Below are 115343 nucleotides of genomic sequence, written 5' to 3' on the forward strand. Positions count from 1 at the left end.
CACCGCCAACACGGCCTGATACCTCTGCTCGGCCACGCTCAACTCCCTCATCTAGGGAGTGTCAAGGATCAACCGAAGTAACTGTCAACCATCAGCCGAAACACTGTCAGCCATCACCCGAAGACGAAATGTCAAGCATCAGCCGAGCTAATACAAACTGACCTGTGCCCCCGGCAGGATTCGAACCTGCGACACCGGCTTTAGGAGAGCCGTGCTCTATCCCCTGAGCTACGAGGGCGGACGGGCCTGAGCTTACCGTGACGGCAGGCCCAGGCCCGACGGCCGCGTCAGCGCAGTTCCGCGATCACTTTCGAGAAGTTGGCGATGTTGTTGTCCTGCACGGTGAAGGACGACACACCGTACTTTTCCCGGTATGCGAGCAACGTGTCGGCGATCTCACGAGGAGATCCGCTGAGCACCGAGGGCTGCGACAGGATCTGCTCATCGGTGAGCTCTGGCGCGTAGCTGCGGGTCAGCTTCAGGTCGGGCTCGGTCTCGCCATCGCGTGGCATCGCCGTGATCGCCAGATTCAGCTCGAGTGTGTCGAACCGATCGCCGGCGGCGCTACGGACGAAGTCGACACGTTCGGCGAACGGGTCCTCGACGTCGCGGACCTTGGAGCCGGTCAACCCGATGATGGCGGCGTTGTGGGCCGCGATGGTCAGCACGCGGTCGCCATTGCCGGCGATGATCAGCGGCGTCGACGGGTGGTGCTCCTTCAGATACTTCGTCATGTGTTCGAGGTAGTCGACCCGGGCGCCGGCGCTGGGATAGGGGATCTCCGCGGCCTCGAACTCTTCCCGGACGTAGCCCGTGCCGAGCCCGATTTCGAGGCGGCCGTCGCTGAGCAGATCCAGCGCTTGCATGTCCCGGCTGAGCAGGGCCGGCTTGTAGAACGCGGAGTTGAGCACATACATGCTCAGCCGCAGCGTCGTGGTGACCATCGCGACCGCGGTAAGGGTCGGAAAAGGCGCCGCGGCACCCAAATGGTCGGGCACACAAAGAATGTCGAAGCCGGCGTCTTCAGCGCGCTTGGCCTTATCGAGCAGTGCCTCGCGTGATTTGAAGAACCGCATGCTCATGCCAAATCGAAAATCCTTGGCCACCAACAACCTCCGTTAAATGAGTTAGGAATAGTTACCAGGAGCGAGCCGCGGTCGCCAAACCCCGAACCAGGGCAGCGGTGACCGACGACAAGCCATCCGAACCCGGCAGCGGGCTGCGCGGGCTCAAACCCCTGACACGAACCGACAATTCGAGCTGTGTGCCGCCGTCGCGTGCCCGGTTGACCGGGTTGTCAGGATGTAACCCCCGCAGTTCGAGCGGGATGTCGTCAAGGTCGGTGACGACCTGATAGCCGCTCAACTGAATGTGCTGGGCGAGATGGGCCGCCAGCGTGCGATTGCGGCCCCCCGCCAGTAGTTGTGTACTGCGCCCGATGCGTCCATATCCGTGCAGCGAGACCGCGACGTCGACATGGTCGAGGAACTCGGCGAGTCGTCCCGACTCGGCGGGGTCGAATCGTGCCGACGGCAGGTGATGCGGGTAGTGGTCGGGATGGCGCAACAGGTATACCGACGCGCCGGCGGCCTCGGCCGCGCGTTCGGCGATGACGTCTGTCATCCCTTCCAGTCCGCCGCCATGGATGGCCAAAAAGCCGAACCGGGACCGCAGCTGACTGGCTTCGACCACCCCAGGCTGGCGCAGCAACTCCGAAAGTGACTGTGGCCCAGGCCCGTACGCAGTTCTCGCGAATGCCGGGCGAGGCCAGTGCGTGGGGTCCCAGCGCCGTAAGAAGTCGATCCAGCGTTGCGGGAGCCCGTGCTGGACGGCGCCGTCGATGATCGTTGGCAGATAGCCCGGCCGCGGCGGACCCGGGGTCACCCGGCGGTCGATGTAGACCCAGGCCGGCGCCGGGCCGTCGTCGGTGTGCACGGTCAACTCGTCCCGCCGGTAGCGCACCGGAACGCCCTCGGCGCTGTCCAGCGCGGCCAGGTCGTGGTCGGAGAGTTGCCAAACGACCCCGTGTACCTGATTGCCGGTGAACGGTTCGACCGTCGCCACGCCGCGCTGGTTGATCAGCCAATCGTGATCGGCCAGTATCGCCGGCCGTGGATCAACGGCGTCGGGACAGCGCCGCGCCATCTGCCTAACGCACAGGTTCGACCCATATGCGAAGTAGGGGTGCCGGCGCGCCTGCATTCAGTGGCTCACCGTCAGACAAATTGGCACTAGGTGAGCCTAGATGCTTCGTATAGCTATGTAAAACCTGGTCCGCCCGAAATGCCGAAGATCGGCCGAACCTCGCACCCGGAGGCTACGGGCAGTAGGTCGCAACGGCGAGGTTCACCATGGCGGTGGTGTCGCCGAAATTGATGCCGCGCGGGCCCAGGGTGTTGTGGACGTCGTCCGCAATCTGTTGTGACGACCAGCCATTCCACCGATCGGCACAAATGTGGTGTGCCATCAGGATGATGTCGCCGTCGTCCCCGGCTGGCCAGGTGAATCCTTGGGCGCGCATCTTGACCAGGAATCCGTCATCAACGGCGTCGGCGGCAGCAACCGACGCGGTCGCCAGCAGCGCGGCGCCGACCATCAGGGGGGCGGTAAGTCTGGCCAGCCAGAGGGGTGAAGGCATTTGACGCGTTTCCCTTCCGTCTTGGGGTGAAGGCCGCGTCAGTCTGCGAGTCGAAAACGGCGCAGAGATGAAGAACAGAGAAAGCCTGAAGAAACATATCGACCGACTAAATAGTGTGGGCGTCAGGACCCTTTTACGGTCAGATAAATCAGCACCACGTTCAGCACGCTCACCAGTGCCGCGACCGCCCAGCCAATTACCGTCGTGATCGGGTGGTTGGTGTCGCTGCCCATCAACTTGCGATTGCTGGTGAGTCGGACCAGCGGCAGCACCGCGAACGGAATTCCAAAGGACAACACCACTTGTGAGAGCACCAGGGAGCGGGTCGGGTCGAGGCCGAACGCCAGGATCGCGACGGCCGGGCACAGGGTGGCCAGACGGCGCACCATCATCGGTACCGATCGATGCAGCAGACCCTGCATGATCATCGCGCCGGCGTAGGCGCCCACCGACGATGACGCCAAGCCGGATGCGAGCAGTCCGATGGCGAAGAGCAAGGCGATCACCGGGCCCAACGTGGTGTGGATCGCGCTGTAGGCGTCGTCGATCGACGCGACGTCGTCGTGGCCCTGCAGGTTGATCGCGGCGACGAGCAGCATCGCTGCATTCACCGTTCCGGCGACGGCCATCGCCAGCACCACGTCCACCCGAGTCACCCGCAGCAGCCAGCGTCGTTGGGGGCCGGGCTCGGGGTGTCCGTGCCGATCCAGCACCAGACCCGAGTGCATGTACACCGCGTGCGGCATCACGGTGGCGCCGAGGATGGCGGCGGCTAGCAACACGGTTTCCGCACCCTGGAATCGCGGCACCAATCCGCCGAGCACGGCGCCCGGCGGTGGCGTGGCGACGAAGAAACTGGCCGCGAAGCCGATCGCGATGATCAGCAGCAAGCCCGTGATGACGCGCTCGAAAAGGATCTGCCCCCGGCGGTCTTTGATCGTCAGCAGCAGCAACGACACCACCCCGGTGATGACCCCACCGAGTGGCAGGGGCAGACCGAACAGGATCCGCAGCGCAATCGCCCCACCAATGACTTCGGCGACATCGGTTGCTATCGCGACGATTTCAGCTTGCACCCAGAAGGTCAGCCGCAGCGGACGGCTCATCTCCCTGCCGATCGCCGAGGGCAACGAGCGTCCGGTTACCAGGCCGAGTTTTGCCGAAAGGTACTGCACCAAGCCGGCCATCACATTGGCCGCGACGATCACCCACAGCAGCAGGTAACCGAATTGCGCGCCGGAGCTGACGTTGGCCGCGACGTTTCCCGGATCGACATAGGCGATCGCGGCGACGAATGCCGGCCCGAGCAGATACCAGCTTGTCTTGAACGAAGCCCTGGTCTCCTGCGCCAACTGACCGACCTTCGCTGTGTGCGTATTCCCGAATAAAAAAGTTAGGTTAGCCGATATCCGCCTGCCGGCGAAGGGTGGGCCTGCCCTAGGTGGCGCCGATGCTCCCGCCGCCGTCCACCCGAATGATCTGGCCGGTGATGTAGCCGGCGTCCTCGTGCAACAACATGCAGATCACGTGGGCGATTTCGGCAGTGGTACCGACGCGGTTCATCGGGATGTCCTTGAGAACCAGCGCCTCGCGCGCCGACCCAACCGGGCTGCGTTCCCGGTACATCTCGGTTTCTATCGGCCCCGGGGCTACCGCATTGACGGTGATGCCCGATGACGCGAGCTCACCGGCCCAGATGCGGGTTGCGGTTTCCAATGCGCCCTTCGCGGCGGCATACGGCGTCCGTTCGTCGACGCCGGTCGTCGTCAAGCTGGAGACGTTGACGATGCGGTCCCACCCCGCCTCGACCATGCCGGGCAGCACGGCCTGGACCACCTGCACCGCGGTGCGCACATTCATGTCGTAGGTGAGGAAGAGATCATCGAGATCGACCGACCCGATGTGGCCGAACCGGGCCAAGCCAACGTTGTTTACCACCGCGTCGACCCCGCCGTCGGCGACGATCGTGTCCAGCGCTGCCGCGGTGGCCTCGCGATCAGCCAGGTCGACCTCAACGAATTGGCCGGCAAAGTCCGGCGGTGCGCTGCGCGCGAGCCCAATCGGCTGGTAGCCGTCGGCGGCCAGGCGATCTACGACCGCACGGCCAATTCCCTTTGACGCCCCGGTGACCAGCACTCGCCGCTTCGACATCGCCTTCCCCTTTCGCGTTCGCAGATGCGATCGATTAGGGGAACGCCAAAACGCCCGCGTTTCATGCCATGCGCTCGATCACTCGGGCAGGTAGAGCCCCTTCCCGGTGACCAGTGGCAGGTCGAGAGTCGTCACGATGCCCGGTGCGGCGGCCACCACCGCCGGGATCGCGTTGACCACCCGCATCGCGGTGGCTACCAGTCCGGCGTGGTTGTGATCGCCCTTGCGGCTGCCCAGGCAGACGTCGACGGCGTAGGACGGTTCGCCGGTGATCTCGATGCGATAGGACCCGCCCTCCTGTGCCGGCTGCGGCCATTCGGGGCACAGGTCCTCGCGGAGCCGGGTGACGTGTTCGAGGACGACGACGGGCTCGCCGTTGACCATGCCGAACACCTCGAACCGGAGCGCCGCCGCGGTGCCCTTGGCGATATGCCCCGAGGCGATGTCGAAGTCCTCGGGCGCCGGCACGCGGATGTACTCCTGAGTGACCGAATCGAGCGAAAGGCCCAGGCCTGCCGCGATTTGCCGGATCACCGATCCCCACGCCAAGCTCAGCACACCGGGCTGCAGCAGCATCGGGAGGTCGTCCATCGGCTTACCGAATCCCATCACGTCGAACATGACGGCGGCGCTGTCGTAGGTCGCGTAGTCGACGATCTCCATGCACCGAATCTGCTGGATGCTCTGACAGGTGCCGGCCAGGGCCAGCGGCAGCAGATCGTTGGCGAAGCCAGGATCGATGCCGTTGACGAACAGGCTCGAATTTCCTTCGCGCGCGGCATCTTCCAGCGGCTTGATGAGCTCCTCCGGGATCACCTCCCACGGATACTGCAAAAAGACTGGGCCGCTTCCGACGATGTTGATGCCGGCCGCCAGGACGCGTCGGTAGTCCTCCAGCGCCTCGGGCAGCCGGTTGTCGGCCAGCGCGTTGTACACCGCACACTGTGGCCCGGTGGCCAGCACGGCATCCAGGTCCGTGCTGGCCAGCACTCCGGTCGAACCTGGAAGTCCGGCAAGTGATGCCGCGTCCTTGCCGGCTTTGGAATCCGATGACACCCAGACGCCGGTGAGCTCGAATTCGGGGTTGGTGATAAGGGCTCTCAGTGCATGGACGCCGACATTGCCGGTGCCCAATTGGACGACGGGGATGGGCATTTCAGGCTCCTTGGTGGTGGTTGGTCACAGGTCCGGGACGGGGATGTCGAGATTCGGGTAGGTGAGACCACCATCGACCTCCAGCGTCTTGCCGGTCAGGAAGTTGCCGGCCGGCGACGCCAAATAGACTGCAGCGGCAGCAATGTCGACCGGATCGCCGAGGCGACGCATGGGTGTCACCTGCTCCATCGGCTTGCGCAGATCGTCGTTGGAGGCCACCACGTCCAGCGCGGAGGTAAGGATCGAGCCGGGTGCGATGGCGTTGACTCGGATGCGTGGGCACAGGTCCAGCGCCGCCGACCGGGTGTAGTGAGACAGCGCGGCTTTGGCGGTGGCATAGGCGGCGAAGCCGCGCCCGGCCAGCCGGCCCATGGTCGAGGTGATGTTGATGATGCTGCCGCCGCCGGAGTGCTCGAGCATTAACGGCACCGCGGCCACGGTCAGCGCGTGGGCGGTGGCGACGTTGAAGGTGAACGCCTCCTTGAGGTCTTTCGTCGAGGTGGTGAGCAGCGTGTTGGGCATGGTGCCCCCGACGTTGTTCACGACGATGTCCAGTTTCCCGAAGGCCTCGACAGCCTGCTCGGCCAGCTTCGCAGTGGCCTCAGGATGTGCCAGGTCTGCGGCGACGATGTGGGCCTTGCGGCCCGTCGCGCGGACCTGTTCAGCGACGGCCTCTAGTTGGGATTCCGTGCGCGAGGCGATGAGAACATCGGCGCCGGCTTCGGCGAATGCCACCGCGATGGCCGCCCCAAGACCGCGGCCGCCACCAGTGATGATGGCGACTTTATCGTCGAGACGGAACCTGTCAAGGATCATTACGGCCTCTCTTCGTTGAGCTGTCGCCCGAAACGGAAGTAAGACTGGCCGTCTCGGATCTCGGCATTTCTGAAACAGGTTCTAGTTTGGCATACGGCCACGGCGAACGGGCGCCCAGATACCGCGATTGGGTAACCGCTGAAAGAATTGCGGGCGAAGTCTGCGAACCCGTCGATGGCCTGCGACGACAGCTGGCAAATTCGCCGACGTTCACCCAGTTGCGGTTGGCTTTGCGGCTGGGGGGAAGATGGCAGCTTGGGGCACCGCGAATAAGCGGCGATTATCTTCTCGTTTTGTACGAAGGATTGAATTGAGAATCAACCGATTTGGCGCCGTCCTGTCCGTTCTGGCTACCGGTGCACTGATGTTGTCGGCGTGCGGCGAGGGCCGCAACGCGAGTGAAGGAAAAACGACAACCGCGACTTCCTCGGTGAAATCAACCTGCCCCGGCGCAACGAAATTGAAGGCAAGCGGGTCAACGGCGCAGGCGAACGCCATGACGCGTTTCGTCAAGGCGTTCGAGCAGGCGTGCCCGGGCCACGCGGTCAACTACACGCCCAACGGGTCGGGCGCGGGAATCAGCGAATTCACGGGCAATCGAACCGATTTCGCCGGGTCGGACTCGACCCTGGCGCCCAGCGAATCCGCCGCCGCGCAGCATCGATGCGGCTCACCGGCGTGGCAACTTCCGGTGGTGTTCGGCCCGATCGCGATCACCTACAACGTCAACGGCCTGACTTCGCTGACTCTCGACGGTCAGACCGCGGCCAAGATTTTCAACGGTGGCATCACCAAGTGGAACGATCTTGCGATCCAGGCGCTTAACCCGGGTGCCAGCTTGCCCGCCGAGCCGATCCAGGTCGTGTTCCGCAGCGACGAGTCGGGGACAACGGACAACTTCCAGAAATATCTCGACGCCGCCTCCAAAGGCGCATGGGGTAGGGGCGCCGGCAAGAAGTTCAACGGCGGTGTCGGGGAGAGCGCTAAGGGCAACGATGGCAGCGCTGCGGCCGTCAAATCCAATGACGGGTCCATCACCTACACCCAGTGGTCGTTCGCCAAGGCGCAACACCTGGACATCGCCAAGATCGTCACGTCGGCGGGTCCGGACCCGGTGGCGATCAGCGCCGACGCGGTGGGCAAGGCAATTGCCGGGGCCTCGATCATCGGGCAGGGCAACGATCTGGCCCTCGACACGACTCCGTTCTATCGGCCGAATCAGCCCGGCGCGTACCCGATCGTGTTGGCGACCTATGAGATTGTGTGCTCCACGTATCCCGATCCCCAGGTCGGTGCTGCTGTAAAGGCGTTTTTGCAGACCACGATCGGTGCTGGCCAGAATGGCTTGGCGGACAACGGATATATCCCGGTTCCGGATGCATTCATGTCGCGGTTGTCGGCTGCCGTCAATGCAATCGCGTGAGCTGACACCGTTTGAATTCCGTGATTGTCACCAGGGGCGGCTTCGTCGGGAGGGCATCCACAACAATTTTGCCGAACGTTAACCTGTTCTTACTGTGGCTTCACGTGCGCGAGGAAGACGGTTGGTTTTGTAAGTTGCGGCAAGAACCGCGGCATTCAATCGTAAAGGTGAGGAACTGAATTGAAACTCAACCGGTTTGGTGGCTTGGTCACAGCGTTGGCTGCTGGAACATTCGTCATCTCGGGATGTGGCAGTGACAACAACGCGACTGGGGGGAGCACGACGACCGGCGCGCCATCGGGGAAGGTGACCTGCGGTGGTACCAAGGCGCTGAAGGCAAGCGGGTCGACCGCCCAGGCCAACGCGATGACGCGCTTTGTCAAGGCATTCGAGCAGGCTTGCCCGGGACAGACGTTGAACTACACGCCCAACGGATCGGGTGCCGGCATCCACGAATTTAACGGCAAGCAAACAGATTTCGGTGGCTCGGACTCGCCGCTTAGCCACGACGAGTATGCGGCTGCGCAACAGCGCTGCGGCTCCCCGGCGTGGAACCTGCCCACCGTGTTCGGCCCGATCGCGGTCACCTTCAACATCAACGCGGTGACGTCGCTGAACCTCGACGGTCCCACCCTGGCCAAGATCTTCAACGGCGGTATCACCACGTGGAACGATCCTGCGATCCAGGCGCTCAATTCCGGTGCGACTTTGCCGGGCGAGCCGATTCACGTGGTATTCCGCAGCGACGAGTCCGGGACGACGGACAACTTCCAGAAATATCTCGACGCCGCTTCCAACGGCGGCTGGGGCAAGGGCGTCGGCAAGAAGTTCAACGGCGGTGTCGGCGAGGGCGCCAAGGGCAACGACGGCACCAGCGCCGCCGTCAAAGCCACCGAGGGCTCCATCACCTACAACGAATGGTCGTTCGCTCAGGCGCAACACCTGAACATGGCCAAGGTCGTCACGTCGGCGGGTCCGGACCCGGTGGCGATCAGCGCCGACTCGGTAGGCAAGACGATTGCCGGAGCCTCGATCATCGGCCAGGGCAACGACCTGGTCCTCGATACGATTTCGTTCTACCGGCCCAGCCAGGCCGGCGCGTACCCAATCGTATTGGCGACGTATGAGATTGTGTGCTCGAAGTATCCCGACTCCCAGGTCGGCCCTGCCGTGAAGGCATTTATGCAGAGCACTATCACTGGCGGTCAGAATGGCTTGGCGGACAACGGATACATTCCGATTCCGGACGCCTTCGGCTCGAGGTTGTCGGCTGCTGTCAACGCCATCTCGTGACCTGAGGTCGTGGTGTCCGAAGGGCTGTGAGTGAGTCCGTCGGGGGCAAAGGCTGCCCTGACAGCCATTGACCCACGCGCAGTGCGGCGCGGCGATCGAATATTTGCCTCGATCGCCGCCGCCGCCGGCTCGACGATCGTGATCGCCATCGTGCTGATCGCGATATTCTTGTTGATTCGCGCCATCCCGGCGTTGCGGGTGAACCACGCGAATTTCTTTACCAGCAACGAATTCGATACCAGCGACGTCGCGAAGTTGGCTTTCGGTATCCACGACTTGCTGATGGTCACTGCGCTGAGTTCGATGACCGCGCTGGTGTTGGCTGTGCCGGTCGCAGTCGGGATCGCGGTGTTCCTAACCCAATACGCGCCGGCGCGACTGGCGCGCCCATTCGCCGCGATGGTTGACCTGCTGGCCGCAGTACCGTCGATCATCTTCGGGCTGTGGGGCATCTTCGTGCTGGCGCCCAAACTCGAGCCGGTAGCCGAGTTCTTGAATCGCAACCTGGACTGGCTCTTTCTGTTCAAGCACGGCAACGTGTCCCTGGCCGGTGGCGGCACCATCTTCACGGCCGGGATCGTGCTTTCGGTGATGATCCTGCCGATCATCACCTCGGTAGCACGAGAAGCATTCCGCCAGACCCCGCGCATCCAGATGGAGGCCGCCCAGGCACTCGGCGCCACGCGATGGGAGGTAGTGCGAATGACCGTGCTGCCCTACGGGCGTAGCGGTGTCGTCGCGGCCTCAATTCTGGGCTTGGGCCGCGCACTCGGCGAAACCGTTGCGGTGTTGATCATCTTGCGCGCGGCCGCCCGCCCGGGCAATTGGTCATTGTTCGACGGCGGCTACACGTTTGCCTCGAAGATCGCCTCCGCGGCGTCCGAATTCAGTGAGCCGTTGCCGACCGGTGCTTACATCTCGGCGGGATTCGCGCTGTTCGTAGTGACGTTCGTGGTCAACGCGGCCGCCCGCGCGATCGCTGGAGGAAAGGTCAACGCATGACCGCCGAAATACTGCGCCTGCCGGTCAAAGCCACGACGTTGCAACCGCTCAGCCTGCGACGGAAGATCAAAAACCACGCTGCGACAATGCTTTTCTTCGCCTCGTTCGGTGTCGCGCTGGTGCCGCTGGTCTGGTTGCTATGGGTGGTGATCGAACGGGGTGGGTATGCCGTCGTCCGGCCGGGTTGGTGGACGCATTCGTTGCGCGGGGTGCTCCCCGAGGAGTTCGCCGGCGGTGTCTACCACGCCCTGTACGGGACGATGGTGCAGGCGGGATTGGCCACTGTGCTGGCGGTGCCGCTGGGTTTGATGACTGCGGTGTATCTGGTGGAATACGGTTCGGGACGGTTGGCGCGGGTGACCACCTTCATGGTCGACGTGCTGGCCGGCGTTCCCTCGATCGTGGCGGCGCTGTTCATCTTCAGTCTGTGGATCGCCACATTGCAGTTCCAGCAGAGTGCGTTGGCCGTGGCGCTGGCGCTGGTGTTGCTGATGCTGCCGGTCGTGGTGCGCTCCGCCGAGGAGATGCTGAGGTTGGTGCCCGACGAACTGCGGGAAGCCAGTTACGCGTTGGGTGTTCCGAAGTGGAAAACCATTGTGCGGATTGTATTCCCGATTGCGATGCCGGGCATCATCTCCGGTGTCCTGCTGGCTGTCGCGCGCGTGATCGGCGAGACGGCGCCGGTGCTGATCCTGGTCGGGTACAGCCGCTCGATCAATCTCGACATCTTGCACGGCAACATGGCCTCACTGCCGTTGCTGATCTACACCGAACTCAGCAATCCAGAGCATGCGGGATTTCTGCGGATCTGGGGCGCGGCGTTCACGCTGATCATCATGGTTGCCGCGATCAACCTCTTAGCCGGGGCATTTCGATTCCTGGCGACCCAGCGACGGGACTAGCGGCGCACGATCAGGATCGTGCTTTGGCGGGCGACTTCTTGGCGGCGGTCTTTTTGGCGGGGGCTTTTTTGGCGGCCGTCTTCTTGGTCGGTGCCGTTGCGGCACCGGAGCGGGCTTTCACACTGGCCTCAAGCTTGGCGAGCAGATCGGAGACGTCTTCGGTCTCGTCCAGCTCCTTGGGCTTCTCCTCAGCGGTAAATGCCTCTCCGCCTTCAAGTTTGGCGTCGACAAGCTCCTGCAGCTGCTCCTGGTAGGTGTCCCGGTAGCGGTCTGGGTTGAAGTCCTCGGCCATCGACTCCACCACCTGCCCAGCCATCTTCAGCTCCGCGGGCTTGATCTCAACCTTCTTGTCCAGCAACGGAAAGTCGGGATCGCGGATCTCGTCGGGCCACAGCAAGGTGTGCACCACCATGACGTCGCGCTTGCCGAAGTCCTTCACGCGCAACGCCGCAAGCCGGGTCTTGTTGCGCAGCGTGAAATGGACGATCGCCATGCGATCGGTCTCGGCCAGTGTCTTGGCGAGCAATACATACGATTTGGACGACTTCGAATCAGGCTCCAGGAAATAGCTGCGGTCGAACATCATCGGATCGACCTCGCTGGCCGGGACAAATTCCAGCACTTCGATTTCGCGGCTGCGTTCCTCGGGCAAAGTGGAGATGTCGTCGTCGGTGATCACCACCATCCGGCCGTCGTCGGATTCGTAGGCCCGGGCGATGTCCCGGTATTCGACAACCTCGCCGTCCACCTCGCAGGTCCGCTGGTAGCGGATGCGGCCGTTGTCCTTGGCGTGCACCTGATGAAACTTGATGTCGTGGTCCTCGGTGGCGCTGTACACCTTGACCGGCACATTGACCAGTCCGAACGCGATCGAACCCTTCCAGATGGAGCGCATGAATTCAGTATGCCCATACCACCGCCGGCAAAACAGCTTGACAGGCCCGTGAGCTGGGATTGAGCGGCTATTGCGCAGCCGGCGGTGGGCGGGACGGCTAGCGATTCTTGTCGCGAACCATCAGCGAAACTCGTTGACGGTCAATCTGATCACGCAACGACAGCCAGCAACTCCGGCGGTCACGCGAGCGGGGGTGCCTCCCCGGAATAGTGGCGAACCTGATTGCCTCCGGCGCGTTTGGCCTGATACATGGCGGCGTCCGAAGTCCTGATCAGATCGTCGATGAGTTCCAGACCCGGGGTGATTGGACCGGCGCCGAGCGCGGCGCTGGAAGTGCCGATGCTCGCGGTGATCTGAAAGGGTATTGCGGCGATGGCATCGCAAATTCGTTCGGCCATCCTCCCCGGGTCGGGTGTGGCCTTGATGTCGGCGACGACAAATTCCTCTCCACCCGACCGGCCGATCACGGCCGTGGCGCGACAGCTCGCCTGAAGCGCCACGGCAACGGCGACCAGCGCCTGATCGCCTGTGGCGTGGCCGTGCGTGTCGTTCAGTCGCTTGAAGTCGTCGAGATCGATGACCGCGACCACCAGATATGAGCCGGGCATGCTGCGATGAACCCTGATCAGTTCGTACGCCGAGTTGTTGAAGGAGCGCCGATTGTGCAGGCCGGTGAGCGGATCGCGGCCGGAACTTTGCAGATCCGTTCGTAGTGTGTGCACCAGCGACTGCATGCCTAGTGGCACACCGATGTTGAGTCCTATCACGACGATCAGGGAACCGGCGGTCAGCGCAATATCGCCGGTGGCCGCGATAATTCGACACGACAGAACCACCACGCATGTCATGGCCACGGCGAAGTTGGCAAGCACGTAGCTAAAGGCATGGAAATAGGCGATGTAGCCACTCAGGATTGCGAAAGTCGTGCATCCCATCAATCCCACGTAGGGGTTGGACAGCGTCAAGAGCGCCGCTGCGATGCCCGCCATTGCAATGAACAACCAAAGACTCGACTGACGTCGGTTCGGCCAGCGTTTCAACCGCAGAGTCGCGCCGGCGACGCCGAGTGTCGATGCCACGATTGTCACCGAGCGAGTCACCGAATTTGCAGGTCCGGCAGGGCTGCAGAGCATGATGAGCGGTTCGACCGCGAATGCGGCGATGAAGACGGCCGATATCTTGCGCCACGGGTTCAGAAGGCCGTGACCGTCCAGGTAGGCACTGATCCAGTCGAACTGGTCTGGCTGCTTTGCCACGGACTCGTCCATACCTCCTGGTGTTCGCCGCATCCGATGCCGGCGACCGCTGTCCATCCAGGGTCAATGTAGCGCTGCCGTCCAACGAGCCGACTTTTGCGCTCGAATTCGTCCGCGCAGCCGCCCGGGTACTACCCGAAACCGATTGGGCTAGAAGATGATTGAGCGCGCAGGGCAGCTCGGTCGGGCAGATCGGCGCCGGCGCGTCCGACGGTCAGTGCCGACACCAGGCCGGCTGCCTCCAATGCCGCGGTCAGTTCTTCGAGCCGGACCCGGGCCAGGGCGGGCCGCCGGTCGCCTCCGAGTAGGTCCATTTCCCAGAGCGCGTCGAGCAGGCCGACCATGAACGCGTCGCCGGCGCCGATGGTGTCGGCCACCCGGACCTGCTTGGCGGCCACGTGCGCCTCGCCCGCCACGCAGAACGCCAGACAACCCCGTTCGCCCATCGTCACCGCGACGATCGCCGGGCCCAACGCCAGCCACGCTCGCGCTGTTTGCTCCGGCTCGTAATCGGGGTCGATCCAGCGCAGATCTTCGTCGCTGACCTTGACGATGTCGCTGCGCTCCACGAGCTGCTCGAGACGCGTGCGAGCCAAATCGCGGTCGGCGATCAGCGACGGCCGCACGTTGGGATCCACCGTGACCGTGGCCGACACCCGGTAGGCGTCGAGCAGCGCCGCGACCGCCAAGCACCCGGGCTCGCGTACGGCCGCGATGGACCCGGTGTGCACGAACAACGGCGGTGGCACTTCAGGAGTGCCGGACAACTGCCAGTCCAGATCGAAGGTATAGGTGGCCGACCCGTCGTCGGCGATCGTCGCCGCTGCGGTCGGGGTGCGGGCGGCGGTCACACTTCCCGGAACAAGCTGTGCGCTAGACGCTTTGACATAGTCGGCGACACGCCGACCGTGCGCATCGTCGCCGATGTGGGTCAGGAAGTCGACGTCGCGGCCTAGCCGGCCGAGTCCGACGGCGACGTTCAGCGGACTACCACCGACGTGTTCGTCGCCCTCGACGATATCGATCAGCGACTCGCCGATCACCAGCCCGCGGGTCATTGCACTAAAGCCTCCAGTGTCGCCCGAGCTCCCTTGCGGTGCAACGAATCCAGCGCCCAGCGGTAAGCCTCGACGAACCGGTGCTGGTGGGACAGGTCCGCGAACACCGCAGTGATCTCGATGAACGCGCATGCGTTCTCGTGCTGCGACCGGGCGATCGGGATGAGCGAATCCGCCAGCTGGTCCAACACCTCGTAGGGCTCGCCCCACTCGTCGACACCCTCGGCGTAGCGGGCCCAGCTGGCCACCGCTGCCGACGCCATTTGAACCGGCCCGTCACTGGCCAGGTTGTCGCAGATAACGGGGAACAGCCATTTCGGGATGCGATCCGACGAGTAGGCGCACAGCCGCGAGACGGTGTCGCGCACCGCGGGGTTGGCGAACCGCTCGACCAGCGTGCGGCCGTACTCGTGCAGGTCGATCCCGGGCACCGGCGGGAGCGTCGGGATGGCCTCGTTGTCGAAGTAGGAGAGTAAGAACTTGGCGAACAACGGATCCTGCGCCGCTTCGTGGACGAACTCGAAGCCGCAAAGATGGGCGAAGTAGCACAGGCATTGATGACCCGCGTTGAGCAGCCGCAGCTTCATCAGTTCGTACGGGCGGACATCGTCGACCACCAGCACGCCCGCTTGCTCCAGCGGCGGCCGGCCGTCGGCGAAGTCGTCCTCGAGCACCCAGGCACTGAACGGCTCGGCCACCACCGGCCACCGATCGTTGACGCCGAAGTCGCGTCGGACTTCCTCGGCCATCTCCAAAGTCGTTGCCGGAGTAATGCGATCGACCATCGAACTCGGGAACCGGGCGTGCTGCGCGACCCACTCGGCCAACCCGGGATCCATGCGTTCGGCACTTGCGAGCACCGTACGCCTAGCGACCTCACCGTTGTTCTCGATGTTGTCGCAGGAGACGATCGTGGGCGCGGGGATTCCGCGGTCGCGGCGCCTGGCGAGCGCCTGGGTGATCAACGCGAACGCGGGCCCATCGGGATCGCGATACCCGCCCTCGGTGATGGTCAGCGAAATGATTCGCGTGGAACCCGCGGCGAGCAGCTCCAACGCTGCCTCCGGATCGTCGGGGGCGTAGCGGTAGTCGATGATCGAACCGATCACCTGTGCATCCCGGCTGCCGTCGGGGTTTTCCAGGATCAGCGTGTAGAGCCCGTCCTGACCATTGAGGACGTCGCGCATGGTCCAGTCGGCGGGCATCACACCTACCCCGCAGATGCCCCACTCATGCGCCAGGCCCTGCTGCAGCAGCAGGTTGATGTATGCGGCCTGATGCGCCCGGTGGAAGTGACCGGCGCCGATGTGCGCAATGCCGACGTTGACGCTGCCGCGATCGTATTTCGGTGCGTCGATCGGCAGTTTGGCGAGCGACGCGTTGTTCAGGTCTATCGCGCTAGCCGCCATTGGGCACCTCCTTCGCGGGGCCGCCGCCCGGATCGCACCCGGGCTCGCAGCCACCTCTCGACGGTACGACGACCGTGGGCTTCACGCCCAGCCGTTTGGACCGGTCGCCCTATGTGCGTGGGGAATCTCCAGCCGGCACGGCAGACAACAGCAGGAGATCGGCGAGAGCGCGCCACGAATCGGTGATCGCGATGGCACCGGCCTCAATCAATTCTGCACGGCGGCAATCCCGTTCGTCGGATAGGACGAACATCAGGTTACCGACGGTGGCGTAGCCCGCCGCGACCGCGGAAGTCACGCCGGCGACCGAGTCTTCGATGGCCAGCCCTTGGTGCGCTGCGACGCCCAGCACCTGGCCGGCATGCAGATACACCGCGGGGTCGGGTTTGCTTGTCGGCGCCGCCAGAGAATCCTCCGCGCTGAAGGTCACAGCTTCCGGTAACAGCGAGTCGAGGCCGGTGGCAATGAAGCAGGCACGCAGACGCTTGGTTGCGCTGGAACTGACCGCCGCGAGAGCGTAATGCTCCGCGAGGTCGGCCAACGGTTCCAGCACCTGCGGATCCGGTGTCAGGGTGGCCCCCAAATGAGCGGTGACCCGTTCGCGCTCTTCGCGGACCCATTGCTCGAGTTCGTCGGCGGCCAACGCGTTGCCGCTCGCCAGGTCGCCGGCAGCGGCGACTACTGCCCCGGGACGATCCTGAGCCAAGGTCTGATCGAGCGGCAGTTCACACTGCACCGCCAGATCGAGAGCGGTGGTGCGGAAGTTCTTCCCGACAGCCCGCTTACGCAGCTCCTCAGAGCTCAGTGGCGCGCTCACGCCGAACCTGGCCAGGAAACGATTCGTCACGTCGGTCGATGCGTCGAACGCCGGCCGCTCCGATCCAAACAGGTTGTCATCGGCGTCGCAGAGCAAGGTAGTGATCGACGCCGGGTCGAATTCGCGCACAAAGCTGAAGCCGGAGTTCATCGCGCCACCAACTCCCGCTCGTCGTTGCGCATCGCGTCGCGCAGCGTGGGCACCACACCGCGATCGTCGATATCCGCGATCATGTCGCCCAGCCGCTCCGCAAAACCGGGAACCGCGCGCACCTCGGCGAACATCTCATGCCCCAGCAGCGGATCGGGGTTGCTGCTTGCCATGTTGGCCAACCTAACCACCGGTATCGCCTGCGAGTCTTCCAGGCGCAGCTTTCGTCCCTCGAGGTCGTGGCCGCGCATGTAGCGGGCCCAGCCGGCAACAGCCAACATCAGCAGCGTGTGCGGCCTGCGCTGCGCGATCGCCTCGTGCAGGGAGGGCAGGACAAACGACGCGATTTTGCTCGTTCCCCGCCGCGCCAGCCGCGACAATTGGTCGCTCATCCGGGGATTGCTGAGCCGATCGAGCAGGGTGCCCCGGTACTCCGGGGTGTTCATCCCGGGGATAGCGGGCAGCAGTGGCTGAATTTCGTCGCTCAGCAGCTTCTCGACGTAATCGAACAGGACGCGATCTCCCATCGCTTCGTCGGTGCGCTGGTAACCGGCCAGTGTGGCCAGACACGCCAGCGCGATATGGGTTCCGTTGAGCAGACGGGTCTTGATCAGCTTGTGGTCGCTGACATCGGCAACGAATTCGGCACCGACCAAGTCAAGTGGCGGCCGCCCATTGCTGAAGGAATCCTCGATCACCCATTGGCGATACGGCTCGGTCACGACCGGCCATTTGTCGGCGACACCGAATGTCTGCTCGACAAACTTGCGCTCCGACTTGGAGGTCTGCGGGGTGATGCGATCGACCATGGTCGACGGGAACGCGACATGCGTGTCGATCCAGCGGGCCAGCCCGGGGTCCTTCAACGCGGCGAACGACACCAGCGCGGTTCGCGCCGGCTGGGTGTCGCCGGGAATGTTGTCGCAGCAGAGCACGGTGAACGGCGCGACACCCGCGCGGCGGCGGTAGTCGAGAGCTTCGGCCAGATATCCCCACGCGGTGGCATAGCCATCGGACGCGACGAGGTCGGCGCGCACGTCTGGGTCCTCGGTGTCGAATTCGTCGGTGACCGGATTCAGGAAGTATCCGTTGCCGGTGATCGTCAGGCTGACAATGCGGGTCTGCGGATCGGCCAGGGCGGCGCGCACCGCTGAGCCATCATTCGGCGCGTAATGCACGGAGCCGATCGAACCGACCACGCGGGCGGTTTGGCGGTCATGACCGCGCTGTACCACGGTGTACAGCCCATCTTGTGCCGACAGCAAGTCTTTGACGTCGGGGGAGTGCAGGCTGACGCCGGTGACGCCCCAACGATCAGAAATGCCCGCGCGGGCAAGGTCGTCGAAGTAGACGGCCTGATGTGCGCGGTGGAAGTTGCCGGCGCCGATGTGAACGACACCCCGCTGTAGGGCTGACCTGTCGTAAGTAGGCACGTCAACACGGTGCGAATGCAGTTGTAGTGTCGCGTCGCTCAGAGGAACGCCGCTTTTTGGACGCCAGGGGGGAGGAATGACATCAAACATTGTCTGTCTGTGCCCAGAGTTGGCGGCCGGTATAACGCCTTCGTGGCTCTTGTCACAAATAAATCCACCCCGACGACGATTGTCGGTGGTCAGAGCAGTTGACACCGCAGAAACGCGTAGGTTGACTCTCATGGCACCGCGGGTCAAACTGACCAACCCCGAAAAGGTGCTCTACCCTGTGACCGGCACCACGAAGGCCGACATCTTCGACTATTACCTCGATATCGCCGAGGTCATGGTCCCGCACATCGCCGGGCGTCCGGCCACCCGTAAGCGCTGGCCGAATGGCGTTGAGCAGTCTTCGTTTTTCGAAAAGCAGCTGGCGTCCTCAGCCCCCGACTGGCTGCCTCGCGCCAGCGTGACGCACCGCTCCGGAACCACCACGTACCCGATCATCGACAGCGTCGATGCACTGGCCTGGATCGCGCAGCAGGCGGCGCTGGAGGTACACGTACCGCAGTGGCGGTTCGTCGCGCAGTGGACCCGCGGCAAGGCCGAAGAACGCAAGCCCGGCCCGGCAACACGATTGGTGTTCGACCTGGACCCGGGTGAGGGCGTCACGATGGCTCGACTGGCTGAGGTGGCTCGCGCGGTGCGCGACCTGATCGCCGATATCGGGCTGACCACCTTCCCGCTCACCAGCGGCAGCAAGGGCCTGCATCTCTATGCGCCACTGGACGAGCCGGTAAGCAGCACCGGTGCCACGGTGTTGGCGAAACGTGTTGCCCAGCAACTAGAAAAAGCAATGCCCAAGTTGGTTACCGCGACAATGACCAAGAGTGTGCGCGCGGGCAAGGTATTCCTGGACTGGAGCCAGAACAGCGGATCGAAGACCACGATCGCGCCCTACTCGCTGCGCGGCCGGGAACACCCCACCGTCGCGGCGCCGCGCAGCTGGGAGGAACTCGACGACCCGGCACTGGCGCAGCTGCGCTACGACGAGGTGCTGGCCCGGGTCGCCCGGGACGGCGACCTGCTGGCACCGCTGGACACCGATGCACCCGTCGCGGATCGGTTGACCAAATACCGCAGCATGCGCGACGCGGCGAAGACGCCCGAACCGGTACCCCATGCTAAACTCGCTGCAGGTCAGGGGAATACGTTCGTCATCCAGGAGCACCATGCCCGCCGGCTGCACTACGACTTCCGGCTGGAAAAAGACGGCGTGCTGGTGTCATGGGCAGTGCCGAAAAACCTGCCCGAGACGACGTCGGTGAACCACCTCGCGGTGCACACCGAAGATCATCCGCTCGAATACGGCACGTTCGAGGGCAGCATTCCCAAAGGGGAATACGGGGCCGGCAAGGTGGTCATCTGGGATTCCGGAACCTACGACGCCGAGAAATTTCGCGATGACGAGGTCATCGTGAATCTGCATGGCAGCCGAATTTCCGGTCGCTACGCGCTGATTCAAACCAACGGTGACCAATGGCTGGCCCGCCGAATGAAAGACCAGAAGGTGTTCGAGTTCGACGAGATCGCTCCGATGCTTGCCACGCATGGTTCGGTGGCAAACCTAAAAGCCGGCCAGTGGGCGTTCGAGGGGAAGTGGGACGGCTACCGGCTGCTGATCGAGGCGGACCGGGGCAGCGCGCGGGTGCGGTCCAGAAGCGGCCGGGACGTCACCAAAGAGTATCCGCAATTGCGTTCGCTGGCAGAAGATCTCGCTGACCACCATGTGCTGCTCGACGGCGAGATCGTAGCGTTGGACAAATCCGGGGTGCCCAGTTTCAACGAAATGCAGAACCGCAATCGCGCCACGCGCATCGAGTTCTGGGCGTTCGACCTGGTCTACCTGGACGGCCGCTCGCTGCTGCGGGCAAAATATCCCGATCGCCGTCGATTGCTGGAAACCCTTGGCAGCGCAAGCAGTCTCACCGTTCCCGAGTTGCTACCGGGGGACGGCGCCGACGCACTCGAGCATTCGCGTCAGCACGGCTGGGAGGGTGTGGTTGCCAAGAAGCGCGACTCCACCTATCAGCCCGGCAGGCGCTCGGGGTCCTGGGTCAAAGACAAGCATTGGAACACCCAGGAAGTCGTGATCGGTGGCTGGAAAGCCGGCGAAGGCGGCCGCAGCAGCGGCATCGGCTCGTTGATGGTCGGCATTCCCGGCGAGGGCGGCCTACACTTCGTCGGCAGGGTCGGAACCGGCTTCACCGAACGCGACCTGGCCAACCTGAAAAAGACGCTGGCTGGGCTGCACACCGACGAATCTCCGTTCGAGGCCAGGCTGCCGCCGCGCGACGCTAAGGGCGTCACATTCGTCAAGCCGGTTCTGGTCGGCGAGGTGCGCTACAGCGAGCAGACTCCGGATGATCGTTTGCGCCAACCGAGTTGGCGTGGGTTGCGGCCTGACAAGTCGCCAAGTGAGGTGGTGCGCGAATGAAATGGGTGACATTTCGAGGTGCTGACGGCGAGCGGACCGGGGTGCTCTCTGGCGACGTGATCTACCCGATGCCACCGGGTGTGACGCTGCTCGATCTGCTCGGGCGCGGCGCCGACGGGCTGCGCGAAGCCGGCGAGCAGGCAAGCCGTTGCGAGCCGGTGCGTCTGGGCGACGTGACGCTGCTGGCGCCCATCCCGCGACCGCCGTCGATCCGGGATTCCCTGTGCTTTTTGGACCACATGCGCAATTGCCAAGCCGCGGTGGGCGCCGGGCGGGTACTCAGCGATACCTGGTATCGCATCCCGGCCTTCTATTTCGCTTGTCCGGCAACCGTTCTGGGGCCTTACGACGATGCGCCGATGGCGCCTGGAAGTGCTTGGCAGGACTTCGAATTGGAGATCGCCGCTGTCATCGGGACATGCGGTAAAAACCTGACGGTTGAGCAGGCCGAACAGGCCATCATCGGCTACACGATCTTCAACGATTGGTCGGCACGAGACCTGCAGCAGCTGGAAACCCAGTTGGCGATCGGGCAGGGCAAGGGAAAGGACAGCGGAGTCACGCTCGGTCCCTACCTGGTCACACCCGATGAACTCGAGCCGTACCGCCGCGACGGCAAACTTGACCTACAGGTGAGCGCACTGGTCAACGACAAGGAGATCGGGTCGGGCTCCACCGCCCAGATGGATTGGAGCTTCGGCGAAGTCGTCTCCTATATCTCGCGTGGTGTGCAGCTCGCACCCGGCGACGTCGTCGGGTCGGGCACGGTGCCCACCTGCACGCTGGTAGAGCACCTCAGCCTCGCGGGGCCGGAGTCGTTTCCCGGATGGCTGCGCGACGGCGACGTCGTCACGTTGCGGGTGCAGGGCCTGGGGGAGACCCGGCAAACCGTTCGTGCGAGCAACCCGCCGCACCGGCTGGCACCCAGGCTCAATCCTCAGGCCGCACCCGCGTCGGACCGCGTCAACCGCGCGCCCGCACGAGTGCCTTACACCCGTGGGCTGCACGAGGTCGGCGACCGGGTCTGGGCGTGGACGCTGCCGGACGGTGGCTATGGCTGGAGTAACGCCGGACTGGTCAGTGGCGACGGCGCCTCATTGTTGGTGGACACGCTGTTCGACCTCGCGCTGACCCGCGAAATGCTCACCGCGATGCGGCCGTTCACCGAGCGGGCGGCGATCACCGACGCGTTGATCACCCACTCGAACGGCGACCACACCCACGGCAATCAACTGCTCGACGCGTCGGTGCGCATCATCGCCGCGCAGGGCACCGCTGACGAGATCGAACACGGAATGGCGCCCGAGATGCTGGCCATGGTGCAGACCGCCAATCTCGGCCCGATCGCGACGCCCTACACGCGAGACCGGTTCGGGCACTTTGACTTCAGCGGCATCCAGGTGCGCAACGCCGACCTAACGTTCGACCACGAGCTGTCCATCGAGGTCGGCGGCCGGCGGATCGAGCTGCTGAACCTGGGCCCCGCGCACACCGCGGCGGACTCCGTGGTGCACGTACCCGATGCCGGGGTGCTGTTCGGCGGTGATCTGCTGTTCATCGGCTGCACCCCGATTGTGTGGGCGGGCCCGATCGCCAACTGGGTTGCTGCCTGCGATGCGATGATCGCGCTGGATGCCCCGACGGTGGTGCCCGGGCACGGCCCGGTTACCGATCCGGACGGGATCCGCGCTGTGCGTGGCTATCTCGCGCATGTTGCCGAGCAAACCAAGGCTTCCTATGACAAGGGGCTGTCGTGGACCGAGGCCGCGGACACCATCGATCTGGGTGAGTACGCCACCTGGCTGGACGCCGAGCGGGTCGTTGTAAACGTCTATCAACGCTATCGCGAACTCGACCCGGACACACCGCAATTGGAGACGATGGCGTTGCTGGTGATGCAGGCCGAGTGGTTGGCCAAACACGGCTGAGTGTGCGCGCCCGACGACGAGTGTGCTGCCAGGGCGGGAATTTGGCGATTAATCCGCCCTGAGCGCACACTCGGCGCCGTGGACGCACTTGCGGCTACTTCAGGACGGCAGTCACGAAGCTGATGGCCTCAACCGGGCCCCGCTGAGCCGCGTCCCGCAGTGCGGGCAGCCCCGCGGCGGTGAAGAGTTCGGCGAGGTTGAACCTGAGCACGTCCCATCCGCGTTCCTGCAGGTGTGCGGCGATGTCCGTGTGTTCGCCGAAGAAGATCAACTCGGCGTAGTCCAAATTCAATCCCTGCCGTGCCAAGGCGTCCGTTATCTTTTGGGCCTCTACCGGCGAATCCTCCACGGATCCGGTGACCGATCCGTAGTCGGCGGCGAAGCGGCTAGCTTTGGCGCTCAACGAAATAACGTTGTCCAACAGCCGAACCTCGGCCTCCGGCGGCAGGAAGCCGATCAGCACACCCTCGGCGAGCCACGCCGTGGGTTGGGCGGCATCGAAGCCGGCGTCCCGCAGCGCGGCCGGCCAATCCTCGCGAAGGTCGATGCTGACAGGCCGGTGCTCGGCGGTGGGCTTTGCGCCGATCTTCGACAGCGTCGAGGTTTTGAACTCGATCACCTCCGGCTGGTCGATTTCGTACACGGTCGTTCCGGCCGGCCAGGAAAGCCGGTAGCCACGACTATCGAGCCCGGCCGCGACGATCACCACCTGCCGAATGCCCGCATGCGTGGCTTGAGCGAAGAAGTCGTCGAAAAACCGTGCGCGGGCACCGAACGTGTCAGTCATCCGCGGGATGCCAAGCTTGTCGTCGCCGTCGTTGTCGAGTTCACCGGCCGCCACCCGGTTGAACAGATCGATGCCGACCGCGCGCACCAGCGGCTCGGCGAACGGGTCGTCGATCACCGGCTGCGGGCGTCTGGTCGCTGCGGCCCGCGCGGCGGCGACCAGGGTGGCGGTGGCGCCCACGCTGCTTGCCGGGTCCCAGGTGTCATCGTCGGAACGTGCCATGGTTTCTCCTTCGGGCTCGAGTCAAAATCACGGTATGCCTCGTCGGTTAATAACCACTTCGCATACGGTTTCGATATGCCTGCAGTGACACTGGAAACACTTGAGGAGAACATCGCCTGTATCACCCTGAACCGGCCGGAGCGCCTGAACGCGATCGACGGGTCGCTGATCGACGGCGTGGACGCTGCCCTGGACGTACTCAGCGACGGCCAGCACCGCGTCGCGATCATCACCGGCGCCGGCCAGGCCTGGACACAGCCGGCCGGTCCGGACACCCCGTCGTTCAAAATCAACTACGACGCTCAGGTCCGGCTGGCCAACCTCTACACCCGGATCTACGAACTGGACATCCCGGTGATCGCGGCGGTCAACGGCGTCGCCGTCGGAGGCGGACTGGCGTTCACATTGGTCAGCGATATCCGGGTGGCTTCCGATCAGGCCCGCTTCGGCTCGGTCTTCATCAAGGCCGGCTTCTCGTCGATGGACATGGGCACCAGCTACCTGCTGCCGAAGATCGTCGGCGCCGGCGTGGCCCGCGAGCTCATGTTGACCGGTCGCATCATCGAGGCGGACGAGGCCTACCGCATCAAGCTGGTGCACGAGGTGGTCGCATCCGATGACCTGATGCCGGCGACACTCAAGCTGGCCCGCTCGATCGCCGAGAACAACGCATACGGTGTGTGGCAGACCAAGATTGGTCTCAATGCGGCGCTGGACGCCCCCAGTTTGCGGCATGCCATTGAGATCGAGAACCGTACTCAGATCCTCAGCGGTTTCACCAACAACCCGGTGGAGGCAGCCAAGGCGCACATGGAGAAGCGGGCCCCCAACTGGGATCCGCTGTGACGGCTAGGCCTTAGCGACCACGTTCTCGGCAAACATCTCGAGGTTGCGGATCTTGACATCCAGCGCCTCGGTGTCGTTGCCCATGACGTAGGGAATGCGGAAACCGACGATCACGTCGGTGACGCCCTTGTCCTCGAGTCGCTTGACGCCGTCAAGGGTGAAGCCGTCGACCGAGATCACGTGAATCTGGAACGGGCCGGTCTTGCCCGCTTCCTCGCGGTACCGCTTGAGCTTGGCGATCAATCCGTCGAGTTCTTCTGGGTCGCCGCCGCCGTGCATCCAGCCGTCCAGCCGGGCCGCGCGGCGCAGTGCCGCGTCGGCGTGCCCGCCGATCAATATCGGGATCGGCTCGGTCGGAGCCGGCGTCATCTTCGTCTTGGGGATGTCGTAGAACTCGCCGTGGAATTCGAAGTAGTCGCCGCTGGTGAGGCCTTGGATGATCTCGATGCATTCGTCCATGCGCTTGCCGCGCTTGGCGAATGGGACACCCAGCAGCTCGTAGTCCTCCGGCCACGGGCTGGTGCCGACCCCGAAGCCCACCCGATTGTTGGTCAACGCGGCCAACGATCCGATCTGCTTGGCCACCAGCGCCGGTGGGCGGATCGGCAGCTTGAGGACGAAGAAGTTGAAGTGCAACTTCGTCGTCACCGCGCCCAAAGCCCCTGTCAGCACGAAGGTTTCGATGAACTCCTTGCCGTCCAGGAACTCGCGATTGCCGTCCGGTGTGTACGGGTATTTGGAGTCGGATTCGAAGGGGTAGGCGATGCTATCGGCGATCGTCATCGCGTGGTACCCGGCCGCCTCGGCAGCCTGTGCCAGCGGGATGTAGTACCTGTGGTCGGTCATCGCCTCTGCGTAGGTGAACCGCACGTCCATCCGCCTTCCTGTGGGGGCCGTCACATGACACTAGAACGTGTTCTAGTTTGACTTGCGGGCGGGTCCTCGCCCAACTCCCGCGGCGGGGTGAGGTGGCCGATTACAGCTGGTTTTCGGGGCCGATAACGGCCCAGATCGTCTTGCCCGACGCGGTCGGGGTGCTGTCCCACGCACGAGATAGCGCATCGACGATCGCCAAACCGGACACATCGATGCCCTTATCCGGCGACGGCAGCCGCACGGCGGGCGAGGTGCTCTCGTCGGAAACCGCAATCGTCGCCGTTTCGCCGTCGGTCTCGATCCGCATCTTCGGGACGCTTCCGGTGTGTTCGAGCACGTTTTCCACGAACACATTGACGACGACGAGCGCGACCGGGATTAGCCCGGGTTGCTTCCACTCAGTTAGCCACTCGCGGACCAGCCGGCGTGATTCGCGCAGGCTGGTCAGGTTCGCGGGTAGCTCGGCATCGGCGCGATGGAGGGTCTGACGAGTGAGCTTGCCGAGTGCTTTCATGGCCCCTTTTTCGGTCGAGTAGACGGGCATGAATCGCGTGACTTCACTGCGGGTGATCGCGTCGCGGGTAGTGCGATGCGTGCTGACCAGCACAATCGGAACCTTGGTCTGAGTGCCGAGCTGCAAATGGGCGCTGATGAAAGCCGACCATGCCGACTCGGCGGGCACCTTGAGTTCGCTGACATTGACGATGACTGCCGTCGGCTTCTGCAGGGTTGCGTTGGAGATGCTCTCGCGCAGCGCCCCGGAGTTGCTGGCGTCAAGTACACCGCCGACGGTCAGAACCGCGACCGAATCGTCGGTCCGTGTCGCAACGGCCAGCGAGCCCGGCGATTCAGCTACCGCATTCACGCTAGGCACTCCTTTCCGTGTAGGACATTATCCCTGCTTACCGCGCCCGACGAGGTAGCGGTTTGTGGGCGCGTGTCCTAATTGCGGTTAGGGCACACGAATCCTAGCGCGGTCGGAACGGATTCGAGCGTCTCGTCGTGGCATTCCACGTCCTGCTCCTCCAATTCCCACTCGGCAAGCCAAATAAGAGGAACCGCCCCCCGGCGGCAGAGACTTCTCACGTTAGTTGAATGGCATCGATGCCACCAGATCACAGAAATCAGGATTGCGTCATCGCGTAGGGCGGCGCGCCCACGCCGGCGACCGCATGCGAACCCCACGGCGTCTGCTCGACGATGCGGGCCGAGACGCTGTGTTCGCCGACGGTCAGCGTCGCCGTTCGAATCCGCTTGATCACCCCGTCCGGCAGCGGCTGGGCTGGGGAGCTAGAAAGTGTTCCCTGCCAGTGGTAACGGCCGTCGATCGGGTCGAGGCGCCCGGCTAGTCGCACCCGCACCGGATGCGACGTGCCGGCGATGGTCAGAGTTGCCATGCCGTCGTAGATCTCATCGCCGGCGGGCGCGTTCGATGACAGGTCGAACGCCGATGTCACCCGAAATGGTTGAGCAGGTTGGAAATGGGCGCGTTCGTTGAACACCTGCTGGCTGCTCCGCAGTACCTCGATGCGGGTGCTGTCGCTGCGTGTCATCAGGCCGAGGCATTCGACGACATAGTGAATTTGGGCGTCGGCGTCCGGCCCGGTGGTCAAGAAGTAGTTGGGGAACCCGTGAATCGCGACGCCCAGGAACGGCTCCGTCCCATCGACCCAGGCTTGTTTGATGGATAATCCGCCCACGCCGATCAACTCGGGAGCCTGATCGTGGATGGCGAACCCGGTGCCGTAGATGATCGCGTCGGCTCGGTGGTCGACCCCATCGCTGGTGCGGATGCCCGACGGCGTGATCGCGCTGATCGCTGATGTCACGACCGCCGGCCGAGATTGCTGGCGGCCCAGCGCCGCTCGGGCATGGCGGCCTAGCCAGCGTTTGACCCGGGTTGCCGGAAACGGCATCTCGGCGACGATGCGGCGCGGTGTGTGCGCGAACACGGTGACCGAGGCTGCAACCGAAATCAGCTGCCCGAGGTAATAACCGGCGGCGGAATCGGCGCCGATAACCGCGATGTGTTTGCCGGCCGGATCGAAATCGGCGTGCCACTGTGCCGCGTGAAACGCGGTCCCGCGAAAGTCGTTGTGCCCGGCCAGCTCCGGCGTCCATGCGGCGAGCATTTGGTGAGCCGCGATGACCGACCGGCATCCGAACGTCTCGCCGGCGGCGGTGCGCACTTCCCAGCTGTTGGTGTCGTCGTCGAACCGCGAGCTGAGCACGGGTGATCTATCGAGAACGACGACGTCGGTGATGCCCGCCGCCAGTAGTTCGGTTGCGGCGCTGCGGGCAGCCGCGCCGATGACGATGACCTGGGGCGGGCTCACAGAAAGTTGGTGCGCTTCCAGCCGCGACGTGCGATCGGGCCCAGCAGGCCGATCTCGGTCAAAAACGCTGCGAGCGGGGCAAAGCCGGCCGTCTGCGTATCGCGGCGGTGCGGGCTGCTGCGTGCTGTCGCCCGGGCCCGTTTCGGATCCAGCCCGGTCCGCGCGTAGGGGATCGGATTGCTGAACAGGAAACGGAAGAAGTACCCGCCGAGTCCGTTGAAGTTGGCCATGAACAATTTGTTGAGACGCGGCATTGTCTGGGCCCGCTTGCGGGCGCCGTCGCGCGCGAACTGGATATGGCGAGCCTCTTCGGTGACGTGAATCCGCATGAGTCGCTGGATGATTGGCTGCAATTCCGGGTCGTCCATCATCTGACGTTGCAGCGAATCGAAAATCTCTTCGCCGATCAGGGCGGCAATCCACAGCATCGAGCCGCGCTGGAAGATCAGCGGAAGTGCGTTGATGACGTAGCGGTGCACCCGCCGCGGCTGTATCGGCTTGGCGCCGATGCGCTCGATGGCTTTGCCGAACATCACCATGTGCCGGGTTTCGTCGCCCAGCTCGGTCAGCTTGTAATGCGTCGAGCGGCTGGTGGGGTCTTCGTGCAGGATCGTGCGCAACAACGACTGGTTGAGCATGTTCTCGAACCAGATTCCGGCGGACAACGTGTTGACCAGTTCCTGGCGGGACAGCTCGATTTGTTGTTCACGGGTCATCTCGTCCCATATCGGCGTGCCGTACAGCGACACCAGCCGGGGCGGCAGATAGAACTTGTCCGGGTCCAGCGGGGCATCCCAGTCGATGTCGACGATCGGTTCGTAGGACTTTTTGACCGAGCCCTTGAGCAATCGCTCCGAAAACTCTTCACGACTCGGCTGGGGGTGTCCCCACTGCATCGTCTCGGCGCGGGTCATCGCTGGCGTCCCTTCATTGGGTGCTTCAGACGGTACCCATGGTACTGGGTACTTGCGGTCCCGACTAGGTGTTCGAGGTTGCGATTCGGCAATCTGACGGGGAACGAACATCAGGAGGCAGCGGGTGAGTCGGCATATCCACGTGATCGGCATCGGCGCCGGGGACCCCGATTACGTGACCATTGCGGCGATCGAAGCCCTCAACGACACCCAGGTGTTCTTCGCGATGGACAAGGGCGAGGACAAGAGCGATCTGGTGGCGCTGCGACGGGAGATCTGTGCCCGGTTCATCCGCGAGCCGGACTACCGATTCGTGCAATTGACCGATCCGAAGCGGGCGAACCCAGGCGACCAGCAAGGCGATTACCGCGAAGCGGTGTCCGACTGGCACGCGGCGCGGACCCGGATCTGGGCGCGGGCCATCGCCACCGAACTGGGACCCGACGGTATCGGTGCATTCCTGGCCTGGGGCGACCCGTCGCTGTACGACAGCACGCTGCGGATTCTCGACGCGGTCGCGACCGAGGTCGACTTCACGTATGACGTCATTCCGGGCATCACCGCCATCCAGGCGCTGACGGCTCGGCACCGCATACCGCTCAACGACGTCGGTGAGCCCGTGCTGATTACCACCGGCCGGCAGCTGCGCACGCACGGATTGTCGGGCTCGGCGGTGGTGATGCTCGACGCCGACTGCAGTTTTGCGAACTGTTCGGCCGACACCCGGATCTGGTGGGGTGCTTACCTGGGTACCGACGACGAATTGCTGGTGGCAGGCACTGTCGGCGACGTCGGGCCGCGCATCGTGGCGCTGCGGTCGCAGGCTCGCGCCCGGCACGGCTGGATCATGGATACCTATTTATTACGGGCGCCGTGAGCCTCGATGGACACTTGACAGTCGCGATCGGCAAACTGAATATGTGCCCGAACTGCCCGAGATCGAAGCGCTGGTCGACCACTTGCGGCGCCATGCCGTGGGTTCGACCATCGGACGCGTCGATGTCGGCGCGCTGTCCGTCCTGAAAACCTTCGATCCGCCGATCAGCGCGCTGGGCGGTCTGACCGTCACCGGCGCTACCCGCTGGGGTAAGTACCTGGGGCTGCAGGCCGGAAATCTGTTGCTGATCGCCCACCTGTCGCGCGCCGGCTGGTTGCGCTGGTCGGACAAGCTTGCCCCGGCGCCGCTGCGGCCGGGCAAGGGGCCGATCGCGCTGCGGGTGCACCTGGGTGTTCCCGGTAGTGCACCGGGCTTCGACCTCACCGAGGCCGGAACGCAGAAGCGGCTGGCGGTCTGGCTGGTCGACGATCCGGAGCAGGTGCCGAGTATCGCCGCGCTGGGCCCGGACGCCCTGGATCTGAGCGCCGACGACCTGGCCGGCCTGCTGGCCGGCAACACCGGGCGAATCAAGACCGTCATCACCGACCAGAAGGTGATTGCCGGGATCGGCAATGCCTACAGTGACGAAATCCTGCACGTCGCCAAGATCTCGCCGTTCGCGACGGCCGGGAAGCTGACGGCAGAACAGCTCGCCACCCTGCACGACGCCATGATTTCGGTGTTGACCGACGCGGTGAACCGCTCCGTCGGCCAGGGCGCCGCGATGCTCAAAGGGGAGAAGCGCTCCGGACTGCGAGTGCACGCGCGCACCGGGCTGCCGTGCCCGGTGTGCGGGGACACCGTGCGGGAAGTGTCGTTCGCGGACAAGTCTTTTCAGTACTGCCCGACGTGCCAGACCGGCGGCAAGGCGCTGGCCGATCGGCGGATGTCGCGGCTGCTCAAGTAGTCGATCGGCCGGGACTTGACACCTGTCGATATGCTGCCCGGGTGACTCGCCAGAAGATTCTTATCACCGGCGCCAGTTCCGGCCTCGGCGCCGGCATGGCGCGTTCCTTTGCCGCGAAAGGTCGCGACCTGGCGCTGTGTGCCCGCCGTACCGACCGGCTCGATGAGCTGAAAGCGGAGCTTGCGCAGCAGCATCCCGCGATCAAGATCGCGGTCGCGGCCCTCGACGTCAATGACCACGAGCAGGTGCCGAAGGTCTTCGCCCAACTCCGCGACGAAATCGGCGGCATCGACCGCGTGATCGTCAATGCTGGCATCGGCAAGGGCGCCAAGCTGGGTTCCGGCAAGTTGTGGGCGAACAAGGCGACGATCGAGACGAACCTGGTGGCCGCGCTGGTGCAGATCGAATCGGCGCTGGAGATATTCACCAAGACCGGCTCGGGGCACCTGGTGCTGATCTCGTCGGTGCTCGGCAACACCGGAGTCCCCGGCGTCAAAGCCGCCTACTGCGCAAGCAAGGCGGGGCTGAAGTCGCTCGGCGAGTCGTTGCGCGCCGAGTACGCCAAGGGCCCGATCAGGGTCTCGGTGATTGAGCCCGGGTATATCGAGTCGGAGATGACTGCCAAATCGGCCAGCACAATGCTGTTGGTGGACAACGAAACCGGGGTCAAGGCGCTGGTCGACGCCATCGAGCGCGAACCCGGCCGCGCCGTGGTGCCGCGGTGGCCGTGGGCACCGCTGGTGCAGCTGATGCGGGTGCTGCCGCCGCCCCTAACCAAGCCCTTCGCCTAGCGGTCAGTGTTCTGTGGGCGTGTAATGCTCTGCGTCACTGGTAAATTCGGGCTTGCCGTACGTTGCTAGCCGGAGCTTGAGCAGCCCGATCACGTAGGCGTCGGTGATATCCCGCAGCACGGGGATGCGGCTGGCGTGGCTAACGGCGGTGAAACGTCCGATGATGAATGGCGCGGTCAGCGCGATGCGCACGAGATCGGTCGGCGCCAGTGAGACACCCATCGCCTCGGCGATTTCGCGATCGCCATTGCAGAAGGTGCGCACGAACGTGAACTTGCTGAAGCTCTTCTCGACCGCGTCGGCGCAGCGGTCGAACAAGGTGGTGTCGGGGCGCAGATAGGCCGCCATCGTGCCGCGGACGAGTTCTTGGCAGATGGTGTCGAATCCGTGGCGCAGCAATGCCGAGCGCGCGTGCATGACATGGATGATGTCGGCGGGTTCCGACGGCAGCAGTTCTTCTGGCAGGCCGAGCAGAAAGCAGCGATACCTGGCGAATTCGACGACGGAGCGTTCTTCGGCGGTGAATTTGGTGCGGCCCTGCTGACTTGCCTTGCGGGCCAACAAGTATTGGCCGATCATCCCGGCGGGCATCTGGTCGACCTGCGGCACCGGCATGCCGTAGATGGCGACATCCCATTTGTCGGATTTCTTCAGCGCGTTGTAGCGGACCATCGAGTGCATCAGCCGGACCATGGCCGCGGCTTCAAAGCCCGGGCCGTGGCGATCCAGCGCGCCGGGCAAGGTGGTGACGGCGAAGAAACTGGCCGTTTCGTTGACGCGCCGGGCGGCCCGCTTGCCGGAGAGCGCGCCGGTCAGGGCCATCGGCAGCGCGGCGTAGGTATTGGTGAATGTCGCGACGAAGGCTCCGCGCGTGATGAACGGGGCCAGTAACGCGGCGGGGATGCGTTCCTGGCGAGCACCTTCGCGCACCAGGTCGAAGTCGATCCACTCCGGGGTGGCCTCCATGGCGGCGATGAACGACACCAGCTCGGGGGGTGCGTCGGGCACCGCCTCGAATCCATGCCGACAGGCCGTCGTGAGCATGTCGATCAGGCGCGTGACGCTGTGCGTGGTCATCAGCGCCGCATAGGGATCGGCGACGACATCGCCGAGCAGGGTGGCTGTGCTCATCAATTCGACGATGCGGTCGTCTTCGAGGATCGGTGCCCGGTCCGCGATCCACGGGGGCAGGGCGGTGTCGACGTCGGGCTCTGTGGCCAGTCGATCCGGCCGCTGGTCGAAGTCGAAGTTGCCGTAGAGGTCGGGCTGCAAATCGCGTTGACTGTGGACTCGCTGCGCGAGTTCGGGGTAGTACGTGACCCTGGACATGGCAGGCAACCTCCACTAACTAACAGTTAGTGAGTAATACTCACAAGCTGTTAGTTATGCTGTCAAGCGTGACTGAGGTGAACCCGAGGCGCCGCATGAGCGCCGAGGGGCGGCGCGAGCAGATCCTCGACGTTACGCACGCGATCGTCGACGCCGAGGGTTTCCACGCGGCCACACTGAACCGCATCGCAGGGCAGGCCGGCATCGATCGCTCGTTGATCTATCAGAAGTTCGGCGACCTGGCGGGGCTGTTCGTCGAGCTGATCGACCGTGAGGCGGCGCGAGCCGGTGCCCAATTCACCGAGGCGATCTCTGGGTTGGAGGCGGCCGCCGAAGATCAGTCGTTTGTGCTGGCGTTCGACGGTGTGCTGGCCGCCGTCGACGCGCATCCGGCAACCTGGCGGCTGTTCATGTTCCCGCCGCAGGGCGCTCCGCCGGAGTTGTATGCGCGGCTGGCTCAATCCGAGGCCGCCGTACTCGACTTCTTCGTCCGTGAACTGCTGCGCACCAATCCCGGAGTGCATGACCCTGAATACACCGCCCGGATCCTGCATGCCTCCGGTCGCGAACTGCTGCGCCTACACCTGTCCGATCCGCAGTCGGCGACCGTGGAACGCCTGCGCACCTTTGTGCGGCGAATCGGCTCCGACGTGGTGAGCGTCTAGCCGACCCGCCCTCGTTCGGTCCGGTAACGACGGACCAGGGCGTCGGTCGAACTGTCCGACTGCGGCGCGGGGGAGGTATCACTGGTGAGCACCGGAAGCAGCGCCTTGGCCTGCGTCTTGCCCAGCTCGACACCCCACTGGTCGAACGAGTCGATACCCCACACCACGCCCTCGGTGAAGACCTGGTGTTCATAGAGCGCAATCAGCTGCCCCACCGCCGAGGGAGTAAGCCGGTCACCCAGAATCGACGTCGACGGCCGGTTGCCGGGCATCACCTTGTGCGGAACCACCTCAGCGGGGGTGCCCTCTGCGGCGATTTCCTCGGCGGTCTTGCCGAACGCCAGCACCTGGGTCTGCGCGAAGAAGTTGCTCATCAACAGGTCGTGCATGCTGCCGGTGCCTTCGACGGTGGGCAGGTCGTCGGTGGGCTGGCTGAAGCCGATGAAGTCGGCCGGTATCAACCGAGTGCCCTGATGCAGCAATTGGTAGAAGGCGTGCTGGCCGTTGGTTCCCGGCTCGCCCCAATAGATTTCACCGGTGTCGGTGGTAACCGGTGTTCCGTCGGCGCGCGTCGACTTGCCGTTGGACTCCATGGTGAGCTGCTGCAGATACGCGGCAAAACGCGCCAGGTCGTTGGAGTAGGGCAGCACGGCGCGCGACTGCGCGCCCATGAAGTTGGAGTACCAGAGACCGATAAGGCCAAGCAGGACAGGCGCGTTGGACTCCAGCGGCGCGGTTTTGAAGTGCTCGTCGACGATGTGGAATCCGGACAGGAAATCAGCGAAGGCCTGGCGGCCGATCGTCGCCATCAGCGACAGCCCGATCGCCGAATCGACCGAATAACGTCCGCCGACCCAATCCCAGAAGCCGAACATGTTGTCGGTATTGATGCCGAATTCGTCGACCAGGCGTTTGTTGGTTGAGACGGCAACGAAATGCTTCGACACCGCGGCGTCGCCGAGCGCCTCGGTCAGCCAGCGGCGCGCGGCCGTCGCATTGGTCAGCGTTTCCAGCGTGGAGAATGTTTTCGACGCGACGATGAAAAGCGTTGTAGCGGGGTCCAAATCGGCGAGTTTTGCGACCAGGTCAGCGGGGTCGACATTGGAGACAAAGCGTGCCGAAATTCCCGCATCCACATAGTGACGCAGCGCCTGATATGCCATCACCGGGCCCAGGTCGGAACCGCCGATGCCGATGTTGACGACGGTGCGGATTCGCTCCCCGGTGGCCCCGGTCCATTCCCCGCTGCGCAGCCGGTCGGTGAAGTCTCCCATCGCGTCGAGCACGCTGTGTACATCCTCGACGACGTTTTGGCCGTCAACAACCAGCTCGGCATCCCGGGGCAACCGAAGCGCGGTGTGCAGGACCGCGCGATCCTCTGAGGTGTTGATGTGCACTCCGGAGAACATCTGGTCGCGGCGCTCTTCGAGATTGGCTGCGCGGGCCAGGTCGGTTAGCAGCCGCAGCGTCTCGCGGGTGACGCGGTGCTTGCTGTAGTCGATGTAAAGATCGCCGACCGCGAGGGTGAGGTCGCGGCCGCGTTCGGGGTCGTCGTCGAAGAATTGGCGGAGGTGGGTTTTGCCGATTTGTTCGTGATGCCTACGTAGGGCGTCCCACGCCGGAGTGCCGGTGATATCGGGGATGGTGAGCACGGAGGTCATAGTTCGACCCTAGTGGTGACTTACGGGCCACAGCCACCGCTAATGGGCAGCACAATCTGACCCAGCAATACAAAAAATTAGCGGTATCCCACCCTCGGTATCGAGGATGCTCAGTGGCCGAGCCGGCCCCTGCCCAAGCGCAGCAGCAGCATCGCCAGGTCTTTACCTTCTGGGCCGAGCTCGCCGTAACGCTGGATGACCTTCATCTCGCGGCTGTGCACCAGTCGGGTGCCGCCGGAGGCCATCCGGGCCCGGCCGATCTCGCGAGAAACTTCAGCGCGCCTTCGGACCGCGGCGAGTATCTCGGCGTCCAGCCGGTCAATCTCTAGGCGCAACTCTTCAATGTTCGCCAACTGTTCAATGTCGATCATCTCGACGCTCATCCCTACACCCCCGTGTTGTTTTGCTGTTGTTCTTTTCGTCTTGTTCGCTATTGGGCTTCGAAACGTTAGCCGTCTGGAAAAAGTTCGAGCCCTGAATCCGAAGGCGGACCACAGGGCTCTAGCAATCACAGCTAGACCATGGGCACCGCTGGCCGGTACCCATAGAAAAATCGGCGACGCCACTCAAGGAGCGAGAGACGGCGATGGAGCTGCGCATTGTCCATGTTACGAGTGTGCCACATGCGCGGACACGCGGGAGCAAAACGAAAACATGATTGCACTCAACCTTGCTATGTCATCCTAGCCTGGGCCCTTGCCGTCAGACGTCGGCGGTAAATTTAGGCGGACATGACTGCGCACGCAACCGATGCCAAGCTCGCCGCCGAGATCGATCAGCTGCTCGACGGTCTCAATCCACAACAGCGCCAAGCGGTGGTCCATGAGGGCTCGCCACTGCTGATCGTGGCGGGTGCGGGCTCCGGGAAGACCGCGGTGTTGACGCGTCGCGTCGGCTATCTGATCGCCGCGCGCGATGTCGGTGTCGGGCAGATCCTGGCCATCACCTTCACCAACAAAGCGGCAGCTGAGATGCGTGAACGGGTGGTGCGACTGGTCGGCAACCGTGCTCGCGCGATGTGGGTGTCCACGTTTCACTCGACCTGCGTACGCATCCTGCGCAACCAGGCTTCCTTGATCAAAGGTCTCAATTCCAACTTCTCGATCTACGACGCCGACGATTCGCGGCGGCTGCTGCAGATGATCGGGCGCGACATGGGCCTGGACATCAAGCGGTACTCGCCGCGACTGCTCTCAGTCGCCATCTCCAACCTCAAGAACGAGCTGATCGACTCGGATCAGGCTGTGTCCAACCTCACGGAAGATTCTGACGATTTGGCCCGCACCGTGGCCTCTGTCTACGGCGAATACCAGCGGCGGCTGCGGGCGGCCAACGCGCTGGACTTCGACGACCTGATCGGCGAGACCGTCGCGGTACTGCAGGCATTCCCGCAGATCGCGCAGTATTACCGACGCCGCTTCCGGCACGTCCTGGTCGACGAGTACCAGGACACCAACCATGCCCAGTACGTGTTGGTGCGGGAATTGGTCGGACGCGACGACGAAAATGCGTCCGACGATGCCGTGCCGCCCGCAGAGTTATGTGTGGTCGGCGATGCCGATCAGTCGATCTACGCGTTTCGCGGCGCCACCATTCGCAATATCGAAGAGTTTGAACGCGACTATCCCGACGCGACCACTATTCTGCTCGAGCAGAATTACCGGTCGACGCAGAACATTCTTTCGGCAGCGAATTCGGTAATCGCGCGTAACTCCGGGCGCCGCGAGAAGCGGCTCTGGACCGACGCCGGCGAGGGAGAGTTGATCGTCGGTTATGTCGCGGACAATGAGCATGACGAGGCCAGGTTCGTCGCCCAAGAAATTGATGCGCTCGCGCAGCGCGGCGACATTACCTATAACGATGTAGCCGTCTTCTATCGCACCAACAACTCGTCGCGCTCGTTGGAAGAGGTGTTCATCCGCGCCGGGATTCCGTACAAGGTCGTCGGGGGAGTGCGGTTCTACGAGCGCAAGGAGATCCGCGACATCGTCGCCTACTTGCGGGTGCTGGACAACCCCGGTGACGCGGTCAGCATGCGGCGCATCCTCAATACCCCGCGACGCGGTATCGGCGATCGTGCCGAGGCGTGCGTGGCGGTCTACGCCGAGAACACCGGCGGTGGTTTCGCCGACGCGTTGGCGGCCGCGGCGCAAGGCAAAGTCCCGATGCTCAATTCCCGTGCAGAGAAAGCGATTTCGGGCTTCGTTGAGCTGCTCGACGAGCTAAGGGGCCGCCTCGATGACGATCTCGGCGATCTGGTGGAGTTGGTGCTGGAACGCACCGGATACCGTCGGGAACTGGAGTCCTCAACCGATCCGCAGGAATTGGCCCGATTGGACAACCTCAACGAACTCGTAAGCGTCGCACACGAATTCAGTATCGATCAGGCAAACGCCGCCGCGCTCGACGAATCCCTGCAGCCCGAAGACGAAGACGTGCCCGAAACCGGCGTGCTGGCGTCATTTTTGGAACGAGTGTCGCTCGTTGCCGACTCCGACGAGATACCGGAGAATGCCGCCGGCCTGGTGACGCTGATGACGTTGCACACCGCGAAGGGTCTGGAGTTCCCGGTGGTGTTTGTCACCGGCTGGGAGGACGGCATGTTCCCGCACATGCGGGCGCTTGACGATCCGTCGGAACTATCCGAGGAACGACGGCTGGCCTACGTGGGTATCACCCGCGCCCGACAGCGGCTGTATGTAAGCCGGGCCATCATCCGGTCCTCCTGGGGGCAGCCGATGCTGAACCCGGAATCGCGCTTCCTGCAAGAGATTCCGCAAGAATTGATGGAGTGGCGGCGCACCGCACCCGCCCCGTCGTACAGCGCGCCCGTCAGCGGTGCCGGGCGGTTCGGGACGCCGCGCGCCGCGCCCACCCGCTCCGGGGCACCTAAGCGTCCGCCGCTGGTGCTGGCACCCGGCGATCGGGTGACACACGACAAGTACGGGCTGGGCCGCGTCGAGGAGGTCTCCGGCGTCGGTGAGTCGGCGATGTCGCTGATCGATTTCGGCAGCGCTGGGCGGGTCAAGCTGATGCACAACCACGCCCCGGTGAGCAAGCTCTAGGCGGTGGCTACTCCTGCAGCCATTCTTTGGTCTGCGGGCGCATAGCCAGCACCACAGTGGCGATCGGGAGCAGCGGGAAGGCGTGCACGATCCACGCGACGCGTGCGCCCGCGATGAACACGCCGCCGTAGGTCAACACCGCGACCACCGCACCCGTCAGGATCAGGTAGCGGCCCAGCGGGCGACGCTGCAGCAGCATGATCACGCCGGCGACCGTGGTCGTCGCGAAGACCAGCGCGAGGAATGCGATCGCGATGCAGAACAGGCGATCGGTCCGCCACCAGCCGGCGATCAAATCGGTGGCCACCACCGACGTGGCCCATCCGCTGACAATGCTGACCGCGGCGACGGCGGTCACCGTCCGCGGAGTGGGTTCATCGACCGGGCGGCCCGGCAAGCTGCTATGCGCCGCCGCGCGAGTCGATCCTTGATCGGGTGCGGCCTGACGCGGCAGGTGCGTGGTCGGGGATTCGGGGATCGAGGGGAGCGGTCCGGTGGGAGCACGCCGAATGATCCGTGTCCGTGATTCGGCGGGCGTCTCGGGTGCAGGGTCGTTCGGCGCGGTCACCTCAACCAGCGTAATTGCCGACGAAAAGTCCTCGCTTGGCCAGCCACGGCACCGGATCGATTCGTTCGGTGCCGCCTTGCAGCACCTCGAAGTGCAGGTGCGGGCCGGTGGAATTGCCTCGGTTGCCCATCGTGGCGATCTGGTCGCCGGCCATCACGCGCTCACCGACGCTGACCAGTGCGGTGTTGATGTGGCCGTACAGGGTGACCGTGCCATCGGCGTGGCGCAGCTTGACCCACATTCCGTAGCCGGCGGTCGGCCCGGCGTCGATGACTACGCCGTCGGACACCGCGACGATCGGCGTGCCGATCGCGTTGGCGAGGTCGATGCCGGCATGCAGCACGCCCCATCGATACCCGAAGTTCGACGTGAATATCCCGTGGGTGGGCATGACGAACAGCGGCTGCTGCAGCCGTGCCTCGCGCTGGGCACGGTCGTTGGCGAAGGCCACGCCCTTGGCGAGCTCCTCGTTGTGCAGTGCGCTTGCCACGGGCTGGACCGCGATCACCTGGGGGCCGCGGGTGGTGTTGCCGCTGGATCCGCCGGTCAGCGCCGACGCGTTGGCGATCAGCACGGTCTCGGTGTGGGTGGTCTCGGCTTGGCTGGTCGCTGTGTGTGCCGCAGCGGCCGCCGCGCCGGCGGCCATCGCCGAGATCAGCACGCGGCCGCGCGCCGCACTGGTCGGCTGCTTGCGGTGCTGTCCGCGGCGTGCGACACCGACGACGTCGGTGACGTCCGAGCCGGCGTCCAGCTCGAGGGCAAGCTCGGACAGGGCCTCGTTGGTGGCAGCGGGGGTGGGGGCCGCCAGCCGCAGAGAAATCAGATTGTCGACGTCAGCCAGGTCGTCGAGCTCGGGAGCGAGCAGCACCTGAGTTTCGTAATCGAACGTCGAGTCGTCGCTGAGGTCCAGGTCGTCGAGTTCGATGACGTCCGCGAACTCCAGGTCATCGAGGTCAAAGCCGTCCAACGGCAGAATCTCGGTGACTTCGTTGCGATGAGGCGGTGCCCAGTTTTCGCGGTGGAGGCGGCCAGCTCCTGACGACGCAGGAGAGCGCGCAAGACGGTGTTGGGACAACCTGAAATGTCCTCGTATCGTGACCATAATGTTATCTGGACTTTAGGACGTTAACTGTTTACCGATCCCACTGGCAACCTCGGCGGCAGATTGTGAACTGGATCACTTTTGGCTCCTCTTGGCGTGTCGTGAGCTGTGCCACATCGGTGGATGCGGCGGTAGCGGCTGTTTGGAGTGTGGATACAGTTCCACCGTGCGAGTTGCCGGTTCCGGCACCGCTGAGCTTTAGGCCTTGCAAATAACTCGAGCGAAGACAGTGAGTTCATGGACCTTTTCGAGTATCAAGCGAAAGAACTGTTCGTCAAGCACAACGTACCTACCACGCCGGGTCGGGTAACCGACACTGCCGAGGGTGCGAAGGAGATCGCGACCGAGGTCGGCGCTCCGGTGATGGTCAAGGCGCAGGTGAAGGTCGGTGGCCGCGGCAAGGCCGGCGGCGTTAAATTCGCCGCCACGCCCGACGACGCCTTCGAGCACGCCAAGAACATCCTCGGCCTGGACATCAAGGGCCACGTCGTGAAGAAGTTGTTGGTCGCCGAGGCCAGCGACATCGCCGAGGAGTACTACATCTCGTTCCTGCTCGATCGCGCCAACCGCACCTACCTGGCGATGTGCTCGGTCGAGGGCGGCATGGAGATCGAGGAAGTGGCCGCCACCAAACCCGAGCGGCTCGCCAAGGTGCCGGTGGATGCCGTCGCCGGTGTCGACCTAGCCACGGCCCGCTCCATCGCCGAGAAGGGTCACCTGCCGGCCGAGGTGCTCGACGCGGCGGCCAACACCATCTCCAAGCTGTGGGAGCTGTTCGTCGCCGAAGACGCCACGCTGGTTGAGGTCAACCCGTTGGTGCGCACGCCTGACGACCAGATCCTCGCGCTGGACGGCAAGGTCACCCTGGACGCCAACGCCGACTTCCGTCAGCCCGGCCACGTCGAGTTCGAGGACCGCGACGCCACTGACCCGCTGGAGCTCAAGGCCAAGGAGCACGACCTCAACTACGTCAAGCTCGACGGCGCCGTCGGCATCATCGGCAACGGCGCGGGTCTGGTGATGTCGACGCTCGACGTCGTCGCCTACGCCGGCGAGAAGCACGGTGGGGTCAAGCCGGCCAACTTCCTCGACATCGGCGGTGGCGCGTCGGCCGAGGTGATGGCCGCGGGACTTGACGTCATCCTGCACGACAAGCAGGTCAAGAGCGTGTTCGTCAACGTGTTCGGCGGCATCACCTCCTGCGACGCCGTCGCCAACGGAATCGTGACCGCGCTGAACATGCTCGGCGACGAGGCCAACAAGCCGCTCGTCGTCCGTCTCGACGGCAACAACGTCGACGAAGGCCGCCGCATCCTGGCTCAGGCCAACCACCCGCTGGTGATCCAGGCCGAGACCATGGACGCCGGCGCCGACAAAGCCGCCGAGCTGGCGAACAAGTAAGGGAAACAAGCCATGTCCATATTCCTGAACAAAGACTCGAAAGTAATCGTCCAGGGCATCACCGGCGGTGAGGGCACCAAGCACACCGCGCTGATGCTGAAGGCCGGCACCCAGGTGGTCGGTGGTGTCAACGCCCGCAAGGCCGGCACCACCGTGTCGCACGTGGACGCGAAAGGCAAGGACGTCGAGCTCCCGGTGTTCGGCAGCGTCGCCGAGGCGATGAAAGAGACCGGCGCTAACGTGTCGGTTGTTTTCGTGCCGCCGAAGTTCGCCAAGGACGCGATCATCGAGGCCATCGACGCCGAGATCCCGCTGCTGGTGGTCATCACTGAGGGAATTCCGGTGCAGGACAGCGCATATGCGTGGGCCTACAACGTCGACAAGGGTCGCAAGACGCGCATCATCGGGCCGAACTGTCCCGGCATCATCACCCCGGGTGAGGCGCTGGCCGGTATCACCCCCGCCAACATCAGCGGACCCGGGCCTGTCGGGCTGGTGTCCAAGTCCGGCACCCTGACCTACCAAATGATGTACGAGCTGCGCGATTTCGGCTTCTCCACCTCGATCGGCATCGGTGGTGACCCGGTAATCGGCACCACCCACATCGACGCGATCGAGGCCTTCGAGAAGGACCCCGAAACCAAGGTCATCGTGATGATCGGCGAGATCGGTGGTGACGCCGAGGAGCGGGCTGCCGACTACATCAAGGCCAACGTCTCCAAGCCGGTCGTCGGCTACGTCGCGGGATTCACTGCGCCGGAAGGCAAGACGATGGGCCATGCGGGCGCCATTGTGTCCGGCTCGTCGGGCACCGCGGCCGCCAAGAAGGAGGCCCTGGAGGCCGCCGGAGTCAAGGTGGGCAAGACGCCATCGGAGACCGCGGCACTCGCCCGGGAGATCCTCAAGAACCTTTAGTTCTTCACCGGGACTGTCCCCTACCTCCGGTGGGGGCCCCAGTCAGATCGCGATTTCATCGGAATCCGCGATCTGGCCGCAGTTTCGTTTTGGTCCCAGCCATCGGTTAGCCTGACGAACTAACCGTTGCCAGGAGGTTCGTCATGCCGGTCGATCCGCGTACTCCGGTGCTCGTCGGCGTCGGCCAGTTCACCGAGCGCATCGACGACCCCGACTATCGGGGCATGTCGGCGGTCGACCTCGCGACGGCGGCCGCGCGGGCAGCACTTGGCGACACCGGCGCCAAAAGCGTTGCGAAAGCCGTCGACACGGTCTTCGGGCTACGGCAGTTCGAGATTTCTGGACCGATGCCGGCCAGGCTCGGCAAGTCGAACAACTACCCGCGTTCGGTGATGAACCGTCTCGGCGGCGACCCGGCCCGCGTGGTGCTCGAACCAGTCGGTGGGCAGAGTCCGCAGAAGCTTGTCACCGAGGCGGGCAACGCAATCGCGGCGGGCGACGCCGACGTCGTACTGATCATGGGCTCGGAGCCGGGGTCGACGGCTCGCTACTTCGCCAACCGCGATGACAAGCCCGACTTCACCGAACACGTCGACGGTCAACTCGAGGATCGCGGCCACCAGATCTCCAGCTACATCGACGAATACACGATCCAGCACGGCCTGACCGGAGCGCCCGTGCAGTACGGCCTGCTGGAGAATGCGCGGCGCGCCCGCCTCGGGCGCAGCGTGGCCGACTATCGGCGCGAGATGGCCGAACTGTTCGCCCCGATGTCCAAAGTGGCTGCCAAGAACCCGCTTTCGTCGTCGCCCATCGAGCGGTCGGTCGACGAGATCATCACGGTCACCGACGACAACCGGATGATCTGTGACCCGTACCCCCGTCTACTGGTCGCTCGCGATCAGGTCAACCAGGGCGCAGCGGCCGTGCTGATGTCAGTGCAGGCAGCGACCCGCCTCGGGGTTTCCGAGGACAAATGGGTTTACCTGCACGGCCACTCGGACATGATCGAGCAGGCGATGCTGGATCGCCTCGACCTCGGCGCCAGCCCGGCTGCTGTCCATGCGGCCCGAGAAGCGTTGCGGGTAGCCGGAATCGGCATCGACGACATCGCCACCTTCGATTTGTACAGTTGCTTCCCCTTCCCGGTGTTCGTCATCTGCGAAGCCCTGGGCATCGACGGCGACGACCCGCGTGGCCTGACCCTGACCGGCGGACTACCGTACTTCGGCGGTCCCGGGAACAGCTACTCGCTGCACGGTATCGCCGAGACGGTCGCGCAGATGCGGGACAGGCCAGGGCAATTCGGCCTTGTCGGCGCCAACGGCGGCATTATGAGCAAGTACTCGGTCGGTATCTACTCGACCACGCCGGTGGGCTGGCGCACCGACAACTGCGCGGCGCTGAAGAGCGAGGTCGACGCCCTGCCGAAGGTCGACGTCACGAAAACGCCTGACGGGGCCGCGAGGATCGAGACGTATTCCGTGCGCTACGACTGGCCGATCCGCACCGGCATCATCGTCGGCAGGCTCGCCGCGGACAACAGGCGATTCATGGCCACGAGCGACGACGAGGATCTCGTCGCATTGATGTGCGACGGCGATCCACTCGGTGCGCAGATCTCGGTGTGGTCGACCGACAACGGCAACCGGGCCTCGCTGGGGTGAGCCCCGTCGTGCTTGCTCAGACCATCGACGAGAGCTTGCCCGCCAATCGCTCCACGTAGGTGGCGACCTCGTCTTCGGACTTGTCCGGCAGACCGAACAGCACCTCGGTGACCCCGAGCTCGGACCAGTGCGCCAGCTTCTCGGGCACCGGCTTGAAGTCCAGCGCCACGATCTGCGGAGCGCCGTCGCGGCCCGCCGCTGCCCAGGTGTCCTGCAACAGCTTCACCGGGGCGTCGATGTCGAAATCGCGGGGCGTGGTGATCCAGCCGTCGGCGCTGCGGGCGATCCACTTGAAGTTCTTCTCGTTGCCCGCGGCGCCCACCAGCACCGGGATGTGCGACTGCACCGGCTTGGGCCACGCCCAGCTGGGGCCGAACTTGACGAACTCACCGTCGTAGCAGGCTTCCTCTTGCGTCCACAGCGCGCGCATCGCCTCGAGGTACTCGCGCAGGCAGGTGCGGCGGCGCCCGGCCGGCACACCGTGGTCGGCCAGTTCATCGGTGTTCCAACCGAACCCGACGCCCAGGCTGACCCGGCCACCGGACAGGTGATCGAGGGTGGCGATGCTTTTCGCCAGTGTGATCGGGTCATGCTCGACGGGCAGCGCCACGGCGGTGGACAGCCGCACCCGCGACGTGACCGCGCATGCGGCGCCCAGGCTTACCCACGGGTCCAGCGTGCGCATGTACCGGTCGTCCGGCAGCGATTCGTCACCGGTCGTCGGATGCGCCGCCTCACGCTTGACCGGGATGTGGGTGTGTTCTGGCACATAGAACGTCGCAAAGCCGTGGTCGTCGGCGAGTTTGGCGGCGGCCGCCGGAGCGATGCCGCGGTCACTGGTGAAAAGCACGAGCCCGTAGTCCATGCACAGAATTAGAACGTGTTCTACCTGTGCCGAGCAACCCGCCCCCCACGGACGGCTTCCCCAACGAGGCGCGGCGGCGATCGGCCCAGGTCGCGCGCGGCTGCCGGTCGCTCCGGCGCGGGTGCCCGAACGTGCGCTAGCGTGGTTGATCGATCGCGCTTTACGCAAGCGCGGGCACGTCTTGGCATTTGGGAACGGCGGGCCCTGGAAGTGCAGCGCCGCACCGCAACAAGTGGCGTGGCGCCACACGAGGCCTTGAAGGCACTGCAAGCAACAGGAGGAGTCATGACCTACTCGCCCGGGAGTCCCGGATATCCACAGTCGCAGCCCGGCGGCTCCTACCCAGGCGCCACTCCGTCGTTCGCGAAGGCCGACGACGGCGAGAGCAAGCTTCCGCTGTACGTCAACATCGCGGTGGTGGTCCTCGGCGTGGCGGTATACCTGCTGAACTTCGGGCCGACCTTCGTCCTCAGCGCCGATCTCGGTCCGGCCGCCGGCGGACGCGCCGGTGACGCGGGCACCGCGGTCCTGGTCGCCGTGCTGGCCGCGCTGCTTGCCGGGCTGAGCCTGCTGCCCAAAGCGAAGAACTACGCGGGCGTGACGGCGGCCGTCGCCGTCCTGGGCGCCCTGCTGGCGATCGCGGAGGTGATCAACACCCCGACCGGATTCGCCGTCGGCTGGGCGATGTGGCCGCTGGTGGCATGCAGCGTGCTGCAGGCTGCTGCCGCCGCCGTGGTGCTGCTGCTGGATGCGGGCGTTATCACCGCGCCGCCGCCCCGGCCCAAGTACGACCCGTACGCGCAGTACGCGCAGTACGGTCAATACGGCCAATACGGCGGTCAGCAGCACGGCGGCTACTACGGTCAGCAGAGCCCGCAGCAGCACAATCCGCAGTCGGGGGGATACGGATCGCAATACGGCGGCTACCCCTCGAGCCAGGCCCCGACGCAGAGCGCGATCCCGACCAGCGGCGGCTTCGGCGCCCAGTCGGCACAGCCCGGAGCGCAGCAGGGACCATCCACGCCCCCCACCGGATTCCCGAGCTTCAGCCCGCCGCCGTCGGTCGGCGGTACGGGCGCGCCGTCCGAGCAACCCGGCGACCAGCCTTCATCGCCTTCTGGACCGGCTCCGGCTTAACCGCGAGCTCTCGCGCCTCGTAGGGCACGTGCGCCAAGAGTGACACGGGTGGAGGAGAACCGGGCAGCGGGCGCTCGCCAGGCGCGTGATCTCGTCCGGGTCGCGTTCGGCCCGGCGGTACTCGCGCTGATCATCATCGCCGCGGTCACGCTGCTTCAGCTGCTGATCGCCAACAGCGACATGACCGGTGCCCTCGGGGCGATCGCCAGCATCTGGCTCGGCGTGCACGGGGTGCCGATTTCGATCGGCGGCCGCGAGTTGGGCGTAATGCCGCTGCTGCCAATCCTGTTGATGGTGTGGGCGACCGCGCGCACCACGGCGCGGGCTACCACCAGGTACTCGTCCTGGCTCGTGGTCCGGTGGGTGGTCGCGTCGGCGCTGGGCGGCCCGATGCTGATCGCCGCGATCGCGCTGGCCGTCATCCATGACGCGTCCACGGTGCTCACCGAGCTGCAGACACCGAGCGCTTTGCGCGCATTCGCCGGCGTCCTGGTGGTGCATGGCGTCGGCGCCGCGATTGGGGTGGGGGCCCGGGTGGGCCGCCGGGTGCTGGCGGTGGCGTCGCTGCCCTACTGGCTGGGTGATTCGCTGCGTGCCGCGGCGGTCGGCGTGCTCGCGCTGTTCGGGCTCTCCGGGCTGGTGACGGCGGGGTCGCTGGTTGTGCACTGGGCCACGATGCAGGACCTCTACGCGATCACCGATTCCATATTCGGCCAGTTCAGCCTTACCGTGCTTTCGTTGCTGTACGCGCCCAACGTCATCGTCGGCACTTCGGCGGTCGCGGTCGGGTCCAGTGCGCATATTGGTTTTGCGACATTCAGTTCGTTCACCGTTTTCGGCGGTGACATTCCGGCGCTGCCCGTCCTGGCAGCGGCTCCCACGCCACCGCTGGGGCCGGCGTGGGTCGCGCTGCTGATTGTGGGGGCGTCGTCGGGTGTGGCCGTCGGTCAGCAGTGCGCGCGGCGCCCGCTCCCGCTGATTCCCGCCCTGGCCAAGCTGCTCGTCGCCGCGGTAGGCGGCGCCCTGCTGATGTCGCTGCTGGCATTCGGCGGCAGCGGCCGGCTGGGCAACTTCGGCGACGTCGGGGTGGACCAGGGCGGCCTATGGGTCGGCACCTTCTTCTGGTTCGCGGTCGTCGGCTGGGTCACGGTGGTGATGACCGGCGGGATAAGCCGCCGGCCCCGGCGGCCCAAATCCAAACGCGCGCCCGCGCCGCCGGCCGGGGGGGCACCTCCCGCTCGCGGGGGAGAGCCGAAGGACTTCGCGGACGTCTTCTCCGAGCCCGAGCCCGCTGCCGAACACGACCTGCTGCCCGACGACGAGGAAGCATTCACCGAGCCGACGCTCGCCGAACCCATGCCCGGCGAGCCCGCGTTCGACGAACCCACTCCGCACCCGCCCGCACCCGATGAACGGGCGCCCGACGAACGCGACTCCGGGGACTAGCCTCGCTTCGGCCGGTCGTATCGTGCGCCGCGCGTCGTCGTTAGTAGGCTCGCGATGTGGTCGAACCGCTCCGCGTGCCCCCGAGTGCGCCGGCGCGACTGCTGGTGCTGGCGTCCGGCACCGGATCACTACTGAGTTCGCTGCTGGCCGCGGCTGTCGATGACTACCCCGCACGAGTAGTCGCCGTCGGCGTGGATCGCGACTGCCGGGCCACCGAGATCGCCGCAGCCGCCAAGGTGGCGACCTTCACCGTCCGGCTTGGCGATCACCCGAACCGCGATGCCTGGGACGCTGCCATCACCGAGGCCACCGCCGCGCACTCGCCCGATCTGATCGTCTCCGCTGGATTCATGAAAATCCTTGGACCACAATTTCTTTCACGATTCTGTGGACGAACCCTCAACACGCACCCGGCGCTACTGCCGGCATTCGCGGGAGCACATGCCGTGCCTGACGCGTTGGCTTACGGTGTGAAGGTCACGGGTTGTACGGTGCACCTGGTAGATGCCGGCATGGACACCGGGCCGATCCTGGCGCAGGAGCCCATTCCGGTGCTCGACGGCGACAACGAAGAGACATTGCACGAACGCATCAAAGTTGTCGAACGGCGACTGCTGGTGGATGTGGTGGCCGCGATCGCTAATCGCGGCGTGACCTGGATCGGACGAAAGGCGACCATAGGATGAGCACCGACGAGTCAAGGAGAGCGATTCGCCGCGCGTTGATCAGCGTCTACGACAAGACCGGGCTGGTAGAACTCGCCCAGGGTCTCAGCGCTGCGGGTGTCGAGATCGTTTCGACCGGATCTACCGCGAAGGCGATTGCAGGCCAAGGGATTCCGGTGACACCCGTAGAGCGGCTGACCGGTTTCCCCGAGGTGCTCGACGGCCGGGTCAAGACACTGCACCCACGCGTGCATGCCGGACTGCTGGCCGATCTGCGCAAGCCCGAGCACGCCGCGGCGCTCGAGGAGCTGGGAATCGAGGCGTTCGAGCTGGTCGTGGTCAACCTGTATCCGTTCAGTCAGACCGTCGACTCCGGCGCGGGCATGGACGAATGCGTCGAGCAGATCGACATCGGCGGGCCGTCGATGGTTCGGGCTGCCGCGAAGAACCATCCCAGCGTGGCTGTGGTCGTCGACCCGCTCGGCTACTCTCGCGTGCTTGCCGCGACCCGCAACGGTGGATTCACCCTGGCCGAGCGTAAGAAGCTGGCGTCGCTGGCCTTCCAGCACACCGCGGAGTACGACATCGCGGTGGCGAGCTGGATGGAGTCGACCCTGGCGCCCGAACATCCGGAGACGACGTTTCCGCAGTGGTTCGGCCACAGCTGGCGCCGCTCGGCGATGCTGCGCTACGGCGAGAACCCGCACCAGCAGGCGGCGCTCTACGTCGATCCGGGCGCTTGGCCGGGGCTTGCTCAGGCAGAGCAGCTGCACGGAAAAGAGATGTCCTACAACAACTTCACCGACGCGGATGCGGCATGGCGGGCAGCTTTCGACCACGAACAGACTTGCGTGGCAATCATCAAGCACGCCAACCCGTGTGGGATCGCCGTCTCCTCGATTTCGGTCGCCGACGCACATCGCAAGGCCCACGAGTGCGATCCGCTCAGCGCATTCGGGGGCGTCATCGCGACGAATACCGAAGTCAGCCTTGAGATGGCCGAATACGTCAGCACCATCTTCACCGAAGTGATCGTCGCCCCGGCCTACGCGCCGGACGCCCTCGACGCGCTGACCCGCAAGAAGAACATCCGGGTGCTGGTGGCCTCCGAGCCGCTGGCCGGTGGTTCCGAGCTGCGGCCGGTAAGCGGGGGGCTGCTGATGCAGCAACGCGATCAGCTCGACGCGCACGGCGACAACCCGGCCAACTGGACCTTGGCGACGGGTTCGCCGGCCGACCCGCCGACGCTGAACGACCTGGTCTTCGCCTGGCGTACCTGTCGCGCGGTCAAGTCGAATGCGATCGTGATCGCGTCCGGTGGCGCCACCATCGGCGTCGGCATGGGCCAGGTCAATCGCGTCGATGCGGCGCGGCTGGCCGTCGAACGCGGCGGCGACCGGGTCGGTGGCGCGGTGGCGGCGTCGGACGCGTTCTTCCCGTTCCCCGACGGGCTGGAAACGCTGGCGCACGCCGGAGTCAAGGCGATCGTGCACCCCGGCGGCTCGGTGCGCGACGAGGAAGTGACCGCTGCGGCCGCCGCGGCGGGTGTCACCTTATACCTCACTGGTGCTCGTCACTTCGCGCACTAAGCAGCACGCGGGGCGCACCGCGGAGCGGTAAAGCCGGTGCGCATGACGCACATTTGGGACGCGACGTAGCGTGGAGTGGTGACATCACCGAACAACCTGCCCCGTACCGTCGGCGAACTACGCGCGACCGGCCATCGTGAACGGGGAGTCAAGCAGGAAATCCGCGAGAATCTGCTGACGGCGCTGGCCGAGGGTGACGACATTTGGCCGGGGATCTTCGGATTCGACGACACCGTCTTGCCCCAACTGGAGCGGGCGCTGATCGCGGGTCACGACTTCGTTCTGCTCGGCGAACGCGGCCAGGGCAAAACTCGGCTGCTGCGTGCGCTGGTCGGGCTGCTCGACGAATGGACGCCGGTGATCGGCGGCGCGGAGCTGGGTGAGCACCCCTACACGCCGATCACGCCGGAGTCGATCCGTCGGGCCGCCACACTCGGCGACGACCTCCCGGTCGAGTGGCGGCACCGCAGCGAGCGCTACACCGAGAAGCTGGCCACTCCCGACACCAGCGTCGCGGACCTGGTCGGCGACATCGACCCGATCAAGGTGGCCGAGGGCCGCAGCCTCGGTGACCCGGAGACCATTGCCTACGGGCTGATTCCGCGCGCACACCGTGGTGTCGTAGCCGTCAACGAACTGCCCGACCTCGCCGAGCGCATTCAGGTGTCGATGCTCAACGTGATGGAGGAACGCGACATCCAGGTGCGTGGCTACACGCTGCGTCTGCCGCTGGACGTGTTGGTGGTCGCCAGTGCCAACCCCGAGGACTACACGAACCGCGGCCGCATCATCACCCCGCTCAAAGACCGGTTCGGCGCCGAGATCCGCACCCATTACCCGCTGGAGCTGGATGCGGAGGTGGGCGTCATCGTTCAGGAAGCACATCTGAGCGCGCAGGTGCCCGATTACCTGACGCAGGTGATCGCGCGGTTCGCCCGCTACCTGCGGGAGTCCAACTCGGTCGACCAAAGGTCCGGCGTATCGGCGCGGTTCGCGATCGCCGCCGCCGAGACCGTCGCCGCCTCGGCGCGCCACCGCGGCGCAGTGCTCGGCGAGAGCGACCCGGTCGCCCGTGTTGTGGACCTGGGCACCGTTATCGACGTGCTGCGCGGCAAGCTGGAATTCGAATCCGGTGAGGAAGGCCGCGAACAGGCGGTGCTCGAGCACCTGTTGCGTCGCGCGACTGCCGACACCGCGTCTCGAGCGCTCGGCGGCATCGATGTCGCCCCGTTGGTCACCGCGGTGGAAGGCGGCTCGGCGGTGACGACGGGTGAGCGGATTTCGGCCAAGGACGTGCTAGCCGCGGTTCCGGGATTGTCCGTCGTGGAGGAGATCGCCAACCGGTTGCACGCGGAATCCGAGGGCGAACGTGCCGCGGTACTGGAACTCGCGCTGGAAGCGCTGTATCTCGCCAAGCGAATCGACAAGGTATCCGGCGAGGGCCAAACCGTCTATGGCTAAAGGGCATTCGTCGCGATACTCGGCGTACACCGGCGGGCCTGACCCGCTGGCGCCGCCGGTGGATCTGCGCGAGGCGCTCGAGCAGATCGGCCAGGACGTGATGGGCGGGACCTCCCCGCGCCGGGCGCTGTCCGAGCTACTGCGTCGCGGTACCGAGAACATGCGTGGTGCCGACCGGCTGGCTTCCGAAGCCAACCGTCGTCGGCGAGATCTGTTGCGCCGCAACAACTTAGACGGAACTTTGCAGGACATCAAGAAGCTACTCGACGAAGCGGTGTTGGCCGAGCGCAAGGAGCTGGCCCGGGCTCTCGACGACGACGCCCGCTTCGGTGAACTGCAGCTCGACGCGCTGCCGTCGTCGCCGGCCAAGGCCGTCCAAGAACTGTCCGAGTACAAGTGGCGCAGCCCGGAAGCTCGCGAAAAGTACGACCAGATCAAGGATTTGCTCGGCCGCGAGATGCTGGATCAGCGCTTCTCCGGCATGAAAGAGGCGCTGGAGGGTGCCACCGACGAGGATCGCCAGCGCGTCAACGACATGCTGGACGACCTCAACGAGCTGCTCGACAAGCACAACCGCGGCGAGGACACTCAGCAAGACTTTGAAAACTTCATGGACAAACACGGCGAATTCTTTCCGGAGAATCCGCGCAACATCGATGAGCTGATGGACTCGCTGGCTCAGCGGGCCGCCGCCGCGCAGCGCTTCCGCAACAGCCTGAGTCCCGACCAACGTGCCGAACTTGATGCCTTGGCACAGCAGGCATTTGGATCTCCGTCGCTGATGCAGGCGTTGAACCGTCTCGACGCGAACCTGCAGGCTGCCCGGCCGGGCGAGGACTGGATGGGCTCCGAACAGTTTTCCGGCGACAACCCGTTCGGGATGGGCGAAGGCACCCAGGCGCTGGCCGACGTCGCCGAATTGGAACAGCTGGCCGATCAGCTTTCGCAAAGCTATCCCGGTGCCACCATGGACGACGTCGATCTGGATGCGTTGGCTCGCCAGCTCGGCGACCAGGCCGCCATCGACGCGCGGACACTTTCCGAACTGGAACGGGCACTGGTTAATCAGGGCTTTTTGGATCGAGGTTCCGACGGCCAGTGGCGGCTGTCGCCCAAGGCCATGCGCAGGCTCGGTGAGACGGCGTTACGCGATGTGGCACAACAGCTTTCCAGCCGACGTGGCGACCGCGAGCTCCGACGCGCCGGAGCGGCCGGGGAACTGACCGGCGCCACCCGGCCGTGGCAGTTCGGTGACACCGAGCCGTGGAACATCCCCCGCACGCTGACCAATGCGGTGTTGCGGCAGTCGGGAACCGCGACACTGGATAACGCGAATCCGGCCCTGAAGATCGCCGTCGACGACGTCGAGGTATCCGAGACCGAGATGCGCACCCAGGCGGCGGTCGCGCTGCTGGTCGACACGTCGTTCTCGATGGTGATGGAGAACCGCTGGCTGCCGATGAAGCAGACGGCGCTGGCCCTCAATCACCTGGTATCAACCCGGTTCCGGGCGGATGCCTTGCAGATCATCGCCTTTGGCCGCTATGCCCGGACTGTGACCGCCGCCGAGCTGACCGGTCTGGAGGGCGTCTACGAACAGGGCACCAACCTGCATCACGCGCTGGCACTGGCGGGCCGTCATCTGCGCCGGCATCCCAACGCGCAGCCCGTGGTGCTGGTGGTGACCGACGGTGAGCCCACTGCGCATCTCGAGGATGTCGACGGTGACGGATCGTCGGTGTTTTTTGATTACCCGCCGCACCCGCGGACCATCGCCCACACGGTGCGTGGGTTCGACGACATGGCGCGGCTCGGTGCGCAGATCACGATCTTCCGGCTGGGCAGCGACCCCGGCCTGGCCCGGTTTATCGACCAGGTCGCGCGACGGGTCGAGGGACGCGTCGTGGTGCCCGATCTCGATGGTCTGGGAGCCGCGGTGGTGGGCGACTATCTGCGGTCCCGGCGGCGTCGCTAGCGCATTACCGTGCTGCTGGTGCGCCAGCCCGTCGCGGCAGTCAGCGAGAATTCATTCAGAGCGCTTGCAATATGCTGTTGCAGTTCATCATTCGAGTTGTCGCGGCCGAGCTCATAGGCGAGGACCGTGACGAAGACCTGTCCGTGTACTCGTCCCGACAACAACGCGAGCGCTCCGTTGGTGCGGTGCATCGTCGTGTTGGTCACGCCCGGGTAGACCGACTTCATCGCGAAGTGGTCGGCGTCCGTGCCGTCCGGCCGGTTGGTCGCCGGATCGATCGCACCGAGGTTCGATGAGACGACCGTGGTTGCACTGCCGGTGACGACGCTGATCAATCGCCGGAAGACGGGCTTCGGTATCAACGGAACCAGCGGCAGCAATGTCCACCGCTCGTCGGGCAGCTCCTGATGGGCGATCAACGCCTGCTTGATTGCGGCGCGAATGTCGCGCAGGCCGGTCGTCGCGGTTGCCGGTTTGACCGTGACGTCGACGTTGATCACCGCGTTGGCGCGGGTATCTCCGGGGGCGCGCTCATTGAGCGGCATCCCCACATTGACCGAGCCGTCTGCGGCGACCCGCCCCACGCGCTGGGCGAGGTGGGTTGCTAACCCCGCGAGCAGCGCGTTGCTGGTGCCCCCGAGCGATTCTGCGCGGGCATCCCACTCGCCGGCGTCGAAGAAGAGCATCGCCATGGGCAGCGTGATGCTTTCATCCGGTCCGCTAAAGCGCTTTTTCGGTGTGCGGGCGGTGGACCCGGCGCCGTCGCGTCCGCGCCGGGCCATGCGCGCCGCGGCGACGACGGCGCGACCCATATCTGCTGTGTCGCGCGCGGTTTGGCGTGCGTCCTGGTACAGCGTCCGCCACTGCCGTCGCGATGATGCCGCCGGCCACGCGATGGCGTCGTCGCGTCCGCACGCCGCGTCGGCCAGCGCCTCGCACAGCCCGACCCCGTCGGTGAGGCAATGTGTGACAACGAAGCTGACCACCGCTCCGCCGTCGGTCAGCGGCAACGCCGCGAGGTGCCACCCGGGCCCGTGTTCGGCATCCGGGCGCTCACTGGCCTGCCGGTCGAGCCACGCGTCGATTTCCGCACGCGGCCGCGGCGTCGCGGCGATCTCGAGGCTGGGCCGATCGCTCGGCGATACCCAGCGATGGCGGCCGAACGGCAAGGGGGACCGTTCGATGCGCCGCGATAGCCGTCCCCGCCCGAGGTGGCGGTGGAACTCTCGCAGACCGTCGATGTCGATGGCGTGCTCGTACACCCAGATACATTGCAGCACACTGGTCGTCGCTGTTGCCCGCTCGCCGAGAAAGAGTGTTTGGTCGGCTAGATCCAGCACGTTGCTCATATTCTAGGCCGCCTCGTTGTCGTCTTCCGTAGGGGCAACGACGTACAGTCCGTCCGAATTAACCATGGTGCCAACCGTGATCGACGCTTCCCGGGTCTTGCCGACGACGCGGGCGAAGATCCGATTCAATGTCTCGATGTACTGGCGCACCGACTCACGCGCTATCTCGTTGTCCGGGAAGGATATCGTCACGGTCGTTCGTTCGGCATGCCTGTTGATCCACACGTTGACACCGCCCGCCGACAGACTGTCGCCGTAGGTACCGAATTTCGTCTCCGCCCACAAGCCGTTCAGCGGAATCTTGCGGAAATCGAGGAAAGACAACATCATCGGCAGTTGCGTGGGCAGCTTGATGCCCAACTCGTCCGGTGTCGCCAACTCCAGCACTCGCTGGACCGGCACATGACCAAGGTCCTTGGCTGCGTCGAACGACTTCTGGGCGGCGCGGGCCGCCTCGGGGAATGAGACGCCCGCGGTCGGCACGGTGACCGGAACCATGCTCGCGAACCAGCCCACCGTCATGGTGTCGATGCCCGGTGTCCTGGTGTCGCGGGCGGTGAAGCCGTGGTGGATCTCGTTGCCGGTCAATTCATGCGCGGCCAACGCCGTGCATGCCAGGACTCCGCCGAGGAATCGGGCACCGGCCGTGACGCAGGTGGCGTCGAACGCCTCCGTTTGGGCCGCATCCAACAATTCGACGGTCACCAAGTCGCCTGCGGTGCTACTCCACGTGTTTCCCAGTGGCAGTGGGAAGCTCGGCCAGTTGCCGTCGGTGTCGCGCGCGTAATCGATCCAGCCCTTGATCTCCGGGGAGGACAGAGTCAGGGCGCCAACCTTCTCGCGCTGGCGCGCGGTGTAGTCGCAGTAGCTCCTGAGCTGGGCAGGCGTGCCGGACTGGTGCGTCGCGCCCTGCGTCAGTTCTTGATACGTCAGGTGGATGTCGAAGAAGATGATGCCGGCGGACAGGCCGTCGATGTGCAGGTGGTCGACGCTGGCGTAGAAGGTGAAATAGTCGGTGTGCTCGACGATGCCGAAGGTGAAGCAGCCCCATTCGTGCGTTTCACGAGGCGTCGTCAAGACGTGGGTCCGAACTTGGTCAGGCGTCATCTGACCCCACGACACGGGCATCAGATCGATGGCATCGGGGTCGTCGATCGCGCGGCGCACGATGACGCCGTTCTCGAATTCGAACCAACTGTGGTAAGTGTCGTGACGGCGGACATGGGCGTTGATCGCCGCGGTCATTGCCGCAATGTCGCACTCGCCGGCGATGTCCCACGCCACGACCATCAGGCGCGGTAGCTGCCTGTCCATTGCCTTGCCATGGTAGGCAGACCAGAGATGTTGCGCCTGTTGGTAACTCGGCGCTAGATCACCTCGGCGCGCGGTGCGGGCCGCTTCATGTGCCGTGGGTAGGGCCGTCCACATGGTGAGTGGACCATGCGGCGGTTGCCATTCGTTGATGTTCCCGAGTGCGACCATTTCCCAGCCTCGCTGTATGTGATGCCGACATTGCCTGTGCGGCGTGCGAGTGACGGAAAGGCAATTCGCGCATAGTTTTTCGCGCAGCCTAACTACACCCTTCGCGCTGGAATTCTTGCGACGCACTTCCCGATGTGCCTGCGCCCAAACCTTGGACGTCGCTTGTACCCCCCCGAGCCGCTGGTCTGGACGCTAGTCGACAGATGAGGCTATTTCGGGCTTTTGCGAAGATATGCAATCCCACGCATTTTCACCGCGGTGCCAGTAACCTTTACCGCCCGATCGGGATGGCGCCTGAATATCGGGGCAAGGGGCGTCGGATTATTGGTGGGGTCTGCGGGCTTTGCGCTTGATACCCACACCGCCCCACAGCGAAAAGCCGTGGATATTCACTCTGGGTGCGCCGGGCGTACCTTGGCCGACGTTCTCGCGATCGAAACCGCCCATCACCCCGCGGCCGCGGATCTCGACATTGACCTCCGGCGGCAGCAGGATGTTCTGCGCACCCATGATCGAGACCACGTGGATATCGACTTCGGTCGACGTGAAATCGGCGTAGCGCAGATCCACCACCCCGCTGCCCCACAGCGTGAACGTGGTCAGCTTCTTGGGTACATTCCATCGCCCGCGACGCTCGAATCCGCTCAGCAGCGCCAGCAGCAGCGTCGACGGCGCCGGATTCGGGTTACCGCCCCGGCGTGGGCTTAGCGGTCCAGGCAAATCGGCTCGCAGTTTGTCCAGCTCTTCATAGGTCGTCGCCGCATAGGCCCTGGTCAAACGGTCTTCGTAATCTTTGAGCTGCAAGCGACCCTGCTCAGCCGCATAGGCCAGTAATTGTGCAATTTGGATGCGGTCGGTATCGGCCGCCCGCGACAAATCACCGCGGGCTTCCTTCGCATCGTTGCGCGCCGAATCGCTCATCACCCACGAGCGTACGACGTACAACTTTTGCTGCAAGAGGGTTGGCTAAATCGAAACCATCCTCCTACGCCCCGGTTAATCGCGGCCGGCATCGTCGTTGGCGGGCGGGGCCCAACTGGGCGGACGTTTCTGCAGGAACGCAAGCATGCCCTCACGCGCCTCATCGGAGACAAACAACCGCGCGGATTCCTCAGCAAGCCGTTGCGCGTCGCGGTCGAATCCGTCGAGTACGGCGGACGTCGTCAGCGCCTTGGATGCCGCCAGCCCCTGGGGCGACCCGCGGCCGATGTCGGCGACCAGCTTGGCGACCGCGGCGTCCACGTCGTCTGCGGCCATCGTGACCAATCCGATCTCGGCGGCCACGCCCGCGTCGAACGTCTCGCCGGTCAGGTAGTAACGAGCCGCTGCCCGCGCTGACAGCTTCGGCAGCAGTGTCAGCGAGATGATCGACGGGGCGACACCAATGCGCGCCTCGGTCAGCGCGAAAGTGCTGCGCGGCCCGGCCACCGCGATGTCGCAGGCGCCGACCAAGCCGAATCCGCCCGCGCGAACATGACCGTTGACGGCCGCGATGACCGGCAGCGGCGAGGAGACGATGGCGCGCAGCAGTGCGGTCATCTCCCGGGCCCGTGCCGAAGCCATCTCCAAGGGGCTACCGCCGCTGGCCTCGCTGAGGTCCGCTCCAGCGCAGAACGTGCCGCCGGCGTGGCCGAGCACCACCACCCGCACCGCCGGATCCGCTGCCGCATCCTGCAATCCCTGGTGCAATTGGCTGACCAGAGTGGTCGACAACGCGTTGCGGTTGTGCGGCGAGTTCAGCGTCAGCCGGGCGAACGGACCCGCGACGGTATCCGGCCCGGCGTATTCGACGAAACGATTTTCCATTAGTCGCGCTTCAGTAGCTTCGGGGCAGGCCCAGGGATGTCTGTGCGACGAAGTTCAGCACCATCTCGCGGCTGACCGGCGCGATCCGCCCCAGCCTGGCCGAAGTCAGCATCGCCCCAACTCCGTACTCTTTGGTCAGCCCGTTGCCGCCCATCGACTGCACGGCCTGATCCACCGAACGGGTAGCCGCTTCGGCCGCAGCGTATTTGGCCATATTGGCGGCCTCCGCTGCGCCCGCATCGTCGCCGCTGTCGTAGAGTGTTGCGGCCTTCTGCAACATCAGTTTGGCCAGCTCGACCTCAATGTGACACTGCGCCAACGGATGTGACAGTCCTTGGTGTGCGCCGATCGGCGTTCCCCACACTTGGCGGGTCTTGACGTAGTCGGCGGCCTTGTCCAGTGCGAACCGGCCCATGCCCACCGAGCTGGCTGCGCCCATGATCCGCTCGGGGTTCAGGCCCGCGAAAAGCTGTGCGATCGCGGCGTCTTCGGCCCCGACGAGCGCATCGGCGGGCAGCCGGACATCGTCCAGGAAGACCTGGAACTGGCGCTCGGGGCTGATCAGCTCCATCTCGATGGGGGTGTAGGTGAAGCCGGGAGAGTCGGTGGGCACTACGAATAGTGCCGGGCGCAGCTTGCCGGTCTTGGCTTCCTCGGAGCGAGCCACCACCAGCACGGCCTGCGCTTGGTCGATACCGGAGATAAAGACCTTCTGGCCCTTGAGAATCCAGTCGCTGCCGTCCCGGCGCGCCGTCGTGGTGATCTTGTGGGAGTTGGACCCGGCGTCGGGCTCGGTGATCGCGAATGCCATCGTGCATGTGCCGTCGGCGATGGATGGAATCCAGCGCTTCTTCTGCTCCTCGGTACCGAACTTGCTGATGATGGTGCCGTTGATCGCGGGCGAGACCACCATCAGCAGCAGCGCGTTGCCCGCGGCGGCCATTTCCTCCATGACCAGTGACAGCTCGTACATTCCGGCGCCACCGCCGCCGTATTCCTCCGGCAGGTTCACCCCGAGGAAGCCGAGCTTGCCTGCCTCGGACCACAATTCATCGGTGTGCTGGTGGGCGCGCGCCTTTTCCAAGTAGTACTCGCTGCCGTAGTTGGACGCCCACGCGGCCACCGACTTGCGCAGTGCCTGGCGCTCCTCGCTTTCGATGAAGCTGGTATCGGTCATTTAAGAATCTCCTTTTGCTTGGCCGTTTTCTTCAGAGGCGTCACCGGGTGCTTCGACTATTGCCAGGACGGCCCCGACTTCGACTTGTTGACCGGTCGTGACGTTCAGTGAGCTGAGCACGCCGTCGGACGGCGCGGTGATGGTGTGCTCCATCTTCATTGCCTCCAGCCAGATCAGCGGCTGACCGGTTGTGACGCCCTCACCCACCTGCGCGCCGAGCCGGATGACGTTACCGGGCATCGGCGCCACCAGCGACCCCTTGGCGACGGAGGAACCCGGCTCGGGGAACCGGGGCGCCGCGTCCAAATGAACCGGCCCACGCGCCGAGTCGACGTAGACGTCCCGGCCATAACGAGCAACGGCGAAGCTGCACGCCACCCCGTTGGCATCGGCGAGCACCACCTCATCGGGTGCCGATGAGACTAGTTGCACCGGTTCATCGCCGGCCAGCACTAATCCTGTTCTGGTGAAACGATATTCGATCCGGTGCTCGGTATCGTCGTCGTCGCAGTAGGTCTTGACCTGATAGCCCGAGGTCAGGTTTCGCCAGCCGCTGGGCATCGAGCCGAACACGGCGGCCGTCGCGCGATTGTGCGCGGCCTCGGCGAGCGCAGCGGCGATCGCCGACATACGCACGACGCCGTTATCGCCCAGCGGCGCCGACAGCTGTGCCAGGCCGTGGGTGTCGAAAAATGCGGTGTCGGTGGCACCGTCGAGGAACGCCGGATGCCGCAGCACGTTGACCAGCAGCTCGCGGTTGGTGCGCAGCCCGTGCAGTCGCGTCCGAGCCAGTGCGTCGGCAAGCACCAGCGCGGCTTGGTGGCGGGTCGTCGCGTAGGAGATGACCTTGGCCAGCATCGGGTCGTAGTGAATCGACACAGTTGATCCGTCGACGATGCCGGAGTCCAGCCGGATTCCGGTGCGCCGGGCAAGCGGGCCGAACTGTGCCCGGGTGCCCGGCACGTCGAAGGCGTGCACCGCGCCGGCTTGCGGCTGCCAGCCCCGCGCGGGGTCTTCGGCGTAGAGCCGGGCTTCAATCGAATGGCCCTGGGCGACAGGAGGTTGCGCATCCAGACGGTCGCCGTCGGCGACCGCGATCTGAAGTTCGACGAGGTCGAGCCCGGTGGTCTCTTCGGTGACCGGGTGCTCAACCTGCAGCCGGGTGTTCATCTCCAGGAAGAAGAACTCACCGTCGTCGTCAGCGAGGAACTCCACCGTTCCGGCACCGGCGTAGCCGATCGCACCGGCGGCCAGCCGGGCGGCATCGAACAACTTGGCCCGCATCCCTGGAATGCGTTCCACCAACGGCGAGGGCGCTTCTTCGATGATCTTCTGGTGGCGCCGCTGAATCGAGCATTCCCGTTCGCCGACGGCCCACACGGTGCCGTGGGTGTCGGCGAGCACCTGAACCTCCACATGGTGGCCGGTCGGCAGATATCGCTCGCAGAACACGGTCGGATCGCCGAACGCGGACTGCGCTTCGCGCTGGGCGGCGGCGACTTCGCCTGCCAGAGCTGACAACTCGCGGACCACACGCATTCCGCGGCCACCGCCGCCCGCGGAGGCCTTGACCAGCACCGGCAGCTGCGCCCGCGTGACCGAGTCGGGGTCGAGTTCGTCGAGCACCGGCACCCCGGCCGAGGCCATCAGTTTTTTGGACTCGATCTTGGAGCCCATTGCCCGCACCGCGCCCACCGGCGGCCCGATCCAGGTCAGGCCCGCGTCTTCGACGGCAGCCGCGAAATCGGCATTCTCCGAAAGGAATCCGTAGCCAGGGTGCACTGCGTCGGCGCCGGCGGCACGGGCGGCGGCGATGATGGCCTCGGCGTTGAGATAGTCGTTGGTCCTGTCCAGCCGGACCCTAGCGTCGGCCTCGGCGACGTGCGGGGCCGCGGCGTCCGGGTCGGTGTAGACCGCGACGGTGCTCAGGCCGAGTCGCCGGCAGGTCGCGAAGACCCGGCGGGCGATCTCGCCGCGGTTGGCAACCAGTACTCGAGTGATTCCCATGGGGCTCACATCCGGAAGACGCCGAAGTTCGACGTCCCCTTGATCGGGCCATTCGCGATGGCGGACAGACACATTCCCAGTACCGTGCGGGTATCGCGGGGGTCGATCACCCCGTCGTCGTAGAGCATGCCGGATAAGACCATCGGCAGCGATTCGGCCTCGATCTGGCCTTCGACGGCGGCCCGCATCGCGGCATCGGCATCCTCGTCGACCTGCTGTCCGCGGGCTTCGGCGGCCGCGCGGCTCACGATCGACAGCACACCGGCCAGCTGCACACCGCCCATGACCGCGGATTTGGCGCTGGGCCAGGCGAACAGGAAGCGCGGGTCGTACGCCCGCCCGCACATGCCGTAGTGGCCTGCTCCGTAGGACGCGCCGATCAGCAGCGAGATGTGCGGGACCGTCGAATTGGACACGGCGTTGATCATCATCGAACCGTGCTTGATCATGCCGCCCTCTTCATAGTCCTTGCCGACCATGTATCCGGTCGTGTTGTGCAAGAACAACAGTGGGGTGTCGTAGCGGTTGGCCAGCTGAATGAACTGGGTAGCCTTCTGTGACTCCTCGCTGAACAGCACACCGCGATGGTTGGCCAGGATGCCGATCGGATAGCCGCCAAGGGTGGCCCAGCCGGTCACCAGCGACGAGCCGTACATCGGCTTGAATTCGTCGAATTCGGAGCCGTCGACGATGCGCGCGATCACGTCACGCGGATCGAACGGGATGCGCAGATCCGACGACACGATGCCGATCAGCTCCTCGGCATCGAAGCGCGGTTCGGTCACCGGCCGCGGTGTCGGCCCGAGCTTGCGCCAGTTCAGCCGGGCCACTACCCGGCGCCCGATGCGGATCGCGTCCAGCTCGTCGACGGCGAAGTAGTCAGCCAGACCCGAAGTGCGGGCATGCATTTCGGCGCCGCCGAGCGATTCATCGTCGGATTCTTCGCCGGTGGCCATCTTTACCAGCGGGGGACCGGCCAGAAACACCTTCGAGCGTTCCTTGATCATCACCACGTGATCGGACATGCCGGGGATGTAGGCACCGCCGGCGGTGGAGTTGCCGAAGACGAGCGCGATGGTCGGAATGCCGGCCGCCGACAGCCGGGTCAGGTCGCGGAACATCTGGCCGCCGGGGACGAAGATCTCTTTCTGGGTGGGCAGGTCGGCGCCACCGGATTCCACCAGTGATACGACCGGCAGCCGGTTCTCACGTGCGATCTGGTTGGCCCGCAGGATCTTCTTCAGCGTCCAGGGGTTGCTGGTGCCGCCCTTGACGGTCGGGTCGTTGGCGACGATCAGGCACTCGACGCCCTCGACCGCACCGATGCCGACCACCACGCTCGCCCCCAGGGTGAACGAACTGCCGTACGCGGCCAACGGGCTCAGCTCGAGGAACGGCGAGTCCGGGTCCACCAGCAGTTCGATGCGCTCGCGTGCGGTGAGTTTTCCACGGGAGTGGTGGCGCTGCGTGTATTTCGCTCCGCCGCCCGCGAGCGCCTTGTCGTGCTCGAGGTCGATCTCGGCTAGCTTGGCGATCATGGTTTCGGCCGCGTCGGCGTAGCTGGGCGCCTTCGGGTCGAGGTTGGACTGCAGCACGGTCATGATTGGAATCCCAGGAGTTTGGCGGACAGTGCGGTCAGTATTTCGGTGGTTCCGCCGCCAATGCCCAGGATCCGCATGTCCCGGTATTGGCGTTCGACTTCGGATTCGGCCATATAGCCCATGCCGCCGAAGAGCTGAACGGCTTGGTTGGCCACCCATTCGCCGGCTTCGACGGCCGTGTTCTTGGCGAAGCACAACTGCGGGATCAGATTCGTCTCGCCGGCGAGCTGGCACTGGACCACGTGGCGTGAATAGACCCGGGTAACGTCGATGCGGCGGGCCATCTCGGCCAGGGTGTTCTGCACCGACTGCCGCGAAATCAGCGGGCGGCCGAACGTCTCGCGGTCGCGACACCACTGCACGGTGATGTCCAGACAACGTTGCGCACTCGAATATGCTTGTGCGGCAAGGCCGATACGTTCAGATACGAATGCCTGCGCGATCTGGGCGAAACCACTGTTCTCGGCGCCGACCAGGTTGGCCACCGGAACCCGGGCGTCGGTGTAGGACAACTCAGCGGTGTCAGACGACCGCCAGCCCATCTTGTCCAGCTTGCGGCTCACCTCGAAGCCTGGTGTGCCCTTCTCGACTGCCAGCAGCGAAACCCCTGCTGCGCCAGGACCTCCGGTGCGCACTGCGGTCACGACATAGTCGGCGCGAACACCGGAGGTGATGTAGGTCTTGGCGCCGTTGACCAAATAATGATCCCCGTCACGCACCGCGGTGGTGCGCAAATGCCCGACATCTGACCCGCCGCCGGGTTCGGTGATGGCCAGGGATCCGATCATGGTGCCGGCCAACGTCGGCCGCACGAACTCCTCGATCAGCCGCTGATCACCCGAGGCGATCATGTGCGGTACCGCGATGCCACAGGTGAACAGCGACGCGAAGACACCGCCCGGGGCACCGGCCTGGTGGAACTCCTCGCAGATGAGCACCGCGTCGGCGCCGTCGCCGCCGCCACCGCCGACCGCTTCTGGCAGCCCGGCGCCCAGCAGCCCGGCCGCCCCCGCGCGACGGTGTAGGTCGCGCGGCAGATCGCCGGTGCGTTCCCACTCGTCGACGTGGGGCAGGATTTCGCGTTCGGTGAACGAGCGCACCGTCTTTCGCAGCTGCTCGCGCTCCGGCGTGTTCCAAAGATTCACAAAAGCCCTTCCGGAATGTCGACGTGGCGGCTGCGCAGCCATTCGCCTAGCCCCTTGGCCTGGGGGTCGAACCGCGCTTGGTAGGCGACGCCCTGACCGAGGATGCCCTCGATCACGAAGTTCACCGCGCGCAGGTTGGGCAGCACGTGGCGGGTGACGTCGAAGTCCGCCGCTTCGGGCAGCAGCTCCTTGAGCAGGTCGACGGTCAATGTGTTGGCCAGCCAACGCCATTGGTCCTCGGTGCGTACCCACACCCCAACGTTGGCCGAGCCGCCCTTGTCGCCGCTGCGGGCGCCGGCGATGCGGCCCAACGGCGCGCGCCGGGTCGCCCCCGCCGGCAGTGGGTCGGGCAACGGCGGGGGAGCGGCGGCGCATAGCTCCAAAGTTTGGGTGGCGCAAGGGATATCGACGCGCGCACCGTCAGCGTGCACCGCGATGTGCGGCACCGCGGTGGCATCGACGAAGCCCGCGGTGAAGACACCGTAGACCTGGCCATCGCCCGGCGGTGCGGTCACGTGGAAGCCCGGATAACTAGCAAGCGCTAATTCGACTGCTGCCGCCGAGAATTGGCGCCCGACATTGGCGGAGTCCGGGTCGCGAACCACGCAGCGCAGCAGCGCGCTGGCGGCTTCCTCGCTGTCGGCGTCGGGGTGATCGGTGCGGGCCAGCGTCCACTCCAGCTCGGCGGGCTTGACGGTGAGTCCTGCCTCGAGTTGCCGGCGCACCAACTCGGCCTTGGCCTCGATGTCCAGACCGGTCAACACGAAGGTCATCGCGTTACGGAAGCCGCCGATGCTGTTGAGTGAGACCTTGAGGGTGGGCGGCGGCGGCTCACCGACCACGCCGCTGATGCGCACCCGGTCCGGGCCGTCCGCGGACAGCTCGACGGTGTCCATCCGGGCCGTGACGTCCGGATTGGCGTAGCGGGCGCCGGTGATTTCGTAGAGCAGCTGCGCGGTGACGGTGTCGACGCTGACCAGGCCGCCGGTGCCGGCGTGTTTGGTGATCACCGACGACCCGTCGGCGTTGACCTCGGCCAGCGGGAACCCGGCGTAGGACAGGTCGGGCACCTCGGTGAAAAACGCGTAGTTGCCGCCGGTGGCCTGGACGCCGCATTCGATGACGTGGCCGGCGACCACCGCCCCGGCGAGCTCGTCGTAGTCGGTGCGGCTCCAGCCGAAATGCGCGGCCGCCGCCCCGACGATCACCGACGCGTCGGTGACCCGGCCGGTGACGACGACGTCGGCTCCGTCGCCCAGACAGTCCACGATGCCCCACGCGCCCAGGTAGGCGTTGGCCGTCAGCGGTGTGCCCAGACCGAGTTCCGCCGCGCGCGGCGCCAGGTCGTCGCCCTCGACGTGGGCGATACGGGCGGCGATGCCCAGGCGCTCGGCCAGGACCCGGATCGCCTCGGCCAGTCCGGCGGGATTGAGGCCGCCGGCATTGGCCACGATGCGCACCCCGCGATCGCGGGCTTCGCCCAGGCAGTCCTCGAGCTGGGTCAGGAAGGTCTTGGCGTAGCCGCGCTCGGGGTGCTTCATCTTGTCGCGGCCCAGGATGAGCATCGTGAGCTCGGCCAGGTAGTCGCCGGTGATGTAGTCCACGTCGCCGCCGGTCAGCATCTCGCGCATCGCTGCCAGCCGGTCGCCGTAGAACCCCGAGCAGTTCGCGATCCGGACAGCACCGGAACGCCCGGAAGCAGAGGCCATTGGCGTCCTCCATTCAGGAATTACCGATGCTCGACCAACCAACCACCCGGTAGGTTAGCGGGTACCGCCGGTGTCACGTCAAGGATGCCCGCCTCGGCGCTGGTGTCATAGCCGCGCAGGCCGCACGCCCCGTTTTGGCCACCAGCAGGTCACCGACTATTCTTGAGTGCAATCGTCGCCGTCGGCCGTACTGGTCATTCCGTGCGACGCACGACCGCAAACCCCACACCGAGGAGTAAGGCCCGACCATGGCCACACCCAAGCGCAGGATGTCGCGCTCGAACACCCGTAGCCGCCGCTCGCAGTGGAAGGCCGAAAAGACCGAGCTCGTCGGTGTGACGGTCGCCGGCCAGAAGCACAAGGTGCCGCGTCGACTGCTCAAGGCTGCTCGCCTGGGCCTCATTGATCTCGACCGACGCTAATCTCGGCAAATACCCGGCGCGCCTCTCAGCCCGCTCTCAGGCCCTAGGACGAAACTAGTGGCCGTGCGCATTCTTGTCGTCGATGACGATCGCGCGGTCCGCGAGTCGTTGCGCAGGTCGCTTTCCTTCAACGGATATTCCGTCGAGTTGGCCCATGACGGGGTGGAAGCGCTGGAGATCATCTCCAGCGACCGGCCCGACGCGGTCGTGCTTGACGTGATGATGCCGCGCCTGGATGGGCTTGAGGTCTGCCGCCACCTCCGCAGCACCGGCGACGATCTGCCGATCCTGGTGCTCACCGCCCGCGATTCGGTGTCTGAGCGGGTCGCCGGCCTGGACGCCGGCGCGGACGACTACCTGCCCAAGCCGTTCGCTCTGGAGGAGCTGCTGGCCCGGATGCGGGCGCTGCTGCGCCGCACCAAGCCCGACGACGACGCCGAGTCGGTCACGATGACGTTCTCCGATCTGGCCCTGGACCCGATGACCCGTGAAGTCACCCGTGGACAGCGCCGGATCAGCCTGACCCGCACTGAGTTCGCGCTGCTGGAGATGCTGATCGCCAATCCGCGCCGGGTGCTCACCCGCAGCCGCATCCTCGAGGAGGTGTGGGGCTTCGACTTTCCCACCTCGGGCAATGCGCTGGAGGTCTACGTCGGTTACCTGCGCCGCAAAACGGAAGCCGACGGTGAGCCGCGGCTGATCCACACGGTGCGCGGCGTGGGCTACGTCCTTCGGGAGACACCGCCCTGATGATTCGGTACCAACGACGTCGGCGCGCACCGCTGCGAGCCCCCAGTTCGTTGTCGCTGCGGTGGCGGGTGATGTTGCTGGCGATGTCGATGGTGGCCATGGTCGTGGTGCTGATGGCATTCGCCGTGTACGCGGTTGTCGCGGCGGCGCTCTACAGCGACATCGACAACCAGCTGGACAGTCGAGCACAGCTGCTGATCGCCAGTGGTTCGCTGGCCGCCGACCCGGCAAAGGCCATCGAGGGCACGGCGTACTCAGACGTCAACGCGATGCTGGTGAACCCCGGCCACTCGATCTACACCGCGCAACAGCCCGGGCAGACGTTGCCGGTCGATTCGCCGGAGAAGGCGGTCATTCGAGGCGACTTGTTCATGTCCCGTCGCACCGCTTCCGACCAGCGAATCCTGGCCATCCACATGCCCAACGGCTGTTCGCTGCTGATCTCCAAGAGCCTCAAGCCCACCGAAGCGGTGATGACCAAACTGCGGTGGGTGCTGCTAATCGTCGGCGGCATCGGTGTCGCGGTTGCCGCCGTGGCCGGCGGGATGGTCACTCGGGCCGGGTTGCGTCCGGTCGCCCGCCTGACCGAAGCGGCCGAGCGGGTGGCTCGTACCGACGACCTGCGGCCCATTCCGGTCTTCGGCAGCGACGAATTGGCAAGGCTCACTGAGGCATTCAACCTGATGCTGCGGGCGCTGGCCGAGTCCCGGGAACGGCAGACACGGCTGGTCACCGACGCTGGCCACGAATTGCGTACCCCGCTGACGTCGCTGCGGACCAACGTCGAACTGCTGATGGCGTCGATGGAACCCGGCGCCCCACGGCTACCCGAACAGGAGATGGTCGATCTGCGCACCGATGTGCTGGCGCAGATCGAAGAATTGTCCACTCTGGTAGGCGATCTGGTGGACCTCACCCGAGACGACGCCGGCCAGGTGGTACACGAGCCGGTCGACATGTCCGAGGTCATCGATCGGAGTCTGGAGCGAGTCAGGCGGCGCCGCAACGACATTCACTTCGACGTCGACGTGATTCCCTGGCAGGTCTACGGCGATAACGCCGGCCTGTCGCGCGCGGCGCTGAACCTGATGGACAACGCGGCCAAGTGGAGCCCGCCGGGCGCCCACGTCGGTGTCCGGATGCGCCAGCTCGACCCGTCGCATGCCGAGCTGGTGGTCTCCGACTTCGGCCCCGGGATCCCACCGCACGAGCGGCGGCTGGTGTTCGAACGCTTCTACCGGTCGACGACGGCGCGGGCCCTGCCCGGTTCGGGACTGGGGTTGGCCATCGTCAAGCAGGTGGTGCTCAACCACGGCGGACTGCTGCGCGTCGAGGACACTGTTTCGGACGGTCATCCTCCGGGAACGTCGATTTACGTGCTGCTACCTGGCCGGCCATTGCCGGTTTCGGCGTATCCGACGGCCGGGACCGACGGTGAGGTTGGCCCGAACGGCGCCGCCAAGACCGACCCCGCCGTACCCACCGATGGCGATGCACGCAACTCTCGGGGTACGACGAGCGTTATCTCAGTGGACTCTCAGTCCGCGCGCGCAAGGTAGATGCAGTTAGTGTTGGAAATCGAGCCAAGTCGAGCTCGATAGCACCCCGAATTAGAGGAAGAGCGACTTAGCGACATGACGAATGACCCGAGGTATTCACCACCGCCGCAGCAGCCGGGATACCGCGCGCCTAACCAGCCCGTACGCCCCGCGTATGCCCAAGGGCAGCAACCGTACGGCCAGCCGTTCGACTGGCGGTACCAACAGAGCCAGCAGCCGCCGCCGTCGCAATACCGCCGGCCCTACGAGCCGTTCGGCGACACCGGGTCGGGTTCGATTCCCGGCGGTACCGGACCGGGCCGGATCCCCGGCGGTACCGGCGCGGGTCCGATACCGGGCGGTACCGGGACGGGTCCGATGCCCGGCATGTTGCCGCCGATGGGGCCCCCGCGCCGGCCGGAGAAGCGTTCCCGTGCCGGTCTGCTGACGGCAGGCGCGCTGGCGATCGCGGTGGTGTCGGCCGGTATCGGTGGTGCCGCGGCAACAGTCGTCGAACTGGGTACGCACTCCACGGTCACCGGCGGCGGTGGTGGCCCCTCGGGAGCCACGCCAGGCGTTCCGGCGGCCAACATGCCGCCCGGCAGCGTCGAGCAAATCGCTGCGAAGGTGGTGCCAAGCGTCGTGATGCTCGAGACCGATATCGGGCGTGCGTCAGAGGAGGGCTCCGGCGTCATCTTGTCGTCCGACGGGCTGATTCTGACCAACAACCACGTCATCGCCGCGGCCGCGACCCCTCCGAAGGCACCGAGTGGACCCGGAGGAGCAAACGGACCGACGCCCGGCGCGCCGCCGCCGCCCGGTGGCCCGGGTAGTCCGACACCGAAGACGACCGTGACATTCTCCGACGGTCGCACCGCACCATTCACGGTGGTCGGTGCCGATCCCACGAGTGACATCGCCGTGATCCGCGCGTCGGGTGTTTCGGGACTGACGCCCATCGCCTTGGGCTCCTCGTCGGATGTGCGGGTCGGCCAGCCGGTGCTGGCAATCGGTTCGCCGCTGGGCTTGTCCGGCACGGTGACCACAGGAATCATCAGCGCCTTGAACCGGCCGGTGTCGACGACCGGTGAGTCCGGTAACCAGAACACGGTGCTGGACGCGATTCAGACCGATGCCGCGATCAACCCGGGTAACTCCGGCGGGGCGTTGGTCAACATGAACGGCCAGCTGGTCGGCATCAATTCCGCGATCGCCACTCTGGGTGGCGATTCGCCCGACGCCCAGAGCGGTTCGATCGGACTTGGCTTCGCGATCCCGGTCGACCAGGCCAAGCGCATCGCGGACGAGTTGATCAGCACCGGCAAGGCGTCGCATGCATCGCTGGGTGTGCAGGTGACCAGTGACAAGGGCACGCCGGGCGCCAAGGTCGTCGACGTCGTGACCGGGGGTGCGGCCGCAAACGCGGGAGTGCCCAAGAACGTGGTCGTCACCAAGGTCGACGATCGTCCTATCAGCAGTGCCGACGCCCTGGTTGCCGCGGTGCGGTCCAAGGCGCCAGGCGACAAGGTGTCGCTGACTTTCCAAGATCCCGGCGGCGGCAGCCGAACGGTGCAGGTCACCCTGGGCAAGGCGGATCAGTGATGAGAGTCGATGAGCCGATCTCCGAGCTCGGATATACGGTTGCACCCATGGAAACGGGTGCTGAGTTGGTAGTCGGCCGGGCTCTGGTTGTGGTCGTCGACGATCGCACCGCGCACGGGGATGAAGAAGATCACAGTGGGCCGCTGGTCACCGAGCTGCTGACCGAGGCGGGATTCGTCGTTGACGGTGTGGTGGCCGTTTCGGCCGACGAGGTCGAGATCCGCAACGCGCTGAACACCGCGGTGATAGGTGGGGTCGATCTGGTGGTCTCCGTCGGTGGGACCGGAGTGACCCCGCGCGACGTCACCCCGGAGGCGACCCGCGAGATTCTTGACCGGGAAATCCTTGGCATCGCCGAAGCCGTGCGCGGGTCTGCGCTGTCCGCGGGCATCATCGACGCCGGCTTGTCCCGCGGTCTGGCGGGCGTGTCCGGAAGCACGTTGGTGGTCAATCTCGCCGGTTCCCGTTACGCGGTGCGCGACGGTATGGCGACGCTGAATCCACTCGCCGCACAGATCATCGGGCAGTTATCTAGCCTCGAGATCTAGAGTTGCTCGGCGGGAGTTCCCGCCCCGCTTCAGCCGTGGAATTTCACTGCGATTCGGTGTCCGCGCGGGGCCCGTGCTCGGGCGGCGGCGTCGTGCTGACCCCGCCGTGCTTGCCCGACGAGAGCTCTCCATTGGTCTGGCCGAGCAGGTCGCGGATCTCGGTCAGCAAAACGATCTGGGCGTCATCGGCCTGCTCGACCTCGCCGCGCCTGCGCAGTGTGTTGTAAGGCAGCACGACCAGGAAGTACACCACCGCGGCGACCAGGACGAAGTTGATAGCGGCCGACAGCAGCACGTTCAGGTCGATGGTCTGTCCGCCTCCGATGCCGATCCTCAGGGCGCCGACGTCGGACTGCTGGTTGACGCCGATCCGATTGATCAACGGCGTGATGATGCTGTCGGTGAACTTGGTGACCAGTGCGGTGAACGCCGTACCGATTACCACCGCGACGGACAGGTCGACGATATTGCCCCGCGCGAGAAACTCTTTGAACCCCTTGAGCATTCGGACGTCCTTTCTGGGCTGGACATAGTTTGCTGCGGGTTGTGTGGCGAGCGGCGGCCAGGCACTCAGTGCAGGGTGAGGGTCACGGCCTGCCCCAGGACCGAGCCTGCCACCATGTTCGCCACGCGAGCCGGCAGCGCAACTAACACTACGCGGTCAGCGTCCGCGGCCTGGACTTTCTGCTTGGGCGACACGAGCACGACGACGGCATCGGTTGCCACCACCGAGCTGGCCGGCCGGGTGCCCGGGTGCGAATCCGCGGTTGGGGCGGCCAGCACGTCGACGACATCGCCGGCGCGAACGAGATCGATCAGCGCGCTGTCGGCCAGACGTAGCGGCACGATGCGGGCGCCGGCCCCGGCCTTCGACGCGATTGCGGCCTCGGCAAGTCGGCTGCCCAGCAGCCGGACGTCGGTAAGCACCTCGCCGCGGCGCGTCGGGCCGGCCAGCATCGAACCGACCACGGCACCCGGGTCGGCTTGTGACCCGTCGGGAACTGTTGTCGCTAAACGTTTTTCGACTCGAAGGTCGTCGGGCGTCAGGGCTGTACCGGGAGGGATGTCGTGTGTGGCCACCACGACGTCGACGCGATCACCGTCGGGATTTGAGCGCACCGCCGCGATGCCGGCCAGCACGACGAGCCCGCCCGCGGCCACCCGGCGGGCCAGCACGGTGCGGGTCCAGTCCGGGCGCAGCGTTGCCGATATCCGCTGCAACAGTGCTGGATTCAGTGACGGTTCCCCCACGCCGCCACGGTAAGCGCAGCGGGCCTCGGATAGTTCCCGTCATACAAGCGTGCTGTGGATAACCCGCTAGCTGGAAGCGGCCGCGGCCGACGATGCCGAACTCGTCGACTTCTCGCTGGACGTGGACTTGTCGCTGGAGCCGGATTTCTCGGTGGAGCTGGACTTGTCGCTGGCACCGGAGCTCTCGCCCGATCCCGAGCCGTTGGTGGACGAGCCGTTGGTCGCACTCGACGATTTCTTGCCCGACTCGCGGCTGTCGGTGCGGTAGAAGCCGCTGCCTTTGAACACGACGCCGACGGAGTTGAACAGCTTGCGCAGCCGGCCCGAGCACTTCTCGCAGGTAGTCAGCGTGTCGTCGGTGAAGGCCTGCACAACGTCAAAGCGGTCGCCGCACTCCGTGCACGCGTAGCTATAGGTCGGCACTAAAAATCCTCCGTCAGATAAGTCTCATTAGCACTCTACAGTGCCCGAGTGCTAAAACAGCCATGAAATCCGTCTCATTCCCGGCCGCCATCGTCGGCTCGCAACGCCAAAACCCCGCGCTGCGGGGTGATCACGTGGGTCATCGGCACGTCGTGTGGATCGGCCGGTAATTCGTCGACGAACTCCAGGTCGCGCACCATCGCGATCAGGCGTGCTTGCGGATTTCTGCCGTCCAGCGACCGGTCGTAGAAGCCCCGGCCCCGGCCCAGCCGCGCGCCCCGATGGTCGACGGCCAACGCCGGAACCACCACCATTTCGGCCTCGGCCAAAACCGACTCCGGCAGCCATGGCGCGGGCGGCTCGAGCAGACCCCAGTGCGCCCGGACGAGCTCGCCCGGCCGGTATTCGCCCCACTGCAGCCGCATCGGGGTGCCGTCGCCGGCGGTGCGCGCAACCGGCAACAGCACCCGCTGGGACCGCTCCAGCAACATGTCCAGCATCTCGACGGATCCCGGCTCGGTGCCCACTGGAACATAGGCGCAGACGGTGCTGCCGCTGATCACCGCGAGCGCCAGCTGTTCGTTGAGCATCCGCGCCTCAGCGGCGTGAACGTCGTCGGCAATGCAACGTCGAGCCGCCAGCACCCGCTCGCGCAATGCTGCCTTGCTCGACATGGTCATGCATCAACGATGACAGCACGAGTATTCGGCCTGCCATGCAGCGGCGGCAAACCCGATGAGCGCTATGGTGTGAACGATGTCACGGCCAGTTCAAGTGCAGATCCCGTATACGGCGATCGTCCCCGCAGCCGGTCTGGGCACCCGTTTTCTCCCGGCGACCAAGACGGTGCCCAAAGAGCTGCTGCCCGTGGTCGATACGCCCGGTATCGAGCTGGTCGCCGAAGAAGCGGCTGCCGCCGGTGCTGAACGGCTGGTGATCATCACCTCCGAGGGCAAGGACGGCGTCGTCGCGCACTTCGTCGAGGACCTGGTGCTCGAGGGCACGCTGGAAGCTCGCGGCAAGAAAGCCATGCTGGCCAAGGTGCGTCGCGCACCGGCGCTGATCAAGGTCGAGTCGGTGGTGCAGGCCGAGCCGCTCGGTTTGGGACACGCGATCAGCTGCGTGGAGCCGGTGCTGGCGCCCGATGAAGACGCCGTGATGGTGTTGCTGCCCGACGACCTGGTGCTGCCGACCGGAGTGCTCGAGGCGATGGCAAGTGTGCGTGCCCAGTACGGCGGCACGGTGTTGTGCGCCATCGAGGTCACGCCCGAAGAGATCAGTGCCTACGGTGTTTTCGATGTCGAGCCCATCGCCGACGGCAATTCCGACGTGCTCAAAGTCAAGGGAATGGTCGAAAAGCCCAAGGTCTCCGACGCCCCGTCAATGTATGCGGCGGCGGGCCGGTATGTGCTTGACCGTGCCATCTTCGATGCGCTGCGCCGCATCGACCGCGGGACCGGTGGCGAACTACAGCTCACCGATGCGATTGCGTTGCTGATCAAAGAAGGCCACCCGGTTCACGTCGTCGTGCACCGCGGATCTCGACACGACTTGGGAAATCCCGGCGGCTACCTCAAGGCTGCGGTTGACTTTGCATTGGATCGTGACGACTACGGACCGGAATTGCGGCGGTGGTTGGTGGCGCGATTGGGCCTGAACGAGCAATAGCCGGCCGGCATGCCGGGCCCGGCGAGCAACCGGGCGATCGGGCTCGGTCCGTTCACCGGGCCCGATACGGCGCCCGTCAGGGTTGACGGCAGGGAGGCGCGGCTAGTGCGTTCGGTGGAGGAGCAGCAGGCCCGGATAACGGCGGCCGCGGTAGCACCGCGCCCGATGCGTGTCGCCATCGCGGAGGCGCAGGGATTGATGTGCGCCGAAGAAGTCGTGACCGAACGGCCGCTGCCCGGCTTTGACCAGGCCGCGATCGACGGCTACGCCGTCCGCAGCGTCGACGTGCTCGGTGTCGGGGAAGTGGGCGGCGATCTTTCCCTCGACGAGGCCGGCGAGCCGATGGCCGACGACGACACCCCTGGCGGGTTGGTCCTACCGGTGATGGGGACCATCGAGGCCGGTGCGCGCACGCCCAGCCGGCTGCAGCCGCGGCAGGCCGTCCGGGTGCACACCGGGGCGCCGCTGCCCACGCTGGCCGACGCGGTGCTGCCGTTGCGCTGGACCGACGGCGGCACGTCGAAGGTGCGGATTCTGCGCGGGGCGCCCTCGGGCGCCTATGTGCGGCGCGCCGGCGACGACGTCCAACCCGGGGATGTCGCGGTGCGTTCCGGCACTATCATCGGTGCAGCTCAGGTCGGCTTGCTCGCGGCTGTCGGCCGGGAACGAGTGCTGGTGCACCCGCGTCCCCGGGTGTCGATCATGGCGGTTGGCGGCGAACTGGTCGACATCTCGCGAAGCCCGAGCAACGGGCAGGTCTACGACGTCAACTCCTATGCGCTGGCGGCCGCGGCCCGGGATGCCGGCGCGGAGGTCAACCGGATCGGCATCGTCTCCAACAACCCGAAGGAGCTGGGCGAAATCGTCCAGGGCCAGATCAATCGTGCCGAGCTGGTGGTGATTGCCGGCGGGGTCGGGGGAGCGGCGGCCGAAGCGGTGCGATTGGTGCTGTCCGAACTCGGCGAGATGGAGGTTGTCCGGGTCGCCATGCATCCGGGATCGGTGCAGGGCTTCGGGCAGCTGGGGCGCGAGGGCGTGCCGGTATTCCTGCTGCCGGCCAACCCCGTCAGCGCATTGGTGGTCTTCGAGGTGATGGTCCGGCCGCTGATCCGGCTGTCGCTGGGCAAGCGCCAGCCGATGCGCCGGATTGTGCAGGCCCGCACGCTGTCGCCGATCACATCGGTGGCCGGGCGCAAGGGCTACCTGCGCGGTCAGCTGATGCGCGACCAGGACAGCGGTGAGTATTTGGTACAGGCGCTGGGCGGAGCCCCGGGGGCGTCATCGCATCTGCTCGCGACACTGGCCGAAGCCAACTGTCTGGTGGTGGTTCCCAGCGGGGCCGAGCAGATTCGCACCGGTGAGATCGTCGACGTCGCGTTCCTGGCTCAGCGCGGCTGACATAAACGACTGCGCACCCTGGTGAACTTTTTGCGCTCCGGCGCCCGCCATCCCGGTTGGCCCGCGGATGTGGGTCCGCTGCGGGTCGCGGCGGGCGTGGTCCGGTTGCGGGCGGTACGGATGCGCGACGGTGCCCAGTGGAGCCGTCACCGGCTGGCCGACCGTGCGCATCTCGAGCCGTGGGAGCCGACCGCCGACGGCGACTGGGCCATCCGGCACACCGTCGCGGCCTGGCCGGCGTTGTGTTCGGGACTGCGTACCGAGGCTCGCAATGGCCGGATGCTGCCGTATGTGATCGAGCTGGACGGGCAGTTCTGCGGGCAGCTGACCATCGGCAACGTCACGCACGGCGCGTTGCGGTCGGCGTGGATCGGCTACTGGGTCCCGAGCTCGGCAACCGGGGGTGGGGTGGCCACCGGGGCATTGGCGCTGGGACTCGACCATTGCTTCGGGCCGGTCATGCTGCACCGGGTGGAGGCCACCGTGCGTCCGGAGAACGTCGCGAGCCGGGCCGTGTTGGCGAAGGTCGGGTTCCGCGAAGAGGGCCTGCTGCGCCGCTACCTCGAGGTCGACCGGGCGTGGCGTGACCATCTGCTGATGGCCATCACGGCCGAAGAGGTCTACGGATCGGTGGCATCGACGCTGGTCCGCGCCGGCTACGCGCGCTGGGCCTGATTTAGCGGCTTGTGCGCCGAGGCTGCCGTCACTGGTGTCACCGCTGCCGTGAGCACGACCAAGCGGTAATCCCGACGCGCCACAACCCTCCGCTGTAGGGAAATCGCAATAAATCTGTGGCTAACGTGACATATGTGGCGTGTGATGCTTGATTGAGGCAAATTACAGGTGTGTAATTGCGCTGGTCACAGGTCTCGGCCGCGCAGGTCACTCGTGGGGGATCCCGACCAGAAGGAGTAGGTCATCATGCCAAGCATCCCGCAGTCGTTGTTGTGGATTTCGCTCGTGGTGCTCTGGCTGTTCGTGCTGGTACCGATGCTGATAAGCAAACGCGACGCCGTGCGACGCACCAGCGACGTGGCGCTGGCCACCCGGGTGCTCAACGGTGGCGCAGGTTCACGTCTGCTGCGGCGCAGCGGTCCCGCCTCGGGTCATCGCAGCGATCCGGACTGGAAGCCCGAGGAGAACTCGGGCGACGACGAGTTGGATGACACCGATCACGAGCGCCGCGACGACCTCGACGACGATCACGACGCCGAGACCGAGGAGCTGCGCCCCGCGCGCCCGGTTGTGATGAGGATGCCGGTCGCCGAGTCGGCCGAGCCCGACTACCTGGACGTCGATGTGATCGAGGACTCCGGCGCCCTGCCGGTCGGAGCCAGCGCCGAGGCCACCGAGCCCCAACTTGCCCCGGTCGACGAAGACGAGCACGACGAGGCCGAGGCCGAGGCCGTGGCCGTGGCCGACGACGATCACCTCGACGACGAGTACGAATATGTCGAGGACTCGTCTGGTTTGGAACCCGAGGCAGACGACGAGGACCCCCGGGTTCGGGAGAGGATGACGCCCGCGAGCGCGCGGCGCCAGCGCCGCTTCGACACCAAGACCGCGGCTGCGGTCACCGCCCGCAAGTACGCCTTCCGCAGGAAGGTGCTGATGGTGATGGCGGTCGTCCTCGTCGGCACGGCGACCGCGGCGTTCGAGATCACCCCGACCGCCTGGTGGGTGTGCGGGGTTGCCACCACATTCACCCTGCTCTACCTGGGCTATCTGCGCCGCCAGACCAAAATCGAGGAGAAGGTCCGCCGCCGCCGCACGCAGCGGATGGCACGCGCGCGCTTTGGCGTCGAGAACACCCGCGACCGCGACTACGACGTGGTCCCGTCGCGGCTGCGCCGCCCCGGCGCGGTGGTGCTGGAGATCGACGACGAGGACCCGATCTTCGAGCACCTCGACTACGGCATGCCCCAGCACCACTACGGCTGGTCCCGGGACCTGCCCCGCGCCGCCGGCCAGTAGCGCCTGACGGCGCTGGGGCCGTTGCAGAACTGGTAGCCTGCTAGCGGTCAGGGGCTATAGCGCAGTTGGTAGCGCGTCTCGTTCGCATCGAGAAGGTCAGGGGTTCGATTCCCCTTAGCTCCACAACGTTTGAGCTGGTCAGACGGCCGTGTTGCCGAATCCGACGTGGCTGCGGATCAGTGGGAGCGTTGCCGCGGTGGCGAAGCCCGCTGGGGCAGCGCAGATCGCGGGCACGGCGTTGAGCACCTGCATCCCGGTGGCCACGCTTGCCGAGCGAACGTGTTCTTCCATGCTCGCGGCGCGGGTGAAGCTCGCCAGGCAGAAGAAGTGTGTCCGCATCGAGGGGTCGCCCTCGATCGTCAGCGTCCAACCGTCCTGGGGCTTGGGCCAATGACCCGGGTACTCGCCGCCGACGGTCCACAGCGTCTCGATCTCGACGAGTACCTCGCCGTCGCGCCGGCCCGACCACGTCCATCGTTGCCCCGCAGTGGTTCCCGCGCGTAGCAGATGGTCGAAGATCTGATGATCCTCGCGTGCGGGGACGGCCTCCACGGTCGCGGTGACCTCTTCGATGTCGGCATTCAGTGCGTCGGCCAGCAACCAGACCTGTTCGGTGAAAATCCCGCTGTTGAAAGCCAAGAAGTCGCTGGCTTCCGGGCTGATCTCCTCGACGGGTTGCCCAAAGCGCATGTTGTCGAACGTGATTGACGTGCTTTCGTAGACCGACCAATCGGCGCGCTCCTGCAGCGTGACCTTCTCGATGGTGCGGCACATGCCCGAAAGAGCCAGTGGCAGTGCACCGGAGAGGTTCCCGGGATTCAAGCCACTGCCATGGACCGTGGTACCTCCGGTGCGACAAGCCTCCAGCACCCGATGGCGATCCGCGGGTGCGATGCGACGTGGATGGAACAGGAATGCTGTCGTCGCAACGTTTTTCCCGCTGGCAAGCAGGGTGCAAACCTCGTCGAGGTCTGTGTTGCGCGGGGTGTATAGCACGCAGTCTGCGTCGAGCTCGACGATCTTATCGACGTCCGTGGTCGCGGCGACGCCGATCGGGTCGCGGCCCACCAGGGTGCCGACGTCGACGCCATTCTTTGCGTCGGAATAGACGCGAGCGCCGACTATCTCGATGTCGGGTCGATGGTCGATGATGGTCGTCACCATCTCGGAGCCCACCGTGCCGGTGCCCCACGCGACCACGCGCAGCGGATCACTCTCTTTCGTCACTGCTACCTCCTGACGCCGGCTTCCGAGGCGTCCTTCATTGTGACGTGTCGAAGATGCCTGTAGGGCAACTCAATCATGGCTGTGTTGCAGGCGGACGCGTGAGCACGTCGGCTACCTGCTCGCGAAGCAGATCGCGCCGAAGTTTGGCGGTCGCGGTCTTGGGCAGCTCGGCCATCATCACGAAGGCACGAGGCCGTTTGAAGGCGGCCAGTCCCTCGCGGCACCAGGCGCCGAGGGATTCGGCGTCGGCGTTGCGCCCGGGCCGCGGTACGACGCAGGCGACGGGCTTTTCCAAACCGGATTCGTCGGCGGCGCCGACGACCGCTGCCTCGACGACGTCAGGATGCTGCAGCAACCGTTCCTCGACTTCGGCCGGCGACACCCAGATACCGCCGGCTTTGAGCATGTCGCTGGAACGGCCGAGCCAGCTATACGTGCCGTCGGCGTTGCGCATGACGGCGTCGCCGGTGCGCAGCCAGCCATCGGAAAACACCTGACGGGTGGCATCGGCCCGGTTCCAGTAGCCCGAGGCGATCGAGGCGCCTTTGACATGCAGGATTCCGCGCGCCCCCACAGTGTCGATGACGGCGCCGGCCTCATCACGCAGCTGCACTTGGTAGCCGGGCACCGGAACGCCCGCTGATCCCGCTCGCGCCTCGCCCGGCCGGTTGGAGAGAAAGATATGCAGCGCCTCCGTCGAGCCGACGCCGTCTAGCACCTCGACTCCGAACCTGTCCCGAAACCTGTTGAACAGCACTGGAGTTAGCGCTTCACCCGCCGAAACTGCTTGTCGCACCGACACGAAGGTGTCATTCGGCAAATCGCTGGCCAGCAGCGACGAGAAGAACGTGGGAACGGCGAAAAACAGTGTTGGTCGCTCGGCTTGGATGCATTGCGCGATGACAGCCGGTGTCGGACGAACTCGCTGCAAGACGGTGGCGGCCCCGACGGATAGCGGGAAAAAGCAGGAATTGCCAAGGCCGTAGGCGAAGAACAGCTTTGCTACCGACAGGCACCGGTCCTGGGGCGCGATGCCCAGCAGCTGGGCGCCGTAGCTCTCGGCGACGCTGCGGATGCTGCCGTGGCGGTGTATCGCGGCCTTGGGCATGCCGGTGGTGCCCGATGTGTAGAGCCACAGTGCGGGCGTGTCGTCATAGGTGTCGCACGCCGTGACGACCGGATCGGCCGATGTCAAAGAGTCCCAGTGGTGCACGGTGGCGCGGGCGAAGCCGCCGATTTCGGGCTTATCGTCGAACACCACGTCGGCGACATCGGGGGCCATCGTGGTCGCCATGGCAATCGCGGCGGCGAACTCCGTTGAAGCGCAGACTATTCGAACATGCGCATCGGCGACTAGCTTGCCCAGCTCCGGTCCGGACAGCATGGTAGAAACCGGGATAGCTATGGCGCCCAGGTACATCGTTGCCAGGATGCCGGTCAGCAGTTCGACGTCGTCGACCATGCACAGCATGACCCGGTCCTCGCGCCGCACGCCCAGCTTCTGCAGCCCGCCGGCGACGCGATGCACCTCAAGGGCCAGGTCTTGGTAGTTGAGCGTGCGGGTCGAACTGACGACCGCGGTGCGCGTGCCTCGCCCTTCCCGCAGATGCCGATCGACGAGATAGTCGGTGGCATTGAACACCGTCGCCGAATGTTCAGGCGAGGTAGACATATTCGAAATCGAACGGCTTATCGTTGATGCCCTGGGTAGGTGGTGCGACCCAGCTGGCGATCTTGCCCGGCTCGTACACGGGCTGCATCAGGGAGCGTACAAAGGCTAGGTCGTCGTTGGTGGGCAACCAGTTTGGCTTCGCTTCCTCCCACGAGAAGCCGTCCATGATGGTGCCGGTCGGGGTGATGTGGTGGTCGGCGTAGGCGCCGACGGTGCGATTGAAACCGACATGGGGCAGTTGGAATCGGTAGTCGATCCCGTTGTCGGCGAGGATCTTGTTCCACCGCTTGACGCCGCTATAACAATCGCTGATGTACTCGGTGCGCAGGTCCAGATTCAAGGCCAGCAGCGCCGGTAGCTCGTCGGTGTCCCATGTTCCGTCGACGGTGGGCCTGTCGAGCTCAGCGTTCGCGCCGACGAGCAGATGATCGTCGGTTCGTCGCTCTTCTTGCCAGCGACCCTTCAACCCCACGGTGAAGTAATTGGCTGCGTTGGTGGAGGTTTCGCTGCCGAACAGGTCCAGCGAGACGCTGTAGTGAAAGTTGATGTACTTCTGGATGATCTCGAGCGGGATGCCGCCGAACGGTCCGATGTCGCCGGTGTCGTGCTCGCGCACCAACTGGGCGCTGCGAGCCACCACCCGATCCGCCCCCGTCGTGCCGACGAACATGTGGTGCGCCTCTTCTTTGAGCATGAACTCACAGGTGCGTGACAGCGGATCGAAGGCACTTTCTTTCAGCGTGCCGAGCTGATATTTGCCGTCCCGGTCGGTGAAGTAGGTGAACATGTAAAACGCCAGCCAGTCGGCGGTGGTCTCGTTGAACGCGCCCAGGATGCGCGGTGAGTCGGGACTGCCGGAATTTCGGCAGAGCAACGCCTCGGCTTCCTCGCGGCCTTCCCTGCCGAAGTAGGCGTGCAGGAGGTACACCATCGCCCACAGATGCCGGCCCTCTTCGACGTTGACCTGGAACAGGTTTCGCAGGTCGTACAGCGACGGTGCGGTCATGCCTAGTAGCCGCTGCTGCTCCACCGAGGCCGGCTCGGTGTCGCCCTGCACCACGATCAGCCGCTGTAGGTCGGCGCGGTGTTCGCCTGGCACCTGCTGCCAGACCGGTTCACCTTTGTGCTCGCCGAAGGCGATGCGACGATCGGGCTTGGGTTCGGCAAGAAAGATGCCCCACCGGTAGTCGGGGAGACTGACGTGATCGAAGTGAGCCCAGCCATCGCGACCCACGGCGACTGCGGTGCGCAGGTACACACCGCAGGTCTGGACTGCCGGCCCCATCTCGCCCCACCAACTGAGGAACTTGGGCTGCCATCCCTCCAGGGCGCGTTGCAGTCTGCGGTCGCAGGACAGGTCGACGTTGTTGGGGATCTTGTCTTCGTAGTTGATCGATGTGGTCACGACGCTATACCCGCTTTGTGTCGAAGTTGGCCGATTTTCCGGTGCCGTATCGGCGTAGCGCCCCTTCGGGGCCGGAAGCGTTGGGCCGCAAGAAGATCCAGTTCTGCCAGGCCGAAAGCCGGCCGAAGATCTTGGTCTCGACTGTTTCGGGACCGACGAAGCGGTGATTGGCCTCCATGCCGGTGCAGGCGTCCGGTGACAGCGCCGCGCGACCCTCGACTACGACCCGGATTTCGTCCTGCCAGTCGATGTCGTCGGGGGCGGCGGTAACCAGCCCCAGATCGGCGGCGCGGCCCGCGGTCAATTCAATGCCCATTTCCTTGTCCCGCAACAGGGTTAAGTGATCGCGGTGGCCGTAGAAGCGCGACTCCAGCCGACTCAGGCCGTTGCCCATCGGAAAGGCGCCGAAGTTGGCGGCCGTTAGCCGCAGGCTCGCACGCAACTCGCTGTTCTCGTCGTCGAGCGGCGGGCCATCGAGAATGTACTGGCGGTCGCACGCCAGGGCCAGCTCGGTCAGCATCCCGGTGTAGGCACTGCCCGGTTCAATCAGGGCGATGAGGCTGCGGCTGGTCACGTCCAGCCGCTTGCACACCCGCTTGTAATACAGCACGATTTCGTTGGCAAGACAATGACCTTCAGCATTTTCCAGTAGCAGACGTTCGTAACCATCGACGGTGGCCATGTCGCCCTGGGTCTGCAATAGCCAGATGCCGATCTTCGTTTCGTTAGTCCGCAGCCGCAGGATGAGGTCGTCGAGCTGACGTGTCAGCGCCAGTGGCCAGAACGCGGCTCCCTGCCCGGCGGCTTCGTCGAAGTCGGCGGGTGCAGGCCGAGCCGGGGCATGGAGCGTGATGGTGGCGGTCGAATTCTTCCGGTCAATGGTGGCGCTGACGTAGTCGTAGCTGATGCTGTCGGAACCGACCTGTCGTTTCAGCGCAACGAGTTCGACGCCGTGGACGTCTGAGGGGCGTTGGGAGCGCGCGGCGAGTTCGGTGGCGCGGCGGCGGACCGCGTCGTCGAATTGGCGCGGCGTGGCCAGCTCGTCGACCAGCCCCCACTGCGCAGCGGTCTTGCCGCGTACGCCGTCGGAACGGGTGGCGAATACGTCCGCTAGATCCTTTCGCACCCAACGCTTGTCGACGACGCGAATGAGTCCGCCGGTGCCGGGCAGCACGCCCAGTAGCGGCACTTCGGGTAGCGATACCGCCGACGAGTTGTCGTCCACCAGCAGGATGTGGTCGCATGCCAGCGCAAGTTCGTAGCCGCCGCCCGCACAGGAGCCGTTGACCGCGGCCAGATATGTCTGCCCCGAGTGCTCGGTGGCGTCCTCGATGCCGTTGCGGGTCTCGTTGGTGAACTTGCAAAAGTTCACTTTCCATTCGTGCGTCGAGGCCGCCAGCATCCCGATGTTGGCACCCGCGCAGAACACCTTCTCCTTGCCGCTGGTGAGTATGACGGTCTTGACCTCTGGGTGTTCGAATCGCAGTCGCTGCGTTGCGTCGTAGAGCTCGATATCGACACCGAGGTCATACGAGTTGAGCTTCAGCTCGTAGCCGGGTATCAGTCCGCCGTCCTCGGATACGTCGAGCACCAGCCACGCCACCTCGCCGTCGAGGCGCAGGTTCCAATGCCGGTACTGGCCGGGATCGGTGTCGAAGCAGACATCGGGCGCCGGGGGTGCGCCGAGGTCAGTCACGTGTCCGACATCGATGCCGACTGCCATCGGTCCTCCTAGGGGTGGGAGCCGCATGCCGCTCCAATATAAGACACTATTGCTGCGGATCGCAAAGAATCTGTAGAATAATTCCGCGGTGGATTTATTCGGCCTCGGCGGCGAACTCGCGCCACCGGCGCTGGGCGCCGTCATGCCAGCGCTGACGCTGATCCTTGAAGAGCCGGGCCGCAGGTGTCCCGGTCCAGTGCGGTGGCAGCAATACGGGTGGAAGCTGTGGATCGAGGAACGGGAATCGGCGCCACTCGTGTACCAGCCTGATCTGGGCGTCGAACACGTCGTCGGGCGTCTCCGGTGCGAGTCCGCTGAACTCGGTGATGAATTCCTGGTAGCGGCAGTCGATTTCGGTCAGGTCCCACGCGTCGTTGACCATGTCTCGCTCGCTGCCAAGCGCACCGTACTCGGCGACAAACGACAGCGCCTTGCTCGACAACTCCAGGTTGTCCAGGATGTCTTTGGCTTCTGCGGCTACGGCCGTCCTCGGCGAGATCCATACGCCCGGTGACGGCGAGCCGAATCCGGCCCAGCTCAATTGCGCGCGCAGCTTGTGCCGTAGGACGCGCATCGATTCGGGTATCGAGACCAGCACCACCAGCCAGCGGCCATCCCACGACGATTCGTCGGATCCGAAGGTGTAGATGCGCTGGGCACCTTCGGCGAGTAGCTGCCGCCCCGCATCGGTGAGGAACCAGCGCGCCCGACGGCCCACCCGATTTGACGATAGCCATCCCTGCGCGGCCGTACGTGCCAGCGCCTGACGCGCGGACCCCTCTTCGACACCCAGCGTGGTCATTGCGTGCACCAAAGTGCCGGTCCAGACCTGTTGGTCGGTCGGTAGCACGAACTCACCCAGGATCGTCATGAGCAGTGAGCGGGTGCTCGAATCACCGGCTTGATGCCGCCGACTCATGGATGGGACGACTTCAGGGCGTTCGTCGCCCGCATCGCCTCGCCGCGACACTCCCGCCACGTCGCCCTCCTTCGCCAAGCACGCGAACCTCAAGCTTCTCATTGTCGTGGCGGCCGCCGCCGTCTTAGTTGTCGAGCCGGCGGCACTTCGCGTCCTGGCAGCATGGGACAACAACGCTGCGGCGCCTAAGATCCCCTATATGAGTAGGGCATTCGTCGTCACATTCGCGGTCGGGTTGCTCGTCGCAGCATTTGGTCTGATCTGGGCGCTGCAGGGATTCGGAGTGCTTGGTGGTAGCCCGATGAGCAACACCACAACCTGGTCCATCATTGGTCCGATCACGGTGGTGATCGGCATCGTGATCGCGGTATTCAGCTGGCGGAAGATCTCGTCGAAATAGTCCGTCAGGTCTCCGCCACGGTGAAGGCTACCGTGTGCCAGCCGGTGGCGCCGTCGGGGACGCTACCGACCTGATCCGAAGTTTGAGTAGCCCCGGTGTTGTCGGTGGCGCGCACCGTGATGGTGTGCCTCCCAGGGGTTTTCGCCTGCCATCCGAAGCTCCACAATCGCCAGGTCGCGGTGGAATAACTCGCTCCCAGTTCGGCGGGCTGCCACCCGCCGTCGTCGATGCGGACCTCCACGGCCCGTACCCCACGATTCTGTGCCCATGCGACACCGCCGAACACTACGGATCCCGTCGCCAATTTCTGACCGTCTTTCGGCACGTCGATGCGCGACTCGGTCTTGATCGGCGCCTGCGCCGCCCAGCCGAACCGCGTCCAGTACGCCTTTGCCCTGTCGAAACGAGTCAGCTCCACGTCGACGACCCACTTGGTGGCGGACACATACCCGTAGAGCCCCGGCACCACCAGCCGGGCCGGGTAGCCATGCTCGATCGGCAGCGGCTGACCGTTGAGGCCCACCGCCAGCAGCGCCTCGCGGCCGTCGGTGAGGGCCTGCACTGGCGTGCCCGCGGTGAATCCGTCGATCGACGTAGAGAGCACCATGTCGGCGTTCGCGTGCACACCGGCTGACGCCAGCAGGTCGGACATCCGGTAGCCCCGCCATACGCCTGTCGAAATCAGTTTTCCCCCAACGGGATTCGAAACGCAGGTCAATGTCGTCACCATCTCGACCACGTCGAAGTGGGCGAGGTCGTCGAAGTTGTAGGTGACTTCGCGGTTCACCATGCCGTGGATGCGCAGCCGCCAGTCGCCGTGGCTGAGTTGGGGAACACTCAGTGCGGTGTCCACCCGGTAAAAGTCGGTGTTGGCGGTGATAAAACTCGGTAGCGCGACGCCCTTCGGCTGCACGTCGGCAGGTATAGCTGGAGCCGGTATGCGCGGTGTGGGCAGCGTGACCGCGTTGCGGTCGGCGGCCACCGAATGCACCAATCGTGTGATGGCCGCACCCAGCACACCACTGACTACGCCGAATCCGAGCAAGCCGAACACCACCAGCGAACGCCTGCGCGCGTCCGGCTCGTCGTCGGCCGGGTCTTTCAGGTCGGGCCAGAACCGGCGGGTGAGAAGGCGCAGGATCGCCACGCCGCAGACGGTGCCCGCGACCGTGGGGATCGTATCGAGCAACGTCGCGCCCGGCCGTGACAGCACTGCGGTGCATCCGAGGACGCTCGCCGCGGCGATCACAGCGCTGCCGACCGGGCGGCGCTGAGTTTCGAAGCTCCCCGCCAGCGCCGCGATGGTGGCGATCACCACGAGCACGACGATGGCCAAGAAGATTTTGTCCAGCGAGCCCAGGGTTTGAATCGCCCATTCTTTGATGGGTCCCGGTGTCAGGTCGACGACCACCGAGCCGACTGCGGCACGTGCATCGGCCCGCGCGCCGAACGAGATGCCCGCCAGCTCGGCTACCCCGAGCGAGACGGCCGCGGCGGCAACTCCGGCGATCATCCGCTCATTCGACGGGGCGACAGCCATCGGATTACTCTACTCGCGTCCACCTAGAACACAGTAAAAACCTTGCCGGGCAAGCGAACCCCCACCGCTGACGTCGTCGAAATGCCGGCCAAGATCCACGACCTACGTGCGCACTGGTTTGACGGTTCAGGACCGGAAGGTTTCCGTCAGAGAATCGAATATTGCGTTGTTGCCTTCGCGGGTCCTAGCGGTACGCGCAGTGACGGCCACCTCGTCGTTTTTCACTTTGAGCATGAACGTTGGGCTCACCCCCGTCTTGACATCGTTCGAGGATCCAGCGGGTAGCGAGAATTTGAATCGGCGTGTCACTGTGGCCAGGACGAGGATCATCTCCGCCATCGCGAAGTTCTGGCCATAGCACACACGAGGACCGCCGCCGAAGGGAATCCAGGCGAATCTGGGCATGGTTTGAGTGGACCCATCCAGCCAGCGTTCGGGTCGGAATTCATGCGGGTCTGCGAACCAACGCGGATCTCGCTGTGTCACATAGGGGCACACGATAATTCGCTGTCGAGGTTGAAAGTCGTAGCCGCACAGCGTAGTCGGTGTTTTCACCACATGCCCCGGCAGCGCAAAAACGGGCGGGTACAGGCGCAGTGCCTCTTTGACCACCGCCTCAATCACGGGTAGGCCCTTGATGTGTTCGAATGCCGGCTTGCCGCAGCCGACCGCTTGTTCGACCTCTATCGCGATCCGATCTTGCAGCTCCGGCCGCCGTGCCAGGATGGCGCCGATGAAGCCCAGAGAATTAGCCGAGGTCTCGTAGCCGCCGAGGAACATGTTGTGCATCTCGTCGAGCAGTTGCGCTTCCGGCATCGGCGTACCGTTGTCGTCTCGCGCTTCCAGGAGCATGTCGAGCAAATCGGTATCGCGATCTAACCTCAGCTCGTGGCTCTCGTTGAGGCGCCGCTCAACGACAGCTCGAAAGAGCACTTTCAACCGATTCGATGCGGCGCGCAGGCCGGTCCTCAAGGGTGTCGGAACCCACGGGGGTAACCAGTTCCCGAGGACAAACTCCATGCTATTCAAAAACAGCTGCCGATCCATGATGCGTTTGATCTCATCGCTTTCCGACTTGGTCAGATCCGCACCGAACAAGGTCCTTGTCATGATCCCTCTGGTAAGCCGTTCGATCTCGGCCCGTATGCTGAGGACTTCGCCGCTGGACCACTGATCGCACATGTCTTCGGCCAAATCGACCATGGTGTTGGTGTATTCGGAGATTTTTTGCCTGTGCATGCCTGGCTGCAAGATCCGCCGCTGCTTCTTCCAGAGAGCCCCTTCACTCATGACCAGGCCCTTGTTCCCGATGACGTGCGCGTGCTCTTGAAAGCCGCCCACCAGCGTTCGGCCCAGCGGGCCATTGGCACCCGCCGCGGCAAGAACTTCACCGATCTGTTCTGGGTGGAAAAACAACGTCTCACGCATGGGACCGATCGACCATTCGACCGCGTCGCCGAACCGCGTGAGTCCCTCAATGAACTGCGGCCACCCGCGAGCGATCCTGCGCAGATCGCTCCGCGAGCGCAGCGGGTGGGTTAACGGAGGGCGGGAAGTGCCGTCAGGCGGGTGACCCATCGCGTGCTTCTCCTCCTGCCTCACTAGCATGTTTAGGGTAGCCTAACCATATATTTCGGCCGCCCGAACATTTCGGACTGGCTAAGGGATCCGGCGAAGACGCGCAGCGCACAGTGCACCGCGATCAAAGAAGGGAGCTGCCGCCATGCCACGACCGATGCCCGCTGTCGGCGCCGCATCCGCGGAAACGCACATCGATACTCCGAGAAGCCTGCGGGAGTACATCAAGAACACGGTGATCAACACCGCGCCGCCACTGGTGGGCTATTACGGGCTGCGATTGCTGGATATAGCACCATATTTGGCTCTGGTCGGCGCGATCGTGGTCGCTGCGGCGCAGGGGTTGCTCACCATGGTGCGCAAACGAAAGTTCGAACCCATCAACGGCCTGGTGATGCTCGGTGCCGCCTGCTCGTTGACCATCGCGTTCATCACAAAGAACCCGCGCATCGTGCAGGTCATCGAACTCATACCCGTGTCCCTGCTGGTGTGGTCGCTCGCCGCGAGCGGCCTGCTGCGCAGGCCGACCTCGGTCAAAATCGCCAGCGCGATCGTCCCCAGCCTCGCAGCCACCGCGCTGCCCCAACGGGGGTGGACACCGCAAGACATTCAGGACTGGCATGGCCTGCACGCCCGGCTGTGCGCCGGTCTTGGCCTGCTCTGCGGCCTGTTTCCGTTGGTAGCGATCGTCTGGATTTTCACCTTTCCGGTGGACGTCTCCCAGATCCTCATTGTGGCGATCGGCCCGACGCTGCTCATCCTGTCTATCGCGGGTGCCATCGCTTTGCTCCGCAGATTCGTTCAGCAACGTGACCAAGTGGCTGCCGAGCGCGCCGACCCATCCGCCCACGCCAGTCCAGAGCAATCTCGTTAAGAGCGCGCTCAAAATAGACATTTGAGCATGGACGCATTGGACACGTCCGGAAATTTCAAGTGTTGGCTGCCGCGCCAGGTAGGCGCGAATTACGTTCTTTATCAAGGTTATTTGCGGTTCGCCACTACGGCTCACATGCGCCATGCACTGCGCGAGATCGGTTTCAAGCAGGTCAAGTGGATCGAGGCGATCGAGTTTGTGGAAAGCTTTGACCATCTCGGGTTCGGGCAAGGCGGCTACAACGAGGACCACGAGTTCTACGGTTACCGAATGCCGATCTGACATCGAGTCCGGTTAATTACGAACAGATTTGGCGAAACCTCTAGGCGACGCGGGGATTCTCCAGCACGACGGCGACCCCTTGGCCCGACCCGATGCATACTCCGATGACGCCGTAGCGGGCGCCGCGCTCATGCAGCTCGGTGGCCAAGGTGAGAACGTAGCGAGTTCCGGTGGCGCCGAACGGATGTCCTATCGCGACAGCTCCGCCGTTGGGTGTCAGCTTGTCGTCGGGAATCACGAAACCTCCGAGCTGGTTGGGAAGTTCGCGCAACACACCGAGTGCTTGGGCGCTGAAAGCCTCATGGACTTCCCACACGTCGATCTGCTCGGGAGTCAGACCCGCCCGGCGGATCGCCATCGGGATAGCCCACGCGGGCGCCAGTCCCATGATGAGTGGGTCGATGCCGTATACAGCGCCAGACACTACCCCGGCCAGTGGCTCTATCCCGAGTTCGGCCGCCTTCTCACCCGAGGCGACGACGACCGCGCTCGCGCCGTCGGTGAGCGGAGTGGAGTTGGCCGCGGTCATCTGGGTGGTGCCCGGCTGGACTGGCAGGGCGGCCAGTGTCTCGGCAGTGGTGTCATCGCGGATGAATTCGTCATGCTCGGCCAGCCGCGCCGGGGTTTTCTTCGTCGCCGGGATTGGCACGCTCATGATCTCCTTGGCGAACCGGCCGCGGTCGCGTGCGGCCTTGGCGTGCTGCTGGGACCGTAGCGCGAACGCGTCAATCTCCTCGCGGCTCAGCGAGTACCGGTCGGCGACATTCTGCGCGGTCTCGATCATGCCGATGTAGGCGTTGCGGGCGAGCAGGATGGTGTTGGGTGGACCGCCCGCGCCGGACCACATGGTGTCGAGCATGAGCACCGGCCCGCGTGGGCTAAACGGTGCTTCGCCCTTCATCAGCGCCCACCCCGACCGTGACATCGATTCGACCCCGCACGCGATGCCTACACCCAGGTCGCCGGCTTTGATGGCATGGCTGACGCTGACCAAGGCGCTGAGCGACGACCCGCAGTACCGATTGAGGGTTGCCCCCGCGACGCTATCGGGGAATCCGACCGCGAGTGCGGCCCAGCGGGCAATGTCACCCATTCCCTCGTGCGCGGGATTCACGCAGCCGGCGATGATGTCTTCCACGGCATCCAGGGGCACTCCGACGCGTTCGCACGCACCTTTCATGGTCATGCCCAGCAGCTCGTCGGTGCGGATGCCGGACAGCGTGCCGCCGTAGCGGGTGAACGGCGTGCGCACGCCACCTAAGACGTAAGCCTCAGTCATGGTTGACCTTTCAAGTATCTCGGTGTGGTCAGTGGTGGTGGGAGCGAGACTCGGTGCTATCGCGATGCTGCTGGGCCGCGTTGGTGCCTCCGGCGGGATAGGCGTGGATCATGGCGGTGGTCAGCTTGGGCACGGCGTGAATCAGATCGTGTTCTGATTCGTGGGCAATGCGATGCGCGGCCGCCAGGCTCAGTGCGGGGTCAATGTCGAGCTCGGCATCGGCGTGCAGGCGGTGTCCGATCCAGCGCATCCGTACGTTGCGCACCGAACGTACGCCCGGCCTGGCGACGAGCGCGGCTTCGGCAGCGTCGATGAGTTTCGGATCGACGCCGTCCATCAGACGGCGGAACACATCTCGCACCGCCGTGCCAAGCACGGCCAAGATGGCCACCGTGATCACCAGGCCGACGATCGGGTCGGCAAGCGGAAAGCCCAGCGCCACACCGCCGGCACCGATAAGCACCGCCAAGGAGGTAAAGCCGTCGGTGCGGGCGTGCAGGCCGTCGGCGGCCAGTGCGGCTGAACCGATGCGTCGTCCAACTCGGATGCGGTAGATGGCAACCCATTCGTTACCGAGGAACCCGAGCAGACCGGCTACCGCGACCCAGCCGACGTGGTCGATGGGCCGGGGATTGATCAGCCGCTCGACAGCCTCATAACCGGCGACCATGGCCGACAGCGTGATCATCGCGACCACGAACAGACCGGCCAGGTCTTCCACCCGGCCGAACCCGTAGGTGTAGCGGCGGGTTGCGGCCTTGGTGCTCAACGAAAATGCGATCCAAAGCGGCACTGCGGTCAGTGCGTCGGAGAAGTTGTGGATGGTGTCGGCGGCCAGCGCGATGGAGCCGGAGAGGACCACGACGACGATCTGCGCGATGGCGGTCGCGCCCAGGACCAGCAGGCTGACCTTGACCGCGCGGATGCCGTCGGCGCTGGATTCCAGCTCAGTGTCAAAGCTGTCGGCCGCGTCGTGGGAATGCGGCGCAAAAGCCCCTTTGATCCCGGCCCACAATCCCTTCGGATGGTGGTGATCGTGTCCATGTTCGTGGGTGTGATCGCTCATCGCGCGTTCACCTTTCGAGGCCGACGGTCGGTCGCGATGCCCCGTGCTTTCGCGTCGCCTCGGTGATGGGGCGGCACCCCGGGGCCGGCGTGTTCGGCATTGAAAACCCCATCGATCACTAACTGGCGGACGTGGTCGTTTTCCAGCGCGTAGAAGATCGTGGTGCCGGCGCGGCGGGTGCGGACGAGTCGCGCCATTCGCAGCTTGGACAGGTGCTGAGACACCGACGGTGCGGGCTTGTCCACCTTTTCGGCGAGGTCGTTGACCGACGACTCGCCTTCGGTTAGTGCCCACAGCACCCGAATGCGGGTGGGGTCGGCCAACATTCGGAAGACATCGACGATCAGGCCGACCTGATCCTCCGTGAGGGATTCTGCAGCATTATCTGCATACATACGTAGATAATAGCTTATGGGGCGGTGCCTCGCGTCTGACGGTCTGCGCGCCGTTAGTCGTATGCCTGGTGGTGAATCGGGGTCCCCTCAGAACTTCGCGACAGCCCCCGCGTCGACCGGCAATGCCGCTCCGGTGATGTACTGCGCCTCGTCGGATGCGAGAAACAGCACGGCATTACTGACCGCACGCGCCTCGATCACCGGCACGGGCAGCATGTGGAAGTGGCCGATCACCGCGGCCGTGTCGGCCATGGTTGGATTGGGGAGGTCCGGCCGCAGGGTGCGGTGGAACTGTTCGTTGTCGATCATTGGCGTCAACACGTTGCCGGGGTGGATCGAGTTGACTCGAATCAACTGCGGTGCAAGTTCATTCGCAAGTGAGTTCATCAAGCCGACAACGCCGTGCTTTGCCGAGGCGTAATGCGCCATGTATCCGCCGCCGCGCAGTCCCAACATGGAGCTCACCAAGATAATGGATCCGCCGCGGCCGTCGGACATATGCGGCACCGCAACCTTGATGGTGTGCCAGACCCCGGTGAGGTTGATATCGAGCATGGTCTGCCAGGCTGCTTCTTCAATCAGCGCCGCGGGCGCCGGACTGCCGCTGATGCCGGCATTGGCAACCACCACATCGGGCCGGCCCAACTCGTCGATCCCGTGCTGCAACGCATCGCGAAGACTTGCGAGGTCTCTGACATCGGCCTTGGCGGTCACGATGCGCCGATCCAACTTCTCGACCAGCGCCGCGGTTTCGTCGAGATCGGCCTCCGTCGCTCCCGGATAGTTGACACCTTCGATGTCGCCGCACATGTCTACGGCAATGATGTCCGCGCCTTCCTCGGCGAGGCGGACGGCGTGTTCGCGGCCTTGGCCGCGCGCAGCACCCGTGATGAACGCGACCTTGCCTGCCACTCTGCCGCCTGTCATGGCGATCACGATATCGCTGACCGCCACGCGCGCCCGCTCAGGAGTCGCAATCCGTTAAGCGCGACGACGATCGTGAACCCTTCGTGCCCTGCGACGCCGAGCGGCAGTGGCAGGTGGCCGACCAGGTCCCAGATGACGAGTCCGGTGATGAACGTGGCCGCGATGACCAAATTGACGATGACGGCGCGGCGGGCGCGACGCGACAGGGCAACGATGGCCGGGATCGTGCTGAGTTCGTCTCGGACCGTGACGGCGTCGGCCATTTCCAAGGTCAGATCGGACCCGTTGCGGCCCATCGCGATTGACGAGTGCGCGGCGGCCATGGCGGGTGCGTCGTTGATGCCGTCACCAACGAACAACACCCGCTGACCGTCGGCCTGTAGCTGCCGCACGGCGGCGACCTTGTCATCGGGCAGCAGGTCGGCCCGGACATCTGCGATCCCGACCTGTGCGGCCAGATGTTCTGCTGCCGGCCTGGTATCCCCGGTCAGCAGGGCCGGCGGCCTGGACGTGGTCGCGGTGATCGCGGCGACCACCGCGTCGGCTCCCTCGCGCACGGTATCGTCCAGTCCCAGCACGCCCACCGGTACTGCGTCGACGATGACGAGAACTGCGGTGGTGCCTCGGCTTTCGAGACTGCTCGCGGCGGGCGGATTGCTGTGAAAGGCCCGCGGGCTCAGTACTTCGACCGTCTGGCCCGCGACACGTGCGCGCACGCCGCGACCGGGAAGCGCTCGAAACTCCGTTGCTTCCGAAATTCGGAGTGCGCGTGCGCGGGCGGCAGCCACCACCGCGCGGCCGAGTGGGTGCTCGCTAAATTGCTCTGCGCTGGCCGCGATCCGCAGCACATCGTTGTCGCAGTATCGGTCGTCGATCGAGGCGATGCTGGTGAGTTGCGGCGTTCCCGTCGTCAGGGTTCCGGTCTTGTCGATGGTCACCTGGGTGGTGTCCGCGAGGTGTTCCATCGCCACCGCCGATTTGACCAGGACGCCTTGACGCCCGGCGTTGGCGATCGCCGAAAGCAGCGGCGGCATGGTCGCCAACACCACCGCGCACGGCGACGCCACGATCATGAACGTCATCGCCCGCAGCAACGTGGACTGCAGGCCGGCCCCGAAAACCAGGGGGACCGCGAACAGCGCCAGGGTCGCCACCACGACGCCCACGGAATAGCGTTGCTCGACCTTCTCGATGAACAGTTGCGTCTTGGCTTTGGTGGCTGACGCTTCGGCGACAAGAGCCACAATTCGGGCGACGACGGTGTCGGACGGGTTTTTGATCACGCGAATACGCAGTGCCCCAGCGCCATTGAGCGTGCCCGCGAATACTTCGTCATCGATGGACTTACCGACGGGCATGTGCTCCCCGGTCACCGACGATTGATCGACATCGGAGGCCCCGTCGACGACGACGCCGTCCGCCGATACACGCTCACCGGGGCGCACGCTGACGAGGTCGCCGATGCAAAGGTCTTCGCCGTTGACCGATACTTCGATCCCGTCGGGGTCGACGCGGACAGCGCGATCGGGTGCGAGGTCGAGCAACCCCTTGATCGAATCTTCGGTGCGCTTGGTCGCCGCGTCTTCCAATGCGCCGGACGTGGCGAAAATTACGATCAACAGGGCGCCGTCGAAGATCTGGCCGATGCTCGCCGCGCCAATGGCGGCGACCACCATGAGCAGGTCGACGTCGAGCGTGCGAGAACGTAACGCTTGCAAGCCTTCCCATGCCGGTGTCCAGCCGCCGGTGGCGTAGCACGCCAGGTAGAAGACCCACCAGCTCCACCAGGGGGCGTCAAATAGCTGAGCCGTGAGTCCGGCCGTGAACAGCACCAGGGCCACCGTGGCCCACCGGATCGACGCGATTGACCACAGACCCGAGACGTGTGGCTGCCCTGGCAACGGCGTGCGCGTCGGCTGCACGGTGGTGCTACTCATCGAAACGGCTCCATCCGCATCGCCGAACAAAACATCTCTACATGTACACATTGAGAGTTATACATGTATCGTATCGGTTTGTGGACGCGTGCTTCAATTGACAAATGGGACACGGAGTCAACGGGCGGGTGCCGCCACCGGCCGCCCTGGATCCCGCGTCGGCCAGCAGGATCGCCGAGACACTGCAAGCCTTGGCGTCACCCAGCCGGCTGATGATTCTGACCCGGCTACGGCAATCCCCGTGCTCGGTCGGCGAACTGTCGACTGCGGTCGGGATGGAGCAGCCGGCGGTGTCTAACCAGTTGCGGCTGCTGCGGGCGCTCGGCCTGGTTACCGGTGACCGCAGCGGCCGCAACATCGTCTACCGCCTCTACGACACTCACGTCGCTCAACTACTCGACGAGGCCGTCTATCACATCGATCATCTGCGTCTCGGCGCCAGCGATACCTCCGCCTGAACTCGGCGGCCATTCCTTCTGTCGACGTAATATCCTGAGGCGCAACATGATTCGCTGTGTAGCCGGGTGGCGCATTCCCATTATTGAAAATGATTTTCGACAACACCCTTGGCGGCAGGTACCGTACTGGTAGCGTTAATGAAAATGATTGTCAACAAGTAACAGGAGCGGACTGCGGATGAAGCCCGACATCCACCCGGATTACCACCCGGTGGTCTTCCAGGACGCGACTACCGGCGCGACGTTTCTCACCCGATCGACGATGACGAGTTCGCGCACCATCGAGTGGCAGACGTCGCAGGGCGTGCAGACCTATCCACTTGTGGTTGTTGAGGTCACCTCGGACTCACACCCGTTCTGGACCGGCGGGCGCCGAATCCTCGACACCGCCGGGCAAGTGGAGAAATTCCACCGCCGCTACGGCAAACGAAGTTGATGACAGAATTTAGTGGGCGTGAACGGCACTCCACGGTGGGAGCGGGTCGGGATAGGTGATCCAGCGCCTCGGGCCGGCGGCCAGTTCGGTGTCGGTCAGCAGCGCCGACGTCATCAGGCCCAAGATCCGGTCGCGGTCCAGCTTGACCCGATGAACACGATTTCTTGCCCCGGACGGAAGTCGGCGGTGACCCAATATTGCGCCGGCTCGATCATCAAGTTAGGTCCGGCCTGCGACCAGACCGCCGCGACCTCGGGTCGGCTGGCGATCCAGCAGAACCCCTTGCTGCGCAACAAACCCTGCATCTCTTCGAGTGCGGCATGCAGGCGCTGGGGGTGGAACGGGCGCCGCGCACGGAACGTCACACTGCTGATGCCGTATTCCTCGGTTTCGGGTGTGTGGCCGCCGCTGATCTCCTGATCCCAGCCCGGCGACTCGGCGGCCAGATCCGGGTCGAACAGGCCGGTGCCCAGTACCTCCGCGAGCGGCACCCGGCCGTGGTCGGTGGTTACCATGCGCGCCGACGGATTCAAGCGCCGGAGCACCGCCGTCACCCTGGCGCGGGCCTCCTCGCTGACCAGATCGATTTTGTTGAGCAGTAAGACGTCGGCGAATTCCACTTGGTCAACCAGCAGATCGGCGATGGTGCGGATATCGGCGTCGCTGACGGCGAGGTCGCGAGCCACTAGCGCATCGCCGCGCGCGAGCTCACTCAGAAACGTTGATGCGTCGACCACCGTGACCATGGTGTCGAGCCTCGCGACGCTGCTGAGACTGAATCCGTTCTCGAACTCCCAACTGAAGCTCGCGGCGACGGGCATCGGCTCGGAGATCCCCGTCGACTCGATCAGGAGGTAGTCGAAACGGCCCGTCGCGGCGAGTTGGGCCACGGACTCGATGAGATCCTCGCGCAACGTACAGCAAATGCACCCGTTGGTCAGTTCGACCAGCTTCTCTTCCGTGCGGTCCAGGTAGCCCGTTCCGGCGACCAAGGCGGCGTCGATGTTCACCTCGCTCATGTCGTTGACGATCACCGCGACGCGCCGGCCTTCCCGGTTCGCCAGCACATGGTTGAGCAGGGTCGTTTTCCCGGCTCCGAGGAAGCCGGACAAGACGGTCACCGGAAGCAGATCGGATCGCTGTGATGCCATCGCTTAATGATAATGATTTTCAATAAGCGGGCAACCGATGGCGCGGGCACAGCGAGTCGCCGCGTCGCGTGGTTGGCGTCACGCCCCGAGTCTGATGAGGTCCCAAAATTTAGCTGAACATTCGATAAGAGGGCGTTTCGGCCTCGGATTAGATACGGCGTCGGCTCTAACGTGATCGGGATGAGTACCAACTACTACCTGCAGAAGGTCCCGGTCGAATCGGTTCAGCCGGGCTTCTCGCTGGCCATTCACGAACACGGCGACTACCGGCTGTTCCAGGTCGACTGCACGCAGATGTCGCAGCGGACCGGATTGCCCGTCATGTTCAAGCTCACCTCCGAACCCGTCAACGGCGGCGCCCCCTGGATCCTCGAGTGTGAAGAGGGCACGCCGGTCGTCCGGATTCTCGGCGTGGGTAAGGCAGCGTCCTAGCCCGTCGCGCCCGGCTTTGTGGCGATGACGAACTGCACCGCACGCTGCCGCTGTTGCTCGATGTCGATAAGCCCGGCCGACGCAAAGAGATCGACGAAGTCGTGTCTGCCGAACATCGTGAGCCCGATCGTGCTTGCAGTCGCGGTCATCAGCTGCCGCAGCAGCAGCGCCTCGCGGGCATAGCTGGTCAGGATTGCGATCCGGCCCCCGGGCTTGAGCACCCGGACCATCTCGCCCGCGACCCGGAACGGCTCGGGCATCAGGTACAGCGCACCAAAACAGCAGACAGCGTCGAATGTTTGGTCGTCGAACGGCAACATGCGGGCATCGCCGCGGACATAACAGGTGCGCGGCCCGCTGTTGTCGGCGACGGCCCGCGTCAGCATCGACTCGGAGATGTCGAACCCCACCGCCAGGCCGCCGTCGGGCAGTTCTGCGGCCAGCGGGGCGGTGAAATTGCCTGGACCGCAAGCAACATCGAGCAACTGTCCGGCGGTCGACAGCTTCAGTGCCGACGCCGCACGCTGCTGTTCGGCACGATGAGTGAGGCCGCTGGCGGCGTAGAAGGCGGTCGGCCGCCACAACCGTTCATAGACCGTCGCGACGAAGGGGCTGTTCATGGCACGCTGTGCGACCGTCGGAACCGGCGCGCTCGTCGATTCGCCCAACACGTCGAGAAAACCGTGTCGCAGCTCGGCGGTCTGGCCCAGCAGGCCGCGGGTCGACTCGACCGGATCCTGGCTCATTACGTTGCACGCTAATGGATCGCGCCGCCGCGCCGGTGGCCCGGGTGCTGGCGCCGGGCTCGCCGCAGTGATAATCGTTTTCATCAACTGTCATGAGATCCCAGGCTGGGTGGGTTAGATGAGGGCCGAGCGTCGACCGCGTTTCGGGTCCATGGAAGTCCTGGTCTTCGGGTTGGTGTGCTTCGCGATTTTCGGATCGTGGCTGCGCGCAGTCGTCGTCAACAGCGACGGGTTGGCCACCGCCGGCACCGTGTTCTGCGGAGTCTTCGTCCAGGCCCTGCCCTTCCTGGGCCTGGGCGTGGTGGTCAGCGGATTGATCGCGGTCTTTCTGCCGCCCGAGCGGCTGGTCCGCTGGCTGCCGCGGCGGCCAGCGGCGGCCGTCCTTGCCGCCGGTGTGGCCGGCGCCGCGCTGCCCGGATGCGAGTGCGGCTCGGTTCCGGTGGCGCGCCGGTTGTTCGGCGACGGCGGAGCGGCCGCTGCGGCGGCCTTGACCTTCATGCTCGCCGCGCCCGCCATCAACCCGGTCGTGGTGGTCGCGACGGCCGTCGCCTTCCCGGGTCAGCCGAAGATGGTCATCGCCAGAGTCGTTGCGTCGCTGCTGACCGCGGTGGTGATGGGCTGGGGGTGGTCTCGGTGGGGCCGTACCGAGTGGATCACCCGTCGGCTGCCGTCGCACGATTCCCACAGTCCAGGGACGCAGTCGAAGTTGCTGCTCTTCTGCGAAGTGGCCCGGCACGACTTTTTGCAGGCGGCGGCCTACCTGGTGGTGGGCGCTGCCGCGGCGGCGGCGTTGCACGTTCTGGTGCCGCCGTGGATCTTCGAGCACGTTGGCGCGCACCTGATTCTCGGCGTCTTCGTGATGGCGGCGCTGGCCGTGATTCTGGCCGTGTGCTCGGAAGCGGACGCGTTCGTGGCATCCAGCCTGACGATGGTTCCGCTGATCCCGCGGCTGGTGTTCCTGGTCGTCGGACCCGCCATCGACGTCAAGCTGCTGGCGATGCAATCCGGCATGTTCGGCCGGGCGTTTGCCACCCGCTTCGCCCCGGCCACATTCGTTGTCGCCACCGCGGCGGCCACGCTTGTCGGCGTGCTGCTGCTGGGCGGTGCCCGATGAAACGCGAAACCGAGAACACGATCCTGCTGCTGGTCGGGCTCAGCATCGCGCTGATCGTGGGGACCGGTGTGTTCACCCGCTACGTCAAGCCCTCGCTGTTGCCGTGGCTGGTACTCACCGCCGCGCTACTGATCGGGCTGGCGCTGGTGGCAATCGTCGGAGATGTCCGCCGGGGCGGCTCGGACCATGGTCCCGAAGATGGGCATGCGCACCGCGGCGGCGTGGTGTGGCTGCTCGCCGTGCCTATCGTGGTGCTGTGCTTTGTGACGCCCCCGGCGCTGCGGCCTCAGGCTGCCACCGGATCGGTCACAAACGTCTCCAATGACGTTCTGCGCCAGGCATTTCCGCCGTTGCCGCCGGGGCGGGCCCCGGAGATCTCGCTGGCGGAAGTGATGATGCGGGCCGCCAACGACAGCACGGGATCGCTGAACAACCGGCTGATCACGGTCACCGGCTTCACCCTGAACGAACCCGGCGGCATCGACCTGGCCCGCGTCGTCATCATTTGTTGCGCCGCCGACGCCCAACTGGCTCACGTGCATCTGCGCGACCGTGACGGCGCCAGCACTTTCGGGTTCCCGGACAACACCTGGTTGCGAGTGGAGGGTGTGGTGACTCCCGCCGAGCGGCAACCTCACACACCGCCGATCCCGACGCTTCGGGCCGTCTCGGTCACGCCCGTCTCGGCGCCGGCGAATCCATACTCGTAAGCCCAAAAGAACGACATAACTGCAGGTTAGCCTGTTAGGCTCGCGTCGGCTCGCGCAGCGAATCACGTCGGAAGAGGCTCTGGATGACACGCCCACGAATCCGCGCTCGGGCGCCGCTGCGGATCTCGTTCGCCGGAGGCGGCACCGACGTACCACCCTTCCCGACGCTCGAAGGCGGCTGTGTGCTGTCGGCGACCATCGACCGCTACGCCTACGGATCGCTGACTCCGCGTACCGATCGCAAGGTGAGCATCGAGTCGGTGGACTTCAAGACCACCCACGAGATGACGCTCGACAGCGAGATTCTCTACGACGGCAGCCTGGATCTGATCAAGGCTGCCGTGCGGCGGTTCGGCCGCGACGGCACGGACGGCTACGACCTGGTGTTGCGATCCAGCGCCCCGCCCGGCTCGGGACTGGGCTCGTCATCGACGATGATGGTCGCGCTGACGGGCCTGCTCGCCGAGCACTACCGGGCGCCGATGGGCGAGTACGAGACCGCGCAGCTGGCGTGCGCCATCGAGCGCGAGGACCTCGGCATCGCCGGCGGTATGCAGGACATGTACGCGGCTACCTTCGGCGGATTCAACTTCATCGAGTTCGCCGACCGGGTGATCGTCAATCCACTGCGCATCCGTGACGCGACGGCCTTCGAGCTCGAGCTCAGCCTGCTGCTCTGCTACACCGGCATCACCCGGGACTCCGCACGGGTGATCGAGGACCAAACCCGGCGCGCCGCCACGGGTGCCGACGACACACTCGCCGGACTACGCGCCCAGAAGGAACTGGCTGTGGCCATGAAGGCCGCACTGCTGACAGGCAAGCTGAACGATTTCGGTGCCCTGCTCGGCGAGGCGTGGATGCAGAAGAAACGCATGTCGCCCTACATCACCAATGCGCGCATCGACGAGCTCTACGACCTCGCGTTGCGCAACGGCGCGCTCGGCGGCAAGATCACCGGCGCAGGCGGTGGTGGCTACATCCTGCTGTTCTGCGACTTCACCAAGAAGCACCGTCTCATTGAAGCCCTCGAGGGCGCCGGGGCTGCGATCACCGAATTCGCTTTTGAGAGTAAGGGATTGACCACATGGCAGGCATGAGCACGTCAGATGTCGTCACGCCGAGTGTCCAGACGGTCCAAGCGCGGCTGGCAGACACGATCGCGGTCAAGCAGCAGATGCAGTCGGGGGCTTTCGCCGCGCAGACCGTCGAGGTGGCGCGCGTGCTGATCGACGCGCTGCGGGCCGGCGGGAAGGTGATCTTCTTCGGCAACGGCGGTTCCGCACAAGACGCGGGTCATCTGGCCGCCGAGCTGATGGGCCGCTTCGCTTTTGACCGTCCGGGCCTGGCCGCGATCAGCCTCCCGGACGCCACCGCCGCGATCACGGCGATCGGTAACGACTACTCCTACGACGAGGTCTTCGCCCGCCAGGTACTCGCCGCCGGCCGGCCGGGGGACGTGGTGGTCGGCTTGACCACGTCGGGCAATTCACCCAATGTGGTGCGTGCACTTGAGGCGGCCGGCCAGGCCGGGATGACGACGGTGACGCTCACCGGCGCCCGTGGCGGCAAGGTCGCCGACGTCGCCGAGATCTGCATCCGAGTGCCCAGTGTGGACACCGGGCGGATTCAGGAGGCGTGCCTGCACCTCGGCCACACCATTTGCGAAATGGTCGAAGCCGCACTGTTTCCCAGACCCTCTTGACGATGGACCTGCGAAACGTCCGCACCGTATTTCTGGACCGCGACGGAACCATCAACGTCAAAGCCGCCGAGGGCGAGTACATCCGATCGCCCGAGGAGCTGGTTCTGCTACCCGGCGCCGCCACGGCGATAGCCGCGCTGAATGCGGCCGGCCTGCGCACGGTCTTGGTGACCAATCAGCGCTGGCTGTCCGAACCATCTTCGGACTCAACGTATTTCGTCGCCATCCAGGACCGGTTGTCGCAGCTTCTCGCCGCGCAGGGCGCGCACCTGGACGCGGCTTATCACTGCCCACACGCGGCGAACAGCTGTGACTGCCGCAAGCCGTTGGGCGGCATGCTGATTCGCGCGGCAGTAGAGCACGGCTTCGACGTTGCCGAGTCGGTCATGATCGGCGACAGTGACGCCGACGTGCAGGCGGGCCGGGCGGCCGGCGCGATGACCGTGCTGCTGCGCGCCGGCGGCGCAGACAACGCCGACTTCGTCGTCGCCGACCTCGCCGCCGCCGTACGGCTCATCCTCGCCTGAAACGCTGAACTATCGACCGGGCGACCAGCGCGAGCGCAAACGGCAGATCGTCGCGCAGATACCGGCGGTAAAGCCGCCGCGGTTCGAGCATTAGCCGGTGCACCCACTCAAGTCCGAGCCGTTGCAGCAGCGGCGACGCCCGACGAACCACGCCGGCCGTCATGCCGATCCCGCCGCCGCAGGCCAGGCACCAGACGTTGGGCAGCTGCTGGGTCAGCTGCTCCATCAGGCGTTCCTGACGGGGGAAACCCAGACCGACGAAGACCAGATCGGGTTTGGCGGCGATCACGGCGGCGACCGCACGCCGCGCGCCATCCTTGGTGTTGTCGAAGCCGAACGCGGGCGACTGGGCGCCGGCGATGCGCAGGCTGGGGAATTGCGTGGCGAGCGCCGCGGCCGCTCGGTCCGGTATCCCTTCGGCGCCGCCGAAGAAATAGATCGACTTCCCGTCGGCCGCCGCCGCCGCGCTCAACGGCTGGATCAGCGACGAGCCCGCCACCCGCTCCGGCAACGTCTCACCTCGCAGCCGCGCCGCCCACACCAGCGGCATCCCGTCGGCGACGACGAGCGATCCCCTGGCTATCAGTTCGGCGAGCACGGCGTCGCGACTGGCTGCGCGGGCCACATCGATGTTGACCGGGATGATCGAGCCGCCCCTGCCGTCGGCCCAGGCTTTGCGCACGACTTCGACGACCTCGTGTTGGGTGAGGGCATCGAACCAAAGATCGCCCACCTGGATCCTGGTTGGCCGCATGACTTGTGATTCTCACCGCATCGCCGCGGAAGTTCCATGGAACTCGCGACATCGATTGATCCGGTTGTTGCTGCACCGGCCGCCAACGCCATAACCTGAGCGGATCGGATCGCAAGATGAGCCGCTGTGGCCGAACTGATCGGCGCGCGGACGGAAGAACTCGCCGCGATGGACATCTTCGAGGGATGCGCCATCGAAGACTTAGAGCCGTTGGCGGCCAGCCTGCAACCGCTGCGCGCCGCGGCCGGCCAGGTTCTGATGGCCCAGGGGGAGCAAGCCGTCTCGTTCCTGCTCATCTCCTCGGGCACCGCCGAGATCAGACACGAAGGCGCCGACGGCGAGGTAGCCATCGGCGAGACCGGTGCCGGCGCTCTGATCGGAGAGATCGCCCTACTGCGCAACAGCCCCAGGATCGCGACCGTCACTACCACCGAGCCGCTGACCGGCTGGATCGGCGACAACGATGCGTTCACCCGGTTGGTGCACATCCCGGGCATCACGCCCCGACTGTTGCGGACCGTGCGCCAGCGTCTGGCCGCCTTCGTTACGCCCATCCCGATACGGGTGCGCGACAGCACCCTACTGCTGCTGCGCCCGGTGCTGCCCGGCGACGACGAGCGGACCGTGCACGGTCATATCCAGTTCTCCGGCGAGACCTTGTATCGCCGGTTCATGACGGCCCGGCTGCCGTCGGCGGAATTGATGCACTACCTGTCCGAAGTCGACTATGTCGACCACTTCGTGTGGGTGGTGACCGACGGCACCGACCCGGTGGCCGACGCGCGATTTGTCCGCGACGAGAAAGATCCCACGGTCGCCGAGATCGCGTTCACCGTCGCCGACGCCTATCAGGGCCGGGGGATCGGGAGCTTTCTGATCGGTGCGCTGTCGATCGCCGCCGAGGTCGACGGAGTCGAAAGATTCTCTGCGCGAATGCTTTCCGACAATCTGCCGATGCGCACGATGATGGACCGCTACGGCGCGATATGGCAGCGCGAAGACATCGGGGTGATCACCACTGTCATCGATGTTCCGCGCCCGCGCGACCTGGGCATCAAGCGTGAGATGGCCGACGAGATCAGACGTGTCGCACGTCAGGTGATCGAGGCGCTCGGCTGAACCGGCTTGCTCAGCACGAGGGCTGGTACGGGGTGAACTTCGAGGTGACGTCGCCGACGAGGTCTTCGTCGTACGGGTTGATCGCCTTCGGCTCGGATCCCGCTGTGAAATCGAGGCCGTCGAGCTCAATCCAGACCGTGTTCGGGCTGGTGGTCAGCTCGAAGAAATAGGTACGGTTCGTCAGATCGGTGACGGTGCGGTATTCGGTGTTGTAGATCCCGAAATCCTGGTAAGGCGCCCCGAAGGGCACCGACACATTGCGCATGATCGCCATCACGCCGGCTACCGCCTGACGGGTGTCACGCGGCTCGGGCAGCAGCGCGACAAAGTACGCGGCGCGCTGGAAACGATCGATCGGGTTGACGTTGCCCGGCAACGGCATATCGCAGCCTGGGTTCGAAAAGTCTTGCCGTGAAAGCAGTTCCAACTGTTGTTCGTAAGTCGGGTCGTTGGTCATGAGGGTGTACTCGCGGCCGTGATGCACGACGATGCGGCCATGGTCGAACTCGACGACGGCCGAGTCGCCGGACGCATCCTCGATCGCGAGGTGGATGGTGGCGTCGTGCCCGCGGGCGTTGATCATCACCAGCTGAATGCCGTCCATCAAGGTCAGCGCCTCGGAGACGGTGGCGGCTTGGTCGAGTAGGTACTGGGTCCACAGCCCGACGTGCAGTCCCGGCTTGGCTGCATCGCGCGGGCCCAGATCTGTTGCCTCCAGGTACAGCCCGTGCACGGCCAAGCCGCGTTCGTTGATGCCGTCGAAAGCGCCGACGCCGTAGACGGTGGTGACCAGGCTGCCGTACCGGCTGGTCCAGCGCAGTGGATTGTCCGCGACAACGGTGATGCCGGCCGCGATGCCGCCGTCACGGTCGAGTCCTCGTGGGAATGCCACGATTAACGGTTCGGTGGATTCCGGCCAGTCCATGCTGCGCCCGGTCAGAACGGCGAGGTCGTTGGTGTTCCAGAGAACTCGTGTGCACACACGCGCCAAGCTACACGTCTCGTAAGATGAACGAGCATGCGGCCGTTCTGGTTTGGCGCGGTACTTACGGCGTCGGTGACTGCCTGCGGTGCACATTCGCCGGCGCACCGACCGTCGGCGTCACCGTCGCCGTCGGCGCATGGCACCGTCGTCAACCCCGCTAACATCAAGCGAGTCGTTCGCGACCTGCCACCCAACTACGAGGTCACCAGCGGCATCCCCAGCGCGGCCTCGCCCCGGGTGATCTGGGGTCTCGACGCCGATGCGACGTCCAAGCCGGCGGTATGCGCCACGCTCGCCGATCCCGGCAAGGCGCCCGATCGATCCGCGCAGGGCCTGTCCGCCTCGGGTCAGGGCGGCATCGTCAACGCCGTGGTGGTGGCTTTGCCGGGCCCGGTCGACCTGGACCGCAACGTCGCCGACGCCTGCGGCCAGTTCACGATGACCGACGCGCACACCACGGCCACCGTCCGGCTCACCGACCCGCACCGCATCGACGGTGCCGAAACCCTCGGCATGGTCGTCGATACCAAATCCGCCGTCGAGGCCGGCACCGAAATCGATTCGCGGGCATATACATTCATCGCCTACCTGGGCGGCTACTACGCGTTCACCACCCTGACCACCGATCCGGGTTCCGCGCTGCCGGCACTACCGCCGCAATTCGCCGCCGATCTACTTGCCAAAACGGTATCCACGTTGCGCAGCTGAACGTATGCCTTTGGGTAGATTAGCCACGGTGTCCAAGCTGGTATGCGTCATCGCAGCCGTGTGCGTGCTCGCCGGCTGCTCATCAAATACCACCACTGCGATGAACGCCGACATCGCCAAGATCGCCCAGGTCAAGTTGAACTTTGGACCCGAGTTCAAAGTCACCGACATCTCGGAACGCGCGATCGATCCCAAACTGCTGTCCGCCCGCAAGCTGCCCGAGGGCCTGAAGTTCGACCCCGCCAACTGCGCGAAGCTGGCGTCGGGGCCCGACATGCCGCCGGACGTCAAGGGCAACATGGCAGCGGTGTCCGCCGAGGGCAATGGCAACCGGTATGTCGTCATCGCGGTCGAGACCTCCAAGCCACTGCCGCCCAATGACCCGAGCAAGGACTGCGACAAGGTCGCGTTCTCCGGCGGCCAGGTACGCGGCGGCCTCGAGGTCATCGACGCGCCGCACATCGACGGGACGCACACGTTCGGCGTGCACCGCGTCCTGCAGGCAGTGCTGACCGGCGGTACCCGCACCGGTGAGCTATACGACTACTCCGCGCAGTTCGGCGACTTCCAGGTGATCGTGATCGCCAATCCGCTGGTCACCGCGGACCAGCCGGTCGCCAAGGTCGACACGCAGCGTGCTCGCGACCTGCTCGTCAAAGGGGTGGACGCGATCCGCACCTGACGCTCAGCGCACGTCGCGTGGCCGGAACTGGATGCTGACGCGCGGGCCCTTGCGCAACGAGGTCTTCGGAACGGCGTGCTCCCAGGTGCGCTGGCAGGATCCGCCCATCACCAAGAGGTCGCCGTGCGCCTGCGGCAGCCGCAACGACGGCCCGCCACCGCGCGGCCTCATCGCGAAGGTGCGGGTGGCGCCGAGGCTGATGATCGCCACCATGGTGTCCTCGGAGTTGCTGCGGCCAATCGTGTCGCCGTGCCAGGCGACACTGTCGGAGCCGTCCCGGTAACAGCACAATCCGATCGTGGTGAAGGGCTCGCCGAGCTCGCCCGCGTAAATGTCGTTGAGCCGGCGGCGCAGGCGTGCCAGCAGCGGGTGGGGCGCCTCCTCGACGGTCAGGTCGTGAAAGCTCACCAGCCGCGGCACCTCGACCACCCGGTCGTACATCTGGCGGCGTTCGGATCGCCACGGGACCGTGGACAACAGCGCGTCGAGCAGGTCGTGCGCACCGTAAGGGTCGTCGCTGAGCCAGCCGGCGCGGATCTCGACGAAGGCACCGTTGCCCAGGTGCCGTCGCTCGGTGTGCTCGAACAGCGAGCCCTGTACCGCGGTCCCCACGACGCTCAGCCTATCGCACATTCGTTCGATTGATTGGGACTCGCCGGGCCACCAGCGTGCCTCGGGGTGTGACGCGACGGCCATGATTTCCGCGGCTACGGTTTAGGGCGTGGGTGTTATCGAACTGGGCACCAATTCCGAGGTAGGCGCGCTGCGGGTGGCGATTCTGCATCGCCCCGGTGCCGAGCTGCGCCGACTCAATCCGCGCAACAACGACCAGCTGCTCTTCGACGGGCTGCCGTGGGTTGCTCGTGCGCAGGAAGAACACGACCAGTTCTCCGAGCTGCTGCGGTCTCGCGGGGTGGAAGTGCTGCTGCTGTCCGACCTGCTGGCCGAGGCACTCAACCACAGCGGGGCCGCGCGGATGCAGGGGGTGGCCGCCGCTGTCGATGCGCGACGGCTGGGAGTGCCGCTGGCGCATGAGCTTTCGGCATACCTGCGTGGCCTGGACCCGGCCAAGCTGGCGCATGTCCTGATGGCCGGCATGGTGTTCAACGAGCTGCCACCGGATACCCGGACCGACGTGTCGCTGGTGCTGCGCATGCACCACGGTGGGGATTTCGTCATTGATCCGTTGCCGAATCTGGTGTTCACCCGGGACTCGTCGATCTGGATCGGCCCGCGGGTGGCGATCACGTCGCTGGCGCTGCGAGCCCGGGCGCGCGAGGCGTCGCTGACCGATCTCATCTATGCCCACCACCCGCGGTTCACCGGTGTGCGCAAGGCTTACGAATCACGGTCCGCTCCGGTCGAGGGCGGCGACGTGCTGTTGCTTTCCCCCGGGGTCGTCGCGGTCGGAGTGGGGGAGCGCACCACGCCTGCCGGTGCGGAAGCGTTGGCGCGCAGCCTCTTTGAAGACGACCTCGCGACCACGGTACTGGCCGTTCCGATCGCGCAGCAGCGTGCGCAGATGCACCTGGACACGGTGTGCACGATGGTCGACGCCGACACGGTCGTGATGTACGCGAACGTCGTCGATGACCTTTCGGCGTTCACGATTCAGCCCACATCCGACGGTGTGAACATCAGCGACGAAACGCCGTTTCTGGAAGCGGCAGCCAAAGCGATGGGGATCGACAAGCTACGCGTCATCGACACCGGTCTGGACCCCGTCGTCGCCGAACGCGAACAGTGGGACGACGGCAACAACACGTTGGCGCTGGCGCCCGGCGTCGTCGTCGCCTACGAGCGCAACGTGCAGACCAACGCTCGCCTGCAGGACGCGGGCATCGAGGTGCTGACGATCGCGGGGTCGGAATTGGGCACCGGCCGTGGCGGCCCGCGGTGCATGTCGTGCCCGGTCGCCCGCGACGCGCTCTAGTTCTTCGTCGAGATTGCCGCCATGGTCGTGGTCGGCGTTAATTCATGACCCTCACGGCAATCTCGACGCGGATCGGTACGCCAATGCGTCGCGTGTCCGCTGGACGATGACGTGCGGCCGATCCTCGTTGATCACCCTGATCACCCGCCAGCCAAGACGATCGAGCATCTCCGCTCTTCGAATGTCCTTTACGTACTGCGAGCGATCACTGCGATGTTGGTCGCCGTCGTATTCGACTGCCAACATTGGCTTTTCCCAGCCCAGGTCAAGGTAGGCGACGAGATGGCCATCGGTGACTTTGATCTGGGTGGCGGGCTTCGGTAGGCCGGCGTCGATGAGGACCAGGCGCAGCCAGCTCTCTTTGGGCGATTGCGCTCCGCCGTCCATCAGGGCGAGGGTGTCTCTGCATTGGCGAACACCGCGTGCTCCAGGGTGGCCAGTGATGAGCGCCGCTGTGTCAGGGGTGACGATCCCCGTCGCGGCGCAAAGCGCGTCGAGGTTGGCAACTGCGGCACCGCGCGGCAGGTTGCGTGCCAGATCGAACGCCGTGCGGGCAACACCAGTTACCGGCAGGCCGCTCACTTCTACGATTTCGTCCAGCGCGATTCGTTCGCGGCGAACGATGATTCCCGGCGGTGGATGGTTGAACGGCCCGAGGAGTTCAACGGGCGCGAAATCGTCGACCCAGTTGGCTCCGTGCAGCGCGGCGGCAGCACGGCCGGCGATGATCCCCTTACGGCCAGACCACAACCAGGCCGCGTAGATGTTGTCCCACAGCGATCTCGCCGCATCCTTTTTCAGGTACACATCGTGATGGATTTGCCGGTAGTTCCAACGCAATTGGCCGCGGGTCAGCGTGCCGCGCGCTATTGCTTCGCTTCCGAGAAAGACCCCCGCCACGCGCTCATCATGCTGACCCTGGCCGACAGCTCAGCGAGATTGCCGCCAGGGCTGTGGTTGGCATCGATTTCACAACCCTCACGGCAATCTCGACGCGGAAGTGCAAAATTACCGCCAGCTGGGCAGCCAGATCTCCATGTCCCAGGTCTGCTGTGAGATGGGCATGCCGGTGAGCACCGGGAACAGCCACGCGAAGTTGGTCACCACTAAAGCGACGTAAGCGCTCACGACGATCAGTCCCAGCGTCCGCCGTTCGGTGGTTTGGCCTGGGCGATACAGAATGTCGCCGCAGATCAGTGCGATCCCCATCGCCAGGAACGGCGCCATCGTCGCGGCGTAGAAGAAGTACATCTGCCGGTCGATATCGGCGAACCACGGCAGCCACCCGGCGCAGTAGCCGACCAGCACCACCGCGTAGCGCCAGTCCCGGCGGATAACCGATCGCCACAGGGCGTACAGCAGCACCGGTACCGCCAGCCACCACATCGCGGGCGTGCCGACCAGCATCTCGGCCTTGACGCAGGACTGCGCGCCGCACCCGCTGACGTTCTGCTGATCGATCGCGTACAGCACCGGCCGCAACGACATCGGCCAGCTCCACGGCTTGGATTCCCACGGGTGGTAGTTGCCCGCCGCATTCGTCAGTCCCGCATGGAATTGCAGTGCCTTGGCGCTGTAATGCCACAGCGAGCGAAGGGCATCCGGAAACGGAAAGTCACTGTGCGGGCCGATCGTCTGGCCCACCTCGTGCCGTTCGATCGCGGTCTCCGACGCGAACCACGGCGCATAGCTGGCCAGGTACACCGCGATCGGGATCAGGCCCAGCGCGTAGCCGGTGGGGAACAGGTCGCGTCGCAACGTTCCCAGCCACGGCCGACTGACCTGACACTGCCGGCGGGCGGCTACATCGAACGCGAGCGACATCAAACCGAAGAACACCACGAAGTAGAGGCCGGACCACTTTGTCCCGCAAGCCAATCCGAGCAGGACGCCCGCCAAAAAGCGCCACCAGCGCACACCCAGCCGCGGACCCCACACCGTGTCGGCGTTGCGGCCTTCGCGCAGTGCGACGTGCATTCGCCGCCGAACCTCGTCGCGGTCGACGATCAGCGCGCCGAACGCCGCCACCACAAAGAAGGTGAGCAAGCCGTCGAGCAGCGCGGTGCGCGAGGCGACGAAGTTCACGCCGTCGCAGATGCACAGCACGCCGGCGATCGCACCCACCAGCGTCGAGCGGCTGATGCGGCGCACGATTCGCATCACCAGCAGCACCATCACCGTGCCCAGTAGCGCCCCGCTGAACCGCCAGCCGATGCCGTCGTAGCCGAAGATCGCCTCGCCGATCGCGATCAGTTGCTTGCCGACCGGCGGGTGGACCACCAAACCGAACCCGGGGTTGTCCTCCACTCCGTGGTTGTTCAGCGCTTGCCAGGCCTGCGGCGCGTAGTGCTTCTCATCGAAGATGGGGGTGCCCGCATCGGTCGGCGAGCCCAGGTTGACGAACCGGGTGATTGCGGCCAGCAGCGTGATGATGCCGGTGACCACCCAGCCGCGGATGTGGTCGAGCGGCCCGAAGTCCGCGGTCGGAACCAACGGCCCCGGGCTGACGACGGGCACGACGCGCTCGTCGACGGCACTGCGAACGTTCAAGGAGGCTTCGCTGGGCGGGGCGGACATCGGTGTCGATCGTAGGCTGTCCGTCATGTCCCACGGTCGCCTATTGCTCGGTGCGACCCCGTTGGGTCAACCGTCGGACGCGTCCCCGCGGCTGATCAGGGCGCTGGGCGAAGCCGATGTGGTCGCGGCAGAGGACACCCGGCGAGTGCGGACGCTGGCCAAAGCGCTCGATATCCGGATCGCCGGCCGGGTGGTCAGCATGTTCGATCAGGTCGAAGCCGCGCGAGTGCCCGCACTGGTCGACGAAATCAGAGCCGGTGCGACGGTGCTGGTGGTCAGCGACGCCGGAATGCCGCTGATCAGCGACCCCGGCTACCGGATGGTGGCGGCATGCGTCGAAGCCGGCGTGCCGGTGACGTGCCTGCCCGGACCGTCCGCGGTGACCACCGCGCTCGCCGTGTCCGGTCTGCCATCGGAGAAGTTCTGCTTCGAGGGTTTCGCCCCCCGCAAGAGTGGCGCGCGCAAAACCTGGCTGGACTCGCTGGCCGACGAGCGGCGCACCTGCGTGTTCTTCGAGTCACCGCGCCGGCTGGCGGCGTGCCTGCTCGATGCCGTCGATCAGCTCGGCGGTTCCCGCCCGGCGGCGATCTGCCGGGAGCTGACCAAGGTGCACGAGGAAGTGGTGCGCGGATCGCTGCAGGAACTCGCGGCGTGGGCGGCCGACGGCGTGCTGGGCGAAATCACGGTTGTGCTGGCCGGCGCGAGCCCGCCCGCCGACGTGCCGTCGCTGGTGGCCCGGGTCCAGGAGCTCGTCGCCGAGGGAGTTCGCGTCAAGGACGCCTGCACGCAGGTGGCTGCGGCGAATCCCGCCGTGCGCTCGCGCCAGCTGTACGACGAGGTGCTGCGGTCCCGACGCGCGGACTAACCAACCGAAGCGGCGGGCGCCGCACACGGTAGCCCGACGACGGGAGCGGCCTTGTGCAGGCATTCCGCCCATTCGGCGTCGGGATCGGAATCGGCGGTGATCCCGCCGCCGACGCCCAGCACGGCGCTGCCGGCGGCGTCGAACTCCACGGTGCGGATCGCGACATTGAGCTCGCATCCCGCGATAGGTGACGCCAACCCGACTGTGCCGCAATATATTCCGCGATGGTGTGATTCCCATTGCGAAATCAATTGGCGGGCACGGTGTTTAGGCGTTCCGGTGACGGATGCCGGTGGGAAGGCGGCGTCCAGCAGTGCCGAGGTGGGCAGCTCGACGGGAACCTGCGCCGACACCGTCGACACCAAATGCCACACGCCGGGCGCGCGCCGCACGACCAGCAGCTCGGGTACTTTGACGGTGCCGGTGATCGCCACCCGGCCGAGGTCATTGCGAACCAGGTCCACGATCATGATGTTCTCGGCCACCTCTTTTGGCGAGGCGCGCAACGCCGACGGCCAGGCGTCCAGCGGCAGCGTCCCCTTGATCGGGCTCGACATCACGACCTCGCCGTGGCGGCGCAGGAACAGTTCGGGGGACAGCGACGCAACCGCGCCGTACGGGCCGGCGAGATAGGCCGCGCGGGCCGGTGACGTGCGCGCGATGCCGTCGGTGAAGAAGTCCAGCGAGTTCCCGGCGACCGTCCCGGTGAACCGGGTGCACACGCACGCCTGGTAGACCTCGCCCGCACGAATCGCCTCGAGGCAGGCCAGCACCGCACCGCGGTGCGCCTCCCGGTCCGCCACATCCCAGTCGATTCGGCAGACTCGCGATGGCCCCGCTGCCGCGGTCAGCGCGGCGGACAGCCACTGCGGCATCGGCGCCCCGCAGAGGCTTTCGTACCACCACTGCCCGTCCCGGTCGCGGCGCAGCACGCAGTCCGTCCAGCCGCCGGCGGCCTCCGGGATCCGGTGCGGCCGCCCATCGGCGGCGGCGTCCGGATACGACAGGTAGCCGAACCAGCCACCGCCCACCGCGGGGGACTGGGAGGTCTGCGAGTCCAGCGGGACCGCGAAAGCGTCCGCAACGTCCACCGGGCGCACCGCCAGACTGGGCGCGATCACCGCCAGCGCGCCGAACCATTCGCCGGTCAGGGCGGCGGGCGGGGGCAGACCGAGCCGGCCGGTGGCATCACCGATTGCACGCAGCACCCGAGGTGCCTCGCCGAGGTCGCCGAGCCGGTCGATTCGCACCGCCCTAGCTTGACAGACCGCGGTCGATCAGCCGCGGCTGATGTCGCGGGCGGTGGTCAGGGCGGCCAGCTTGTCCGGGTTGCGCATCACGTAGAAGTTGGTGATCTTGTCACCGGCTATCTCCACCGTGATCACCCCCTCGAGCCGTTCGCGGAAGTAGAGCAAGACCGCCGGCGCGCCGTTGCAGTTCACCATCTCGATGTGCAGTTCCTCCTGGGTCCTGCGCACCAGCCCGGCGATCGCGCGGGCGACCTTGTCGGCCCCGACCACCGGCCGGCGCGCCGCGGACACCTTGCCGCCGCTGTCGGCCATCCAGGTGGCATCCGGCGCCAGCATCGCCATCAGCGCCTCCACGTCGCCGCTGGCCGCGGTGGCCAGGAACTGCGCGGTGATCTGCGCATTGCGCGCCGGGTCCACATTGTCGAACCGCTTGCGCCGCGCCCGGACGTGTTCGCGGGCCCGGTGTGCGACTTGGCGCACGGTCGGCGCCGGTTTGCCCACCGCGTCGGCGATCTCGCCGTAGTCGAAATCGAACACCTCGCGCAGCACGAAGACCGCCCGCTCGTCCGGGCTCAGCGTTTCCAGCAGCACCAGCATCGCCATCGAAACCGATTCCGCCAGAACGACATCGGTTGACGGGTCTTGGTCGTCGAGCAGCAACGGCTCGGGCAGCCACGGCCCGACGTACTCCTCGCGGCGCCGGGCCCCGGCCCGCAAGGCGTTGAGCGCCTGGCGGGTCACCAGCTGGGCCAGATACGACTTGGTGTCGTGCACCGTCGACAGGTCGACGTCGGCCCACCGCAGATAGCTGTCCTGCAACACGTCGTCGGACTCGGTGGCCGAGCCGAGGATTTCGTAGGCGATGGTGAACAGCAACGGGCGCAGCAGCGTGAACCGCTCCGCGTGTTCGCCAGTCGCGATCATTTGATCGCGACCTGCTGGTCGGCCGGTTGCTCGGTCTGTTGAGAAGGCCGGCTGCCGCCTTTGAGCCAGAAGTACGAGCCGGGTTTGGCGGCCTCGCGCCGGATGGCCCACAGCGTGCCCCGGCAGATTTTCTCCTTGATGGCGGCGGTGGTCCGACCGCCGAGGGCCATGTTCACCGGGGTGTCGTCGGTGCGCGCGAACTGCAGCGTGCCGTGGGTGCGGCCGATGCTGATGCATTGGCCGACGAACGCCTGGTTGAGTGCCGCGGGGGTGTCTCCGGCGATCCGGGCGAGCACGGTTTCGGCAGCCTGGGCGCCCAACGGCTCGGCGGCCTGGCAGCTCATCCGCAACGGCTGGCCCGACGGCGCGACGGCGTCACCCGCGGCGACGATGCGATCGTCGCCGACGCTGGTCAACGTCTCGTCGGTGAGCAGCCGGCCCAGCTCGTCGGTGCGCAGACCGCTGCGGGCGGCCAGATCCGGCACGGTGAACCCGGCCGTCCACACGGTCGCCGCGCTGGGCAGCACCGCGCCGTCGCTGAGCACCACGGTGTCCCAGCGGACCTCGCTCACGGCGACCGACTCCAGGATGTTGACGTCGAGTTGGCGCAGTTGCTTGGCCACGGAACGCCGGCCGCGCTTGCTCAGCGTCGTCCCGAGCGCGCCGCCGCACACCAGGCTCACCGGCCGGCCCTGCTCGGCGAGCTCGGAGGCCGTCTCGATGCCCGTCAATCCGCCACCGACGACGGTGACCGGTGCGCCCAGCGGCAGGTCGGACAGCGCGTAGCGCAGCCGCTGCGCGCTTTCCAGGTCGGAGATCGAGTGCGCGAATTCGGCGGCACCGGCTACCGAGGGCACCGCGCCCGTGCTGCCGACCGCATAGATCAGGTAGTCGTAATCCAGCGCGGTGCCAGATGTCAGCACGAGGCGCCGGGATGCGGCGTCGATTCGCTCGACGGCGTCGACAACCAGCTGGACGCGGTCGCCCAGCAGCGTGCCGTAGTCGGTGGTCGCGGAGCCGGTGTCGGCGACCAGCTGGTGCAAGCGGATTCGTTCGACGAAGACCGGACGCGGATTCACCAGGGTGATCTCGATGTCCGGCCGCTGCTGCAGGCGATTGGCCGCCAGGGTGCCGGCATATCCACCACCGACGATGACGACATGGGTGCTCTCGGTCATTTCTGTCTCCTATTCTCGCGGGACTTGTGCCCTTGAGACACCGCGAGACGGCCAGGCGTGACAATTCGGACCGCAATTGTGAGCCGGATCACTGAAACCGGGCCGGTGGGGCGGAGCCGCCCCACACCTTGAGCCGCGCAGCCCTCTAGCATCGCAACGATGGTCGCGACACTGAGGAGATGCGCGGCGGCTGTTGCCGCGGGTGCGGCACTCCTGCTCAGCGGCTGCGGTGGCCACCCCAGCCCCGGGCCGCTGTCCGCTATGGCCAGTCCGGCGATCCCGCCCAGCGTTGCCGACATCCCCAACCCGCTGCGTGGGCAGTATGAAGACCTGCTGAATCCGCTTTTCCCGCAAGGCAATCCCGCGCAGCAGCGATACCAGGCGTGGCCGGCGTCCTATGACGCCAGCATGCGTATCTCGTGGCGACAACTGCAGCCCACCGACCCGGCCACGCTGCCTGGCGATGCGCCGGATGATCGCAAATTCGACTTCAGCGCGATCGACGACACGCTGACCAAGCTGGCCAGCCGAAACATGCGGCTTAGCCTCCGCATTTACGCCTACGGCTCCGACCCGCACGACCCGGGTATCGCCGTTCCCGAGTGGATGCGGCCGGCGACCACCAGCTATCCCGCGCCGCCGAACAGCCCCGGGGCGACGCAGGTCGTGCCGAACTGGGACGACCCGCACTACCTGGATGCGTTCGGCCGGCTGCTGGCCGCGCTGGGCCGCCGCTATGACGGCGACGAGCGCCTGGCCGTCTTCGAGTTCTCCGGATACAGCCAGTTTCGTGACCAGAGCGTCAGCGTCGCGTCGATCCGGCAGCTGGTGGCCGCGAACGTCGATGCCTTCCCGCACACGCAATTGGTGGTGAACCCGCAGAACCCGGAGATCGTGCGGCAGTTGCTCGCCGACGACGTCACGAAGAAGCTGTCCGGCCCGGTGGGCATCCGCTCGGATTGCCTCGGTGTTGCCTCGCCGCTGCCGGGCTGGGCGGAATCCGGTGACTCCCAGTACGTCCGGAACAACGATGCGGTCGTCAACGCGATCAAGCAGCGACTGCGCTCGGCGCCGGTGATCACCGAATGGTGTTCATTGCCCGGTGGGGCCGATCCGAAGGGCTACTACGAAAAGGGCCTGCACGAC

Annotated in this window: 105 protein-coding genes, 2 tRNA genes and 2 pseudogenes (1 of these 109 running past the window's edge); 49 read left to right on the plus strand and 60 right to left on the minus strand. The window is 65.4% G+C overall.

The window, feature by feature from the left end:
- Positions 1-165 precede the first annotated feature (165 nt).
- The 8 genes from DB708_RS21560 to DB708_RS21595 all read right to left on the minus strand — a co-directional run bounded on the left by DB708_RS21560 (position 166) and on the right by DB708_RS21595 (position 6760).
- Positions 166-238: transfer RNA gene (locus tag DB708_RS21560), tRNA-Arg, on the minus strand.
- Between the two features lie 49 nt (positions 239-287).
- The gene (locus tag DB708_RS21565) at positions 288-1112 is read right to left on the minus strand and encodes an LLM class F420-dependent oxidoreductase (protein ID WP_108925523.1); all 825 of its coding nucleotides are present in this window, start codon (positions 1110-1112) and stop codon (positions 288-290) included.
- 25 nt (positions 1113-1137) lie between these two features.
- On the minus strand, positions 1138-2202 hold the full coding sequence (locus DB708_RS21570; protein ID WP_108925525.1) for a poly-gamma-glutamate hydrolase family protein: 1065 nt from the start codon (positions 2200-2202) through the stop codon (positions 1138-1140).
- 115 nt (positions 2203-2317) lie between these two features.
- Positions 2318-2638, minus strand: a complete 321-nt coding sequence (locus tag DB708_RS21575) for a DUF732 domain-containing protein (RefSeq protein ID WP_108925527.1) — start codon at positions 2636-2638, stop codon at positions 2318-2320.
- Positions 2639-2760: 122 nt separating this feature from the next.
- Positions 2761-4047 (minus strand): Nramp family divalent metal transporter, encoded by a 1287-nt coding sequence (locus DB708_RS21580; protein ID WP_235616891.1) that lies wholly within the window; start codon positions 4045-4047, stop codon positions 2761-2763.
- A gap of 28 nt (positions 4048-4075) precedes the next feature.
- Positions 4076-4789 carry an SDR family oxidoreductase gene (locus DB708_RS21585; RefSeq protein WP_108925530.1) on the minus strand — a complete coding sequence of 238 codons (714 nt, stop codon included), beginning with the start codon at positions 4787-4789 and terminating at the stop codon, positions 4076-4078.
- A 78-nt stretch (positions 4790-4867) separates the two neighbouring features.
- On the minus strand, positions 4868-5944 hold the full coding sequence (locus tag DB708_RS21590) for an NAD(P)H-dependent amine dehydrogenase family protein (RefSeq protein WP_108925532.1): 1077 nt from the start codon (positions 5942-5944) through the stop codon (positions 4868-4870).
- A gap of 24 nt (positions 5945-5968) precedes the next feature.
- Positions 5969-6760 carry an SDR family oxidoreductase gene (locus DB708_RS21595; RefSeq protein WP_108925533.1) on the minus strand — a complete coding sequence of 264 codons (792 nt, stop codon included), beginning with the start codon at positions 6758-6760 and terminating at the stop codon, positions 5969-5971.
- Positions 6761-7070: 310 nt separating this feature from the next.
- Here DB708_RS21595 and pstS (DB708_RS21600) point away from each other — a divergent pair, with 310 nt between their 5' ends.
- From pstS (DB708_RS21600) to pstA, 4 genes are all read left to right on the plus strand, one after another.
- Positions 7071-8183, plus strand: coding sequence for a phosphate ABC transporter substrate-binding protein PstS (gene pstS, locus DB708_RS21600; RefSeq protein WP_108925534.1), 1113 nt, complete (start codon positions 7071-7073; stop codon positions 8181-8183).
- Positions 8184-8363: 180 nt separating this feature from the next.
- Positions 8364-9476, plus strand: a complete 1113-nt coding sequence (gene pstS / locus DB708_RS21605) for a phosphate ABC transporter substrate-binding protein PstS (protein ID WP_108925535.1) — start codon at positions 8364-8366, stop codon at positions 9474-9476.
- Positions 9477-9506: 30 nt separating this feature from the next.
- Positions 9507-10478, plus strand: coding sequence for a phosphate ABC transporter permease subunit PstC (gene pstC, locus DB708_RS21610; protein WP_108925536.1), 972 nt, complete (start codon positions 9507-9509; stop codon positions 10476-10478).
- Positions 10475-11380: a phosphate ABC transporter permease PstA gene (gene pstA, locus DB708_RS21615; RefSeq protein ID WP_108925537.1), complete on the plus strand. Its 906-nt coding sequence runs from the start codon at positions 10475-10477 to the stop codon at positions 11378-11380. The genes pstC and pstA overlap by 4 nt, the downstream gene beginning before the upstream one ends.
- A gap of 10 nt (positions 11381-11390) precedes the next feature.
- Here pstA and ku read toward each other — a convergent pair whose 3' ends face one another.
- The 6 genes from ku to DB708_RS21645 form a co-directional block, all read right to left on the minus strand.
- Positions 11391-12275 (minus strand): non-homologous end joining protein Ku, encoded by an 885-nt coding sequence (gene ku / locus DB708_RS21620; RefSeq protein WP_108925538.1) that lies wholly within the window; start codon positions 12273-12275, stop codon positions 11391-11393.
- A 179-nt stretch (positions 12276-12454) separates the two neighbouring features.
- On the minus strand, positions 12455-13531 hold the full coding sequence (locus DB708_RS21625; RefSeq protein ID WP_235616884.1) for a GGDEF domain-containing protein: 1077 nt from the start codon (positions 13529-13531) through the stop codon (positions 12455-12457).
- Positions 13532-13662: 131 nt separating this feature from the next.
- Positions 13663-14589, minus strand: coding sequence for a carbohydrate kinase family protein (locus DB708_RS21630; protein ID WP_108925540.1), 927 nt, complete (start codon positions 14587-14589; stop codon positions 13663-13665).
- Positions 14586-15998: a mannitol dehydrogenase family protein gene (locus tag DB708_RS21635; RefSeq protein WP_108925541.1), complete on the minus strand. Its 1413-nt coding sequence runs from the start codon at positions 15996-15998 to the stop codon at positions 14586-14588. The genes DB708_RS21630 and DB708_RS21635 overlap by 4 nt, the downstream gene beginning before the upstream one ends.
- Before the next feature lie 109 nt (positions 15999-16107).
- Positions 16108-16965 (minus strand): HAD family hydrolase, encoded by an 858-nt coding sequence (locus tag DB708_RS21640; RefSeq protein WP_108925542.1) that lies wholly within the window; start codon positions 16963-16965, stop codon positions 16108-16110.
- Complete coding sequence (locus tag DB708_RS21645; protein ID WP_108925543.1) at positions 16962-18488, minus strand: mannitol dehydrogenase family protein; 1527 nt, start codon at positions 18486-18488, stop codon at positions 16962-16964. The genes DB708_RS21640 and DB708_RS21645 overlap by 4 nt, the downstream gene beginning before the upstream one ends.
- A 130-nt stretch (positions 18489-18618) precedes the next feature.
- Between DB708_RS21645 and DB708_RS21650 the strand changes: the two genes are divergently transcribed.
- On the plus strand, positions 18619-20874 hold the full coding sequence (locus tag DB708_RS21650) for an ATP-dependent DNA ligase (protein ID WP_235616886.1): 2256 nt from the start codon (positions 18619-18621) through the stop codon (positions 20872-20874).
- Positions 20871-22802 carry a fumarylacetoacetate hydrolase family protein gene (locus tag DB708_RS21655; RefSeq protein ID WP_108925545.1) on the plus strand — a complete coding sequence of 644 codons (1932 nt, stop codon included), beginning with the start codon at positions 20871-20873 and terminating at the stop codon, positions 22800-22802. The genes DB708_RS21650 and DB708_RS21655 overlap by 4 nt, the downstream gene beginning before the upstream one ends.
- A 94-nt stretch (positions 22803-22896) precedes the next feature.
- Here the strand turns inward: DB708_RS21655 and DB708_RS21660 are convergent, their stop codons facing one another.
- Positions 22897-23811 carry a class I SAM-dependent methyltransferase gene (locus tag DB708_RS21660; RefSeq protein WP_108925546.1) on the minus strand — a complete coding sequence of 305 codons (915 nt, stop codon included), beginning with the start codon at positions 23809-23811 and terminating at the stop codon, positions 22897-22899.
- Positions 23812-23886: 75 nt separating this feature from the next.
- On the opposite strand from DB708_RS21660, the gene DB708_RS21665 reads away from it, so the two are divergent.
- Positions 23887-24657 (plus strand): enoyl-CoA hydratase/isomerase family protein, encoded by a 771-nt coding sequence (locus DB708_RS21665; RefSeq protein ID WP_108925547.1) that lies wholly within the window; start codon positions 23887-23889, stop codon positions 24655-24657.
- A gap of 3 nt (positions 24658-24660) precedes the next feature.
- Here the strand turns inward: DB708_RS21665 and DB708_RS21670 are convergent, their stop codons facing one another.
- From DB708_RS21670 to DB708_RS21685, 4 genes are all read right to left on the minus strand, one after another.
- Positions 24661-25527, minus strand: a complete 867-nt coding sequence (locus DB708_RS21670) for an LLM class flavin-dependent oxidoreductase (protein ID WP_108925638.1) — start codon at positions 25525-25527, stop codon at positions 24661-24663.
- Positions 25528-25633: 106 nt separating this feature from the next.
- Positions 25634-26398 carry an STAS domain-containing protein gene (locus DB708_RS21675; protein WP_108925548.1) on the minus strand — a complete coding sequence of 255 codons (765 nt, stop codon included), beginning with the start codon at positions 26396-26398 and terminating at the stop codon, positions 25634-25636.
- A gap of 259 nt (positions 26399-26657) precedes the next feature.
- The gene (locus DB708_RS21680; protein ID WP_235616888.1) at positions 26658-27869 is read right to left on the minus strand and encodes a DUF4873 domain-containing protein; all 1212 of its coding nucleotides are present in this window, start codon (positions 27867-27869) and stop codon (positions 26658-26660) included.
- Positions 27866-28783 (minus strand): AurF N-oxygenase family protein, encoded by a 918-nt coding sequence (locus tag DB708_RS21685; RefSeq protein ID WP_201263578.1) that lies wholly within the window; start codon positions 28781-28783, stop codon positions 27866-27868. Before DB708_RS21685 ends, DB708_RS21680 begins: the two co-directional genes overlap by 4 nt.
- 124 nt (positions 28784-28907) lie before the next feature.
- On the opposite strand from DB708_RS21685, the gene cobF reads away from it, so the two are divergent.
- The 4 genes and pseudogenes from cobF (at position 28908) to DB708_RS21700 (ending at position 31358) form a co-directional block, all read left to right on the plus strand.
- Complete coding sequence (gene cobF, locus DB708_RS21690) at positions 28908-29660, plus strand: precorrin-6A synthase (deacetylating) (protein ID WP_108925549.1); 753 nt, start codon at positions 28908-28910, stop codon at positions 29658-29660.
- 43 nt (positions 29661-29703) lie between these two features.
- Positions 29704-29949 (plus strand): annotated as a pseudogene (locus tag DB708_RS28025) (DNA-formamidopyrimidine glycosylase family protein); the annotation flags it as partial.
- A 150-nt stretch (positions 29950-30099) separates the two neighbouring features.
- Positions 30100-30567 carry a zinc finger domain-containing protein gene (locus DB708_RS27805; RefSeq protein ID WP_235616892.1) on the plus strand — a complete coding sequence of 156 codons (468 nt, stop codon included), beginning with the start codon at positions 30100-30102 and terminating at the stop codon, positions 30565-30567.
- Between the two features lie 41 nt (positions 30568-30608).
- Positions 30609-31358, plus strand: coding sequence for an SDR family oxidoreductase (locus DB708_RS21700; RefSeq protein WP_108925551.1), 750 nt, complete (start codon positions 30609-30611; stop codon positions 31356-31358).
- Between the two features lie 3 nt (positions 31359-31361).
- Here the strand turns inward: DB708_RS21700 and DB708_RS21705 are convergent, their stop codons facing one another.
- Entirely contained in the window at positions 31362-32687 is a 1326-nt protein-coding gene (locus DB708_RS21705) for an oxygenase MpaB family protein (RefSeq protein ID WP_108925552.1), read from the minus strand.
- A gap of 95 nt (positions 32688-32782) precedes the next feature.
- On the opposite strand from DB708_RS21705, the gene DB708_RS21710 reads away from it, so the two are divergent.
- Positions 32783-33352 carry a TetR/AcrR family transcriptional regulator gene (locus DB708_RS21710; protein ID WP_165839894.1) on the plus strand — a complete coding sequence of 190 codons (570 nt, stop codon included), beginning with the start codon at positions 32783-32785 and terminating at the stop codon, positions 33350-33352.
- On the opposite strand, the gene pgi is transcribed toward DB708_RS21710, so the two are convergent.
- A complete protein-coding gene (gene pgi, locus DB708_RS21715) occupies positions 33349-35013 on the minus strand; it encodes a glucose-6-phosphate isomerase (protein ID WP_108925554.1) in 1665 nt (554 codons plus the stop codon). The two genes, DB708_RS21710 and pgi, sit on opposite strands and share 4 nt — an antisense overlap.
- A gap of 110 nt (positions 35014-35123) precedes the next feature.
- Complete coding sequence (locus DB708_RS21720; RefSeq protein ID WP_261859521.1) at positions 35124-35447, minus strand: chorismate mutase; 324 nt, start codon at positions 35445-35447, stop codon at positions 35124-35126.
- Between the two features lie 297 nt (positions 35448-35744).
- Between DB708_RS21720 and pcrA the strand changes: the two genes are divergently transcribed.
- Complete coding sequence (gene pcrA / locus DB708_RS21725; protein WP_108925555.1) at positions 35745-38078, plus strand: DNA helicase PcrA; 2334 nt, start codon at positions 35745-35747, stop codon at positions 38076-38078.
- 7 nt (positions 38079-38085) lie between these two features.
- Here the strand turns inward: pcrA and DB708_RS27810 are convergent, their stop codons facing one another.
- Positions 38086-38646 (minus strand): hypothetical protein, encoded by a 561-nt coding sequence (locus DB708_RS27810; RefSeq protein ID WP_235616889.1) that lies wholly within the window; start codon positions 38644-38646, stop codon positions 38086-38088.
- 1 nt (position 38647) lies between these two features.
- On the minus strand, positions 38648-39721 hold the full coding sequence (locus DB708_RS21735) for a M23 family metallopeptidase (RefSeq protein ID WP_235616890.1): 1074 nt from the start codon (positions 39719-39721) through the stop codon (positions 38648-38650).
- A 264-nt stretch (positions 39722-39985) separates the two neighbouring features.
- Here DB708_RS21735 and sucC point away from each other — a divergent pair, with 264 nt between their 5' ends.
- The 3 genes from sucC (at position 39986) to DB708_RS21750 (ending at position 43731) form a co-directional block, all read left to right on the plus strand.
- A complete protein-coding gene (sucC, locus tag DB708_RS21740; protein WP_108925557.1) occupies positions 39986-41149 on the plus strand; it encodes an ADP-forming succinate--CoA ligase subunit beta in 1164 nt (387 codons plus the stop codon).
- 12 nt (positions 41150-41161) lie between these two features.
- A complete protein-coding gene (gene sucD / locus DB708_RS21745; RefSeq protein ID WP_108925558.1) occupies positions 41162-42064 on the plus strand; it encodes a succinate--CoA ligase subunit alpha in 903 nt (300 codons plus the stop codon).
- Positions 42065-42207: 143 nt separating this feature from the next.
- The gene (locus tag DB708_RS21750) at positions 42208-43731 is read left to right on the plus strand and encodes an acetyl-CoA acetyltransferase (protein WP_108925559.1); all 1524 of its coding nucleotides are present in this window, start codon (positions 42208-42210) and stop codon (positions 43729-43731) included.
- A gap of 16 nt (positions 43732-43747) precedes the next feature.
- On the opposite strand, the gene DB708_RS21755 is transcribed toward DB708_RS21750, so the two are convergent.
- On the minus strand, positions 43748-44596 hold the full coding sequence (locus DB708_RS21755; RefSeq protein ID WP_108925560.1) for an LLM class F420-dependent oxidoreductase: 849 nt from the start codon (positions 44594-44596) through the stop codon (positions 43748-43750).
- A 285-nt stretch (positions 44597-44881) separates the two neighbouring features.
- Here DB708_RS21755 and DB708_RS21765 point away from each other — a divergent pair, with 285 nt between their 5' ends.
- The 6 genes from DB708_RS21765 (at position 44882) to DB708_RS21790 (ending at position 52869) form a co-directional block, all read left to right on the plus strand.
- On the plus strand, positions 44882-45733 hold the full coding sequence (locus DB708_RS21765; protein ID WP_108925562.1) for a DUF5336 domain-containing protein: 852 nt from the start codon (positions 44882-44884) through the stop codon (positions 45731-45733).
- Between the two features lie 48 nt (positions 45734-45781).
- On the plus strand, positions 45782-47179 hold the full coding sequence (locus tag DB708_RS21770; RefSeq protein ID WP_235616893.1) for a cell division protein PerM: 1398 nt from the start codon (positions 45782-45784) through the stop codon (positions 47177-47179).
- A gap of 56 nt (positions 47180-47235) precedes the next feature.
- A complete protein-coding gene (purN, locus tag DB708_RS21775) occupies positions 47236-47865 on the plus strand; it encodes a phosphoribosylglycinamide formyltransferase (protein WP_108925563.1) in 630 nt (209 codons plus the stop codon).
- Complete coding sequence (purH, locus tag DB708_RS21780; RefSeq protein ID WP_108925564.1) at positions 47862-49433, plus strand: bifunctional phosphoribosylaminoimidazolecarboxamide formyltransferase/IMP cyclohydrolase; 1572 nt, start codon at positions 47862-47864, stop codon at positions 49431-49433. Before purN ends, purH begins: the two co-directional genes overlap by 4 nt.
- Positions 49434-49508: 75 nt before the next feature.
- Positions 49509-50894: a sigma 54-interacting transcriptional regulator gene (locus DB708_RS21785; RefSeq protein WP_108925565.1), complete on the plus strand. Its 1386-nt coding sequence runs from the start codon at positions 49509-49511 to the stop codon at positions 50892-50894.
- Entirely contained in the window at positions 50887-52869 is a 1983-nt protein-coding gene (locus tag DB708_RS21790; RefSeq protein WP_108925566.1) for a vWA domain-containing protein, read from the plus strand. Before DB708_RS21785 ends, DB708_RS21790 begins: the two co-directional genes overlap by 8 nt.
- Here DB708_RS21790 and DB708_RS21795 read toward each other — a convergent pair.
- From DB708_RS21795 to DB708_RS21835, 9 genes are all read right to left on the minus strand, one after another.
- Positions 52866-54218: a hypothetical protein gene (locus DB708_RS21795; RefSeq protein ID WP_108925567.1), complete on the minus strand. Its 1353-nt coding sequence runs from the start codon at positions 54216-54218 to the stop codon at positions 52866-52868. The genes DB708_RS21790 and DB708_RS21795 overlap by 4 nt on opposite strands.
- Before the next feature lie 3 nt (positions 54219-54221).
- Positions 54222-55700 carry a condensation domain-containing protein gene (locus DB708_RS21800; protein WP_108925568.1) on the minus strand — a complete coding sequence of 493 codons (1479 nt, stop codon included), beginning with the start codon at positions 55698-55700 and terminating at the stop codon, positions 54222-54224.
- Between the two features lie 321 nt (positions 55701-56021).
- Positions 56022-56621: a DUF1707 SHOCT-like domain-containing protein gene (locus DB708_RS21805; RefSeq protein ID WP_108925642.1), complete on the minus strand. Its 600-nt coding sequence runs from the start codon at positions 56619-56621 to the stop codon at positions 56022-56024.
- A 75-nt stretch (positions 56622-56696) separates the two neighbouring features.
- On the minus strand, positions 56697-57506 hold the full coding sequence (locus tag DB708_RS21810; protein WP_108925569.1) for an enoyl-CoA hydratase family protein: 810 nt from the start codon (positions 57504-57506) through the stop codon (positions 56697-56699).
- Positions 57507-57516: 10 nt separating this feature from the next.
- Entirely contained in the window at positions 57517-58683 is a 1167-nt protein-coding gene (locus tag DB708_RS21815) for an acyl-CoA dehydrogenase family protein (protein WP_108925570.1), read from the minus strand.
- Positions 58684-60690, minus strand: a complete 2007-nt coding sequence (locus DB708_RS21820; protein ID WP_108925571.1) for an acetyl/propionyl/methylcrotonyl-CoA carboxylase subunit alpha — start codon at positions 60688-60690, stop codon at positions 58684-58686.
- Positions 60691-60695: 5 nt separating this feature from the next.
- The gene (locus DB708_RS21825) at positions 60696-62285 is read right to left on the minus strand and encodes an acyl-CoA carboxylase subunit beta (protein WP_201263587.1); all 1590 of its coding nucleotides are present in this window, start codon (positions 62283-62285) and stop codon (positions 60696-60698) included.
- Between the two features lie 2 nt (positions 62286-62287).
- Complete coding sequence (locus tag DB708_RS21830; protein WP_108925573.1) at positions 62288-63436, minus strand: acyl-CoA dehydrogenase family protein; 1149 nt, start codon at positions 63434-63436, stop codon at positions 62288-62290.
- A complete protein-coding gene (locus DB708_RS21835; RefSeq protein ID WP_108925574.1) occupies positions 63433-65145 on the minus strand; it encodes an acyclic terpene utilization AtuA family protein in 1713 nt (570 codons plus the stop codon). Before DB708_RS21835 ends, DB708_RS21830 begins: the two co-directional genes overlap by 4 nt.
- A 248-nt stretch (positions 65146-65393) precedes the next feature.
- Here DB708_RS21835 and rpmF point away from each other — a divergent pair, with 248 nt between their 5' ends.
- From rpmF to DB708_RS21860, 5 genes are all read left to right on the plus strand, one after another.
- Complete coding sequence (gene rpmF / locus DB708_RS21840; protein ID WP_036471323.1) at positions 65394-65567, plus strand: 50S ribosomal protein L32; 174 nt, start codon at positions 65394-65396, stop codon at positions 65565-65567.
- A 63-nt stretch (positions 65568-65630) separates the two neighbouring features.
- Complete coding sequence (locus DB708_RS21845) at positions 65631-66317, plus strand: response regulator transcription factor (RefSeq protein WP_108925643.1); 687 nt, start codon at positions 65631-65633, stop codon at positions 66315-66317.
- Positions 66317-67876 carry a HAMP domain-containing sensor histidine kinase gene (locus DB708_RS21850; protein ID WP_108925575.1) on the plus strand — a complete coding sequence of 520 codons (1560 nt, stop codon included), beginning with the start codon at positions 66317-66319 and terminating at the stop codon, positions 67874-67876. The genes DB708_RS21845 and DB708_RS21850 overlap by 1 nt, the downstream gene beginning before the upstream one ends.
- A gap of 75 nt (positions 67877-67951) precedes the next feature.
- Positions 67952-69457: a S1C family serine protease gene (locus DB708_RS21855; protein ID WP_108925576.1), complete on the plus strand. Its 1506-nt coding sequence runs from the start codon at positions 67952-67954 to the stop codon at positions 69455-69457.
- The gene (locus DB708_RS21860) at positions 69457-70005 is read left to right on the plus strand and encodes a MogA/MoaB family molybdenum cofactor biosynthesis protein (RefSeq protein WP_108925577.1); all 549 of its coding nucleotides are present in this window, start codon (positions 69457-69459) and stop codon (positions 70003-70005) included. The genes DB708_RS21855 and DB708_RS21860 overlap by 1 nt, the downstream gene beginning before the upstream one ends.
- Positions 70006-70048: 43 nt before the next feature.
- Here the strand turns inward: DB708_RS21860 and mscL are convergent, their stop codons facing one another.
- The 4 genes from mscL to DB708_RS21880 form a co-directional block, all read right to left on the minus strand.
- Entirely contained in the window at positions 70049-70510 is a 462-nt protein-coding gene (gene mscL / locus DB708_RS21865) for a large-conductance mechanosensitive channel protein MscL (RefSeq protein ID WP_108925578.1), read from the minus strand.
- Between the two features lie 65 nt (positions 70511-70575).
- The gene (locus tag DB708_RS21870; protein ID WP_108925579.1) at positions 70576-71256 is read right to left on the minus strand and encodes an SAF domain-containing protein; all 681 of its coding nucleotides are present in this window, start codon (positions 71254-71256) and stop codon (positions 70576-70578) included.
- A gap of 66 nt (positions 71257-71322) precedes the next feature.
- Positions 71323-71679 carry an FmdB family zinc ribbon protein gene (locus DB708_RS21875; RefSeq protein ID WP_108925580.1) on the minus strand — a complete coding sequence of 119 codons (357 nt, stop codon included), beginning with the start codon at positions 71677-71679 and terminating at the stop codon, positions 71323-71325.
- A 74-nt stretch (positions 71680-71753) separates the two neighbouring features.
- On the minus strand, positions 71754-72359 hold the full coding sequence (locus tag DB708_RS21880) for a 5-formyltetrahydrofolate cyclo-ligase (RefSeq protein ID WP_108925581.1): 606 nt from the start codon (positions 72357-72359) through the stop codon (positions 71754-71756).
- Between the two features lie 76 nt (positions 72360-72435).
- Between DB708_RS21880 and DB708_RS21885 the strand changes: the two genes are divergently transcribed.
- The 5 genes from DB708_RS21885 (at position 72436) to DB708_RS21905 (ending at position 76842) form a co-directional block, all read left to right on the plus strand.
- Complete coding sequence (locus tag DB708_RS21885; RefSeq protein WP_108925582.1) at positions 72436-73347, plus strand: UTP--glucose-1-phosphate uridylyltransferase; 912 nt, start codon at positions 72436-72438, stop codon at positions 73345-73347.
- A gap of 105 nt (positions 73348-73452) precedes the next feature.
- Entirely contained in the window at positions 73453-74745 is a 1293-nt protein-coding gene (glp, locus tag DB708_RS21890) for a molybdotransferase-like divisome protein Glp (RefSeq protein WP_108925644.1), read from the plus strand.
- A 21-nt stretch (positions 74746-74766) separates the two neighbouring features.
- Positions 74767-75420 (plus strand): GNAT family N-acetyltransferase, encoded by a 654-nt coding sequence (locus DB708_RS21895; RefSeq protein WP_201263579.1) that lies wholly within the window; start codon positions 74767-74769, stop codon positions 75418-75420.
- Positions 75421-75666: 246 nt separating this feature from the next.
- Complete coding sequence (gene sepX / locus DB708_RS21900) at positions 75667-76719, plus strand: divisome protein SepX/GlpR (RefSeq protein ID WP_108925583.1); 1053 nt, start codon at positions 75667-75669, stop codon at positions 76717-76719.
- Positions 76720-76769: 50 nt separating this feature from the next.
- Positions 76770-76842, plus strand: a tRNA-Ala gene (locus tag DB708_RS21905).
- A 15-nt stretch (positions 76843-76857) separates the two neighbouring features.
- On the opposite strand, the gene DB708_RS21910 is transcribed toward DB708_RS21905, so the two are convergent.
- The 5 genes from DB708_RS21910 to DB708_RS21930 all read right to left on the minus strand — a co-directional run bounded on the left by DB708_RS21910 (position 76858) and on the right by DB708_RS21930 (position 83725).
- Positions 76858-77883, minus strand: a complete 1026-nt coding sequence (locus tag DB708_RS21910; protein ID WP_235616894.1) for an NAD(P)H-dependent amine dehydrogenase family protein — start codon at positions 77881-77883, stop codon at positions 76858-76860.
- A gap of 136 nt (positions 77884-78019) precedes the next feature.
- A complete protein-coding gene (locus DB708_RS21915) occupies positions 78020-79618 on the minus strand; it encodes a benzoate-CoA ligase family protein (RefSeq protein WP_108925585.1) in 1599 nt (532 codons plus the stop codon).
- On the minus strand, positions 79602-81023 hold the full coding sequence (gene boxB / locus DB708_RS21920) for a benzoyl-CoA 2,3-epoxidase subunit BoxB (RefSeq protein WP_108925586.1): 1422 nt from the start codon (positions 81021-81023) through the stop codon (positions 79602-79604). The genes DB708_RS21915 and boxB overlap by 17 nt, the downstream gene beginning before the upstream one ends.
- A gap of 4 nt (positions 81024-81027) precedes the next feature.
- Complete coding sequence (boxC, locus tag DB708_RS21925; protein WP_108925587.1) at positions 81028-82746, minus strand: 2,3-epoxybenzoyl-CoA dihydrolase; 1719 nt, start codon at positions 82744-82746, stop codon at positions 81028-81030.
- A 94-nt stretch (positions 82747-82840) separates the two neighbouring features.
- A complete protein-coding gene (locus DB708_RS21930) occupies positions 82841-83725 on the minus strand; it encodes a PaaX family transcriptional regulator (RefSeq protein ID WP_201263580.1) in 885 nt (294 codons plus the stop codon).
- A 139-nt stretch (positions 83726-83864) separates the two neighbouring features.
- Here DB708_RS21930 and DB708_RS21935 point away from each other — a divergent pair, with 139 nt between their 5' ends.
- Positions 83865-84065 (plus strand): hypothetical protein, encoded by a 201-nt coding sequence (locus DB708_RS21935; RefSeq protein WP_108925646.1) that lies wholly within the window; start codon positions 83865-83867, stop codon positions 84063-84065.
- Between the two features lie 4 nt (positions 84066-84069).
- Here DB708_RS21935 and DB708_RS21940 read toward each other — a convergent pair whose 3' ends face one another.
- Both DB708_RS21940 and DB708_RS21945 read right to left on the minus strand, forming a co-directional pair.
- On the minus strand, positions 84070-85605 hold the full coding sequence (locus DB708_RS21940) for a molybdopterin-dependent oxidoreductase (protein ID WP_108925589.1): 1536 nt from the start codon (positions 85603-85605) through the stop codon (positions 84070-84072).
- 126 nt (positions 85606-85731) lie between these two features.
- The gene (locus tag DB708_RS21945) at positions 85732-87207 is read right to left on the minus strand and encodes a cytochrome P450 (RefSeq protein ID WP_165839889.1); all 1476 of its coding nucleotides are present in this window, start codon (positions 87205-87207) and stop codon (positions 85732-85734) included.
- Positions 87208-87328: 121 nt separating this feature from the next.
- Between DB708_RS21945 and DB708_RS21950 the strand changes: the two genes are divergently transcribed.
- Together DB708_RS21950 and DB708_RS21955 are read left to right on the plus strand one after the other, a co-directional pair.
- Positions 87329-88057 (plus strand): VC0807 family protein, encoded by a 729-nt coding sequence (locus DB708_RS21950; RefSeq protein WP_108925591.1) that lies wholly within the window; start codon positions 87329-87331, stop codon positions 88055-88057.
- Between the two features lie 27 nt (positions 88058-88084).
- Positions 88085-88339, plus strand: a complete 255-nt coding sequence (locus tag DB708_RS21955; RefSeq protein WP_108925592.1) for a hypothetical protein — start codon at positions 88085-88087, stop codon at positions 88337-88339.
- 40 nt (positions 88340-88379) lie between these two features.
- Here the strand turns inward: DB708_RS21955 and DB708_RS21960 are convergent, their stop codons facing one another.
- The 5 genes from DB708_RS21960 to DB708_RS21980 all read right to left on the minus strand — a co-directional run bounded on the left by DB708_RS21960 (position 88380) and on the right by DB708_RS21980 (position 93943).
- The gene (locus DB708_RS21960) at positions 88380-89618 is read right to left on the minus strand and encodes a thiolase family protein (RefSeq protein ID WP_108925593.1); all 1239 of its coding nucleotides are present in this window, start codon (positions 89616-89618) and stop codon (positions 88380-88382) included.
- Positions 89619-89646: 28 nt separating this feature from the next.
- Positions 89647-90684, minus strand: coding sequence for a cation diffusion facilitator family transporter (locus DB708_RS21965; RefSeq protein WP_108925594.1), 1038 nt, complete (start codon positions 90682-90684; stop codon positions 89647-89649).
- Positions 90681-91079: an ArsR/SmtB family transcription factor gene (locus tag DB708_RS21970; RefSeq protein WP_108925595.1), complete on the minus strand. Its 399-nt coding sequence runs from the start codon at positions 91077-91079 to the stop codon at positions 90681-90683. Before DB708_RS21970 ends, DB708_RS21965 begins: the two co-directional genes overlap by 4 nt.
- Positions 91080-91166: 87 nt before the next feature.
- Entirely contained in the window at positions 91167-92006 is an 840-nt protein-coding gene (locus DB708_RS21975; protein ID WP_165839890.1) for a mycofactocin-coupled SDR family oxidoreductase, read from the minus strand.
- Positions 92007-92011: 5 nt separating this feature from the next.
- Positions 92012-93943, minus strand: coding sequence for a heavy metal translocating P-type ATPase (locus tag DB708_RS21980; protein ID WP_108925596.1), 1932 nt, complete (start codon positions 93941-93943; stop codon positions 92012-92014).
- A 104-nt stretch (positions 93944-94047) separates the two neighbouring features.
- On the opposite strand from DB708_RS21980, the gene DB708_RS21985 reads away from it, so the two are divergent.
- Together DB708_RS21985 and DB708_RS21990 are read left to right on the plus strand one after the other, a co-directional pair.
- On the plus strand, positions 94048-94401 hold the full coding sequence (locus tag DB708_RS21985; protein ID WP_108925597.1) for an ArsR/SmtB family transcription factor: 354 nt from the start codon (positions 94048-94050) through the stop codon (positions 94399-94401).
- Positions 94402-94579: 178 nt separating this feature from the next.
- The gene (locus DB708_RS21990; protein ID WP_108925598.1) at positions 94580-94837 is read left to right on the plus strand and encodes a type B 50S ribosomal protein L31; all 258 of its coding nucleotides are present in this window, start codon (positions 94580-94582) and stop codon (positions 94835-94837) included.
- A 9-nt stretch (positions 94838-94846) separates the two neighbouring features.
- On the opposite strand, the pseudogene DB708_RS21995 reads toward DB708_RS21990, so the two are convergent.
- Positions 94847-95988 (minus strand): annotated as a pseudogene (locus DB708_RS21995) (GTP-binding protein).
- Positions 95989-96168: 180 nt separating this feature from the next.
- On the opposite strand from DB708_RS21995, the gene DB708_RS22000 reads away from it, so the two are divergent.
- Entirely contained in the window at positions 96169-96420 is a 252-nt protein-coding gene (locus tag DB708_RS22000; RefSeq protein ID WP_108925599.1) for a hypothetical protein, read from the plus strand.
- Here the strand turns inward: DB708_RS22000 and DB708_RS22005 are convergent.
- On the minus strand, positions 96417-97166 hold the full coding sequence (locus tag DB708_RS22005; RefSeq protein ID WP_108925600.1) for a class I SAM-dependent methyltransferase: 750 nt from the start codon (positions 97164-97166) through the stop codon (positions 96417-96419). The two genes, DB708_RS22000 and DB708_RS22005, sit on opposite strands and share 4 nt — an antisense overlap.
- 118 nt (positions 97167-97284) lie before the next feature.
- Between DB708_RS22005 and DB708_RS22010 the strand changes: the two genes are divergently transcribed.
- The 5 genes from DB708_RS22010 to DB708_RS22030 all read left to right on the plus strand — a co-directional run bounded on the left by DB708_RS22010 (position 97285) and on the right by DB708_RS22030 (position 101222).
- Positions 97285-98280 carry a permease gene (locus DB708_RS22010; protein ID WP_108925601.1) on the plus strand — a complete coding sequence of 332 codons (996 nt, stop codon included), beginning with the start codon at positions 97285-97287 and terminating at the stop codon, positions 98278-98280.
- Entirely contained in the window at positions 98277-98990 is a 714-nt protein-coding gene (locus DB708_RS22015) for a TIGR03943 family putative permease subunit (protein ID WP_108925602.1), read from the plus strand. Before DB708_RS22010 ends, DB708_RS22015 begins: the two co-directional genes overlap by 4 nt.
- An 83-nt stretch (positions 98991-99073) precedes the next feature.
- A complete protein-coding gene (locus DB708_RS22020) occupies positions 99074-100090 on the plus strand; it encodes a GHMP family kinase ATP-binding protein (protein ID WP_108925603.1) in 1017 nt (338 codons plus the stop codon).
- Positions 100078-100695 (plus strand): D-sedoheptulose-7-phosphate isomerase, encoded by a 618-nt coding sequence (locus DB708_RS22025; protein WP_201263581.1) that lies wholly within the window; start codon positions 100078-100080, stop codon positions 100693-100695. Before DB708_RS22020 ends, DB708_RS22025 begins: the two co-directional genes overlap by 13 nt.
- Positions 100696-100697: 2 nt before the next feature.
- Positions 100698-101222, plus strand: coding sequence for a D-glycero-alpha-D-manno-heptose-1,7-bisphosphate 7-phosphatase (locus DB708_RS22030; RefSeq protein ID WP_108925605.1), 525 nt, complete (start codon positions 100698-100700; stop codon positions 101220-101222).
- On the opposite strand, the gene DB708_RS22035 is transcribed toward DB708_RS22030, so the two are convergent.
- Positions 101209-101976, minus strand: a complete 768-nt coding sequence (locus DB708_RS22035; protein WP_108925606.1) for a WecB/TagA/CpsF family glycosyltransferase — start codon at positions 101974-101976, stop codon at positions 101209-101211. The genes DB708_RS22030 and DB708_RS22035 overlap by 14 nt on opposite strands.
- A 168-nt stretch (positions 101977-102144) precedes the next feature.
- Here DB708_RS22035 and DB708_RS22040 point away from each other — a divergent pair, with 168 nt between their 5' ends.
- Positions 102145-103095 (plus strand): GNAT family N-acetyltransferase, encoded by a 951-nt coding sequence (locus tag DB708_RS22040; protein ID WP_108925648.1) that lies wholly within the window; start codon positions 102145-102147, stop codon positions 103093-103095.
- 10 nt (positions 103096-103105) lie between these two features.
- Here the strand turns inward: DB708_RS22040 and DB708_RS22045 are convergent, their stop codons facing one another.
- Positions 103106-104077, minus strand: a complete 972-nt coding sequence (locus DB708_RS22045) for a linear amide C-N hydrolase (RefSeq protein ID WP_108925607.1) — start codon at positions 104075-104077, stop codon at positions 103106-103108.
- 36 nt (positions 104078-104113) lie between these two features.
- On the opposite strand from DB708_RS22045, the gene DB708_RS22050 reads away from it, so the two are divergent.
- Positions 104114-104788, plus strand: a complete 675-nt coding sequence (locus tag DB708_RS22050) for a DUF5642 family protein (protein WP_108925608.1) — start codon at positions 104114-104116, stop codon at positions 104786-104788.
- Between the two features lie 28 nt (positions 104789-104816).
- Positions 104817-105470 (plus strand): DUF5642 family protein, encoded by a 654-nt coding sequence (locus tag DB708_RS22055; protein ID WP_165839892.1) that lies wholly within the window; start codon positions 104817-104819, stop codon positions 105468-105470.
- Between the two features lie 3 nt (positions 105471-105473).
- On the opposite strand, the gene DB708_RS22060 is transcribed toward DB708_RS22055, so the two are convergent.
- On the minus strand, positions 105474-106082 hold the full coding sequence (locus DB708_RS22060) for an alpha-ketoglutarate-dependent dioxygenase AlkB (RefSeq protein WP_201263582.1): 609 nt from the start codon (positions 106080-106082) through the stop codon (positions 105474-105476).
- A gap of 109 nt (positions 106083-106191) precedes the next feature.
- Between DB708_RS22060 and arcA the strand changes: the two genes are divergently transcribed.
- Positions 106192-107403 (plus strand): arginine deiminase, encoded by a 1212-nt coding sequence (gene arcA / locus DB708_RS22065; RefSeq protein ID WP_108925610.1) that lies wholly within the window; start codon positions 106192-106194, stop codon positions 107401-107403.
- A 51-nt stretch (positions 107404-107454) separates the two neighbouring features.
- Here arcA and DB708_RS22070 read toward each other — a convergent pair whose 3' ends face one another.
- Together DB708_RS22070 and DB708_RS22075 are read right to left on the minus strand one after the other, a co-directional pair.
- Positions 107455-108303, minus strand: coding sequence for an endonuclease domain-containing protein (locus DB708_RS22070; RefSeq protein ID WP_108925611.1), 849 nt, complete (start codon positions 108301-108303; stop codon positions 107455-107457).
- Positions 108304-108411: 108 nt separating this feature from the next.
- Positions 108412-109980: a dolichyl-phosphate-mannose--protein mannosyltransferase gene (locus DB708_RS22075; protein ID WP_108925612.1), complete on the minus strand. Its 1569-nt coding sequence runs from the start codon at positions 109978-109980 to the stop codon at positions 108412-108414.
- A gap of 25 nt (positions 109981-110005) precedes the next feature.
- Between DB708_RS22075 and rsmI the strand changes: the two genes are divergently transcribed.
- Positions 110006-110845 carry a 16S rRNA (cytidine(1402)-2'-O)-methyltransferase gene (gene rsmI, locus DB708_RS22080; protein WP_108925613.1) on the plus strand — a complete coding sequence of 280 codons (840 nt, stop codon included), beginning with the start codon at positions 110006-110008 and terminating at the stop codon, positions 110843-110845.
- Here the strand turns inward: rsmI and DB708_RS22085 are convergent.
- Genes DB708_RS22085 through DB708_RS22095 form a run of 3 tightly spaced genes read right to left on the minus strand, consistent with a single transcriptional unit; the run spans position 110842 to position 114197 of the window.
- Positions 110842-112095: an aminodeoxychorismate synthase component I gene (locus DB708_RS22085; RefSeq protein ID WP_108925614.1), complete on the minus strand. Its 1254-nt coding sequence runs from the start codon at positions 112093-112095 to the stop codon at positions 110842-110844. The genes rsmI and DB708_RS22085 overlap by 4 nt on opposite strands.
- A gap of 27 nt (positions 112096-112122) precedes the next feature.
- Positions 112123-113019, minus strand: coding sequence for an RNA polymerase sigma-70 factor (locus DB708_RS22090; protein WP_108925615.1), 897 nt, complete (start codon positions 113017-113019; stop codon positions 112123-112125).
- A complete protein-coding gene (locus DB708_RS22095) occupies positions 113016-114197 on the minus strand; it encodes an NAD(P)/FAD-dependent oxidoreductase (RefSeq protein ID WP_108925616.1) in 1182 nt (393 codons plus the stop codon). Before DB708_RS22095 ends, DB708_RS22090 begins: the two co-directional genes overlap by 4 nt.
- 159 nt (positions 114198-114356) lie before the next feature.
- Between DB708_RS22095 and DB708_RS22100 the strand changes: the two genes are divergently transcribed.
- On the plus strand, positions 114357-115343 hold the 5' portion of the coding sequence (locus DB708_RS22100; protein ID WP_108925617.1) for a copper resistance CopC family protein. 570 nt of this gene lie beyond the right edge of the window; only the first 987 of its 1557 coding nucleotides appear in the window; it begins with the start codon at positions 114357-114359; the stop codon falls past the right edge of the window.

This window comes from Mycobacterium montefiorense (assembly GCF_003112775.1).
Lineage (GTDB): Bacteria > Actinomycetota > Actinomycetes > Mycobacteriales > Mycobacteriaceae > Mycobacterium > Mycobacterium montefiorense.

Coding starts and splice junctions, on each gene's coding strand:
- DB708_RS21570 (WP_108925525.1), bottom strand. CDS start 2,202: ATGCAGGCGCGCCGGCACCCCTACTTCGCATATGGGTCGAACCTGTGC.
- DB708_RS21575 (WP_108925527.1), bottom strand. CDS start 2,638: ATGCCTTCACCCCTCTGGCTGGCCAGACTTACCGCCCCCCTGATGGTC.
- DB708_RS21585 (WP_108925530.1), bottom strand. CDS start 4,789: ATGTCGAAGCGGCGAGTGCTGGTCACCGGGGCGTCAAAGGGAATTGGC.
- DB708_RS21590 (WP_108925532.1), bottom strand. CDS start 5,944: ATGCCCATCCCCGTCGTCCAATTGGGCACCGGCAATGTCGGCGTCCAT.
- DB708_RS21595 (WP_108925533.1), bottom strand. CDS start 6,760: ATGATCCTTGACAGGTTCCGTCTCGACGATAAAGTCGCCATCATCACT.
- pstA (WP_108925537.1), top strand. CDS start 10,475: ATGACCGCCGAAATACTGCGCCTGCCGGTCAAAGCCACGACGTTGCAA.
- ku (WP_108925538.1), bottom strand. CDS start 12,275: ATGCGCTCCATCTGGAAGGGTTCGATCGCGTTCGGACTGGTCAATGTG.
- DB708_RS21630 (WP_108925540.1), bottom strand. CDS start 14,589: ATGACCCGCGGGCTGGTGATCGGCGAGTCGCTGATCGATATCGTCGAG.
- DB708_RS21635 (WP_108925541.1), bottom strand. CDS start 15,998: ATGGCGGCTAGCGCGATAGACCTGAACAACGCGTCGCTCGCCAAACTG.
- DB708_RS21640 (WP_108925542.1), bottom strand. CDS start 16,965: ATGAACTCCGGCTTCAGCTTTGTGCGCGAATTCGACCCGGCGTCGATC.
- DB708_RS21645 (WP_108925543.1), bottom strand. CDS start 18,488: ATGTTTGATGTCATTCCTCCCCCCTGGCGTCCAAAAAGCGGCGTTCCT.
- DB708_RS21650 (WP_235616886.1), top strand. CDS start 18,619: ATGGCACCGCGGGTCAAACTGACCAACCCCGAAAAGGTGCTCTACCCT.
- DB708_RS21655 (WP_108925545.1), top strand. CDS start 20,871: ATGAAATGGGTGACATTTCGAGGTGCTGACGGCGAGCGGACCGGGGTG.
- DB708_RS21660 (WP_108925546.1), bottom strand. CDS start 23,811: ATGGCACGTTCCGACGATGACACCTGGGACCCGGCAAGCAGCGTGGGC.
- DB708_RS21665 (WP_108925547.1), top strand. CDS start 23,887: ATGCCTGCAGTGACACTGGAAACACTTGAGGAGAACATCGCCTGTATC.
- DB708_RS21685 (WP_201263578.1), bottom strand. CDS start 28,783: ATGACCCGCGCCGAGACGATGCAGTGGGGACACCCCCAGCCGAGTCGT.
- DB708_RS21705 (WP_108925552.1), bottom strand. CDS start 32,687: ATGTCCAGGGTCACGTACTACCCCGAACTCGCGCAGCGAGTCCACAGT.
- DB708_RS21710 (WP_165839894.1), top strand. CDS start 32,783: ATGAGCGCCGAGGGGCGGCGCGAGCAGATCCTCGACGTTACGCACGCG.
- pgi (WP_108925554.1), bottom strand. CDS start 35,013: ATGACCTCCGTGCTCACCATCCCCGATATCACCGGCACTCCGGCGTGG.
- pcrA (WP_108925555.1), top strand. CDS start 35,745: ATGACTGCGCACGCAACCGATGCCAAGCTCGCCGCCGAGATCGATCAG.
- sucC (WP_108925557.1), top strand. CDS start 39,986: ATGGACCTTTTCGAGTATCAAGCGAAAGAACTGTTCGTCAAGCACAAC.
- sucD (WP_108925558.1), top strand. CDS start 41,162: ATGTCCATATTCCTGAACAAAGACTCGAAAGTAATCGTCCAGGGCATC.
- DB708_RS21750 (WP_108925559.1), top strand. CDS start 42,208: ATGCCGGTCGATCCGCGTACTCCGGTGCTCGTCGGCGTCGGCCAGTTC.
- DB708_RS21755 (WP_108925560.1), bottom strand. CDS start 44,596: ATGGACTACGGGCTCGTGCTTTTCACCAGTGACCGCGGCATCGCTCCG.
- DB708_RS21765 (WP_108925562.1), top strand. CDS start 44,882: ATGACCTACTCGCCCGGGAGTCCCGGATATCCACAGTCGCAGCCCGGC.
- purH (WP_108925564.1), top strand. CDS start 47,862: ATGAGCACCGACGAGTCAAGGAGAGCGATTCGCCGCGCGTTGATCAGC.
- DB708_RS21790 (WP_108925566.1), top strand. CDS start 50,887: ATGGCTAAAGGGCATTCGTCGCGATACTCGGCGTACACCGGCGGGCCT.
- DB708_RS21795 (WP_108925567.1), bottom strand. CDS start 54,218: ATGAGCAACGTGCTGGATCTAGCCGACCAAACACTCTTTCTCGGCGAG.
- DB708_RS21800 (WP_108925568.1), bottom strand. CDS start 55,700: ATGGTCGCACTCGGGAACATCAACGAATGGCAACCGCCGCATGGTCCA.
- DB708_RS21805 (WP_108925642.1), bottom strand. CDS start 56,621: ATGAGCGATTCGGCGCGCAACGATGCGAAGGAAGCCCGCGGTGATTTG.
- DB708_RS21810 (WP_108925569.1), bottom strand. CDS start 57,506: ATGGAAAATCGTTTCGTCGAATACGCCGGGCCGGATACCGTCGCGGGT.
- DB708_RS21815 (WP_108925570.1), bottom strand. CDS start 58,683: ATGACCGATACCAGCTTCATCGAAAGCGAGGAGCGCCAGGCACTGCGC.
- DB708_RS21820 (WP_108925571.1), bottom strand. CDS start 60,690: ATGGGAATCACTCGAGTACTGGTTGCCAACCGCGGCGAGATCGCCCGC.
- DB708_RS21835 (WP_108925574.1), bottom strand. CDS start 65,145: ATGGCCTCTGCTTCCGGGCGTTCCGGTGCTGTCCGGATCGCGAACTGC.
- rpmF (WP_036471323.1), top strand. CDS start 65,394: ATGGCCACACCCAAGCGCAGGATGTCGCGCTCGAACACCCGTAGCCGC.
- DB708_RS21850 (WP_108925575.1), top strand. CDS start 66,317: ATGATTCGGTACCAACGACGTCGGCGCGCACCGCTGCGAGCCCCCAGT.
- DB708_RS21855 (WP_108925576.1), top strand. CDS start 67,952: ATGACGAATGACCCGAGGTATTCACCACCGCCGCAGCAGCCGGGATAC.
- DB708_RS21860 (WP_108925577.1), top strand. CDS start 69,457: ATGAGAGTCGATGAGCCGATCTCCGAGCTCGGATATACGGTTGCACCC.
- mscL (WP_108925578.1), bottom strand. CDS start 70,510: ATGCTCAAGGGGTTCAAAGAGTTTCTCGCGCGGGGCAATATCGTCGAC.
- DB708_RS21880 (WP_108925581.1), bottom strand. CDS start 72,359: ATGACCATGTCGAGCAAGGCAGCATTGCGCGAGCGGGTGCTGGCGGCT.
- DB708_RS21885 (WP_108925582.1), top strand. CDS start 72,436: ATGTCACGGCCAGTTCAAGTGCAGATCCCGTATACGGCGATCGTCCCC.
- sepX (WP_108925583.1), top strand. CDS start 75,667: ATGCCAAGCATCCCGCAGTCGTTGTTGTGGATTTCGCTCGTGGTGCTC.
- DB708_RS21910 (WP_235616894.1), bottom strand. CDS start 77,883: ATGGTGACGACCATCATCGACCATCGACCCGACATCGAGATAGTCGGC.
- DB708_RS21915 (WP_108925585.1), bottom strand. CDS start 79,618: ATGTCTACCTCGCCTGAACATTCGGCGACGGTGTTCAATGCCACCGAC.
- boxC (WP_108925587.1), bottom strand. CDS start 82,746: ATGGCAGTCGGCATCGATGTCGGACACGTGACTGACCTCGGCGCACCC.
- DB708_RS21935 (WP_108925646.1), top strand. CDS start 83,865: ATGAGTAGGGCATTCGTCGTCACATTCGCGGTCGGGTTGCTCGTCGCA.
- DB708_RS21940 (WP_108925589.1), bottom strand. CDS start 85,605: ATGGCTGTCGCCCCGTCGAATGAGCGGATGATCGCCGGAGTTGCCGCC.
- DB708_RS21950 (WP_108925591.1), top strand. CDS start 87,329: ATGCCACGACCGATGCCCGCTGTCGGCGCCGCATCCGCGGAAACGCAC.
- DB708_RS21955 (WP_108925592.1), top strand. CDS start 88,085: ATGGACGCATTGGACACGTCCGGAAATTTCAAGTGTTGGCTGCCGCGC.
- DB708_RS21960 (WP_108925593.1), bottom strand. CDS start 89,618: ATGACTGAGGCTTACGTCTTAGGTGGCGTGCGCACGCCGTTCACCCGC.
- DB708_RS21965 (WP_108925594.1), bottom strand. CDS start 90,684: ATGAGCGATCACACCCACGAACATGGACACGATCACCACCATCCGAAG.
- DB708_RS21970 (WP_108925595.1), bottom strand. CDS start 91,079: ATGTATGCAGATAATGCTGCAGAATCCCTCACGGAGGATCAGGTCGGC.
- DB708_RS21975 (WP_165839890.1), bottom strand. CDS start 92,006: ATGACAGGCGGCAGAGTGGCAGGCAAGGTCGCGTTCATCACGGGTGCT.
- DB708_RS21980 (WP_108925596.1), bottom strand. CDS start 93,943: ATGAGTAGCACCACCGTGCAGCCGACGCGCACGCCGTTGCCAGGGCAG.
- DB708_RS21985 (WP_108925597.1), top strand. CDS start 94,048: ATGGGACACGGAGTCAACGGGCGGGTGCCGCCACCGGCCGCCCTGGAT.
- DB708_RS21990 (WP_108925598.1), top strand. CDS start 94,580: ATGAAGCCCGACATCCACCCGGATTACCACCCGGTGGTCTTCCAGGAC.
- DB708_RS22000 (WP_108925599.1), top strand. CDS start 96,169: ATGAGTACCAACTACTACCTGCAGAAGGTCCCGGTCGAATCGGTTCAG.
- DB708_RS22005 (WP_108925600.1), bottom strand. CDS start 97,166: ATGAGCCAGGATCCGGTCGAGTCGACCCGCGGCCTGCTGGGCCAGACC.
- DB708_RS22010 (WP_108925601.1), top strand. CDS start 97,285: ATGAGGGCCGAGCGTCGACCGCGTTTCGGGTCCATGGAAGTCCTGGTC.
- DB708_RS22015 (WP_108925602.1), top strand. CDS start 98,277: ATGAAACGCGAAACCGAGAACACGATCCTGCTGCTGGTCGGGCTCAGC.
- DB708_RS22020 (WP_108925603.1), top strand. CDS start 99,074: ATGACACGCCCACGAATCCGCGCTCGGGCGCCGCTGCGGATCTCGTTC.
- DB708_RS22025 (WP_201263581.1), top strand. CDS start 100,078: ATGGCAGGCATGAGCACGTCAGATGTCGTCACGCCGAGTGTCCAGACG.
- DB708_RS22030 (WP_108925605.1), top strand. CDS start 100,698: ATGGACCTGCGAAACGTCCGCACCGTATTTCTGGACCGCGACGGAACC.
- DB708_RS22035 (WP_108925606.1), bottom strand. CDS start 101,976: ATGCGGCCAACCAGGATCCAGGTGGGCGATCTTTGGTTCGATGCCCTC.
- DB708_RS22040 (WP_108925648.1), top strand. CDS start 102,145: ATGGACATCTTCGAGGGATGCGCCATCGAAGACTTAGAGCCGTTGGCG.
- DB708_RS22050 (WP_108925608.1), top strand. CDS start 104,114: ATGCGGCCGTTCTGGTTTGGCGCGGTACTTACGGCGTCGGTGACTGCC.
- DB708_RS22075 (WP_108925612.1), bottom strand. CDS start 109,980: ATGTCCGCCCCGCCCAGCGAAGCCTCCTTGAACGTTCGCAGTGCCGTC.
- rsmI (WP_108925613.1), top strand. CDS start 110,006: ATGTCCCACGGTCGCCTATTGCTCGGTGCGACCCCGTTGGGTCAACCG.
- DB708_RS22090 (WP_108925615.1), bottom strand. CDS start 113,019: ATGATCGCGACTGGCGAACACGCGGAGCGGTTCACGCTGCTGCGCCCG.
- DB708_RS22095 (WP_108925616.1), bottom strand. CDS start 114,197: ATGACCGAGAGCACCCATGTCGTCATCGTCGGTGGTGGATATGCCGGC.